Source organism: Pseudomonas inefficax (assembly GCF_032164165.1).
Classification (GTDB): domain Bacteria; phylum Pseudomonadota; class Gammaproteobacteria; order Pseudomonadales; family Pseudomonadaceae; genus Aquipseudomonas; species Aquipseudomonas inefficax.
Genome location: NZ_CP134401.1, coordinates 338,651 through 448,335, shown reverse-complemented (window position 1 = coordinate 448,335; position 109,685 = coordinate 338,651). Strand labels below are relative to the sequence as shown.

Below are 109,685 nucleotides of genomic sequence, written 5' to 3'. Positions count from 1 at the left end.
CGCCACCGATGTACAAGGTGGTTTTGTTCAACGATGACTACACGCCGATGGATTTCGTCGTCGAAGTGCTCGAGACGTTCTTCAATCTGAACCGCGAGCTGGCGACCAAGATCATGCTGACCGTCCATACCGAAGGGCGGGCAGTGTGCGGATTGTTTACCCGTGACATCGCCGAAACAAAGGCTATGCAGGTCAACCAATACGCCAGGGAAAGCCAGCATCCGCTACTCTGTGAAATCGAGAAGGACGGTTAATCGCCGACCACTTGGGTATGAGGTGAAGCTATGTTAAACCGCGAGCTCGAAGTCACCCTCAATCTTGCCTTCAAGGAGGCCCGTTCGAAGCGTCATGAGTTCATGACCGTCGAACATCTGCTGCTGGCACTCCTTGACAATGAGGCTGCCGCGACCGTTCTGCGCGCCTGTGGCGCCAATCTGGACAAACTCAAGCACGACCTGCAAGAGTTCATCGATTCCACCACACCCCTGATCCCGGTCAACGACGAAGATCGCGAAACCCAGCCGACCCTGGGCTTCCAGCGTGTACTGCAGCGTGCCGTGTTCCACGTGCAAAGCTCCGGCAAGCGTGAAGTCACTGGCGCCAACGTGCTGGTGGCGATCTTCAGCGAACAGGAAAGCCAGGCCGTGTTCCTGCTCAAGCAGCAGAGCGTGGCGCGCATCGATGTGGTCAACTATATCGCCCATGGCATCTCCAAGGTGCCGGGCCATGGTTCGCATTCCGAAAGCGACCAGGAAATGCAGGACGAAGAGGGCGGCGAGACCGCCTCTTCGAGCAACCCGCTGGATGCCTATGCCAGCAACCTGAACGAACTGGCCCGTGCCGGCCGTATCGACCCGCTGGTAGGTCGCGAGCAGGAAGTGGAGCGCGTGGCGCAAATCCTTGCCCGCCGGCGCAAGAACAACCCGCTGCTGGTGGGTGAGGCAGGCGTGGGCAAGACCGCCATTGCCGAAGGCCTGGCCAAGCGCATCGTCGATGGCCAGGTGCCCGATCTGCTGGCGCAGAGCGTGGTGTATTCCCTCGACCTCGGCGCACTGCTGGCTGGTACCAAATACCGTGGCGATTTCGAGAAGCGCTTCAAGGCGTTGCTCGGCGAGCTGCGCAAGCGCCCGCAGGCGATCCTGTTCATCGACGAAATCCACACCATCATTGGTGCCGGTGCGGCGTCTGGCGGGGTGATGGATGCGTCCAACCTGCTCAAGCCACTGCTGTCGTCCGGTGAGATCCGTTGCATCGGTTCGACTACTTTCCAGGAGTTTCGCGGCATCTTCGAGAAGGACCGTGCCCTGGCGCGGCGCTTCCAGAAGGTCGATGTCAGCGAGCCATCGGTCGAAGACACCGTGGGCATCCTGCGTGGCCTGAAAGGGCGCTTCGAAAGCCACCACAACATCGAGTACAGCGACGAAGCCTTGCGCGCCGCAGCTGAACTGGCCTCGCGCTACATCAATGACCGGCACATGCCGGACAAGGCCATTGACGTGATCGACGAAGCCGGGGCCTACCAGCGGCTACAGCCGGAGGCCAACCGCGTCAAGCGCATTGACGTACCGCAGGTCGAAGACATCGTCGCCAAGATCGCGCGGATTCCGCCGAAGCATGTCACCAGTTCCGACAAGGAGCTGCTGCGCAACCTCGAGCGTGACCTGAAGCTGACCGTATTTGGTCAGGACCAGGCGATCGATTCGCTGGCCACCGCCATCAAGCTGTCCCGCGCCGGCCTCAAGTCGCCGGACAAGCCCGTCGGTTCGTTCCTGTTCGCCGGCCCGACTGGCGTCGGCAAGACCGAAGCGGCGCGGCAGCTGGCCAAGGCGCTGGGCGTTGAATTGGTGCGCTTCGACATGTCCGAGTACATGGAGCGCCACACCGTGTCTCGCCTGATCGGTGCGCCTCCTGGCTATGTTGGCTTCGACCAGGGTGGCTTGCTGACCGAGGCGATCACCAAGCAACCGCACTGCGTATTGCTGCTCGACGAAATCGAGAAGGCCCACCCGGAAGTCTTCAACCTGCTGCTGCAGGTGATGGACCACGGCACCCTGACCGACAACAACGGGCGCAAGGCCGACTTCCGCAACGTGATCCTGATCATGACCACCAACGCTGGCGCAGAAACCGCCGCGCGGGCCTCGATCGGCTTCACCCATCAGGATCATGCGTCCGATGCCATGGAAGTCATCCGCAAGAGCTTCACGCCGGAGTTCCGCAACCGTCTGGACACCATCATCCAGTTCGGCCGCCTGAGCCACGAGACGATCAAGAGCATCGTCGACAAGTTCCTTATCGAACTGCAGGCGCAGCTGGAAGACAAGCGTGTGCTGCTGGAAGTCAGCGATGATGCGCGCGGCTGGCTGGCGGCTTCGGGCTACGACGTGCAGATGGGTGCGCGGCCGATGGCGCGGCTGATCCAGGACAAGATCAAGCGGCCGCTGGCCGAGGAGATCCTGTTTGGCGAACTGGCCGAGCATGGTGGCGTGGTGCACGTCGACCTGCGCGATGGCGAACTGGTGTTCGACTTCGAGACCACGGCTGAGGTTGCGTGACGGAGGGGTAGGGCTGTACCTGTGGGAGCGGCTTTAGCCGCGAACACCGGCGCAGCCGGTGCCATCCACCGCGTTGGGTTTTCGCGGGTAAACCCGCTCCCACAGGGCTGCAAAGCAGCCCCCTACAATCCTGAAGGCACAAAAAAGCCCGGCACATGGCCGGGCTTTTTCATGGCATGAGCTTAGCGCGCACGGTAGGTGATGCGGCCCTTGCTCAGGTCGTATGGCGTCAGTTCGACGCGGACCTTGTCGCCAGTGAGAATACGGATGTAGTTCTTGCGCATCTTTCCGGAGATGTGCGCGGTTACGACGTGCCCGTTTTCCAACTCCACGCGGAACATGGTGTTGGGCAGGGTGTCGACGACAGTACCTTCCATTTCGAAGCTGTCTTCTTTCGACATGCAGTAGAGCCCTCGGATCCAGTGTTGGCCCGACGCATAACCGCACCGGGCAAAAAAGTGGCGTGGATTATGCCCGAAAATTGTGTGTCAAGCCAATGCCTTTCAGTTGAGGGTGACCCAGCGCTGATTTATCAACAGTTCGATAGGCCGGTATTGCGTCTTGTAGTTCATTTTCTTGCAGTTCTTGATCCAGTAACCCAGGTAAACCGCCTCCAGGTCCTGGCGCAGGGCTTCGGTGATCTGCCAGAGGATGGCGAAGCGGCCCAGGCTGCGGCGTTCTTCGTCCGGCTCGTAGAAGGTATACACGGCCGACAGGCCGTTGGGCAGCAGGTCGCACACCGCTACCGCCATCAGGCGGCCTTCCAGGCGGAACTCGTAGAACCAGCAGAACGGCAGGTCGCGTACCAGAAACGTGGAAAACTGGTCGCGGCTGGGCGGGTACATGTCACCGTCGGCGTGGCGCGTTTCGATATAGCGCCGGTACAGCTCGAAGTACTCTTCCTTGAATGCCGGGCGTGCCGCGGTCACGGTCAGGTCGGCGTTGCGCTTGAGGATGCGCCGTTGCTGGCGGTTGGGTATGAAGCGCGCCGCCGGGATGCGTGCCGGGACGCAGGCATTGCAGTTCTGGCAATGCGGGCGGTACAGGTGGTCGCCACTGCGGCGGAAGCCCATTTCCGACAAGTCGGCGTACACGTGCACGTCCATCGGCTGGCTGGGGTCGAGGAACAGCGTGGTGGCCTGTTCGTCGGGCAGGTAGCTGCAGGAGTGGGGCTGAGTGGCATAGAACTTCAACCGCGCCAACTCTGTCATGATCAACCCCCTCGGTGAGACTTTGCTTTAAGTGTAAGCCAGCTATGGGAACTCGCCTAGGGAAGCCATGTGGCGCTGTTGGGCTGGTCGAGGTGGCGTGCCAGGTAGCCGGCGAACTCGGCGCGGCTGATGGCGTGGGCACCCAGGCTGTGCAGGTGGTTGGTCGGCATCTGGCAGTCGATGAGGACGAACCCGGCCTCGCGCAGGTGGTTGACCAGGGTCACGAAGCCGACCTTGGAGGCGTTGTCGGCGCGGCTGAACATCGATTCGCCGAAGAACAGCTGGCCTATGGCCAGGCCATAAAGGCCACCAACCAGTTCGCCGTCCTGGCGCACTTCCACTGAATGGGCGATGCCGCGTCGGTGCAGTTCGCAATAGGCGGCGCGCATGGTGTCGGTGATCCAGGTGCCGTCGGCGTAGTCGCGTGGCGCGGCGCAGGCGGCGATTACCGCCGGGAAGTCGGTGTCGAAGCTGACCTGGTAGCGGCCCTGGCGCATCAGCTTGGCCAGCGAGCGCGACACGTGCAGCTGGTCCGGAAGCAGCACCGTGCGCGGGTCGGGTGACCACCAGAGGATCGGCTGGCCATCCTGGTACCACGGGAAGCAGCCATGGCGATAGGCCTGCACCAGGCGCTCGGGGCTCAGGTCGCCGCCGGCGGCGAGCAGGCCGTTGGGTTCGTGCAGGGCCTTTTCCAGGGGTGGGAAGGTGAGCGAGTCGCGGGTCAGCCAGGTGAGCATGGTCTAGTGTGCGGTGGGGGAGGGGAGAGGTCAGCATGGCGCGGGTGAAAAGCAGGGTCAATCTCTTTGGCTTCTTCGCGGGTGAACCCGCTCCCACAGGTATTGCACAGGTGCTGAAGGCTGAGTGGGCTACTTGCGGGAGCGGGTTCACCCGCGAAGAGGCCAGCACAGGCGATCAAAATAGGCAATTTCCTACACATTCATGAAACCGCAGGCACCATCCGCTACATTTGCTGTCACACCTGTGCAAAAACACAGCATAAGCCTTTGTCACAGAAGACAATGCGTGCTCAAATTGCAGGTATACGAAAGTCGCCCCCACTCAAGCTCCTTACGGCGTGCCGTCATGGCAGTGGGCGGGCAGTAATGTTAAAAGTAGTGGTTCATTGGCCGCACCGTCGGCCGATCACTATTGGACGCGCAGCACGCGCAGGAATAGACGCGTTTTGAAGAAATCCACCGCAACTCCAGCTCCCTTGCCTGTCCCCCTGTGGCGGCAGCAGCTGCATTATCGCCTCAAGGAAGGTGCGTTGATCGCTGTCGGCGCCCTGTGCCTGTACCTGTGGATGGCGCTGCTGACCTACGATACGTCGGACCCGGGCTTCAGCCACACCAGCAACGTCGACCAGGTGCAGAACGCCGCCGGGCGTGCCGGTGCCTACTTCGCCGACATCCTGTTCATGGTGCTGGGGTATTTTGCCTACATCTTCCCGCTGCTGCTGGCGATAAAGACCTGGCAGATCTTCCGCGAACGGCACCAGCCCTGGGACTGGAGCGGCTGGCTGTTCTCCTGGCGGCTGATCGGCCTGGTGTTCCTGGTGCTGTCGGGTGCGGCGCTGGCGCATATCCATTTCCACCCGGCTGCGAGCATGCCGTTCTCCGCCGGTGGTGCACTGGGCGAGAGCCTCGGCGACCTGGCGCGCAACCTGCTGAACGTGCAGGGCAGCACGCTGATGTTCATTGCCCTGTTCCTGTTCGGCCTGACCGTGTTCACCGACCTGTCGTGGTTCAAGGTGATGGACCTGACCGGCAAGATCACCCTCGACCTGTTCGAACTGGTGCAGGGCGCTGCCAACCGCTGGTGGGAAGCACGCAACGAGCGCAAGCGCCTGGAGGCGCAACTGCGCGAGGACGAGCCGGTGGTGGTCAAGGCCGCACCGACGGCTGCCGACAAGCGCGAGCCGGCCAAGCCGGCGCTGCGCGAGCGTATCTTCAAACGTGAAGAGGCACCTGCCCAGCCGGTCGAGCCGCGTGAGCCGACCCTGTCACGCGAGCCTGTGGTGCCGCGCGAGTCGCTGGCAGCACGTGAGCCGATTATCTCCCGCGAGCAACCTGGCGCGGCCCCGATGATCGTGCCGCCGACACCCGCCAGGGCGCCGGAGCCGAGCAAGCGGGTGATGAAGGAGAAACAGGCGCCGCTGTTCGTCGACAGCGCGGTGGAAGGCACCTTGCCATCGATCTCCATCCTCGATCCGGCCGAACAGAAGAAGATCGAGTACTCGCCCGAATCCCTGGCCGGTGTTGGCCAGCTGCTGGAAATCAAGCTCAAGGAGTTCGGCGTGGAAGTGACGGTGGACTCGATCCATCCAGGCCCGGTGATTACCCGTTACGAAATCCAGCCAGCCGCCGGCGTGAAGGTCAGCCGCATCGCCAACCTGGCCAAGGACCTGGCGCGTTCGCTGGCGGTGACCAGTGTACGTGTGGTCGAAGTCATCCCCGGCAAGACCACCGTGGGTATCGAGATCCCCAACGAAAACCGGCAGATGGTGCGGTTCTCCGAAGTGCTGGCCACACCGCAGTACGACGAACAGAAATCGCCGGTCACCCTGGCCCTGGGCCATGACATCGGCGGCAAGCCGGTGATCACCGACCTGGCCAAGATGCCGCACCTGCTGGTGGCCGGTACCACCGGTTCCGGTAAGTCGGTGGGCGTGAACGCGATGATCCTGTCGATCCTGTTCAAGTCCAGCCCTGAAGACGCGCGGCTGATCATGATCGACCCGAAAATGCTCGAGCTGTCGATCTACGAAGGCATCCCGCACCTGCTGTGCCCGGTGGTTACCGACATGAAGGACGCTGCCAACGCCCTGCGCTGGAGCGTGGCCGAGATGGAGCGGCGCTACAAGCTGATGGCGGCCATGGGCGTGCGTAACCTGGCCGGCTTCAATCGCAAGGTCAAGGACGCCCAGGAAGCCGGCGAAATCATCCATGACCCGCTGTATCGCCGCGAGAGCATGGACGACGAGCCGCCTGCGCTGAAAACCCTGCCGACCATCGTGGTGGTGGTCGACGAATTTGCCGACATGATGATGATCGTCGGCAAGAAGGTCGAAGAGCTGATCGCCCGTATCGCCCAGAAGGCACGGGCGGCCGGTATCCACCTGATCCTCGCTACCCAGCGCCCGTCGGTGGATGTGATTACCGGCCTGATCAAGGCCAACATCCCGACCCGCATGGCGTTCCAGGTGTCGAGCAAGATCGACTCGCGGACCATCATCGACCAGGGTGGTGCCGAGCAGTTGCTGGGCCACGGTGACATGCTGTACATGCCGCCGGGCACCAGCCTGCCGATTCGTGTGCACGGCGCGTTCGTCTCCGACGACGAGGTGCACCGCGTGGTGGAAGCGTGGAAGCTGCGCGGCGCCCCGGACTACAACGACGACATCCTCAACGGCGTCGAGGAGGCCGGCAGCGGCTTCGAAGGCGGCGGCGGTGGTGGCGATGGCGAAGATTCGGAAAGCGACGCCCTGTATGATGAGGCCGTGCAGTTCGTGCTGGAAAGCCGCCGTGCGTCCATCTCGGCCGTGCAGCGCAAACTGAAGATCGGCTACAACCGCGCCGCCCGCATGATCGAAGCCATGGAAATGGCCGGCGTGGTCACCCCCATGAACAGCAACGGCTCGCGGGAAGTGATTGCCCCGGGCGGCCCGCGCGACTGACGAACACCCTGCCGGGCGCCAACGGTGGCGCCCGGCCTTTTCAATGCTCGATGAGGACTCCCATGCGCGCGATTCGCATGCTGTTGGTTTCTGCCCTGGCCGCGGCTTCTGTGTCGGCCACCCTATCGGCTCAGGCCGGTGAGCAAGACGTACAACGACTGACCCAATTGCTGGAAAAGTCGCAGACCATCGAGGCCAACTTTTCCCAGCTGACCCTGGACGCCGGCGGCACCAGCTTGCAGGAAACATCCGGCAAGATGACCGTCAAGCGCCCAGGCCTGTTCTACTGGCACACCGATGCGCCGCAGGAGCAGGTGGTGGTATCCGACGGCAAGAACGTCACCCTGTGGGACCCGGACCTGGAGCAGGCCACCATCAAGAAGCTCGACCAGCGCCTGAACCAGACCCCGGCGCTGCTGCTGTCCGGTGACGTGTCGAAGATCAGCCAGAGCTTCGACATCAGCTCGAAGGAGCAGGGCGAAGTGATGGACTTCACCCTCAAGCCGAAGACCAAGGACACCTTGTTCGACTCGCTGCGCGTGTCGTTCCGCAAGGGCCTGATCAACGACATGCAGCTGATCGACAGCGTCGGCCAGCGCACCAACATCCTGTTCAATGGCGTGAAAGCCAACCAGGCGGTGCCGGACAGCAAGTTCAAGTTCGACATCCCCAAAGGCGCGGACGTCATCAAGGAGTAACCAGAGCTCGCCATGGACCTGTTTCGAAGCGAACCCGTCGCCCAGCCCCTGGCCGCCCGCCTGCGCCCGTCCAACCTGGACGAGTACGTCGGCCAGGAGCACCTGCTGGCGCGCGGCAAACCGCTGCGCGAGGCGCTGGAGCAGGGGGCGCTGCACTCGATGATCTTCTGGGGGCCGCCGGGGGTGGGCAAGACCACCCTCGCGCGGCTGCTGGCGCAGTTCTGCGATGCGCACTTCGAAACGGTGTCGGCGGTGCTGGCTGGTGTGAAGGAGATTCGCCAGGCGGTCGAGGTGGCCAAGCAGCAGGCTGGCCAGTATGGCCGGCGTACCATCCTGTTCGTCGACGAAGTGCATCGCTTCAACAAGTCGCAGCAAGATGCCTTCCTGCCCTATGTCGAAGACGGCACCTTGCTGTTCATTGGCGCCACCACCGAAAACCCGTCGTTCGAGCTGAACAATGCACTGCTGTCGCGGGCACGGGTGTATGTGCTCAAGAGCCTGGACGAGGCGGCGCTGCGCAAACTGGTAAACCGTGCGCTGACTGAAGAGCGCGGCCTGGGCAAGCGCAACCTGCGGGTTGGCGATGACGCCTTCAAGATGTTGATGGCCGCCGCCGACGGCGATGGCCGGCGCATGCTCAACTTCCTGGAAAACGCCTCGGACCTGGCTGAAGACGGCAGCGAGATCGACGTCGAGATGCTGCAGAGCCTGCTCGGTGACAGCCGCCGCCGCTTCGACAAGGGTGGCGAGGCGTTCTACGACCAGATTTCCGCGCTGCACAAGTCGGTACGCGGCTCCAACCCCGATGGCGCCCTGTACTGGTTCGCGCGCATGCTGGACGGCGGCTGCGACCCGCTGTACATCGCCCGCCGCGTGGTGCGCATGGCCAGCGAAGACATCGGCAACGCCGACCCGCGCGCGCTCAGCCTGTGCCTGGCGGCCTGGGATGTGCAAGAGCGCCTGGGCAGCCCCGAGGGCGAGCTGGCGGTTGCTCAGGCCATTACCTACCTCGCCTGTGCACCGAAGAGCAATGCGGTTTACATGGGCTTCAAGACCGCCCTGCGCGAGGCTGCCGAGCACGGCTCACTGGAAGTGCCGCTGCATCTGCGCAACGCGCCGACCAAGCTGATGAAGCAGCTGGGCTATGGCGACGAGTACCGCTATGCCCATGACGAGCCCGACGCCTATGCCGCCGGCGAAGACTACTTCCCCGACCAGCTCGAGCCGCGCCAGTACTACCAGCCGGTGCCCCGTGGCCTGGAACTGAAGATTGGCGAGAAGCTGCGCCACCTGGCCGACCTTGACCGCAACAGCCCCCGCCAGCGGAGAAAACCGTGATTGCACTGATTGCCGCCGTCAGCACGGGTGGTATTGCCGGTACCTTGTTGCGCTTCGCTACCACCAATTGGGTGGCTGCCCACTGGCCACGGCACTTCTATCTCGGTACGCTGGCGGTCAACCTGGTCGGCTGCCTGCTGATCGGCCTGCTCTATGGCCTGTTCCTGCACAAGCCGGTCGTGCCGGTCGAACTGCGCGCCGGGCTGATCGTCGGCTTCCTCGGTGGCCTGACGACCTTTTCCTCCTTTTCGCTGGATACCGTACGCCTGCTGGAAAGCGGGCAAGTGCCTCTGGCTTTGGGCTACACCGGTATCAGCGTGGTGGGCGGGCTGCTCGCGACCTGGGCCGGCCTGTGCCTGACCCGATTCTGAACCAACACCTACACATAACGAGAGAACGATATGCTCGATTCCAAACTGTTACGCGGCCAACTTCAGGAAGTGGCGGATCGCCTGGCCTCCCGTGGCTTCAGCCTGGATGTCGCGCGCATCGAATCACTGGAAGAGCGCCGCAAGGCGGTGCAAACCCGCACCGAGCAGCTGCAGGCCGAGCGTAACGCCCGTTCCAAGTCCATCGGCCAGGCCAAGGCCAAGGGCGAGGACATTGCGCCGCTGATGGCCGACGTTGAGCGCATGGCCAACGAACTGGCTGCTGGCAAGGCCGAACTGGACGGCATCCAGGCCGAACTGGATGGCATCCTGCTGACCATCCCCAACCTGCCGGACGCCAGCGTACCGGTCGGCGCCAGCGAAGAGGACAACGTCGAAGTGCGCCGTTGGGGCACACCGAAGGCCTTCGACTTCGAAATCAAGGACCATGTCGCCCTCGGCGAAGTCAGCGGTGGCCTGGACTTCGAAGCGGCCGCCAAGCTGTCTGGCGCCCGCTTTGCCGTGCTGCGTGGCCCGATCGCCCGCCTGCACCGCGCCCTGGCGCAGTTCATGATCAACCTGCATACCGGCGAGCACGGCTACGAGGAGCACTACACCCCGTACCTGGTGCAGGCCCCGGCTCTGCAGGGCACCGGCCAGTTGCCGAAGTTCGAGGAAGACCTGTTCAAGATCAGCCGCGAAGGCGAGGCCGACTTCTACCTGATCCCGACCGCCGAAGTGTCGCTGACCAACCTGGTGGCCGGTGAAATCCTCGACGCCAAACAGTTGCCTCTGAAGCTGGTTGCCCATACCCCGTGCTTCCGCAGCGAAGCCGGTGCTTCCGGCCGTGACACCCGCGGCATGATCCGCCAGCACCAGTTCGACAAGGTCGAGATGGTGCAGGTAGTCGAGCCGTCCAAGTCGATGGAAGCCCTGGAGGGCCTGACTGCCAACGCCGAGCGCGTGCTGCAGTTGCTGGAGCTGCCGTATCGCGTGCTGGCCCTGTGCACCGGCGACATGGGCTTTGGTGCCGTGAAGACCTATGACCTGGAAGTGTGGGTGCCAAGCCAGGACAAGTACCGCGAAATCAGCTCGTGCTCCAACTGCGGCGACTTCCAGGCGCGTCGCATGCAGGCCCGCTGGCGCAACCCGGAAACCGGCAAGCCAGAGCTGGTGCACACCCTCAACGGCTCCGGCCTGGCCGTAGGCCGTACCTTGGTTGCCGTACTGGAAAACTACCAGCAGGCCGACGGTTCGATCCGTGTGCCGGAAGTGCTGAAGCCTTACATGGGCGGCGTCGAGGTTATCCGCTAAATGGATTACCTGCCGCTGTTCCACAAGCTGCAGGGCGGCCGCGTGCTGGTCGTTGGCGGCGGTGAGATTGCCTTGCGCAAGGCGCGCCTGCTGGCCGATGCCGGCGCCGCGCTGCGCGTGGTGGCCCCGGATGTCGACGGCCAGTTGGCCGCGCTGGCCCGGGAAGGTGGCGGCGAGGTGCTGGTGCGCGGCTATCAGGCTGCCGACCTGGTCGGTTGTCGTCTGGTGATCGCCGCCACTGACGACCCTGGGCTCAATGCCCAGGTGTCGGCGGATGCGCAGGCCCTTAGCCTGCCGGTGAACGTGGTGGATGCGCCGGCGCTGTGCACGGTGATCTTCCCGGCGATCGTCGACCGTTCGCCGTTGGTGGTTGCGGTGTCCAGTGGCGGTGATGCACCGGTGCTGGCGCGCTTGATTCGCGCCAAGCTGGAGGCCTGGATCCCGTCCGCCTACGGCGAGCTGGCCGGCCTGGCCGCGCGCTTTCGCGACAAGGTCAAGGGCTTGTACCCGGACGTCAATCAGCGCCGTGGCTTCTGGGAAACCGTGTTTCAGGGGCCGATTGCCGAGCGCCAGCTGGCCGGGCAAGGCGCCGAGGCCGAGCGCCTGTTGCAGGCTATGGTCGACGGTGCACCGGTGCAGCAGGGTGGTGAGGTGTACCTGGTGGGTGCGGGCCCTGGCGATCCGGACTTGCTGACCTTCCGTGCCTTGCGCCTGATGCAGCAGGCCGACGTGGTGCTGTACGACCGCCTGGTAGCACCGGCGATCATCGAGATGTGTCGTCGCGATGCCGAGCGTATCTACGTGGGCAAGCGCCGCGCCGACCATGCAGTGCCTCAGGACCAGATCAACCGCCTGCTGGTCGATCTGGCTCGGCAGGGCAAGCGTGTGTTGCGCCTGAAAGGCGGCGACCCGTTCATCTTCGGCCGGGGCGGCGAAGAGATCGAAGAGCTGGCCGAGCATGGCATCCCGTTCCAGGTGGTGCCGGGCATTACCGCGGCCAGTGGGTGTTCCGCCTATGGTGGGATTCCGCTGACGCACCGTGACTATGCCCAGTCGGTCCGTTTCGTGACCGGGCACCTGAAGGATGGTACCAGCAACCTGCCCTGGAATGACCTGGTGGCGCCGGCACAGACCTTGGTGTTCTACATGGGCTTGGTGGGGTTGCCGACCATCTGTGCCGAGCTGATTCGCCATGGCCGCGCGGCCAGCACCCCGGCTGCGTTGGTGCAACAGGGGACGACGCGTAATCAGCGCGTGTTTACCGGTACCTTGGCCGACTTGCCGGAGCTGGTGGCCCAGCATGAAGTGCACGCACCGACCCTGGTGATTGTCGGGGAAGTGGTGCAGTTGCGTGACAAGCTGGCGTGGTTCGAAGGTTCGCAGAACAGCTGAAATCGTTGGGGCCGCGTTGCGGCCCATCGCGACACAAGGCCGCTCCTACAGGAGACAGCGATCCCCTGTAGGAGCGGCCTTGTGTCGCGATGGGCTGCAAAGCAGCCCCTGCAATCTCAAACCTGCCAGATCCCCTTGCCCGCCAACCGCTCCCGATCATGTGCCAGGCCAAAGTCCTGCAAAGGCCCTTTAGGCACGATCCCGTTCGGGTTGATGGTCTTGTGACTCATGTAGTAGTGCTTCTGGATATGCTCCATGTCCACTGTGCCCGCCACCCCCGGCCACTGGTACAGCTCACGCAGCCAGTTCGACAGGTTGTGATAATCACTCAGGCGACGCAGGTTGCACTTGAAGTGCCCGTGGTACACCGCATCGAAGCGCACCAGGGTGGTGAACAGGCGCACATCGGCCTCGGTCAGGTATTCTCCGGCCAGGTAGCGATTGCGGCTCAGCAGGTCTTCCAGGTAGTCCAGTTCGTTGAACACTTCGTCAAACGCAGCCTCGTAGGCGTCCTGCGTAGTGGCAAAGCCTGCTCGATACACGCCGTTGTTCACCGCCGGATAGATGCGCTCGTTCAGCGCTTCGATGGTCGGGCGCAGCGGCTCAGGGTAGAGGTCCAGCGTGTTGCCGGTCAGTTCGTTGAACGCGCTGTTGAAGATGCGGATGATCTCCGACGACTCGTTGTTGACGATGCGTTTCTCTTTCTTGTCCCACAGCACCGGTACCGTCACGCGGCCGGTGTAGTGAGGGTCATCCTGGGTATAGCGCTGATGCAGGTACTGCAGCGCGTCGAGGTGGTCACCGCTGGAGCCTTGCTGCTGGTCGAAAGTCCAGCCATGGTCTTGCATCAGCCAGCTGACCACCGACACGTCGATCAATGGCTCCAGGCCCTTGAGGGCGCGGAAGATCAGGGTGCGGTGCGCCCATGGGCAGGCCAGCGAGACGTACAGGTGGTAACGGCCAGCTTCGGGAGCAGGCAGCTGATTGCGGCGTTGGGCATTCTCGCGTTTGAACGTGCCGTCCTTGCCGTTTTCATACCACTGGTCATGCCAGCGGCCGTCGATCAAAAGGCCCATGGTGAGCTCCTCGGAACAAAGTTGTTTGTCGTTGGAGCCCAGTCTAGGGAAAAACGTTCGAATAACTAGCGCAAAGACTGCGCTCTTGCTATCTACTTATTCGATTGGTTGCGTGCACCCCAGTAACCACGTGCCGTGGCGAAAGCCTGCTCGCGGTCCTGGCCCAGGCCGCGCAGGGCCAGGGCGATGGTCGCGACCACAGCCATTTCACCGTAGCTGTCCTCGGCCTCGCCGCGCCAGACCGCCAGCAATTGCTGCGGCTCCAGGCTAGGCGGTTTCACGTGGCGGCGTTCGCTCAGCGCTGGCCATTCCTCGTCCCAGGCTTCGCCGGTGGTGGTGCCGTACAGATGGCTGATGACATCGGGGTTGACCTCGATCTCGCCGCCATCACCCTTGATTACCACGGCATGGTCGCCCAGCAGGCGGCTGGCCTCGCGGTGCACCGCCTGGTAACCGGGGTGGAAGATGCTTTGCAGGCCACAGCGCGCAGCCAGCGGGTTGAGTACCCGGGCCAGCGAATGGATGGGCGAACGCAGGCCCAGGGTATTGCGCAGGTCGATCATGCGCTGCAACTGCGGCGCCCAGTCCTGCAGCGGGAAGAAGGCAAGGCGCTGCTCGTCCAGGGCGCGGCTGACCGCAGCCCAGTCACGGCACAGCGGAATTTCCAGCAAGGACAGAAGCTGCTCGGTGTACATGCGCCCGGCAGTGTGTGCACCGCCACCGTGCATCAAGGTGCGCACGCCATTGTCGGCCAGGCATTTGGCAGCCAGCAGGTACCACGGCAGGTGGCGCTTCTTGCCGGCATAGGTGGGCCAGTCCAGGTCAACGGCGATGTGAGGCGCCTGCAAGTGGGCGCGCACGGCCTCGGTGAAGCCGGCCAGTTCTTCGGCGCTTTCTTCCTTGTGCCGCAGCAGCATGAGAAAGGCACCAAGCTGGGCATCTTCGACTTTGCCTTCCAGCAGCAGGGTCATGGCCGTACGGGCTTCTTCACGGGTCAGGCCACGCGCGCCGCGCTTGCCTTTGCCAAGGATGCGCACGAACTCGGCGAATGGGTGTTCGGCTGGGGTTTCCAGGGTAAGCGGGAGAGGTTCTGTCATATGCAGTTGGTCGGCTTGGGCAGGCCTGCCAGCTTGGCGGCCAGTTTGGCGGGAGTGCCGTTGAACAGGCGGTTGAGGTGCGGGCTGTTGCCCTTGTCAGGCCCCAGTTTGAGGGCTGTGTACTTGATCAGCGGGCGCGTGGCCGGGGACAGCTGGTATTCCTGGTAGAACTGGCGCAGCAGTTCGAGGATTTCCCAGTGGTCCGCCGTCAGCGGGATGCCCTCGCGCTCGGCCAAAGCCTCGGCGGCGGCATGCGACCAGTCTTGCAGGTCGACCAGGAAGCCGTCCTTGTCCAGGGCGATCGCCTGATCGCCAACGTTGAGGGTATTCATAGCCAGCTGTTGACCTTGTCGTAATGCAGCGACAGTTCGACGAACCCGGAGTAGTCCACGGCCTTGGCCAGTTCGTTGTCGGCGGCGCGGGCCTGCACGTCTTCTTCCAGGGCGAACAGGCGCTGGGCCAGGCCGGCGGCTTGCAGCTGGCGGTGCGGTTCGCTGCCGCTGCGCAGGGCATACACCGCATCGCCGCACAGCAGCAGGGCATCGTCGGCACCGAGCAGGCGCAGGCAGCTGGCCAGGCGCTCGTCGCCAAATGGGGAGTGGGCAATTACATGCAAGGTCGTCATCAGAGCGTTACCACCTGGTCGAAACGGGCGATCAGTGCGGCCAGGGCCGCATCGTCCAGCACTTGCACAGGCAGCGCCAGGTTGTCGGCTGCCAGGCCGCGGCGAGTGAGGCTGTGGCTGCAGGCGAACAGTTCCTCGACGCCGAACATTGGTAGCGCCTGCAAGTTGGCGGCCAGGTTCTTCTGTTGCACAGCGGTGGGCTGCTGGTCCGCAGCGAGCTGGAACACCCCGTCGTCGAGGAACAGCATGCCCAGCGGCAGATCGAACGCGCCGCCCGCCAGGGCGATGTCCAATGCTTCGCGGGCCGATGGGCCGTTCCAGGGCGCTTGACGGCTGATGATCAACAAGGATTTGGTCATTTCAGTCGCCTCCAAAGCAGACAAGGCGATCGGCAACCTGCGCCGCCTCATGCAACTGGCCAAGCCCCGACAGTTCCCAAGGCTTGGGCAGGTTCACGGCCGGGCGCTGGTGGCGGTTGGCCTCGGCCTCGTCGAGCACGCCGCGGCGCAGGGCGGCGGCGATGCACACCACTGCGTCCAGTTGGTTGGTCTCGATGAAGGCACGCCATTGGCCGGCCACATCCAGCTCATCCTGGGGGGCGACCACGTTGGCCGAGGCACTGTGTACCCCGTCCTGATAGAAGAACAGCCGGGCAATCTCATGCCCGCCGGCCAGTACCGCCTCGGCGTAGCGCAGGGCGCGCCGCGAGGAGGGCGCATGGGCCGGGGAGAACACCGCGATAGCGAATTTCATGGGTAACTCATGCAAAAGGAATGGTGCCATGATAAAGCAAAAAAGCCCGCGCCCGCTTATGCATGGCGGGGCGGGCTTTCTGTAAAGCATCTGTCTCCAGGCTCAAGCCTGTTCCTTGCTCTCCGGCAGGAACCAGTTCAACACCAGGGCACAGATTCCTCCAGTAGCCACGCCCGACTCCAGCACATTGCGAATCGCCGCCGGCATATGCGCCAGGAACTCCGGCACCTGCGCCACGCCCAGGCCCAAGGCCAGGGACACAGCGATGATCAGCAGGGCACGACGGTCCAGGCGAGTGCTGGCCAGGATATTGATCCCCGAAGCCGCAACCGCTCCGAACATGACCATGGCCGCACCACCCAGTACCGGTTCCGGCACCGCTTGAATCACCCCGGCAACGCTCGGGAACAGCCCCAGCAGCACCAGCATCACGGCAATCCACATTCCGATATGGCGGCTGGCGATCCCGGTCAGCTGAATTACGCCATTGTTCTGGGCAAAGATCGAGCTTGGGAAGGTGTTGAACAAGCCGGCCAGCAGCGAGTTGGCCCCATTGACCAACACACCGCCCTTGATCCGCTGCATCCACACAGGCCCCTCGACCGGCTGGCGCGACACTTTGCTGGTGGCGGTAACGTCACCGATGGCTTCCAGCGAAGTTACCAGGTAGATCACCAGCATCGGGATGAACAGTGCCCAGGAAAAGCTCAGGCCGAAGTGCAGCGGCGTGGGCACCTGGAACAGCGCGGCTTCATGCATGCCGGTGAAATCCAGGCGGCCCAGGTAGCCGGCCAGCGCATAGCCGACCGCCAGGGCGATAACGATGGCGCAGCTGCGCATCCACACCACCGGGATACGGTTGAGGATGACGATGATCGCCAGCACCACGCCCGACAGCAGCAGGTTCTCGCCATTGGCGAAGGTGCCATTGGCCATGGCACCGAAACCACCGCCCATGCTGATCAGCCCGACCTTGATAAGGGTCAGGCCGATCATCAGCACCACGATGCCAGTTACCAGCGGGGTAATCAGGCGTTTGACGAAGGGCAGGATGCGCGACACGCCCATCTCGACGAACGAGCCGGCGATTACCACGCCAAAGATGGCCGCCATCACGCCTTCTACCGGCGTACCTTGCTTGACCATCAGCGCCCCGCCGGCAATCAGCGGGCCGACGAAGTTGAAGCTGGTGCCCTGGACGATCAGCAGCCCGGCACCGAACGGCCCGAAGCGTTTGCACTGGACGAAGGTGGCAATACCCGAAATGACCAGCGACATGGAGACGATCAGGTTGGTATCCCGTGCCGAAACACCCAGCGCCTGGCAAATCAGCAGGCCAGGGGTGACGATCGGCACGATGATCGCCAGCAGGTGCTGCAGCGCTGCCAGCAGGCCGATCAACAGCCGTGGCTTGTCCTCCAGACCAAGCACCAGTTCATTGGTAGGCGCCGCCGCGCCTGGGCTGTGTTCGTGTGAGCTCATTGCGAAAAGCTGCCCCGGAGAAAAAAGGAGCGCATTCTACGGGGTGATGGCGAATTGGGGTAGAGAAAAGCACGATGGCGGCATGATCGACGACCATTTGCCCGTTTATCTGACTTCATGGTCAGTTATTGGTACTGTTTGTTCAAGCCTGAAACCTGCGCGGACCCTGTGGGAGCGGGTTCTCCCGCGAAGAAACCAATGCGGTGCCTGGCACCGGCTGCGCCGGTGTTCGCGGGTAAACCCGCTCCCACAAAAAAAGCCCGCCGAAGCGGGCTTTCTATTGCAGCATTCAATCAGTCATCACGACCCATGATGCCAAACAGCTGCAGCAGGCTGACAAACAGGTTGTAGATCGACACATACAGGCTGATGGTCGCCATGATGTAGTTACGCTCGCCACCGTGAATGATCGCGCTGGTCTGGAACAGGATGCAGACCGACGAGAACAGCACGAAGCCAGCGCTGATCGCCAGTTGCAGGCCGCTGATCTGGAAGAAGAAGCTGGCCACGACAGCGCCCAGCAGGACAAAGAAGCCCGCAGTGATGAAGCCGCTGAGGAAGCTCATGTCCTTGCGAGTGATCAGCACATAAGCCGACAGGCCACCGAAGACCAGAGCAGTCATGGCAAATGCCGAGCTGACCACCTCGGCGCCACCGGCCATGCCCAGGTAGCGGTTGAGGATAGGGCCGAGGATGAAGCCCATGAAACCGGTGAGGGCAAAGGTGGACACCAGTCCCCAGGCCGAATCACGAAGCTTGTTGGTAAGGAAGAACAGCCCGTAGAAGCCGATCAGCACCACGAACACGTTCGGGTAGCCGACGCGCATCTGCTGGGCCACGAAGGCCATGACACCGCTGAAGGCGAGGGTGAGCGCCAGCAGGCTGTACGTGTTGCGCAGGACCTTGCTGATCTCCTGCTGCTCGACCTGCTGGCCGTGGTGTACGGCGTAATCCTGTTCGCGCATGGCGACACTCCTTGGTAAACCTGTGGTTTTCAGACGTTCAGATGCTAGGAGTCTATCAGAGCTGCCGCAACCCGCGACACAGAGAGTTTGACAGCTTGTTTCATTACGGTATTATGGCGGCCGCAAAACGAGCTGGAAGCGTGGCCGAGTGGTTTAAGGCAACGGTCTTGAAAACCGTCGATGGGCAACTATCCTAGAGTTCGAATCTCTACGCTTCCGCCATCATTCCTCATTAAAGCCCTGATTTATTCAGGGCTTTTTTGTTTCTTGGGCCTGCTCCTTCACCCGGGAGCAAGCCTTTGGCCTCCCTCGTGAGGTAGATGGACGAGCAGGTTGAAGCGAGTTGCGCGCTCGACCAGCGTTCCAATCGCGGAATGGGTTCAGTGCGATAAGCTTGCCGCTCGTTCACGTTTACAGGCTTTCGCGTCTGACTGTAATAGCCCGACAAATTTGCTTCCACACCAACCCGCATAAATTCATTGTCCGGTAACCGGTCTGTAGACGACTGAGTCTATCCGGGTGATCTACCGTTGCCCCATTACGATAACTGTACGTGTCGGTTCCCGTCGGATTGTTGATGGGTTCTCATGACCGGCGTGCAATTTTACATGCGCCAATATTTTGCACTCGGTACGAGCCAATATCTTGTCGCGTCATAATGGTTGTATAACTTACGTAGATGGCCGAGCAGCCTCGAACTGGCTCTGAAAAGCAACGGGTCGCTGCTGAACACCTCGTGATTCCAGACCATCGGCTGGCCTGAACAAGTTTGGGCCTGTTTCAGAACCTGACACTTAGTGCAGGCTTTGCACAGGCACGGAACGGGTAAGGCCAACCGGAATAAAGGAAACGAGTAACACTCGCATTTTTGCGGCTACTATCAATTTCCCGAATTTCGAGCAGCATGCTTGAAAGTGCAGGTAGAAGCAAAAAATGTAGCCTTTAATACCAAAATGTCATTAGGCCATTATTTGTTTTGTTGCATATTATTGAGTAAGTGGGATCGATAGCGGTGTTATATAAAAGTTGAATTTAAAAGACTGATAGTTGACGCCAAAAAACAAGCACCAATAAAAATAAACCATCCTTGTAGCCAGCCGACAACACTCGAAGCATGGCCGAACATGGAAGCCAATCGCACACGTTACCCGGGAGAGCCGCCTTGAGCATCGCCATAGTCAAAAGTGTTGTTGGCCAGGTAATCGCCATTTCCCCAGAGGGCACCCAGCGTGTGCTTGTGGAAGGGGATCGAGTGTTCGCGGGTGAACAGATCCAGACCGGCCCCGGTGGCGCGGTGAGCTTGGAACTGGCCGATGGACGCATCCTCGATCTGGGGCGCGATACCCAGTGGAGCGCCGATGCTCCAGATAGCGTGGCCGACCTGAGCGCAGCCAGTGCGCAGGCCGCACCCTCCGTCGACGAGTTGCAACAAGCCATCGCCGCCGGTGCTGACCCGACAACCGCGCTCGAAGCGACCGCAGCAGGCCCAACGGGGGCAGGTGCGAACCCTGGTGGCATCGGGGGCGGCCACTCGTTTGTGATGCTTGACGCAGTGGGCGGGTCGGTTGCCCCCACCATTGGTTTCCCCACCGGGCCACTTGGCGTTGCTGTTGAACCGACTCGGGAATTCGTCGGCAATTCGACACCGGTACAGCAGGTACCTGAGGTACAACCCGAGCCTCAGCCCATTGCGGCCACGCTGACCCTGAGCAGCACCAATGTGCAGGAAGGGGGCCTGACCAGTATTACCGGTACCCTGAGCCAGCCGGCAGGCAAGGATTTCACGGTGACCCTGAGCAATGGCCAGACCTTGTCGTTCAAAGCAGGTGAAACGGTCGCAACGACCGGTGAGTTCACTGCCCAGAGCGATGATGTGTTCCGGGACGGTGAAATCCAGAACATCACCGTCACCAATGCCGGCGATCATGGCTTTGGCAGCCTCAATACCGGTGCAACTTCTATCCTCACTGTGACCGATACTGTCGACACCGTGAGGGCCGAGCTGAGTATCTCACCGAATCCGGCAGTGGAAGGGCAGGCGGTGACTTACACCATTACCCTGACCGGTCCTGCCGGTGCCGATTTGACTCAACACGGTGGTCTGTCCATCACCCTGAGCAACGGCGAGGTGATCAACATCCCTGCGGGCCAGATCAGCGCTTCGCAAACCGCCAACCTGGCGAACGACGTCTATATCGGCAGTAGTGCTCCGAGTATCGCCATCAACAGCATCACCGAGCAAGGTACAGGCAAGCAGGTCTTTGAAAACCTGATCAAAGGCGACCCGGTGACCCTGCAGATCACCGATGAGCCGGGCACGCCAGGCAACCCTGGCACTCCAGGCACGCCGAATGGTGGCGATGCAGTGACGCTGACCCTGACCGGCAACGCGGTGCAGGAAGGGGGGCAGACCACCATAACCGGTACTCTAAGCCACCCGGCGGGCCAAGCCTTCACCGTCACCCTGAGCAATGGTCAGACCCTGAGCTTTGCCAAGGACGCCACCATCGCGACCACCGCACCGTTTGTGGCGCAGAGCGATGACGTGTTCAAGGATGGCGAAACCCAGACCGTCAGCGTGACAAATGCGGGCAACCACAACTTCGAAAACCTGAACACCAGCGCCACCACGGCCCTCACGGTCACCGATACCATCAACACCGTGAAGGCCGAGCTGAGCATTTCGCCGAACCCGGCAGTGGAAGGCCAGGCGGTGACCTACACCATCACCCTGACCGGTCCTGCCGGTGCCGACCTGAGTCAGCACGGTGGTCTGTCCATCACCCTGAGCAACGGCGAGGTGATCAACATCCCTGCGGGCCAGGTCAGTGGCTCGCAGTCGGGCGTCCTGGCGGACAACGTCTATGTCGGCAACAGTGCCCCAGGCATCGCCATCTCCGGGATCACCGAGCAAGGCACGGGCAAGCAGGTCTTTGAAAACCTGATCAAAGGCGACCCGGTGACCCTGCAGATCACCGACGAGCCGGGCACCCCCGGCAACCCTGGCACTCCAGGCACACCGAATGGCGGCGATGAAGTGACGCTGACCCTGACGGGCAACACCGTGCAGGAAGGCAACACCACGACCATCACCGGTACCCTGAGCCACCCGGCAGGCCCAGCGTTCACCGTAACCCTGAGCAACGGCCAGACCCTGACCTTTGCGGAGGGCGCGCATACCGCGACCACCGCACCGTTCGTGGCGCAGAGCGATGACGTGTTCAAGGACGGCGAAACCCAGACCATCATCGTGACCGATGCCGGTAGCCACAACTTCGAAAACCTGAACACCAGCGCCACCACGACGATTACCGTGAGCGACACCGTCGACACCGTGAAGGCCGAGCTGAGCATTTCGCCGAACCCGGCGATGGAAGGCCAGGCAGTGACTTACACCATCACCCTGACCGGCCCGGCCGGCGCCGACCTGACCCAGCACGGCGGCCTGGATATCGAGCTGAGCAACGGTAAGGTGGTCCACATCGCAGCCGGGCAGATCAGTGGCTCGCAGTCGGGTGTTCTGGCGGACAACGTCTATGTCGGCAACAGTGCCCCAAGCATCGCCATCTCCGGGATCACCGAGCAAGGCACGGGCAAACAGGTCTTTGAAAACCTGGTCAAAGGCGACCCGGTGACCCTGCAGATCACCGACGAGCCGGGCACCCCCGGCAATCCTGGCGCCCCGGGCACATCGAATGGCGGCGATGCAGTGACGCTGACCCTGACGGGCAATGCCGTGCAGGAAGGGGGGCAGACCACTATTACCGGCACCCTGAGCCACCCAGCGGGCCAGGCCTTCACCGTCACCCTGAGCAACGGCCAGACCCTGATCTTCGCTAAGGACGCTACCACCGCGACCACCGCACCGTTCGTGGCGCAGAGCGATGACGTCTTCAAGGACGGCGAAACCCAGGCCATCAGCGTGACGAATGCGGGCAACCACAACTTCGAAAACCTGAACACCAGCGCCACCACGACGATCACCGTGAGCGATACCGTCGACACTGTGAAGGCCGAGCTGAGCATTTCGCCGAACCCGGCAGTGGAAGGCCAGGCGGTGACCTACACCATCACCCTGACCGGTCCTGCCGGTGCCGACCTGAGTCAGCACGGTGGTCTGTCCATCGCGCTGAGCAACGGCGAGGTGATCAACATCCCTGCAGGCCAGCTCAGCGCTTCGCAAACCGCCAACCTGGCGAACGACGTCTATGTGGGCAGCAGTGCTGCGAGCATTGCTATCTCCGGCATCACCGAGCAAGGCACAGGCAAACAGGTCTTTGAAAACCTGGTCAAAGGCGATCCGGTGATACTGGAGATCACCGACGAGCCGGGCACCCCTGGTAACCCGGGCGCTCCAGGCACTCCGAATGGAGGTGACGAAGTTACGCTGACCCTCACCGGCAACGCCGTGCTGGAAGGCAACACCACAACCATCACCGGTACCCTGAGTCACCCAGCGGGCCAGGCCTTCACCGTCACCTTGAGCAACGGCCAGACCTTGAGCTTCACCAAGGACGCCACCACCGCGACCACCGCACCGTTCGTGGCGCAGAGCGATGACGTGTTCAAGGACGGCGAAACCCAGACCATCAGCGTGACGAATGCGGGCAACCACAACTTCGAAAACCTGAACACCAGCGCGACCACGACCGTCATCGTGAGCGATACCGTCGACACTGTGAAGGCCGAGCTGAGCATTTCGCCGAACCCGGCCGTGGAAGGGCAGGCGGTGACCTACACCATCACCCTGACCGGCCCGGCCGGTGCCGACCTGAGTCAGCACGGTGGTTTGTCCATCGCGCTGAGCAACGGCGAGGTGATCAACATCCCTGCGGGCCAGCTCAGCGCTTCGCAAACCGCTAACCTGGCGGACGACGTCTATGTGGGCAGCAGTGCCCCAAGCATCGCCATCAACGGGATCACCGAGCAAGGCACGGGCAAACAGGTCTTTGAGAACCTGATCAAAGGCGATCCGGTCACCCTGCAGATCACCGATGAGCCGGGCACCCCTGGTAACCCGGGCGCTCCAGGCACTCCGAATGGAGGTGACGAAGTTACGCTGACCCTCACCGGCAACGCCGTGCTGGAAGGCAACACCACAACCATCACCGGTACCCTGAGTCACCCAGCGGGCCAGGCCTTCACCGTCACCTTGAGCAACGGCCAGACCTTGAGCTTCACCAAGGACGCCACCACCGCGACCACCGCACCGTTCGTGGCGCAGAGCGATGACGTGTTCAAGGACGGCGAAACCCAGACCATCAGCGTGACGAATGCGGGCAACCACAACTTCGAAAACCTGAACACCAGCGCGACCACGACCGTCATCGTGAGCGATACCGTCGACACTGTGAAGGCCGAGCTGAGCATTTCGCCGAACCCGGCCGTGGAAGGGCAGGCGGTGACCTACACCATCACCCTGACCGGCCCGGCCGGTGCCGACCTGAGTCAGCACGGTGGTTTGTCCATCGCGCTGAGCAACGGCGAGGTGATCAACATCCCTGCAGGCCAGCTCAGCGCTTCGCAAACCGCCAACCTGGCGGACGACGTCTATGTGGGCAGCAGTGCCCCAAGCATCGCCATCAACGGGATCACCGAGCAAGGCACGGGCAAACAGGTCTTTGAGAACCTGGTCAAAGGCGACCCGGTGACTCTGCAGATCACCGACGAGCCGGGCACCCCCGGCAATCCTGGCGCCCCGGGCACACCGAATGGCGGCGATGCAGTGACGCTGACCCTGACCGGCAATGCCGTGCAGGAAGGGGGGCAGACCACTATTACCGGTACCCTGAGCCACCCAGCGGGCCAGGCCTTCACCGTCACCCTGAGCAACGGTCAGACCTTGACCTTCGCCAAGGACGCCACCACTGCGACCACCGCACCGTTCGTGGCGCAGAGCGATGACGTCTTCAAGGACGGCGAAACCCAGGCCATCAGCGTGACGAATGCGGGCAACCACAACTTCGAAAACCTGAACACCAGCGCGACCACGACCGTCATCGTGAGCGATACCGTCGACACTGTGAAGGCCGAGCTGAGCATTTCGCCGAACCCGGCAGTGGAAGGGCAGGCGGTGACCTACACCATCACCCTGACCGGCCCGGCCGGTGCCGACCTGAGTCAGCACGGTGGTTTGTCCATCGCGCTGAGCAACGGCGAGGTGATCAACATCCCTGCAGGCCAGCTCAGCGCTTCGCAAACCGCCAACCTGGCGGACGACGTCTATGTGGGCAGCAGTGCCCCAAGCATCGCCATCAACGGGATCACCGAGCAAGGCACGGGCAAACAGGTCTTTGAGAACCTGGTCAAAGGCGACCCGGTGACTCTGCAGATCACCGACGAGCCGGGCACCCCCGGCAATCCTGGCGCCCCGGGCACACCGAATGGCGGCGATGCAGTGACGCTGACCCTGACCGGCAATGCCGTGCAGGAAGGGGGGCAGACCACTATTACCGGTACCCTGAGCCACCCAGCGGGCCAGGCCTTCACCGTCACCCTGAGCAACGGTCAGACCTTGACCTTCGCCAAGGACGCCACCACTGCGACCACCGCACCGTTCGTGGCGCAGAGCGATGACGTCTTCAAGGACGGCGAAACCCAGGCCATCAGCGTGACGAATGCGGGCAACCACAACTTCGAAAACCTGAACACCAGCGCTACCACGACCGTCACCGTGAGCGATACCGTCGACACTGTGAAGGCCGAGCTGAGCATCTCGCCGAACCCGGCAGTGGAAGGCCAGGCGGTGACCTACACCATCACCCTGACCGGTCCTGCCGGTGCCGACCTGAGTCAGCACGGTGGTTTGTCCGTTGCCCTGAGCAACGGCGAGGTGATCAACATCCCTGCGGGCCAGGTCAGCGCTTCGCAAACCGCTAACCTGGCGGACGACGTCTATGTGGGCAGCAGTGCCCCAAGCATCGCCATCTCCGGGATCACCGAGCAAGGCACGGGCACCCAGGTCTTTGAGAACCTGATCAAAGGCGACCCGGTGACCCTGCAGATCACCGACGAACCAGGCACGCCAGGCAACCCTGGCACCCCAGGCACGCCGAATGGCGGCGATGAAGTGACGCTGACCCTGACGGGCAACACCGTGCAGGAAGGCAACACCACAACCATCACCGGCACCCTGAGCCACCCGGCAGGCCAAGCGTTCACCGTAACCCTGAGCAACGGCCAGACCCTGACCTTTGCCGAGGGCGCGCATACCGCGACCACCGCACCGTTCGTGGCGCAGAGCGATGACGTGTTCAAGGACGGCGAAACCCAGACCATCAGCGTGACCGATGCCGGTAGCCACAACTTCGAAAACCTGTACACCAGTGCCACCACGACGGTCACCGTGAGCGACACCGTCGACACCGTGAAGGCCGAGCTGTGCATCTCGCCGAACCCGGCGGTGGAAGGCCAGGCGGTGACTTACACCATCACCCTGACCGGGCCGATCGGTGCCGACCTGACCCAGCATGGCGGCCTGGATATCGCACTGAGCAATGGCAAGATCGTTCACATTCCGGCCGGGGAAATTACTGGCTCGCAAACCGCCAACCTGGCAGATAACGTCTATGTCGGCAGCAGTGCGCCGAGCATCGCCATCAACGGAATCACCGAGCAAGGCACGGGCAAACAGGTCTTTGAGAACCTGGTCAAAGGCGACCCGGTCACTCTGCAGATCACCGACGAACCGGGCACTCCAGGCAACCCTGGCACCCCGGGTACGCCGAATGGCGGCGATGAAGTGACGCTGACCCTCACCGGTAATACCGTGCAGGAAGGCAACACCACGACCATCACCGGCACCCTGAGCCACCCGGCAGGCCAGGCGTTCACCGTCACCCTGAGCAACGGCCAGACCCTGAGCTTCGCCAAGGACGCCACCACCGCGACCACCGCACCATTCGTGGCGCAGGGCGATGACGTCTTCAAGGACGGCGAAACCCAGACCATCAGCGTGACAAATGTGGGCAACCACAACTTCGAGAACCTGAACACCAGTGCCACCACGACCCTCACGGTCACCGATACCATCAACACCGTGACGGTCGTGCTGAGCGCTTCGCCCAACCCGGCAGCCAAGGGCCAGGAGGTGACCTACACGGTCAATCTGGAAGCGCCGGCGGGCATGAGTGCAAGCAACCATGGCGGCCTGACCATCAAGCTGGATAATGGCCTGACCATCATGGTGGCGGCGGGCAGCACCACCGGCACGGTGAAAGGTGCCATTCCCGACGGTGTCTTCGTGGGTGGTGGCAGCGTGTCCGTGGGCATCGACCAGATCACGCAGAATGGCACGGGTAGCAAGGTGTTCGAGAACCTGGTCCCGGGCGCCAGCGTTGCGGTGGGCATGACCAACGCCACGCCAACCATCACTTCGGGTGCCGCGCTGGTGTCCGAGGAGGGGCTGATCGGCGGGAACAAAGACACCGTCGGTTCACCAGCCGACCAAAGCGACAGCAAGTCGTACATTGGCAAGCTGACAATCAGCGATATCGACACGCCGTCAGCCAACCTCTCGGTCAGCCTGGCAGTACCATCGACAGCGCTGACATCCTCTGGCCAGAGTGTGCAATGGGCGTTGTCCAATGGCGGCAAGACCCTGACCGGCACGGCCGGTGGCAAGGATGTGATCGAAATCAGGATCGACAACGGCGGCAATTACACCGTGGAGCTGAAGGGGCCACTCGATCATCCGAACCAGGCGGCCGAGGATGTACTGTCCTTCAACGTTGGTGTCAGCGTTACCGACGGCAGCACTTCATCGACCGGCACGCTGACCATCAGTGTCGAAGACGACAGCCCGACCTTCGCCACCAGTGACAATGCCGGCATGTGGAACACTGTCGGGTACACGGCGGTTGGCGACACGCACTTCCTGGCGGGCGGTGATGGCATGGGTACGCTGAAGTTCGGCACCATCGTTGGCCTGCCTTCGGGCTGGAGCAGCAAGGCAACGGATGCGAGCGGCGCCACGGTGGAAGTCTTCGACGGTACCACGAAGGTGTTCACGCTTGCCTTGGGAGCGGATGGGCACTACACCGTCACCCAGAACAGCGTGCGTGAAGGTAGCCGAGACACGTTCAACCTGGAAGGTTTGAAGTCCGGGAATACCTCAACCTTGTCTGTTACTTTCAATAGCGGCATAACGGCCACGTTCGAAGCCTTGGCCAGTGCTACAGGGAAACCGACGATCAATGTCGGCAATGGATTGGGGGTGGGTAACAACCACTTCTCTGCCAACGAGATGTTCTCCGTGGCGTTCACCGATGCCCAGCAGCACGCCATCTCGATGAAAGAGGTCACGTTGGGCATTGCGCGGCTTCAGGTCAGCGGTGACGTCGATATCATTGCCTCCTACAAGGACGCCAATGGTGTTGTGCATGAAGCAACGAAGACGTACACCATCACCTCTGGCTCCGAGGCCATAAAGATTCTGGCCAGTGACTTCACGGGCCTTGCCGGGCACGCCTTCGACACGATTACCTTGGCAGCCCCGAGCAAGAGTACGCTTGACACCACCTTCACCAAACTTACCTATGTAGAGGAGAAACCTGCCAGCGACCTGAACTTCACGGTCCATGTCATCGGCACTGACCACGATGGTGATTCGGCAAGCAGCTCGTTCGTGGTGACATCCCATGGCGATGCAGCCTCGACGTCGATGAGCACGATGTCGCTGATGGCGGGCGACGCATCGGACAGCAGCTTCTCGTCCTTGCTTGGCAGCGATGACCACATCCTGTTCGTGGGGGCAGGTGACAGTACCGTCACCGGCAGCAACGGCACCGCCGAGTCCTTCGTGTGGTCGGCAGGTGATACTGGCCATGACGTGATCAGGAACTTCAATGCTGAAGAAGGCGACCGCCTGGACCTGAGTGCCCTGCTGCAGGGCGAATCGCTTTCGGCGATCGAAAGCTACCTGAAGATCACCACGGTCGGTGGCGAGTCGACCTTGCAGGTCAGCACCCAGGGCAAGTTCACACCCGGCAGTGATACCAGCAGCGCTGATGTGTCGATCAAGCTCGAAGGAGTGAACTGGTCGAACACCACGGTCAGTTCGCTGGTCAGTGGTGGTGATCCAACCATCAAGATCGACCATTCGGAGCAGTGAGCCGCGCCCTGCGGCGGCCACCAGGCCGCTGCGGGGTTCTTGAGTACTGTGAAGATCCTGTGGGAGCGGGCGTGCCCGCGAAGAAGCCAGCGCAGGCTACAAATCTCTGATGGCTGGTGCAAAGTCCGATTCTCGGCAAATGGCTGCACCAGAATCATTGCCGGCTCAAGCAAAGCCCTCAGCTTCGAACGTGTTGGCGGGTGAACCCTGCTCCCCCAGGTTTTACTGCAGGGTCACCGGCTTCATGCCATCCGGCAGTTTTTGAATAGCTGCCTCCATCCGCGCGATCGGTGCCGCGAGTTCGTCCGCTTCCTTGTCCTTGCCCTCCCTTCTCAGGCGGTCACGCTCAAGGCGCAGGTTAAGCAAACTCTTCTGTAACTTCAGGGCCGAGGTATTGAACGGATCCATGCTTTTCTCATGCTGTAGGCTTCCGTGCCGTTGTAGGAAAACTGGACCGTAGCAGCTCGAATTTGCTGGAGAAACTGATGTTTCATACAGGCAAATCTCAGTGCTTCGATTCTTCCTACATTTCGAGGTAAAAGATCCTACAAGCCGCATTTCAGATCGTGTCTTTCAAATCCGCCTCAACACCGCGCGATAGCTGGGCACAATCGGTTTTCGATAATGCAGGCCCTCGACGCAGTTCAAACCAGGACCTGCCGTTCTTTTCGAAACCTTATGTAGCAATTGCCGCTCCGCAAGCTACAGATGGTCCGCATCCACCACCGCCTGGGTGAACGCCTGCGGCGCTTCCTGCGGCAGGTTGTGGCCGATGCCGCCGCTGATCAGCCGGTACTCGTACTTGCCGGTAAAGCGCTGCGCATAGGCTTCGGCCGGCGGGTGCGGGGCGCCGTTGGCGTCGCCTTCCAGGGTGATGGTCGGTACGCCGATGCTGGGGAAGCTGGCCAGTCTGGCCTCGAGCGGGTCGTAGCGCGTTTCGCCCTGGGCCAGCCCCAGCCGCCAGCGGTAGTTGTGCACGGTGATCGCTACTTGGTCGGGGTTGTCCAGGGCCTTGGCGCTGCGCTCGAAGGTGTCGTCGTCGAAGGCCCACTTGGGCGAGGCGGTTTGCCAGATCAGCTTGGCGAAGGCATGGCGGTTCTTGTCATAGCCGGCCTGGCCGCGCGCGGTGGCGAAGTAGTACTGGTACCACCACTGCAACTCGGCACTGGGGGGCAGCGGGGCCTTGGCGGCTTCCTGGCTGCTGATCAGGTAGCCGCTGACCGATACCAGCGCCTTTACCCGCTCTGGCCATAGCGCCGAGACAATGTCGGCAGTGCGTGCGCCCCAGTCGAAACCGGCGAGCACGGCACGCTGGACATGCAGCGCGTCCATGAAGGCGATCACGTCGCTGGCCAGTGCCGAGGGCTGGGCATTGCGTGGGGTTGCCGCAGACAGGAAGCGGGTCTGCCCGTAACCACGTACGTAGGGCACCAACACCCGGTAGCCCTTTGCCGCCAGGGCGGGTGCAACTTGCTCGAAGCTGTGAATGTCATACGGCCAGCCATGCAGCAGGATCACCACCGGGCCGTCGGCGGGGCCTTGCTCTACGTAGGCCACATCGAGCACGCCAGCGTTAATGTGTTTCAGCGGGCCGAAGTCATCCGCCGCCGTGGCGGCTGGCTGGGCCTGCAGCGGTGCAGCCGTGGCCATGTTCGCCGCCAGCAGGCCAAGCGGCAGCAGGGCACAGGCGAGCAGCGTACGGCTGAAGCGGCGTGGCAGAGCGGTGGTCGAGTGGCGGGCGGACATCGGGCATCTCCTTGGCGAAGCCATCGGTGCGGGTTGATGGGGCCAGTAAAGATGACGGCTGTATCGAGGATGTGTCCGCTCGGCCTGCAGGAAACGTTCCTGTGTATCAAGTCTCAATCTGTACACATGAAGATACAAATACCGGCTGGCAGCCGGTTTTGCCGCTTCTGCTACGATCGATTGGTTTCCCGGCCAAGGAGAGGCCCATGCATTACGTTGTGATTGAATCTCACCGCAGTGAGTACCCGCGGCCCATCCGCTTCGCCAAGGGCACCTTGCTGAACATTGGCCCACGCTACGAAGGCGAGCCTGGTTGGCAGGACTGGTACCTGTGCACCTGCACTGGCCAGGAGCCCGGCTGGGTGCCGGCCCAATTGATCGAGTGGCTCAGCATGTGCCAGGGCAGGGCGCTGGACCACTACTCGGCGCATGAACTGGATGCCGACCCGGGGCAGTTGGTGCAGATGGTGCGCCCGCTCAATGGCTGGGTCTGGTGCAGACGCCATGGCAATGACGAGTATGGCTGGTTGCCTGCGGGAAGCTTCAGCCGCTGACCTGATATGCCGCAAACTCGCCCTGCAACCGTGCACGGCTTCGTGTAGGAGCGGCCTTGTGTCGCGATGGGCTGCGCAGCAGCCCCAGTAATTTGTGTTTGAACATTGAGATCCTGGGGGGCTGCTGCGCAGCCCATCGCGACACAAGGCCGCTCCTACACGTGACCCGGTTCAATTGGAGAGCGTGCCAGTCTTCACATCTGATCCGCTTTTTTTCCATAAACCTGAATCTGTAACGGTATCAGCCCAAGCCCGACAATACGCCCATTCCCGCATCACACTTGTAGAGGTTCCAATGGGCAAGCTCGCGCTATTCCTGGGTGGTTTTCTGCTGCTGACCATTCTGATTGGTATTCTTGGCACCATTCCGCCAAGCTGACATTCACCAGCCTATTTCCCTCGCGGCCTGCCTGCCCCCCGGGCGGGCCCATTCTCCTTCTTTGTTGGCCGATTCGCCCTGCCTGTTTGTACGATAAGTCTTTCTTTGCACTGGGAAAACTGTCCACAAAAAACGTGGGTAGGTCTGTGGATAAAGTGCTGCAAGCCAGGCCCGCGGCGGGCTCTGTTAAATTGAGCAGAATTTGAACAGCGATTTAAGAGGATGTTTCAGTAGGCCAGGCCGGCGCGGCGCAGGGCTGCCAGCAGGTCGCGTACCCGCGCTGGCAACTCGCCGGCGGGGTACACGGCGTGCATCTGCGGGTCCTGGCCGTTGCTGGAGGTCAGGCGGTACTGCGGGCATACCCGCACCAGTCGCCCGGCCTTGACCTGCGCTTCGCCGACCCAGGCGGCCAGGCGGGCAATGCCGGCACCGGCCAGGGTGCTGTGGTACACCGCGTCACCTGAGTCCAGGCGCAGCCTGGGCCTGGGGCGCAGGCTGGTGATCTCATCGTCGCGGCAGAAGTGCCAGGCCTTGAGGATGCGCGGGGCGGTGTGCAGGATCAGCGCGTGGCCTTCGAGGTCCTCGGGTTGTTCTGGCGTGCCGGCCAGGGCCAGGTATTCCGGGCTCGCATACAGGTGACGGCGGTAACCCCACAGTGGGTAGCCGATCAATTCGCTCGACTGCGGGAAGGCCCCGCGCACCACGAAATCGAACTTGCCTTGCAGCGGGTCCAGGGCCCCGTCGCTGTACTGCACGTCCAACGTTACCTGTGGGTGGCAGCGGGAAAACTCGGCAAGCACCTGGGGCAGCACATGTTCACCCAGCACTTGCGGCACGGCGAAGCGGATCCAGCCTTGTGCACTGCCGCTTAGCGCGGCCAGTTCGTCGGCAGCATCACGTTGCACATCTAGCAAGCGTTCAGCGTGAGGCAGCAGGCGCTCGCCGGCTTCGGTCAGGGTCACGGCATTGGCGTTGCGGTTGAGCAGCTTGCTCCCGGCGTTGTCTTCCAGGGTTTGCACTGCGCGGGTGACTGCGCTAGGTGAGCGCCCCAGGGCGCGGGCGGCGGCGACGAAGCTGCGCTTGTGCGCCACGCTGACGAACGCCTGGATTTCCCGCAGCATGTCCAATGCCATTGCCTGCTCCTTGTTGCAGTTTTTGCAATATGGCATTTCAACACAAGCGCGGCACTTTGATTAGCCTTGCAAGCGTCTTCACTGCCTGGAACCGCGCCATGATGGATATCGCTGTGCTCTCCGTATTCGCCTTCGCAGCAGGGCTGATCGACGCCGCCGTGGGGGGCGGTGGGCTGATCCAGATCCCGGCCTTGTTCAACGTGCTGCCCACCGCACAACCGGCGGCACTGCTCGGTAGCAACAAGCTGGCATCGGTGTGCGGCACGGCCTTCGCTGCGCGTTCGTTCATTCGCAGGGTGACGCTGGACTGGGGGTTGATCGTGCCGGCTGCGCTCAGTGCCTTCGTCATGTCGTTCGCCGGTGCCGCCACGGTGTCGCTGGTCCCGCCCGGCGTGATGCGCCCGGCGGTACTGGTGCTGATCGTGTTGATGGCCATCTACACGTTCTGCAAGAAGGACTTCGGCACGCTGCACAAACCCGCAAGGATAGGCCGCAAGGAGCAGTGCCTGGCGGTGCTGATCGGTGGCGCGATCGGTTTTTACGACGGCCTGTTCGGGCCGGGTACCGGCAGTTTCCTGATCTTCCTGTTCATCCGCTTCTTCGCGTTGGACTTCCTGCACGCCTCGGCGTCGGCCAAGGTGGTGAACATCGCCACCAACCTGGCGGCGCTGGTGTTCTTCGTGCCATCAGGCAACGTGCTGTACGCCATCGCCTTGCCCATGGCGGTGTGCAACATCCTCGGCGCGCTGACCGGTACCTGGCTGGCGGTGCGCAAGGGCGCGGGTTTCGTGCGCGGGCTGTTCCTGGTGCTGCTGTGCGTGCTGATCGCCAAGTTGACGTGGGACCTGCTGGGCGGCTAGTTCATATCACCTGGCGTTGCGGCTCGGCCTGTTCGACGCGGTTGCGGCCATGGGCCTTGGCCCGGTACAGCGCCCGGTCGGCGCGCGCCAGCAGTTCGTCGAGGGTGGGGGCCGGCACATCGGCGGCACAACCGGCCAGGCCGATACTCACGGTAACTTGCAGATGCTGGTCGGCCTGCAGCACATGCAGGTCCTGCACGGCGCGGCGCAGGCGTTCGGCAGTGAATTTGGCCCGACCTGGCGCCAGGCCCGGGAGGACCACGACAAATTCCTCGCCGCCCAGGCGGGCGAACAGGTCACCATCGTGCAACTGGTCCTGCAAGGTGCTGGCGAACTGGCGCAGCACCTGGTCACCGACCGCATGGCCGTGGGCATCATTGATCGACTTGAAGTGGTCGATGTCCAGCATCATCAGGGTCAGCGGCAGTGCCTGAGCGTGTTGCTGGCGGCTTTCCAGTAGCGCGTTGGCGCGGCGGGTGAAAGCGCTGCGGGTCAGCACGCCGGTGAGATGGTCGATGGTGGCCTGATGCGCCAGGCGGGCCATCAGGCTGCGGTTGGCCTGGCTGACGCAGGCGACCACCAGCGGCCCAAGCACCAGCATGGCGATGCCCAGGCGCGCCGACATCAGGGTGCTCACCCCGAGCTCGCTTTGCGGCAAGCTGAAATGCATGAGGTTCTGCGCCACCGCCACGATCAGTGTGCTGCCAGCGGTGAGTGTCAACAGCGAGACCAGGAACGGTGAGTAAGTCCAGGCGCACCACAGCAGCGCGGCAATCGGGAAGGCGATGGCCCCGGGGCCGCCGAAGGCAATGCTGAACGCCAGCGATGCGAGCAGCACCAATAACGGCGCCAGGCGGATGGCCTGGGCACCACCGCGCATCAGCGCTCGTGCCGAAGGCGCCGTCAGCAGCACTGGCAGCACCAGTACGCTGGTCGAGAATTGTTCACTGAACCAGGCCAGCCAGGTGACGCGCAACGACTGTTCGAACCACGGCGTGGCTATTGCCGCCGCCATGCTGGCCGCCACTATCGCGCCGGCGGCACAGGCGCCGAACACACTGAGTACTCCGTGGGGGGTACGCATGCGCCGGTGCAGGCGCGGCAAGCGCGAGAGCATCAGCCAGAGGGTGACTACCACGCCCAGGTTGCACAGGTTGAACCACAGCGCCGGTACCCAGGCGCTGCCGCACAGCAGGTCGGCGCCGACCATGGCCAGCCAGACCAGGGCAAAGCCCGTGAGTGTGGCCTGGCGGGGGTAGCGCAGTAGTACGCCGGCCAGTACTGCATTGACCGGCCAGAACAGCGACAAGGATTCGATCGGGCGGGCCAGGATGCCGCCCAAGGTAAGGGCAAAGGTCAGGCCGAGTAGAACGACGTAGTGCAACAAGCGCGCTTGGGCTGGAAAAACCATGGGCTCGACCGGCAAGGCGGAAACGAAATCCAGGACAACGGCTTGAAGCACCTGGGGCAATTGCGCGTAAGTGTGTTTCGACAGGGGACTTGATGTCAATCTGCCGCAATCGCTCGCGATAATGCCAAATTGCCTTCATTCGAGGCCTGTCACCTCACAGCCCGAAGAACCACGGCACCATCAACACGGTCACCAGCATCACCAGGACGGTGAACGGCACACCAACTTTGACGAAGTCGGCAAAGCGGTATTGCCCCGGGCCCAGTACCAGTGTGTTCACCGGCGATGACACCGGGGTCATGAAGGCCGCCGAGGCGGCCAGCGCCACGGTCATGGCGAACGGATAGGGCGACATGCCCAGCTGCGTTGCGGTGCTGACTGCCACGGGTGCCATCAGTACCGCAGTGGCCGTGTTGGAGATGAACAGGCCGATCACCGCCGTGACAGCGAACAGGCAGGCAAGGATGGCGCTGGGGCCGGCATCACCCAGCACGCTGACCAGGCCGCCCACCGCCAGGTCGATGCCGCCGGTTTTCTGCAGTGCCTGGGCAAAGGGCAGCATACCCACGATCAGCACCAGGCTTTGCCAGTGGATGGCCCGGTAGGCGCTGTTCATGTCAATGCAGCGGCCTGCGCCCATCAGCAGGCAGCCGATCAGTGCGGCAATGACATTGGGGACCGCGCCACTGACCATCAGCCCGACCATCACCGCCAGGCTCAGCAACGCCTGTGGCGCACGGGTACGGGCGGGCGCGACCAGGTCGACTTCCGCGGGCAGGCTCAGTACCAGGAAGTCCTTGGGCTTGCTTTGCAGCTGGCGCACGGCTTTCCACGGGCCGACGACCAGCAGGGTGTCGCCCAGGCGCAGCTTTTCTTCCACCAGTTGTTCTTCGATCGCCACCTGGTCGCGGCGCAAGCCGACCACGTTGAGGTCGAAGCGAGTTCGGAAGGCCAGTTCGAGGATGCTCTTGCCGAGCAGTTTCGACCCTGGTGGCAGCAAGACCTCGGCCATGCCCAGCTCCTGGGACTGGTCAATGAAATAGGCGGCCTTGAAGTGCAGCGGCTCCAGTTGCATGGTCTGGCACAGGCTGCGCAGGTCGTCGCGGTTGGCGAACAGGTCGAGCAGCAGCACATCGCCCTGGTGCAGCACGGTGCTGGAGCTGGCGGCGATCACCCGTGTGGTGAACTTGTGCTGGCGCTCGATGCCGATCACGTTGGCGCCATGCCGGGTGCGCAGCTCCAGCTCGCCCAGGGTATGACCGATCAGCGGTGAGTGGGGGCGGATGCGCAGGCGCCGTTCACGGCCGTTGAGTTTGTAGTCCAGCACCAGGTCCAGCAGGGTGCGGCGGCTTTCCACGCGGCCATCCTTGCGCACTTCACCATTCAGCCATTGCCGGGTCAACAGCATGTAGCCGATGCCCAGCACCAGCACCACCAGGCCAAACGGAGTGAAACTGAAGAAGCTGAAGCCCGCTTCGCCATGGCGCACCAGCTCGCTGTGTACCACCACGTTGGGCGGCGTGGCCACCAGGCTGAGCATGCCGCTGATCAGGCCAGCGAAGGCCAGCGGCATCATCAGGCGGGCGGGCGAAAGTTGCAGGCGCGCGGCGATGCTCAGCACCACCGGAATGAAGATGGCCACCACGCCGGTGGAGCTCATCATCGACCCCAGTCCCGCCACAGCCACCATCAGCAGCACCAGCAGGCGCGCCTCGCTGTTGCCGGCCCGCTCGCTCATCCATTCGCCGATGCGGTAGGCAATGCCGGTGCGCACCAGGCCTTCGCCGATCACGAACAAGGCGGCGATCAATACCACATTGGGGTCACTGAAGCCGGCCAGCGCTTGTTCCACGGTGAGGATGCCCGACAGCGGCAGGGCGAGGATTACCAGCAGCGCGACTACGTCCATGCGCGGGCGGTTGATGACGAACAGGGCGATGACGATGGCCAGCAGGCCGAGGACCCAGAGTAGCTCTTGGTTCATGGGGAGGGGGTGTTCCTTCACACGGGGGCACGATAGACAGTAGCAGCCAGTGTGCCGGATTGTGCTGAAGGAGGTGTTGATGTGCTGCAAGAAAAGGGGCTGCACAGCAGCCCCGGATTCACCCGATCAGTGACGGTGGCGGTGACGGTGCTTGCCATTGTTGTCGCCCAGGTGGTTGCCGATGGCACCACCGGCTGCGCCACCCAGGCCGGCACCCACGGTGGAGCCGGTCTTGCCGCCTACCGCGCCGCCCAGCAGCGAACCGCCGGCCGAACCCAGGCCACCGCCGATGGCGGCTTCGGTACGGTTGCCCTTGCGTGCACCTACCGCACTGCCGGCTGCGCCGCCGAGGCCGGCGCCGATGGCCGCCCCCGTCTTGCCGCCGATCTGTTGACCGACAACGTTACCCAGAACACCACCCAGGCCACCGCCAATGGCGGCGGTACCGTCACCGGCGAAAGCGCCCTGGCACAGCAGCAGGCCGAGGGCAAGGGAAGGCAGAGTCAGACGCATGATACGAACCTCAAAGGAATCATCAGGTTAAGGTGCCGCGCAACGGGCGGCTGGCCAGGGTTGAAAAAGACGCTTCAGCGGTAGTAGCGGTCACCACGATAGCGACGATTGTCATCATCATCGTCGTCGCGGTCATGCCGATGGTGGTGGCGATGGTCACGGTCACGGTCACGCCAGCCATCGTCGTCGTCATGGTAGCGATGGCTATGGCACCCTGCGGTCAGCAGGACAACGGCAATCAGCGAAAGGCTTGCAAGACGGGTCATCACGATATAGGTCCTTGATCCGCAAAGGTTTACGGCACACCCTCTGAGACTGGAAAGGATCCATTTGGTTTCGCTGGCAGGCAAAAATTTGTCGTGCCAGCGATGAGCGGCGGGGAGAGTTTGGAATCAGTGGCTTGGCTGAATCGCCAGCACCACACCGTTGGTGATCTGCACCAGCACGTAACGCCCCCCCATGTTTACCCAGTGGCTTTCCTTTTCCGGCGCGGGCAGGCCTTTGGCTTTCCAGTCCTTGATTGCCTGGTCATCGCGTTTGTATTGGTCCGGTGCCTTGTCGCCGACCTTGAGTTCGCGGTTGTGGGTTTCTGGCGCGGTGATGCTTTCTTCACTGGAGGAAGCTGCGGTGGCAGCGAGGGGCAGGCAGGTAAGGGCGGCGAACAGCAGGTAGTGCAATTTCATGACGATCTCCTTGTGACGGAATGCCTTATCTGCGACCGCCACCTGCGCGTGACAATTCACTCGCGATGCTTGCCAGTGCTAGAGTCGCCTTCTTTTTTACCCTGAGGATGGAACATGCGTGCGATTCTGCAGATGGCCGCAGCGCTGATGCTGGTCGGTTGTGCTTCTGCGACCATGGAAACGGCCCGCGGCACCAAGCCGACCGCGCAGCTCGACTCGCACAAGGCGCCGGAACTGGTGGCCCAGTGCATTCAGTTCAGTTGGCAGGAAGAGAAGGTGTTCGGTGACGACGCCAGTGGTTATCTGGAACCACGCAAGCAGGGTGGGTTCACGGTGTATACCCGTGAGGCCGAGGCGTTCGTGGACGTGTACCCACAGGCCGGTGGGGCGCGTGTGGACTACTACGCGCAGAAGAACGACAGCGTGGCCCTGCAGCGCCGGGCGGCGGCTGCGACCTGTTTGTAACAGCAAGACACATTTCCCCGTGGGAGCGGGTTTACCCGCGAATGCGTCGATACATTCAACACCGCATTCGTGGGTAAACCCGCTCCCACAGTGACCGCACCAGCTTTACAATTTTTAGCACTTCGGTTCTGTCGCTGGAAGATTGGTGGAGGCTAGCATGAGCCCCCCCGAATCAAGGACGACACCATGGACCGCTCGCTGCAACTCAACCGCGCCAGCTGGGATGAACGTGCCCCGCTGCACGCTGCTTCGAACGACTACGAAGTCGAACGGCTCGTCCAGGATCCCGGACACCTCTCCGAAACAGTACGCTTCGATCTGCCATTGCTCGGCAACATCGACGGGCTCAATGTCGTCCACCTGCAGTGCCATATCGGCACCGATACCCTCTCGCTGTCGCGCCTTGGCGCCAAGGTCTGTGGCCTGGACTATTCCGCGGCGTCGCTGGCCGAGGCGCGTGCGTTGGCCCAGCGCTGTGCGGCACCCATCGCGTATGTCGAGTCTGACGTCTACGTCGCCGACAAGGTACTGCCAGCCGGCACGTTCGACATGGTCTACACCGGTATCGGCGCGCTCTGCTGGCTACCTCGCATCGAACCGTGGGCACGTACTGTTGCGGCCCTGCTGAAACCGGGTGGGCGGTTGTTCCTGCGCGATGGCCACCCGATGCTGATGGCAGTCAACGAGGACCATCAGGACCGTCTGCAACTCGCGTACCCGTATTTCGAGCACGAAGAGCCGACGGTGTGGCACAACGACCAGACCTACGTCGAAACCGAGCAGCGCCTTTCGCACACCGAAACCCACGAGTGGAACCATGGCCTGGGCGAGGTGATCAGCGCCGTGCTGGCCCACGGCCTGCAGCTGACTGCCCTGGTCGAGCACCAGAGCATCCCCTGGGAGGCGCTGCCGGGCCAGATGGTCAAGGGCGGCGACGGTGAATATCGCTTGCGCGAGCAGCCCGCACGCCTGCCCCTGAGCTACACCCTGGTGGCAGTAAAAGCTTGATCAGGAAAGGTAGCCACCGTCGACATTGAGTGCGGTACCGGTGGTGTAGCTGGAAGCATCGCTGGCCAGGTACAACACGGCGCCGGCCATTTCCTTGGGGTCGGCCACGCGCTTGAGCGGGATCTGCTGCAGCGCGGCGTTGAGGATGGCGTCGTTCTTCACCAGTGCCGAGGCGAACTTGGTGTCGGTCAGGCCCGGCAGCAGGGCGTTGCAGCGGATCCCGAACGGCGCGCACTCCTTGGCGAAGACCTTGGTCATGTTGATGACAGCCGCCTTGGTCACCGAATAGATGCCCTGGAACAGGCCAGGTGAAACCCCGTTGATCGACGCCACGTTGATGATGCTGCCACCACCTTGCTCGCGCATCAGCTTGCCGGCCTCTACCGACATGAAGAAGTATCCGCGGATGTTCACGTCCACGGTCTTCTGGAAAGCCCCTGGGTCGGTATCCAGCACGTTGCAGAACTGCGGGTTGGTAGCGGCATTGTTGACCAGGATGTCCAGCCGCCCGAACTGTTCGCGGATGCCTGCGAACACCTGCTGGATCTGCTCCAGTTCACCGATGTGGCAGGCCACCGCCGTTGCCTTGCCACCGGCGGCGATGATGGCCTCGGCCACCTGCTGGCAACCGTCGAGCTTGCGGCTGGACACGATCACATGGGCACCCTGCTGGGCCAGCAGGTGGGCGATGGCCTCGCCGATGCCACGGCTGGCGCCGGAAACGAAGGCAATCTTGCCGTCGAGGTCGAACAGGTGGGTCTTGGACATGCTGTTTTCCTTGTTATCCGTCGTCGAGGTCGGGGCTCAGAGGCTGGACTTGGCGATGACCTGCAAGGTCATCTGCTCCAGCAAGCGGTTCATGTGGATGAACTGGGCGAAGCGCTTGTCCTGGGTCTGGCCGTGGTAATAGCGGTAGTAGATCTGCTGGACGATGCCGGCCAGGCGGAACAGGCCATAGCAATAGTAGTAATCAAAGTTGTCCAGGCGGATGCCGGCGCGCTCGGCGTAATAATCGACGAACTGGCGGCGGGTGAGCATGCCCGGCGCGTTGCTCGGTTGGCGACGCATCAGCTGCACCGGCGCCGGATCGTCGGCTTCGATCCAGTAGGCCAGGCTGTTGCCCAGGTCCATCAGCGGGTCGCCGAGGGTGGCCATTTCCCAGTCCAGCACACCGATGATGCGCATAGGGTTGTCGGCATCGAGGATCACGTTGTCGAAACGGTAGTCGTTGTGCACGATGGCGGGCCGTGGGTGGTCGGCGGGCATTTTCTCGCGCAGCCAGGCGGTCACTCGTTCCCAGCGCGGGGCATCGGGGGTCAGGGCCTTTTCATAGCGGCTGGTCCAGCCCTCGATCTGGCGCTGCACATAGCCTTCCGGTTTGCCCAGGTCGGCAAGGCCGCAGGCGTTGTAGTCTACCTGGTGCAGTTCCACCAGGCGGTCGATGAAGCTCTTGCAAAGGGCCTCGGTGCGGTTGGCGTCAAGGTCCAGCTCGGCCGGAATGTCCGAGCGCAGGATGATGCCCTTGACCCGCTCCATCACATAGAATTCGCCCCCGATCAGGCTACTGTCGGTGCAGTGCACATAGGCCTTGGGGCAGTAGGGGAAGCCGCTGTTCAGCTGGTTGAGGATACGAAACTCGCGGCCCATGTCGTGGGCTGACTTGGCCTTCTGCCCGAACGGTGGGCGGCGCAGCACCAAGTCGCGGCCGGGGTAGCTGACCAGGTAGGTGAGGTTGGAGGCGCCGCCAGGGAACTGGCTGATGCTCGGCAGGCCATCCAGGCCGGGGATGTTGGCCTTGAGGTAAGGGGCGATGACAGCCGCGTCGAGTTCTTCGCCTGGGCGTACCTGGGTGGACTGGTCGGTGAGTGTCATGCGTTTTCCTTATTCTCGATCGCAAGGACTATTGGCTAATCTAATGGCGTGCAAGGATTGGGACAAGCGTGCCAGGTGCCATATAGGTGAGGGTGTTGCTGCCCGATCAACTGCCTTGATGAAGCGACTGGCCCTATCGCCGGCAAGCCAGCTCCCACAGGTGCGGCGGCGTTCTGCCGGCAGGTGCTGACCTTGTCGGAGCTGGCTTGCCGGCGATAGGGCCTGAACAGGCGGGCAAAAAAAAACCGAAGCCGGTCAGGCTTCGGTTTTTCCATCAGCACTATCGCCTGTCCTCAGGACGGGAACAGCTCGCTGAGCTTCATCGACAGCATCATGTCGCCTTCAACGCGCAGCTTGCCGCCCATGAATGCTTGCATGCCGTCGGTTTCGCCGCTGACGATACCCTTGAGGGTTTCGCTGTCCATCACCAGGGTGCAGTTGGCATCCGGGTTTTCGCCTTCCTGCAGGTTGCAGGTGCCGTCCTTGACGATCAGCGCGTAATGCTTGTCTTCGTCGGTGATGTTGAAGCCGAACACCAGGTCCAGGCCGGCGGCAGCGGATGGGTTGAACTTCTCTTGCATCTTTTTGACGGCATCAGCTACGGAGGTCATGGCGCATTCCTTATAGAGTGATTTACACGTCCCCGCAGGGACACAACAAGCCGGGCTCATCGATAGGTGACAAGCTCCGGCGCCCTCAACAGCTGCACATGGGCCTGGCTGTTGAAGGAAGCCAGTGCCACGTCGCGGCCGCGGAACTTCAGCTGGCTGAGCGACGTGTTGATGATCTGCCAGTTCAGCGCGAACGCCTGGCTGGGGGTAATACGGGTGATCAGGTGGAGCAGGGCGGCAATGGTGCCGCCCGAGGTGAAGATGGCGATGTTGTCACCGCTGCCGGCGGCATCGAGAACACGCTGCAGGCCGCCTTGCACGCGGGCGGTGAACGCCTGCCAGGTCTCCAGGCCATCATCGGCATGTTCGCCATCGTGCCAGCGCTGCACCATCAGTGCGAACAGGCGCTGGAACTCGCTGCGATGCTGCGCGCCATTGCGCAGGATGTGCAGGGCGTCGGGCTCCTGCGGCAGCAGCCCGGGCAACAGTGCACGGATAACGCCATCAGCGTCGAACTCATTGAAGGCTGCATCGGTCTCAACAGCCGGCACCGGGCAGCCATTGGCCTGCAATGCTTCCAGCGCAAGGCGCGCGGTATCCTGCTGGCGGCGCAGGTCGCCAGCCACGCAGCGGTCCAGCCGTACCCCGAGCTGGGCCAGGTGGTCACCCAGGGCCTGGCTCTGGCGCACACCCACGGGCGAGAGGACATCGTAGTCAGCGGCGCCGAAGGAGGCTTGGCCATGTCGGATCAGGTAGAGGTTGCCCACGAAAGGTTCCGGCCTGTTGGAGGTTGCTGCGAGGTTAGGATGCGGCACACGGGCTGTCAACGAAAAAACATACAAGCGTTTGAAAAGGTTGTTTGAAAGATGTTGCCAGCGTTTACCGCGGCTGGCAGCACCTCAGGCGCAACGGTATGCTTGCTACAGTTACGCGCCGTAGTGGCGCAAGTCTTTAAGGAGTCAACGTGGAGTTTCTTGCTGAATACGCAAGCTTTCTCGCCAAAACCGCCACCCTGGTCATCGCCATCCTGATAGTGCTGTCGGCCATCGCCGGGCTGCGCGGCAAGGGCCGGCGCAAATCGGGTGGGCAATTGCAGGTCACCCGCCTGAACGAGTTCTACAAGGACCTGCGCGAGCGCCTGGAATCCGGCCTGCTCGACAAGGCCCAGCTCAAGGCCTTGCGCAAGCAGCAGGCCAAGGCGGAAAAGCGGCAGAAGAAGGGCAAGGCCGAGGAAAAGGGCCGGGTGTTCGTGCTGGACTTCGATGGCGACATCAAAGCTTCGGCCACCGAAAGCCTGCGCAACGAAATCACCGCGCTGCTGACCCTCGCCACCCCGCGTGACGAGGTGGTGCTGCGCCTGGAAAGCGGTGGCGGCCTGGTGCACAGCTACGGCCTGGCCGCGTCGCAGCTGGCGCGCATTCGCCAGGCCGGCATCCCGTTGACTGTGTGCATCGACAAGGTGGCCGCCAGCGGCGGCTACATGATGGCCTGTATCGGCGAGAAGATCGTCAGTGCGCCATTCGCCGTACTGGGCTCCATCGGCGTAGTGGCGCAGCTGCCCAATGTCAACCGCCTGCTGAAGAAGCACGACATCGATTTCGAAGTGCTGACCGCCGGTGAATACAAGCGCACCCTGACCGTGTTTGGCGAAAACACCGAGAAGGGCCGAGAGAAGTTCCAGGAAGACCTGGACATCACTCACCAGCTGTTCAAGGACTTCGTTGCCCGCTATCGCCCGCAGCTGCACATCGACGAAGTGGCCACCGGCGAAGTCTGGCTGGGCGTCGCGGCACTCAACCGCAAGCTGGTGGACGAGCTGCAGACCAGCGACGAGTACCTCAGCGAACGCGCGCGCAACGCCAACCTGTTCCACCTGCACTACGCCGAACGCAAGAGCCTGCAGGAGCGAATCGGCATGGCTGCCAGTGGCACCGTGGAGAACACAGTGGTGGGCTTGTGGAGTAAACTCGGCCGCCTGCGCTAACACCTTGAACCCGTTGAAATTTTTTTTCGTTCAGGGGGTTGCAAGGTTAAAGGAATGAAGACATAATGGCGCCCATCGAAACGCAGCAAACTTTGAAAAAGGTTCAGCGTTTCAAGGAGATAGCGAAGCGCAAGCTGCTAGATCCGACCTTTGAGGCCGAGTAGCAAAGTGGTTATGCTCCGGATTGCAAATCCGTCTACGCCGGTTCGATTCCGACCTCGGCCTCCATATTCGAAAGCCCCGCAGCCCTTGAGGTTGCGGGGTTTTTTTGTGCCTGCGGATTTTTGATTCCCACGCTTTTGGGACAATCCTGGGACACCGGAAGAAATTGCATGTCCCCGGTGTCCCCGGCAAAATCCGGTGCATGGCCACTATCGAGCAGCGCCCCAACGGGCATGGCGGACCAAGATCCGCCGAAAAGGATATCCCACTCTATCCGCGACCTTCGACACCAAGGCAGAGGCCCAGCGCTGGGCGGCCGAGATCGAGGGCGACATGTCGCGCGCGCGGTTCGTCGACATGCGAGAGGCGGAGAACACCACGCTGAAGGAAGCGCTCGACCGATACTCGCGGGAGGTGACTTCGATGAAGAAGGGAGCCAAGCAAGAGCAGACCCGCATCAACAGGTGGAAGCTGAACAAGCTGGCGAATAAAGGCCTGGCCGCGATCCGGTCAAGCGATATGGCTGCATACAGGGATGATGAGCTCAAGGAAGGGAAGTCCACCGCAACGGTCAAGCTCGACCTGGCGGTGATCAGCCACCTTTATACGGTGGCCATCAAGGACTGGGGTATTGAGGGGCTGAGCAACCCGGTGGCGAAGCTGAGGATGCCGAAGGGCGCGAAGTCTCGCGATCGGCGGCCCAGTGCCCAAGAGCTGAAGGATGTGATCAAAGCGGCAGGCGATATTCACGCTGAGATGCCGGCGATCATCGGTATCGCGGTTGAAACGGCAATGCGTCGTAGTGAGCTGCTGACGCTTCGCCGGGAGAACGTGAAGCCGAAGCACGCGATTTTGGAAGACACCAAGAACGGTAGCCGGCGCCTCGTTCCGCTATCGGTTCGTGCCCGGCAGCTGCTCGAGTCGCTTCCAGCCCGCATGGATGGCAAGGTGTTCTCGTTGGCGCCGCATTCGGTGAGTCAGTACTTCACCCGCGCGTGCAGAGCAGCCAATGTTGGCGACTTGCATTTTCACGACCTGCGGCATGAGGGCACGTCCAGGTTGTTCGAAAAGGGGCTGTCCATGATGGAAGTGAGCGCAATCACGGGGCACAAGTCCTTGAGCATGCTCAAGCGATACACGCATCTGTGCCCCGACACCCTGGCCGACAAGCTGGGCTAGCGCACGCTGGCCAACGTGGGTGGTGGTTGACGCTTTCGCCCGGGCCGGGCCGGCGCGTGCAGGCCGCTTTCGTACTCCTGCAGGAACTGACGGACAGTACTGACCCTCCAGCAAACCCTGGCGCCTTGCTTGAAAAATGGTGGCAGCCAGGCGGCGCCGGCCTGGCGCGCGCTGCGGATGGCCGATTCTGACCTGCCGAGGATCTTGGCCAGCTCCGGGATGTGGATGATTTCTGGTTCCATATAGGGCTCCTGCCGTACCCGGCGGTGATCAGTAGGATTCGACGATCTTCTTCCGCTGCTCGTGCAGCGCGTTTTCTTTTGCAAGCTGCACCTCTCGGTCAGCCAGCCACTTCCTGGCTTTGTCCTGCGCAGCCTTGGGGCTGGTGAACAGCTTCGGCTTCGGGTGCTTCACGCCTTTGCTGTCCGTGCAGAACAGACCTTTTCGCACGATGGTGACCTCCCTGACGGCGAAGTCCTCGCCCAGGGTGTAGGCCTTGAATGGGGTGATCATGTCTCGTCCTCAGGCCAAGAATTGGAATCCTGCCTTCGCCTCGCGAGCAGATTTCCGGGTTCCAAACATCAGTTTTGTTGTGCCGGCGCGGCCTTCCGATTCGTACTCGACATCAACCCACCAGTAGCCGAACTTGCGGTACGGCTCGCCGAGGATCTTCGTGACGTAGCAGTCGATCAGGTTCATGGATGGTCTCCACGCCGCCGGTCGCGGCAGGTTGGTGGTCAGGCTGCGGCTTTGCTGATCAAGCGTGGCGCGAAGTTCGTCCGCAGCTACTGCGGCGGCATCTATGGTGCTGTGGTAACCGCCGTAGTGAACCTTGCGGTTTCGAAATATCTGAACGACCCACTTGTTCTTGCGGCCATCCCAGTACACGCCTGTAACACCGCTCGCTGGCGGCTTCCTGGTAACAACTCGATGCGCTCGGTTGTCTTTCGGTGTAAGCAGCCGCAGGTTTTTCCACCGGTTGTCATCGCGTATGCGATTGATGTGGTCGACGTGGATGCTTTCGTCTGGATGCTCTGCCTGGCCAACAAGCACTGGGTTGGCCAGAACGACCGTGGCTGGACCGCCGATATTGAGTTCCTGACCCGCCAGGACAAGGTGCTCAAGGTTCTGGAGGCTCAGCAATGATCGAGACTCGCCCACTGGTCTCCGAGGAGGCCGAACACGGCGTCGTCGGCGCCCTGATGCACCAGCCTGACCTGATCGAATCTATCGGCGCCAAGGTATCCGTCCAGCACTTCTACGACCCTGATGCCGCCGACCTATTCAGCATGATCCTGGGCGCTCGGTCGGCAGGCCGACCAGTTGACCCGGTAGCCCTGTCGGACATCCGCCCAACGCTCAGCAGCGGTGAGCTCACCATCGTTCGAGCTTCTGAGCTCATGCGCTCTGTTCCGTCCGTGGCCAACGTCCATGAGTACGCCAGGATCGTTTCTGAGCGCTACAAGGCGCGCCAGATCAGCGAGATCGGGCAGTCGATCATCGATATGGCGACTCATGCGCGCCCCATCGCCGGAATCATCGCGGATGTCCAGCAAACCGTCATGACGCTAAATAGCGAAGATGACGAGCCGGACGTTATCAGCCTGGCCGAGGCCTTGGGCCCCGTCATCGATGAAATGGACGACCGCTTCAACGGACAGGGCATCAATGGCCACTCCACCGGGCTGGCTGATCTTGATGAGCTGCTGCAGGGCCTGCGCGGCTCTCACGTAATTATCATCGCCGGGCGGCCAGGGACTGGCAAAACAACCCTGGGCCTGGGGATTGCCGAGCATCTGACAATCCGCAACGGCAAGTCCGCGCTGGTGTTCTCGCTCGAGATGTCCGGCAAGGAGCTGTCGAAGCGAAGCCTGGCGTCTGCCTCGGCTGTAACGCTGGGCAACATCGACACTGGCAAGGCCATGGGTGACGGTGAGCAGATCCAGAAGATCACTGCCGCTGTCGGGCGTATGCGTGACGCCGACCTGCGTATCTGCCAGAAGGGCGGCCTTCCGCTGAGCCGCATCCGCAACATCGCGCGTTTCCAGCACAAGGCCAAGCCTTTGGACCTAATCGTCATCGACTACATCGGGCTGATCGCGCCAGAGGCAGGTAGCCGCCAGCAGAATCGCAACCTCGAGCTCGGAGCGATCAGCCGCGGGATCAAGGGCATGGCCAAGGAGCTGAACGTGCCAGTTATCGTTCTGGCCCAGCTCAACCGAAGCATCGAGACCCGCACAACCAAAAAGCCGCAGATGTCGGACCTGCGCGACTCCGGCGAGATCGAGCAGGACGCCGACATCATCCTGATCGCGCACCGGGATGCAGATTCCGATCTTGGACAAAGCGGCGTTACTGAAATCGACGTAGTGAAGCACCGCCACGCGTCGACCGGGCACTGCCTATTGCAGCACCAGGGTGAATTCGCCCGCTTCACCAACTACGCCGGATCGCGTGAACAGCAGCAGGCTTCCGCACAGCCGGCACGGCGGTCATCTCGTTCGATGCTCAACGATTTCAAGCCAGGGGGTAGCTTCTGATGGGTCAAACAATCTTCGCGCGTGGCGGCTACCTCATGCGCTCCCACTCCGAAACGCGCTGGGCCGACATGATGGACGCCCTGAATATCGACTGGCTGTACGAGCCGCGCCTGGTGAAAACCCGGCATGGCGCTTATCTGCCTGACTTTTACCTGCCTCGGGCCGGCCTGTTCGTTGAGGTGAAAGGCCCTCACCCAACGGAAATCGAGCGCGAAAAGGCCATGGACGCTAGCGCCGCGACCGGATGCCCGGTGGTTATCGCCTATGGCGATATGCAGTTCATGTTCCCAGGCGTCGGCGGTGCACGGCTGCTTGTCCTGTATGCCGGGCGCACCGTCGAGTTCAGCACTCACGAGCTGCATGGCCTGATCGAGCATGGGCTCGGGAAAGACGCATACCACGGCTACCTGCGTGTCGGCATGAAGCAGCCACACCCCGGCGCATTGCATATCTACGAAATCGCCCAGAGCTCACGGTGGCCGCTATGGACCGCAGCGTGCGAGAGCGTTACCTGGCCGGGGTGAGCCGGGAGGCCAATGCAGAGAAGACCGCCATGCACAGCCAAATGAGCCGCTGTGAATGGGCACTAACCAAGTTCGTCGAGAAGCTCAATGCTCGCAAGGAGGCAGCATGAACCGTGCACACCTGCTGGCCAAGTTGAACATCAAGCGCGCCGGGCAGCCGGCCGGGGAGGGTGTATGAGCCCGATGAAGAAGATCCGCGCCGCTCTGATTCTCGCGCAGACGTTCGCGAAGCACGGCGTGCTGTTCGTGCCGGTGATCTGCGAGACCGAGGAAGAGCACGCGCAGTTGCTCGCCCGGGTCATGAAGAAGCTCGACGAGATGGAAGCTGCCGAGGAGAAGCACTGATGGACACCAACAAGATGCGCAGTGAGCTCCGCGTTTCGGCCGAGCGCGCAATTGCTAACAACCATCCTGGCGGCAACGGCAATCCTTTCCCTGCTCTCGCCGTTCGTGCAGTCGACGTTTTGGCCCTGCTCGCGGAAATCGAGCGGTTGTCGACCAGTCGCAGCAAAAAAGAGCGAGAGCTTGAACAAGAGCTTGAAACCTGGCGCCACGGACCATTCTGCTGGACCTGCGGCGACACCGGCGACGTGCACGACATCACCGGGGAGTGGCGAGGCGAATGCGATTGCCTATCCGCCCAGCTCATCAACGCCAATCGAGAGCGCGACCAGCTCAAGGCCGAGAATGAGGCGCTGCGCACGGCACTGAGCGAGTGCATCGCTTCGCTGGCTGGCGAGATGAACCAGAAGTATGCAGGGCAGAAACCGGAAGACATGCATCCGGTAACGCTCCGCGATTACCACCGAGACATCGCGGAGCTAGCCGGATACCGGGCGGCCATGGCCAAGGAGGCATCCCATGGATAAATTCGGTCTCCTCTTCGCGCTGATCGTTGGCATCTCCATCGGCTGGGTCTGGGCACATCACACAGTCGCTGCCGAGTGTGAGCGCCTGGGCAAGTTCTACGTCGGCAAGCGCACTTTCGAGTGCGTGAAGATCGAGGAGAAGGCCAATGGCTGAGCTCGCACTGATCCGTACCTCGCATGGCCTGGTGCCGGCAACCGACGCTGACCGCGAAACCATCCAGCATTGGAAGGCTGGCCAGGTCATCCACGGCAAGTTCACCAAGATGCGCAACGCCAAATTCCACCGCAAGTTCTTCTCCATGCTGGATCTGGCATGGGAGTACTGGGAGCCTGCGGGAGGCCTTGTGCCTCGGCAGGAGCTGCGAGGCATCTGGGGCTTGGCCAAGTACTTCGAAGACCTGAACCAGCGCCCTGGGCAGCTCACAAACGCCGTGGAGTGCTACATCGCCAAGCTCGAGGCTGACCGCGCCGATCGTTTCCCAGTGGTGGACAAGAGCCGTGAGGCCTTCCGCGAGTGGGTGACCATTGAGGCTGGCCACTTTCACCTGGTGCAGACGCCAGATGGAGTGCGCAAGGAAGCCAAGTCGATCAGCTGGGCGAACATGGACGACACCGCATTCGAGCCGCTGTACCGCGACGTGTTCAACGCCTGCTGGCGGCTGGTGCTGTCGGCTCACTTCGAAACCGAGGCTGCTGCGCTGGATGCTGCCGACATGATGGGGAGCTACGCATGAAGGTCGTTAGCAAGAAGGTGCGCGATAGCGCCCGCGGCCAGGACTGCACTGTCAATGATCAGGAAGAAAGATGGCGTCCGGTTCGGGGCTTTGTAGGCCTCTACGAGGTGAGTAACCTGGGCCGCGTCCGCTCGATCAGCAGATACGTGAAGTTCGGTCGTGGCGAAAAGTTGATTGAAGGCCGGATCCTGGCTCAAAGCATGAGCGCAGGATATCCAGCGGTTTGCCTCTGCGATGGTCCCGATCAATCCAAAAGGAACATCCACCGGCTGGTCGCAGAGGCTTTCGTTCCTGGTGAGGGGGAGGTTGTCAGGCACCTTGACGGGGATCAAATGAACTCAAGGGCTGAGAACTTGGCCTGGGGCTCTCACAAAGACAATGAGGCTGACAAGGTTCGGCACGGCACAAAGCTTGAGGGGGTATTTCACCCGAACGCCAAGGTAACGCCGGATCAGGTTCGCCAGATCCGCCGGCTTCACGCGCAAAAGAACTCCCAACTGGATATCGCCAGAGTGACAGGGGTTAACCGCGGCACCGTTGGAAAGATCGTTCGCGGAGAAGCCGGCCTTCTTGAGCAGGGACAGGTCCGATTCGCTAGCGTTCTTGCTACTGGTGTTCTGGCCACTAGCGTCTGGGTACACGGAGACGCTGTGGCCAGAGAAGCGAACCTTGATCTTCTCGATCATCTCGGGCGTGTCCCGCACCGAGTGGAACTCATCCAGCGCCAGCGGCAGGCCTTCCCGGACCACGTACACGACCGCAGCCATCTTCATGACGTTGAAGTCCATGCCGATGTGCACGGCCTCACCCGGCCTGATGCGCTCACTGGTGCGACACTCGGCCCGGTCGAAGGTGTAGTACACGACTCCGGCGTAGTTCTCGAAGCCGGCCTCGTATTCCTGACGGAACGTGCGCGGGTCCATCTTGCGGCGGGCAGCGTCCAGTTCATCGGCCGGGACGTTGCCGCCCTGCAGCGAGGTGTACTGCCAGCTCTTGTGATCCGGCTCACCGCCCGGCTGCCCGTCGCGGTAGGTGTCATAGCAGTGGTTGAAGCCCTTCGGGGTCCCGATCCGCAGCGCATGCCCGCCCTTTCTCGACTCCCCGGTCTGGGGGATCTTGTACTGGCAGGTCGAGAGCATTGGCCTGAGCACTTCTTCCCAGGCTGCCCACGGGCAGTCCGCCCATTCGTCCACCAGGACGAAAAACAGGCCGGAGCCCCGCAGGTTGTCGTAATTGTCCAAGCCGACCACACGCATGATGTGGCCGGACTTGAGGGTAATCGAGCACTCGGTCTCGTTCGGCCGGGCTGCGCGCCAGGCCTCTGGGATGGCCTGCTTCAGCCGGCGCCAGAAGACCCGCTTGGCCTGCTTGAACGTCGGCGCGCCATACCATATCTCGTCCTCGACGCTCACGCCCCACTCCGCAGCCAGCCGGGCCGCGCGGCGCATCTCTGCCTTGCCGAGGAAGGTCTTGCCGAATCGACGCCCGCACACCGCATCACGGAAACGCGCCTCGGGCTGAAAGCCCCAAACGTAGATGTTCGCCTGCTTCGGCGTCAACTTCACCGGCGGGTCATAGGTACGGGGTAGTCGGGACACCTTCGTCTGGCTCCAGCTTGTACTCAGCAACGGCGTGCTGCTGGTCCGCCTGGGAGCCCAGCTTGTCGGGTTCGATCTTGCGGTTGCTGTACATGTCGCCGCATTCCTTGGCCGCCTGCTCGTACAGTTGCGCCGTCAGAGCCAGGTTCCGCATTCCTTCGGCTTTGTCAGCCATCCTATTGAGGCCGCGCAAACGGTAGGCCTTGTTGGCGATGGGAATTTCAGTGATGTCTTCGCGGAAGCGCTTGCGAGTGTCTTCGAAGAGCTGCTTCCACTTGGCGGCTAACCCCTTCCCAGAGACCTTCGTGGGGTCGTGCGACTCGATCTGCTGCCGGGTGATGGTCAAACCGAATTCCTTTTGTACCGACTCGGCCACCTGGGAAGGCGTATCGAAGCAGGCCAAGGCCTGAATTACGAAGACCTTCACCTCACTTGATAGGGCTGCCATAGGCGTTCATCCGTCCAAACCTGTCCAAAAATCAGGCCGACTTCAGTAGACAGGTTCCGCAGGCCCTCGCAATGTTGATCTTGGCCACCTCGGGCGGCCGGCTTGCAGCGTCGATCAGCTGCTGGACTTCTTCGCTGGCACCGTAGCGCCGTACCACTCCGACGAACTCTTCGACGTCATGGCCGCGCAGGTACAGCTTGGGTAGCCCGTCCTGTGTGAACTTGGGTGCGCCGTACTCATCAGTTACCTGGGCGATGTGGTACAGCTCGTGTTCGACCAGGGCGCAGAACTCAGCATCGGTGCACTGGGAGCAGTAGTCGGCGGCCAGGGTGATGAGGTAGTCCGGCTCCTCGCCGAACCATTCTCGCATCTGCTGCTCTTGCCGGGCCTTCTGCCATCCGCCAGCGCGGAACATCAGCTGCTCGGCCTGGCCAAGGACGACCCGCCCCTGTTTGGCGAACCCAGTCGATGCCCAGAGCACGCCGATGTTGGCGTCGATCAGGTGGGCGTGCTCTGGGTTATGGATGCTGCCGGTGTCGGCAAGAATCTCGGCCTTAAGCCAATCCCATATTTCAGGGGCAGGAGCCAAGCGGATACCGAAGTCGGATAGCTCGGACAGTTCAAGCAGTGACGATGGAGGATACGGCCTATCCATAGGTCACCTTGTGTTTGAAATGATGTTGCGGTGCCGGGACGGCAGGAGTCTATTCAGTGCAGGAGGGAGTACTAGCCGAAAGGCGATTGGCTCAACGCAAGCTATGCATGGTGATTGCTCCATCTGGCTGCCATGCGGCATTCCATTTCAAGCGCTCGCACGAGAGGCCGACCCGATTAGCTCTTATCATCATGCACAGTGACCCTCACTCCAGTAGCAACGATCTCGTACTCCGTTTCGGAGATCTTGTTCACGGCACCACCCATTTGCATTTCGAAATGCTTCAAGCCTTCATGTCGAACCATGCCGCTCGAAGAGCGCTCGACCGTCTCGTCTTGGTAGATGTAGATGACGTACTCGACATTATCCGTGCCAAGCCCAACTATTCTTCCAACATATTTATCTGCCATGTCCGGACTCCTTGCGTGAAGCATCAAGGTAGCCGGTGCCAACAGATCAATCCACTGCATTGAAGCGTTAATCATGAATATGATGCTGGTCTGAGCGTGAGCACGCTCATGCAGCATTGGGCGACCCGATCCGGTAGGCTCGTTCCATCGCCTCCCAGTCGGGTTGCTTCGTTGTCATGGGATACCTACTTAAACCAGCCGGTCGCCTCTACACCACAGCCATAGCAGTGCACTGCGCCACTGGCTTGGCCTGGCTTGCGCATGATGAAAAACGTTTCTGAGCCGCAGTTGCAGTGGAATGCCTCGTCACCTGGCTGCGGACCAAATGGATACTTGAAGGCGCCGCGATGGGTACCGCACTCCGGACACTCCATCTGCGTGACACCTACCGGGGCAGTCGCTACCCATTCATGCTGACAGTTCGCGCAGATGCACTCGCCGGAGGCGTGCGGCTCCTCTCGCTCCCGCCGTTTCCGCTCAACCACGTTCATTTGGCCACCATCTTGTGTGATTCGGCGTGGGCGTGGCCGTGCAACAGGCCGACCAGCAGTCCCTGCGGCAGCCCGGCATCCTTGGCTGCATCAATGGCTTTGACCAGAGCGGCATCGAACTCTGCCACCGCATGGTCGATATCCGTGCTTACCGGAAGCTCATGGCGAATTCGTGTGACGTTGCTCATGGCCAACCGTTGATCTGATGGGAAGACAATTCACCAGAACAAAAAACCGCCCGAAGGCGGCTAGCAAGTGATTTATTAGCGCTTTCCCAATTTATTGGGTGCTTCAATCAGCTCAAATGTTCTACTTCACGACTTTCGCGGATCATTTTTGACATCTTTCTCAGCAACCTTGTCGTGCCGACTATAGAGCTCTGCCTTTGAAGCCCGCTCGGTGTTGGCACCCTTACTTCCTTCCGCCCTTGGGCCTTGGGGAGATGTATTTTCGCCAGAGCTTCTTTCACCCTGGTGCGATGTTTTATCTGTCATATAAACCTCTGATGAGCCCGGTTTTCCGAGCTCAAATAAATGAATTACTCAGCGAGTGATCCATCATGTGTACGCATCTGCCTCCGGTCACTCTCCGGACCTTTATCAAGGCCTGGCTTGTCATCATCTGGGGTGTAGACTAGAGGGTAGCCAGCTTCGAGGAGCTTATGTGGTGAAAGAGCCGTACGTGGTTGGGTGCCTCTACCAACGGCGCCCAGGATAAGTCCAACCAGTCTGCTGACTACTGAACTTTTCCATATTTGAAGCTTTTTGACGTTCAGGGGAATCAGGTTCTTGTTTAGGTGTAGCGTCGGGATCGATATAGTCGTCCCTATCCTCTGGGCTAGATTTGTCCAACCCCTCACGCTTTTCTGTACCTTCTTCAACTTCCAATTCAAGTCCCGGGGATCCATTTGGTTTGGTAATGTCACTAGACATAAGTACCTCTCAATAACTCAGAAAATCTGAGCTAAAGCGAGTATGCGCCCTAAGCCTGACATAGGGTAAAATAACAGACCATCGGGACAATTAATAAGACCGGCGCAGTTCTGTGCCTCTTGAGGCCCTCTTCGGGCAATAAAAAACCCGGCTCAGTGGCCGGGTTCTGGTGTGCCACTCCTCAACACGCGCAGGAATGACAGGATGGGAGTAATTTCGCTCAGTCGCTCACTGATGTCAATAGGCGATTACGCCGCATGACTCATAAGCAAGCCCTCAACCTCTAGGATCATCCTCACCTTTTCCAGTGCCTCTTCCACCATTCCGTTCAGCTTTTCGTTGATGTCCGCCCGCCACCGGCGCCTGGTCGACTCGGGCGCTGCATCGAGGTCCCAGGTGTTCATGTCGTAGAAGCTGTCGGGAAGGATGATCACATCCTCTTCCACTGCTTCTATGCGCTTCTTCTCTGATGCTCCCGCAGCGACGGCTGAGCTGATTCAAGTTCAGGTGACGTCGCGAGGAAGCGACTGCCTGAAACTTACTGCCGTCGACCGCAACCAGGTCACCGGCAATCAAACCGGCAGCTCGACAGAACTGCACAAAAGCCCGGCATGTCGTGACGAAAGCAGCTTTGTTGTTTTTGCGGAAGTCAGCGATGGTCTTGAAGTCGGGTTTAAGCCGGTTGATCAGCCACATCACTTCGATGTTGCGCTGGCACTCGGCTTCCAGGCGCCGCGATGAACGGATGCGCTGAAAATAGCCATAGAGGTAGAGCTTCAACTGATCGGCGGGGTCATAGGCTGGGCGCCCAGTGGCCTTCGGCTGGGCTTTTTCGAAGCCGAGCAGGCCCAGATCCAGCTTGGCTACATACAGGTCGATGACCCGTACGAGGTGATCTTCAGGGATCAATTCCTCCAGCGAGACCGGGAACAGGCTGGTCTGGCTGCGAGACTCTCCTTGTATGTAGGCCATAACGAAAAAATGCTCCGTATCTTTCGATACGGAGCATTCTCTTAAAGGGCCGGGCAGATTGCTAGGTTTTCACACAGTCTGCTCGGGTGCCTTTTCTTTTGGCAGAACTGTTGAGCGCTCACCGTCCTGGAAGCGAGCTATCCTTGCTCGTCCAAGGTGGACAGCTGCATGAGCCGATAAGGGTTGCGCACGTGGCCGACCGGGATCGCCAGCTGCGTCCACGGGCGATCAAATGCTGCGTGTAACGCCGCCATCGACCCTGATGTTCTGCCCGGTGATGTAGGCCGCGCCTTCGCTAGCAAGGAACGCAATGGTCGCAGCGATCTCTTCGCTGGTGCCGTAGCGTTTGAGCGGCACGCTATCGCGGCGTTGTTCGGTGGCCGGCAAGCTGTCGATCCAGCCAGGAAGGACATTGTTGATGCGCACGTTATCGCCGGCGAAATTGTCGGCGAATATCTTGGTGAACGCGGCAAGGCCCGAGCGGAATACGGCAGAAGTCGGGAACAGCTCGCTGGGTTCGAACGCCCATGCAGTGGAGATGTTGATGATCACGCCGCTTTTCTGACGCTGCATGTAAGGCGTCACCAGGCGAGTCGGGCGAATGACATTGAGCAGGTAAGTATCCATACCCTTGTGCCAATCCTCGTCGCTGATTTCCAGGATTGGCGCGCGCGGACCATGGCCGGCGCTATTGACCAGCACATCGATACGGCCCCACTTCTCCACGACAGCGTCGACCAGGCGTTGCAGATCTTCAACCGACTGGTTGCTGCCGGTTACACCAATACCGCCAAGTTCGGTAGCCAACGCCTCGCCCTTGCCCGAAGAGGAGAGGATACCCACCTTGAAGCCCTCGGCGGCCAGGCGTCGCGCTGCCGCAGCGCCCATGCCGCTGCCACCTGCCGTGATAATCGCAACTTTTTCTACTGACATGCTGCCTCCAATCGCTCAATGCTGGTTTTTCAGGTGCATTCACCTTAGCAGCAGTCCCATTGGTGAGGGAGACAGCTAAACTTCACTATTGCGATAGATTAACTATCGGCAGCTTGTTGCTTTAGCCAGTGTTGGACGATGCTCAATGAGTCCGGCTGTTTCGTCTTGCGCGGCCAGACCAGATAAAACGACTTGTCGACCCTGAGTTGCTGGGTAAAAACCTGCATCAGCCGGCCTGCGGTAATGTCATCTCCGACGAACGCAGGGTTGGCCAAGGCAATGCCCTGGCCGCTGATTGCCGCCTCAATGGCCAATGAGGTCTGATTGAAGCGCAAGTTTCTGGCGGTGGGTTGCAGGTGATGCGGGAACAGCTCTGCAAGGAACTGAGGCCAGAAATTATGGGCATCGTGCAACATGACGAAGTCCTGCAACTGAGCAAAACTGGCAGGTATTTCGCTGCCTTCGAACAGCCTAGGGCTGGCCACCGCAACGATTCGCTGCTCCATCAGCAGCTCGCTATTCAAACCTGCTCCGAATTCGGGTTTGCCGTAGCGGACAGCGATATCCACGCCATCGGTGCTGAAGTGCGACAGTCGATCGGTTGCCAGCACACGCAAATCGATGTCTGGATGACGCTGCGCAAAATTGCCGAGCCTGGGAATCAGCCATTTCGAGGCGAAGGTAGGTGTAACGCTGACTGTCAGGTGAGAAGTCTGTGGCCTGAGCAGGCGTGTTGCCTCGTCGATCATCGCCAGTGCACTGCGGATGCTTGCGCTGTAACCCCGGCCCGCATCAGTCAACGCCAAGCCCCGGGGTAGGCGTTCAAACAAACGCAGATCCAGGCTCGCCTCCAGCCCGCGTATGTGCTGGGCAACTGCCGCCTGGGTCACGCCCAGTTCCTCGGCAGCAACACGGAAGTTCAAGCGGCGAGCCACCACTTCAAAAACACGCAACGCGTTCAGCGAGGGCAAATCAGGGAAACCGTCTGGCATGGCAATGAAAATTCTATCGAGTGGGGCAATTTTTTCTGTCTCTCTGATGCCTTCACAAGGTTGATTACCTGATCGGGTTCGAAAGATTCACTGTGCCGAGGCTACTCCCTGAAAATGGCTAGCGAAACCCGTACCGATCGAAAGCATCGCTTGGCTAGCTTGCTGAAACGTTTCTTCGTGTCTATAAAAGGGGCACAACTCCAAGAAAGGCAACCTGTCATGCCCCTCCTCAAATTCTTCGTTGCTCTCGGCGCCCTGTCCGCGGCCTCCCACACCATGGCCTGGGATTACGTTCTGCTCGACACCGACAAAGCCGCCCAGAACTGGCAGATCACCAGCCAGCAACTTGGCGTAAAAACCGACAAGCCCTTCAGCGTTACCCTGCGCACTTTGCACGGAGGCCGGCAAGAGGGTGTCAGCATCGTCGACATCGATAACGGTACGATGAAAATTTCGGTAGTGCCGACCCGCGGAATGAACGTCCTGCAGGCGTCGGTCGGTAATGTGCGCATGGGCTGGGATTCGCCGGTCAAGGAAGTGGTCAACCCGTCCTTCATCGAACTCAATGGGCGCAATGGTCTTGGCTGGCTGGAGGGTTTCAACGAACTGGTCGCCCGCTGCGGTTACGAATGGGTTGGCCACCCCGGCGTCGACAATGGCGAGCTGCTGACCCTGCACGGCCGGGCCGCCAACATACCTGCGAACAAAGTCACCCTGCACATCGATGAGAAACCACCATACGCCATCAGCTTGCGTGGTGAACTGAAAGAGCAGGCGTTCAAGAAAGTCGACTTCTCCGTCGCGACCGAACTGGTCACCGAGCCGGGCAGCGTGATGTTCGCCCTCAACGACACCCTGACCAACAACGGTGATTATCCGAAGGAATACCAAGCGCTGTATCACAGTAATTTCAGCACTCCGTTTCTGGAGGAGGGCGCACGGTTCGCCGCACCCGTGAAACAGGTGTCACCGTTCAACGACAAGGCCAGGGCCGATTTGCCTGATTGGCAAACCTACCGAGCACCCACCAGGGACTATGACGAAACGGTTTATAACGTGGTGCCGTATGCCGACGCCCAGGGCAATACGTTGGCCGTATTGCATGACAAGGCTGGCAATCTGGGCGTTTCGGTCGGCTTCAATACTCGGACACTGCCTGTATTTTCCCTGTGGAAAAATACCGATACCCAAGGCCAGGGTTATGTGACGGGGCTGGAGCCAGGGACGAGCTTCTCCTACAACCGCCGTTACCAGCGGCCACTGAATCTGGTGCCGACGATCGGGCCGAAGGAAAACAGGCAGTTCCATATCAGCTACAGCTTGTTGGCGGACAAAATGGCAGTGGACAAGGCTTTGAAGCAGGTTGGCGAGATACAAGGTGGGCACGAAACCGAGGTGCGGCAGACGCCATTGGTTGATCTGACCAAGGGGTAGCGCCGGCCGGAGCATGTCGGCCGATGCGCAAGGCATCGGCCACAAGTGCAGGTCCTCGTGAATCGTTCAAGAGAAACCCACCAAAAGACCATTTGCATCTCACCCATCGCTTGTAGAAAATCCCCCTTTTGCACGAATGGATACGCGCATGAAGGTCGAGAAGACCACGCAATACACGACGGATGAAGGGATCGTCTTCAGTCTCTCGAAAATCACACTCATGGAAAGCGATCGAGGCCGACTGCGTGAGCTGCACTTTGGTGAGGCGAAACGCGCGCATTATCAAGTCAACAGCATGGTCGTCGATATGTACGACCGGATGCAGGCCCGAAATCTGCCATGTCTGCTGACAGTCCGCATTTCCAATCCACTGACTCGACAGCAGGCTGATGCCATCAACACCGTGCGAGGCAACGTTGCCAAGGGGATCGCTGCGGCCTCCGGTGGTGCTGCCGGGAAGGTGGGCGCGTTGGCAGGGCCGGTCATTGGCTGGGCCTCGGGTGCAGTCGTGACGACAGGTATGAACTGGTACTTGAAAGGGGCGTTGCCTAGCTTGCATGCAGGTGATGTGCTGATCAGTATCGAGGGAGAGGTTCATGGCGGGATTGGCCCACAACGCTCTGGCGTGACGCTGGTCATCAAGGTCTGAGGAATTGCACATGCCCTACATCCTGCAGACGGTCGCCCTGATGATGCTGGGCGCGATCCTCGTTCAGTTTTTAAAACCATACCGGCTGCGCAAGTGGCTGGGTCTGGTACTACTTGCAGCAGGACTGGTCGGGATCTTCAGCGTCGGCCAGCAGCAGGTCCTGGGTTTTGACTTGGAGCTGCTGACGTTGCTAGCTGTGCCGTTGGGCGTAGTATTGTTCCTGACGCGCCGGCGGTTCACGGACATGTGAGGCCAAGGAGGTGCCTGTAGAGTGCCGGCTGGTCGGCGTCCAGGCCGGTGATGAACTCGGTACACGCTAGCCTTCAGGCGGGCACCTCCCGCACACGAACTCATCCGATCCCAGGCGGTGTGAGCCGAACTCCACAACATAGCCAACCCCGCGGCACTCCGCCTCGGCCCTGGCAGTCTTCTGGTCGGCATAAACATCGACGAAATGCCAGGGATGCCGGTCTCTCAGTACGCCCCATCCAAGCACCCAGCCGTCATTGTCCGGATCGGGTGGCAGGTTTTTCGCCAAGCTGCGGATGCTCATGTTCACTCCGGGGGGCTAACCAGCTCTGCTTATGTAGCAACCTAAACTCAAGACCTGGATAAAACCGTGAATGAGGCATCGCATTTCGGCTCCAGCAACACGGGCCTGTCGAATAGCGTACAGCCATTGGCGATGCTGATGGGCCCGCCGCTGGCCTTCTCAAGGCGAGCCCATAAGCCGAGGTCGTGGATTACTATACGCGTAGCGGTGCAGGGTTGATGAAGGCTGAGTTCGTACTCGATTCGCTCAAGAACATCCCTTGCTTCTTCTTCCGTCATATTGGCCACTCCCTTCCAAACCACGTGCTACCCCATGCCAGGCTGGTTGCCAGGCGGGGATTCGAGCGCTTACCTGTAACTAGAGAGCAAGGTGCGCCCATTGGTTCGCTTTATCTGGTGGGCCGGAAGCCATTTCTGACCGCCTGCGCTTGAATGCAAAAGGGTAGCGTGCGCTGCGCCAACAGCCAGCGCACTTGAGCCATCACTCCTCGAACTGAATCACCATCCGCCCTTTGATCTTGCCCTCCAGCATCTCCTCGAAGATCTGGTTGATATCCTCGATCGGCCGCAGGGTCACCTTCGGCACCACTTTCCCTTCCGCCGCAAACTGGAAAGCTTCCTGCAGGTCTTGCCGAGTGCCGACCAGCGAGCCGATCACTTCGATACCGTCCAGCACCAGGCGCGGGATATTCAGGTTCATGGCTTCCGACGGCAGGCCGACCGCAACCAGGCGGCCACCCGCGCGCAGGGCATCAACGGCCGAGTTGAAGGCAGCCTTGGCAACGGCGGTAACCACGGCGGCATGGGCGCCACCGGTCTTGGCCTGGATGACCTTGGCGGCATCCTCGGTGCGTGAATTGACGACCAGGTCGGCGCCCATCTCGCTGGCGAAGCGCAGTTGCTCTTCGTTGACATCGATGGCTATCACTTTGGCGTTGAAAACGTTTTTGGCATATTGCAAGGCAAGGTTGCCCAGGCCGCCAAGACCGTAGATGGCGATCCATTGGCCGGGACGGATGTTGGATATCTTTACCGCCTTGTAGGTGGTTACGCCGGCGCAGGTAATGCTGCTGGCGGCAGCGGAGTCGAGCCCGTCGGGCACTTTGACCGAGTAGTCGGCCTTGACGATGCAGGCTTCAGCCATACCCCCGTCCACGGTGTAGCCGGAGTTCTTCACTTCGCGGCACAGGGTTTCGTTGCCGCTGGTGCAATACTCGCAATGCCCACAGCCCTGGTAGAACCATGCCACACTGGCACGGTCGCCCGGCTTGAGCGAGGTGACGCCTGGCCCTACTTCCTGGACCACGCCGATGCCTTCATGGCCTAGCACTACACCGGACTTGTCACCGAAGTCGCCATTTTTAACATGCAGATCGGTGTGGCACACACCGCAGCATTGCATTTTCAGCAGCGCTTCACCGTGCTCGAGAGGGCGCAGGGTTTTCTCCACCACATCCACGCGACGGCCTGGTGCAACAACAGCAGCTTTCATATGAGCCTCCGTGTCATCCGAATGAGCTTGGGTTATCGCAGGGGTTAGCATAGCCCTTGCCTGGTGGGGCAAAACTGCTTCAGGTCATGGTCTGGGGTGGCAACCGCCTTGCACACATTTACCTGCCTTGCGCAGCCACTTGTGGGGGCAACTGTCTTGCTCAATTTCTAAAAGCTGGCGCGATCCCTGTGGGAGCGGGCATGTCTAGGCGTCGAACCGCCGCGAACACCGGCGCAGCCGGTGCCAGCCACCGCGTCGCCTGCTTCGCGGGCTTGCCCGCTCCCACAGGGTTCTGTGTAAGGCTCGCCACAAAAAGAAAAGCCCGCGGCAATAATGCGGCGGGCTGCAAGAACATACGGAGCAGGGCCAGTGTGCCCACCCGGATGTCAGTATTTCGTGAAGGTCAGGTCATGAGCTTGTCATGCATGGCTCAGTTCCAGTTGGCTGATGACACATACCGAACCGTCCTCGGCAGGCGTGGTGTCGGTGTAGTCCACCTGGTTGTATACCCCCCCATGGAATTTGAGCGTGCGCGTCGCCCAGGTCGCCCCCAGTTGCTGGGGCGATGTGCTGCCAATACGGCCGTTGCAGCTTGCGCTGACCGTGCAGGCGCCGTTGTTTGTCACATCGATGCTGACATCGAAACGTGCACCGAGCGGTACGTCGGCCAGCACCGTGCTGCTGCTCGTGGCCGTCTGGTTGAAGTCGGTGCGAAAGCCCACGGTGATCTTGCCTTTGTTCCAGAACACCTTGATGGGCGGGTTGTCGTCGTCTTTGACGTGCATCTGGGCAATCACCACCTTTTGCGCAAGGTTCACTTTCTGCAGTGTCATGGTCTGGTAATTGCGGTGCCTGGCGGCGCTGTTCAGTGCCCAGTACGCGGGCTCCTTCCACTCGCAGCGGGTGCGGTGGGTGCTTTTGCTGGAGGCGCCCTTGGTGGGGGCGGTCATACGGATGGAGCCGTCGCTCAGCCGGGCGATGACTTCAGGCAGGGTCGCCAGCGCCTGGGCACCGGTCAACTCCAGAGCTACCGGGTTGGTCGCGGACTTCGGAACGGGAGTGGTGATGATGAGGTTGTCGATATATACAGCCATGGGCTTTCTCCTTGAAAAACGACAGGTCCTGCATCATTTGCGAGCCTGGCCAGCATGGGCGCGGTTCACTGTGATTCGCCAAGGCTGGACGAAGGGCAAAACCAGGGGATAAAAAAGCCCGCCATGGGAGGCGGGCAACTGACGTTTGAAGGGAGAGCCTGCAGACTGGACCTTGCGGGTTAACCGAGCATTAAGCGGTAATGCATTGACCTGCGCAGCCGATCAGCCTATACAGGCCTGCCACCGGCCCAGGAGCCAGCATGCACGACGAAGACGACCTGCACGAACCCGAGCACGATCACCTGCTTGATCATGAATTCCTCTACGACGATATCGAGCCTGAAGCGGATGCCCAAGGCGCCGAGGACGAAGTGGAGGAAGACGAGGAAACGCTGGATGACCTCGATGACGAGGAACGCGATCACCCAGCCTGGTTCGACGACTGCGAAGACGACTGACTCAGCGCCGGTCTGCCGAGAAACGCCCTGGGCCGCTCACTGCCAGCATCAGCAGGCCGCCCATGATGCTGAGGTTTTTCAGGAACTGGGTCATGTTGGCGCTGCGCTCAGGGTCGACCATGTTCCAGAACGGGTGGCCCAGCAGCGCCGTGCCCAGCACGAACAGCGCAAGCAGGAAAGCCAGCGGCCGGGTGTAGAAACCGAGGATCAGCAGAATGGCCACGACGAACTCCATGAACACGGCAACTGCCGCTGCCAGCATGGGGGCAGGTGCGCCCAGTGAAGTCATGTAGCCAACCGTGCCTTCGAACCCGGTCAGCTTGCCCCAGCCAGACAAGACGAACAGGATCGTGAGCAACACACGGGCAATCAGGATAATGATGTCGCGTTGACCATCGAACAGGGAGTAGCGCATGGCGGCGTTCCAGTGGGCGGGTACAAGCACCACTGTAGCAGCTGCGCAAAGGATTGCTGGCGGGCAGCAAAAAGGCACCACAAGGGCGCCTTCACGAGAAATTTGGTGCGAGTGGCGGGACTCGAACCCGCAAGGCTCACGCCGACAGATTTTAAGTCTGCTGTGTATACCAATTCCACCACACTCGCACGCTTGAATGGGCCGTAACGACCAGCTCGCTTCTAAGCAGAAGGGCTTCGCAATCAAGCGCGCTTTATAACCCATTGTTATAGTTGAGTCAACCACAGCGCCTATGATCAACAGAATGAAGGGTCGATCGAATGGGCAATTGACACCTTGCTGTCATTACGCCACTGTTGCCCCTTTATTGGATCCAAGAGCGTGCAGTGATGACCCCGTCCGGTACTTCCGAGCGCATCGTGCGCCCGCGGCTGTTCTGGCGACTGTTGTTCGTGCTGGTGGTCGTGTTGGGGGCGTTTCTCTACCTCAGCCTGATCAGCCTGGGCGCTTACCTGCTGATGCTGGGGTTCGATGCCGAACACCTTCAACCGCAGCGGCTGATGGCCCTGGCCGGTGGCGGGTTTATCCTGCTGGTCGGCTTATGGTTGCTGAAAGTGGCGATGCCACGGCGCATCAGCCCGGTGCTGGTTGAGCCCGGGCGTTGAACTTCGCTCTCTTTTCTCTCCTGCTGTGCCGGTGGAGCTCGCATGGTTTCAGCTGATTGCCTCGACCACCCCATCATGCCCGCCCACCGCTATGAACAGCTGGTTCAGTCGGTGGTGGATTACGCTATCTACATGCTCGACCCGTCCGGCAATGTAGTGTCATGGAACGCAGGCGCTCAACGCATCAAGGGGTACCGTGCCGATGAAGTGATCGGCCAGCATTTCTCATTGTTCTTCACCCCCCAGGATTGCGCCGAGGGCCGCCCGGAACGCTTGCTGCGTCAGGCGCTGGAGCAGGGTGTGGCGCAGGATGAGGGCTGGCGCGTACGCAAGGATGGCACGCAATTCTGGGCGCTGGCCGCCCTGGATGTGATCCGCGATGACCAGGGCCAGGTCGTCGGCCTGGCCAAGGTGACCCGGGATATCACCGACCGTCGCGAGTCGGCGCTGCAACTGGACGCGGTGCGCGCCCAGCTGTTCCAGGCACAGAAGCTGGAGGCCCTCGGCCAGTTGACCGGTGGTCTGGCGCATGACTTCAACAACATGTTGACCATCATCATCAGCTCGGCGCGCCTGGCGCTGGACACCCAGGACCCGGCACGCGCCAAGCGCATGCTGCAACACATTCTCGATGCCGGGCAGCGTGGCACCGAACTGACCCAGCAATTGCTCAGCTTTGCCCGCCACCGCAAGCTTGATGTGGCTTGCGTCGCCCCGGAGAACCTTATTGCAGCCACTCGTGGTCTGCTGGAGCATGCGCTGCCTGATTCGATTGAGCTGAAGGTGCTGTTGCAACCGGACCTGCCCCTGATCGAGGTGGATGCCGGGCAATTGCAGATGGTGTTGCTCAATCTGTTGTTCAATGCCCGCGATGCCATCACGGGGCAGGGCCGGATCAGCTTGACCGTCGATGTGGTCGAACTGACCGGCAAGTTTGAAGGCCTGCACGGCGGGTTTGTGCGTTTCGAGGTGGAAGACAGCGGCGAGGGCATCGCGCCAGCGGTACTGCCGCGTATTTTCGAACCGTTTTTCACTACCAAGCCCTTTGGCAAGGGTACTGGCCTGGGCCTTAGCCAGGTCTATGGTTTTGCCAGGCAGAGCGGTGGTGCCATTCGCGTCGACAGTGAGCCCGGCCGGGGAACTTGCATGCAGCTTTACTTGCCAATCTATCAGGGCCAGACCGATAGCCAACTCCACAGGTAGAACATCATGGCACAGGCACTCAGGCGACTGGTCACGGGTATCGACGGGCTCGATGCATTGCTCCAGGGTGGCCTGGTGGCTGGCGCGTCCTACATCATTCAGGGCCCGCCGGGGGCCGGCAAGACCATCCTCGCCAATCAGCTGGCCTGTGGGCATGTGCGCAATGGGGGCAGGGTGCTGGTGGCTACATTGCTGAGCGAGTCGCACGAGCGGCTGTTCCAGTACCTGGCGACCCTGGAGTTCTTCGACCCCGCGCTGGTCGGCGACACGATCCAGTTCGTCAGTGCCTTCGACACCTTGGAGCAGGAAGGCCTGGACGCTGTGGTGCGGCTGCTGCGCCAGGAAATCGCCCGCCAGCAGGCCAGCCTGCTGATCGTCGATGGCGTGCTCAATGCCCGGGTGCGTGCGGAAACCGCGCTGGACACCAAAAAATTCGTCTCCGAACTACAGGGTCATGCGGCCTTTGCCGGTTGCACCTTACTGCTGCTGACCAGCGCCCGGCTGGAAGAAGGCAGCCCGGAGCACACCATGGTCGACGGGGTGATCGAACTGGGCGAGCAACTGTACGGCAGCCGTGCCGTGCGCCATGTCCAGCTGCGCAAGACGCGTGGCAGTGCGGCACTGTCGGGGCGCCACGAGTGCCTCATCGATGAAGCCGGCATGCATGTATACCCGCGCCTGGAGTCGCTGTTCAGCCACCCCAGCCAGGCGGGCAACGCCACCCTGGAGCGCATCGGCAGCGGGGTGGCAACCCTGGATGAAATGCTAGGTGGCGGCCTGGCCACGGGCTCGGTCAGCTTGCTGATCGGGCCTTCGGGTATTGGCAAGACATCATTGGGCCTTGCCTTCCTCGGCGCCAGCAGCCCGCAGGCGCCGGGGCTGCATTTCGGCTTCTACGAAACGCCGGAGCGCCTGCGTATCAAGGCCGCGTCGCTGGGTTACGATTTTGCCGCCCTGGAGCAGGGCGGCAGCCTGCAGCTGTGCTGGCAGCCGACCACCGAGGGGCTGCTGGACCAGGTCGGTGCACGCCTGCTCGAGCGGGTCGAGGCGCAAGGCAGCAAGCGCGTGCTGATCGACAGCCTTGGGGCGTTCAGCCGCCTGGCCAGCGACCCGGCGCGGCTCAATGCGTTTTTCCGTGCCCTGGTCGGTGAGCTGCGCGCGCGCAATGTCAGCGTGATGCTGACCTGGGAAATGCGCGACATCTTCGGTGCGGAAATCAGCGCCCCGGCCCCGGACCTGTCGAGTATCGTCGACAACCTGATGCTGATGCGCTTCGTCGAGCTGGACTCGCAGCTGCGACGCATGCTGTCGATCCTCAAAGTGCGTGACAGCCACCATGACCCTGCCTTGCACGAACTGTTGATCAGGCCGCAGGGCATTACCCTGCGCAAAGCGTTCGAAGGCGCCTGTGGTGTGCTCTCGGGAACGCCGGTGCCGCAGGGGAGCGGGTGACGGGGCGGACGATGAACACCATCCTGATCGTCGATGACGAGTACCTGATTGCCGACATCCTCGGTTTCGCCCTGGAGGACGAAGGCTTCCTGGTGGAAAAGGCGAGCAACGGCTGCAAGGCGCTTGAGGCGCTGAAGGAAAAGCGCGTTCAGCTGGTGATCACCGACTACATGATGCCGCTGCTCAACGGCGAGGAGCTGGTGCGCTCGATGCGTGAAGACCCGGAGTTGAGCGAGTTGCCGGTCATCCTCATGAGTGGCGCGCAGGCCAACCAAGGATGCCCGGAACTGTTCGCCGCGGTGTTCGACAAACCGTTCGACATGGACTGTATGATCGCCAAGGTGCGCGAACTGCTGGGCACCTGAGGCGCGGGGCGATCAAGCGCGTCCGTGCGGCTTGAGGCAACGTGAAGCAGGTCGCTCAGTGCGAGTCGTCGTGCTTTTCCGGGGCCGGGCTGCCGGCCTGGATGCGCTTGAAGATCTCTTCGCGATGGACTTGGACGTCTTTCGGTGCATCGATACCGATCCTCACCTGCATCCCTTTGACGCCCAGAATGGTGACTTTGATGTCATCGTTGATGACGATGCTTTCGCCAACCTTGCGGGTGAGTATCAGCATGTAGTTCTCCTTGGTGATATAAAAGTCCGTCGAGCTAGTTGCCACGGCGGCGGGAGCTTGTCCCTCTTCCTTCTCATTAAAGACGCTTTCGGCGGATAGTAATTCCCCAACAGACAAATTCTGTTGCGTGTCTTCAGTCGCAGGTGCCGAAGCAAACCGCCAGCGGGTTGTCGGCCAAGGTGCTCGGTGGCAAGAATAGGGTGCTTGGCGGTCAATGGGAAATTTCTTCGCATGATGGGTTGAATAGACCGGGTTAATGGTCATCCTGTTCCTCGAGTGCCTGAAGAAATAGCAGCAAGGCTACTTCTTCACGGTCCAGGCCTTTGCGTACACGGTTCTTCGGCAAGTTGGCCAACCGCCCCAGGGCATAGTGTTCAAGTACAGCCGGGTGGATGTAGCAACGCCTGCACACCGCCGGTGTATTGCCCAGGCGTGATGCTACCTGGCGTACGATCGCGGCGACCTGGCGTTTGGCTTCGCTCTCGGGCTCCCAGGCCAAGGGCCTGAGCAGGTCCAGGGCCAGACTGCTGCCGGCCCAGGTGCGGTAGTCCTTGGCGGTAAAGTCGGCGCCGGTCAGCTGCTGCAGAAACTGGTTGACCTCGCTGGAGCCGACGCTGTGGCGCTGGCCGTTGTCGTCCAGGTACTGGAACAGCGCTTGCCCGGGCAGCTCCATGCAGCGCTTGAGCAGGTTGGCCAGGCGCCTGTCGTTGAGGCTGACGTTGTGCTCGACGCCGCGCTTGCCGCGGAACTGGAAGCGGATGCTGCTGCCCTTCACCTCCACATGGCGATTGCGCAGGGTGGTCAGGCCATAGGACTGGTTGTCACGCAGGTAGCGCTGGTTGCCGATGCGGATCAGGGTGTGATCCAGCAGGCTGATCACCAGCGCCATCACCTTTTCCCGGTCCAGGCCGGGCCGGGCAAGGTGGGCGTGCAGTTGCGCGCGCAGTTTCGGCAGGGCCTGGGCAAACGCCAGCATGCGCCCGTACTTGTGCTGGTCGCGTACTTCTCGCCACTGCGCATGGTAGCGGTATTGCTTGCGGCCGCGGGCATCGCGACCTGTCGCTTGCAGGTGGCCTTGCGGGTCGGCGCAGATCCACACCTCGGTATAGGCCGGGGGGATAACCAGTGCTGCGATGCGGGCGAGGGTATCGCTGTCGCGCACCCGTTGGCCGTTGGCGTCCAGGTAGATGAAACGGCCCCTCCAGCGGCGCCGGGTCAGGCCCGGCTGGCTGTCGTCGACATAGTGCAGGGTGGGCGGCAGGGGGCATTCAAGCATGGCTGGCAGGCCTCGATCAGGTCACTGATCAATGGACACCAGCGACGGGGCCGATGCTCAGCCCAGCAGCGCTACCGACTTGATCTGGGCAAACAGCACCTGGCCTGCGTGCAGGCCGAGCTGGTCTGCCGAAAAGCGGGTGATGCGCGCGAGCAAGGCGTTACCGCCGGCGTCCAGGCTGACCAGCACATGAGCCGGGTTGGCTGCCGGGCGGCTTTCGCGCACGCGTACCGGCACGCGGTTGAGGATGCTCGAAGTACTGTCGGCTGCAAGGGCCAGGCTGACGTCACGGGCCTGCACCTTGACCCGCAAGGTGCTGCCAATCACCTGGGCAGGGTGGGCGATACGCAACAGTGGCCCGTCGTTACCGGGCAGGCGCAGGTCGAGCAGGTCGTAGTGCGGGTCGTGCCCCACCACCAGGCCCTCGAATACCACCCCGGCATCCTCGCCCTGGGCCAGCGGCAGGTCGAGGCGGGCCAGGGTTTCGCCGATCGGGCCGCTGGCCACTGCCCGGCCTTGCTCCAGCAACACCAGGTGGTCGGCCAGCCGCGCCACTTCTTCCTGAGCATGGCTGACATACACCAGCGGGATTTCCAGTTCATCGTGCAGGCGCTCCAGGTAGGGCAGTATCTCGCGCTTGCGCGGCCCGTCGAGTGCAGCCAGCGGCTCGTCCATCAACAGCAGGCGCGGGCTGCTGAGCAGAGCGCGGGCAATGCCCACCCGCTGCGCCTCGCCACCGGACAATGTCGCCGGGCGGCGTGCCAGCAGGTGACCGATACCCAGCAGCTGACAGGCCTGGTCGAGGCTGACCTTGCGTTCGGCAGCGGCTACCCGGCGCCAACCGAACTCCAGGTTGCCGCGTACCGACAGGTGTGGAAACAGGCTGGCCTCCTGGAACACGTAGCCCACCGGGCGCAGGTGCGGTGCCTGGAAGAAGCCGCGGGCGCTGTCCTCCCAGACTTCGCCGTTGACTTCGATGTAGGCGCTGGCGGCCCGTTCCAGCCCGGCCAGGCAACGCAGGCAGCTGGTCTTGCCAGAACCCGAGTGGCCGAACAGCGCGCTGATGCCGCGCCCGGGCAGGTGCAGGTCGACGTCCAGGGTGAAGTCGTCGCGCGCCATTTTCAGACGCGCCACAATCGATGCGCTCATTTCAGCTCCAACCGGCTTTGCCGCGGCGTCCAGCGTATAGCAGGAGCAGCACCAGGAACGAGAACACCAGCATGGCACCGGCCAGCCAGTGTGCTTGCGAATAGGCCATGGCCTCGACATGGTCGAAGATCTGCACCGAGACCACGCGTGTCTTGTCGGGGATGTTGCCGCCAATCATCAACACCACGCCGAATTCGCCCACGGTGTGGGCGAAACCGAGGATGCTGGCGGTGATGAAGCCTGGGCGGGCCAGCGGCAGCACTACGTGGACGAAGGTGTCCCAAGGGCCGGCGCGCAGCGTGGCGGCTACTTCCAGCGGGCGCTGGCCAATGGCGCCGAAGGCATTCTGCAGTGGCTGGACAACGAACGGCATGGAGTAGATCACCGAGCCGATCACCAGGCCGGTGAAGCTGAACACCACGCTGCCCAGGCCCAGCGCCTGGGTCGCCTGGCCCAGCCAGCCATGCGGGCCGAGGGCGATCAGCAGGTAGAAACCGATCACCGTGGGAGGCAGCACCAGCGGCAGGGCCACTACCGCGCCTACCGGCCCGCGCAGCCACGAGCGCGTGCGCGCCAGCCACCAGGCGATGGGCGTGCCGACGATCAGCAGGATCAGGGTGGTCAGGCTGGCCAGTTTCACGGTCAGCCAGATGGCACCCAGGTCACTGGCGTCCAGTGGCATCAGATTTCATAACCGTAGGATTTGATCACTGCCGCGGCTTTCGGGCCTTTCAGATAGTCGACCAGAGCTTTGGCAGCGGGGTTGTCCTTGCCTTTTTCGAGGATTACCGCGTCCTGGCGGATGGGCTCATGCAGGGACGAGGGAACGATCCAGGCCGAGCCGCTTTCGACCTTGCCGTCCTTGTAGATTTGCGACAGGGCGACAAAGCCCAGCTCGGCGTTGCCGGTGGAGACGAACTGGAACGCCTGGGTGATGTTCTGCCCTTCGACCAGCTTGGGCGTGGTGGCTTCGGTCAGCTTCAGCTTGTCCAGCACCTGGGTGGCGGCCAGGCCGTAAGGTGCGGTTTTCGGGTTGGCGATGGACAGGTGCTTGAACTGGTTCTTTTTCAGTACTTCGCCGTTGGCGTCGACATAGCCGGGCTTGGCCGACCACAGGGCCAAGGTACCGATGGCGTAGGTGAAGCGCGAGCCCGGGGCAATGGCTTTTTCCTGCTCGAGCTTGGCAGGGGTGCTGTCGTCGGCAGCGAGGAATACCTCGTACGGCGCGCCGTTCTTTATTTGTGTGTAGAACTGGCCGGTGGCGCCATAGGCGGCGACCAGTTTATGGCCGGTGTCCTTTTCGAAGTCCTTGGCAATGGCCTGGATCGGGGCTGTGAAGTTCGCAGCGACCGCGACCTGGACTTCATCGGCCCAGGCAGTGTTGAAGGCGAGCAGGGTGGCCAGGGTGGCCGCGGCTACATAGGAAGGGCGGGTACACATCAACACAACTCCTGGGAGGTTATCGTTATATCCTTAACTATATAGCGATAGGCCTTGGGCCGGGAAGAGGCAAGGTAATGCGCAAGCAGGCCAGGCCTTTTCGCGGGTAAACCCGCTCCCACAGGGCCGGCACACTATTCGAATGTGTGGGAGCGGGTTCACCCGCGAAGGGGCCTAGCCTGCTTATGCAGATGCCTGTCGGCCAATCATCGCCAGCGCCTTTTCGGCAATCTCCCGGGTCAACTCACCCGCCGGCATATGCCTGCCCAGCCGCAGCGCCTGCCCCGACCACAGGTTGCTGAAGTCGCTATTGCCCTGCGGATCGGTAATCGCCCGCAAAGGCATCAACGCCCCGCCGGCCAGTGGGAAGCGCGGCGCCAGGTCGCTCATCGGCCCCAGTTCGCGCATGATGCGGTTGTTGATGCCACGCGCCGGTCGGCCGGTGAACAGGTTGGTCAGCGCCGTGTCGCTGGCGGGTGCGCTGTCCAGGGCCTGGCGATGTGCCGGCGAGACCTTGGCTTCGGGGCAGAACAGGTAAGCCGTTCCGATCTGCACGGCCGAAGCACCCAGGGCCAGTGCCGCCAACAGGCCGCGGTGGTCAGCAATGCCGCCGGCGGCAATCACCGGCACGCTGACCGCATCAACCACCTGCGGCACCAGGGCGAAGGTGCCGATCTGGCTGGTGATATCGTCGCTGAGGAACATGCCGCGATGTCCGCCCGCCTCATAGCCCATAGCAATGATCGCATCACAGCCGCGGTGCTCCAGCCACACGGCTTCCTCCACGGTGGTGGCGCTGGACAGTACCTTGGCACCGCTGGCCTTTACCCGTTGCAGCAGGTCGGCCTGGGGCAGGCCGAAGTGGAAGCTCACTACCTCCGGGCGCAGTTGCTCGACCAGCTGGCAGCTCTGTTCGTCGAAAGGCGCGCGGTTGGACACCGGCGTGGGCGCCGCGAAGTCGGCACCTACTTCGTTGTAATAGGGCTCGAGTGCCTGCTTCCAGCGTAAATCGCGCTCGGTATCGGACGCAGGTGGCTGATGGCAGAAGAAATTCAGGTTCAACGGGCGGCCCGGGCAGCCGGCGCGGAAGGCGGTGATCTCGGCGCGCACCTGGTCGCCCGTGAGCATGGCGCAGGGCAGGGCGCCCAGGCCGCCCGCCTGGCCTACGGCAATGGCCATGCCCGAGCCCGTGGCACCGGCCATGGGGGCCTGCAGAATGGGCAACTCGATGCCCAGCAGGTCGAGGATGCGGCTATCGGGCCAGTGGCTCATGCGATTCTCCTTGCGCGGGCGAACTGTAGGGCGGGGCGGGTGTTTACAAGGCCTTGCTGACCTGGATGTCGCTGATCTTCTCGGCATCTTCGCCATGAATCTTGCGCAGGGCTTCCAGGGCTTGTTCGCGGGAGGCGTCGGGCATCAGCGCGAAGTCCCAGCGGCGCTGGCCGTCGAGCTTGTACTTGATGACGTACTTGGTGGTCTGGGTCATGGTGGCCTTATCTGAGTTTCGACGATGAACGACGGATGATCTTGATCTTGTGGGTCAAGGTTGGCTTGCGGGTGACCGAGATCGGGCGGGTTGTCACGGTATCGATGGTGATGTTCCAGAAACCGGTGCTGGGCACGGTAATTTTCGCCGGGAACTTTTCGAAATGGCCACCGTGGTAGGTGTGACGGCCGCCGTTCTTGAAGCTGCGGAAGTTGGCGTCGTTCATCAGGCGGATATTGCAGCGCTGGGAACACTCGATGACGACGATGTCGTCCTCGTTCAAGTGCTCGCGCTGGTGTACGAATTTCATGTGATGCTCCGCAAGGATTGGTTCTGCAAACGCGAAAGATACCACGATGTCGGGTTACACTGCCGCGCTGTTCCGCCAGGCGTAGATAAATCTGCCAAAGCAGGGAGCAAAATGGCCTGGCTGTGGTCGAAGCGGATTCTTGAAGGCAGAGGTGCTGCAAATGAAGTGGATGGTGGCGGCGTTGGCGGTGACGCTGGGTGGCTGTGTGAGTGTTACGGAACTGGAACAGTCGCGTGAAACGCTGGATGTGATTTCCGGCAAGTCTCCGCGGGCGTATGCCGATTGCATCAAGCAGAAGCTGGCCGATAGCCGCGACCCGCTGGTGGAAGAGCAGCGTGGCGATGGCCTGCGGCTGATCGTGCCGCAGAAGATCAGCTCGGGTGTGGGCCCGGCGGCGCTGGTGGATATCGACAAGCGTGGCAGCGGCAGCAGTATCAAGCTGCACGAGCGGTTGAACAACTTCCCGCTGCGCCTGGGCGATGTGCGCACCGCCGCCACCCAATGCATCTCCGGGAGTTGATCCAGGGCAACTGATCGCGCTCCTTTTGCTTATATGTTTTAAGCCTAAGCATATAACAATAGAAAAGGAGATTCGTGATGACACCGTTGAGTCGCGTCGTGATCGGCAGCCTGCTGATCCTGGCCTGGCCCGCGGCGCATGCCGCCGATGGCCAGAAAGTCTTCACCCAGGGCGGGGCCAACCCCGCCGCCATGGCTTGCCTGGGTTGCCATGGGCCGGACGGCAAGGGCATTGCCGCTGCCGGCTTCCCGCGCCTGGCCGGGCTGCCGGCCGCTTACCTCAGCAAGCAATTGCATGACTGGCGCAGCGGCAGCCGCAAGCAGCCGGTAATGGAGCCACTTGCCAAGGCCCTGACCGAGGATGAGATCAAGGCGGTCAGCACCTATTTGGCCAGCCTGCCGGCAGACCCAGCAGGCGACCTGCGTCGCCAGCAGATCGCCGATGACCCCACCACCCGCATGGCCCTGTACGGCGACTGGAGCCGGCAGATTCCTGGTTGCGTGCAATGCCATGGCCCGGGCGGCGGCGGGGTTGGCGAACACTTCCCGCCCTTGGCAGGTCAGCCCGCCAGTTACCTGGTGGCGCAGCTCAATGCCTGGCGTGACGGCACCCGCAGCAATGACCCCAACCAACTGATGGTCGGTGTGGCCAAGGCCATGACCGATGACGAGATCAAGGCCGTCGCCGAGTTCTTCGCCCGCCCAGCCAGCCAGGAGGTCAAGCCATGAAACCGATGATTCCAGCCCTGCTGCTGCTGGCCATGGGCAGCGCCCAGGCCGCCCAGATCGCCATGGAAGACCAGTCACAGTTGAAAGTGCCTGGCGTGCAGGCTGCACCGCAGTTCGTGCCACCAGCGGAAAGCGAGTTGCCTGACAATGCCTTTGGCAAGATGGTGCGCGAGGGGCACGCCTTGTTCGTCGACACCCGCAGGTTGATGCCCGAGGCCGTGGGTAATGGCATGAACTGCAGCAACTGCCACCTTGACCAGGGGCGGCTGGCGCATTCCGCGCCGATGTGGGGGGCGTACCCGATGTACCCCGCGTACCGCAAGAAAAACGACAAGGTCAACACATACGCCGAGCGTATCCAGGGCTGCTTCCAGTTCAGCATGAACGGCAAGCCACCGGCTGCAGACAGCCCGCAGATGACGGCGTTGGCAGTGTATTCGTACTGGCTTTCCACCAAGGCGCCGACCGGTGTGGAAATTGCCGGGCGCGGGTACCCGGAGGTGCCGCAACCCAAGGGCGGGTACGACTTCAAGCGTGGTCAGCAGGTTTATCGCGAGCAGTGTGCGATCTGCCACGGCGACAACGGCGAGGGGCAGAAGGTGGCGGGCGAGTATGTGATGCCGCCGTTGTGGGGCAAAGACTCCTACAACTGGGGCGCCGGCATGCACCGCATCAACACTGCGGCGTCGTTCATCAAGTACAACATGCCGCTGGGCAAGCCTGGCAGCCTGAGTGATCAGCAGGCCTGGGATGTGGCGGCCTGGGTCAACCGCCATGAACGGCCGCAGGATCCGCGGTTGGTGGAAGGCTCCATCGAGAAGACGCGGGCGAAGTTCCATGCCAACGACGGGGTGAACCTGTATGGGCAGAAGGTCGATGGGGTGTTGATCGGGCAGGGGACTGGTAGCTGATGTATTGCCTGTACCGGCCTCTTCGCGGGTAAACCCGCTCCCACAAGGATCGCCACAGGCTCTGAATGCTGTGCAGTACCTGTGGAAGCGGGTTTACCCGCGAAGAGGCCGGTAAAGGCAACCCCGATCTGCTGTCATCCAACGGTCATTGATGACAGCAATATTTACGATCCATCGGAACTATCTACACTGGGTTATCTCTATCTTCCCATCGATCGGCCACAGGTAGGGCATTGTAAGGTGACTGCCGCCTGATTAGACTGCGCCGAATTCCACAGGCCTAGCCTTTTGTAAGGACGTATATGATCAAGAAATGCTTGTTCCCGGCAGCCGGTTACGGCACCCGCTTCCTGCCCGCTACCAAAGCCATGCCCAAGGAAATGCTGCCGGTGGTCAACAAGCCACTGATCCAGTATGGCGTCGAGGAGGCACTGGATGCCGGTCTGAGCGAGATCTCCATCGTCACCGGGCGCGGCAAGCGTGCTCTGGAAGACCACTTCGACATCAGCTACGAGCTGGAAAACCAGATCAAGGGCACCGACAAGGAAAAATACCTGGTTGGTATCCGTCGCCTGCTCGACGAATGCTCGTTCTCCTACACCCGCCAGACCGAAATGAAAGGCCTGGGCCACGCCATCCTGACCGGCCGCCCGCTGATCGGTGACGAGCCGTTCGCCGTGGTGCTGGCGGACGACCTGTGCGTGAACCCGGAAGGTGACGGCGTACTGACCCAGATGGTCAAGCTGTACAACCAGTTCCGTTGCTCGATCGTCGCCATCCAGGAAGTCGATCCGCAGGAAACCAACAAGTACGGTGTGATCGCCGGCGACATGATCCGTGACGACATTTTCCGCGTCACCAACATGGTCGAGAAGCCGAAGCCGGAAGATGCCCCGTCGAACCTGGCGATCATCGGTCGCTACATCCTGACCCCGGATATCTTCGACATCATCGCCAACACCGAGCCGGGCAAAGGTGGCGAGATCCAGATCACCGACGCCCTGATGCAACAGGCGCAGAACGGCTGCGTGATTGCCTACAAGTTCAAGGGCAAGCGTTTCGACTGTGGTGGCGCGGAAGGCTACATCGACGCGACCAACTTCTGCTTCGAGAACTACTACAAGACTGGCAAGGCTTACTGATAAGCCCTGCTGGTCTGAAAGCCACCCTTCGGGGTGGCTTTTTTGTTTGCGGCGGCCAACGGCGTTATGCTGGGCGCCTGCCTAGGAGAGTGAATACATGGCCTACGATTTTGATCTGTTCGTGATTGGTGCCGGGTCCGGCGGTGTGCGCGCGGCGCGGTTTGCCGCCGGCTTCGGCGCAAAGGTGGCAGTGGCCGAGAGCCGCTACCTGGGCGGTACCTGCGTCAACGTCGGCTGCGTGCCGAAAAAGCTGCTGGTGTACGGCGCACACGTCGCTGACGAACTGGAGCAGGCCGCAGGCTTCGGCTGGACACTTGAAGAAGGGCATTTCGACTGGGGCACCCTGATTGCCAACAAAAACCGGGAAATCGAGCGCCTCAACGGCATCTACCGCAACCTGCTACTCAACAGCGGGGTCACCCTGCTGCAGGGGCATGCGCGCCTGACCGGTGCCAATGAAGTGGAAGTGGAAGGCCAGCGCTACACTGCCGAGCACATCCTCATCGCCACCGGTGGCTGGCCACAGGTGCCGGACATTCCGGGCAAGGAACTGGCCATCACCTCCAACGAAGCCTTCTACCTCAAGGACCTGCCACGCCGGGTGCTGGTGGTGGGCGGTGGCTACATCGCTGTCGAGTTCGCTGGCATCTTCCAGGGCCTGGGGGCCGCTACCACGCTGCTGTACCGTGGCGACCTGTTCCTGCGTGGCTTCGACGGTTCGGTGCGCACGCACTTGAAGGAAGAACTGGAAAAGCGCGGCCTCGACCTGCAGTTCAACGCCGACATCCAGCGCATCGACAAGCTCGAGGACGGTAGCCTCAAGGCCACCCTCGGGGATGGCCGCGAGTTGGTCACCGATTGCGTGTTCTATGCCACCGGCCGGCGCCCGATGCTGGACAACCTGGGCCTGGAAAACACCGGCGTCGAGCTGGACGCCCGTGGTTACATTCGTGTTGACCAGCAGTACCAGACCACCGCGCCGTCGATCCTGGCCATTGGCGATGTGATTGGCCGCGTGCAACTGACTCCGGTGGCTTTGGCCGAGGGCATGGCCGTGGCCCGGCGCCTGTTCAAGCCCGAGCAATACCGGCCGGTGGACTATCAGAACATCCCGACCGCAGTGTTCAGCCAGCCGCCCATTGGCACCGTGGGCCTGACCGAGGAGCAGGCACTGGAGGCCGGGCACAAGGTGCAGGTATTCGAGAGCCGCTTCCGTGCGATGAAACTGACGCTGACCGATATTCAGGAAAAGACTCTGATGAAGCTGGTGGTCGATGCCGAGACCGACAAGGTACTGGGCTGCCACATGGTTGGCCCTGACGCCGGCGAGATCATTCAGGGCCTAGGCATTGCCCTGAAGGCCGGTGCGACCAAGCAGCAGTTCGACGAAACCATTGGCGTGCACCCGACAGCAGCCGAAGAGTTCGTGACCATGCGCACAGCCACCCGCTGAGCACGGTCCCTGTGGGAGCGGCCTTATGTCGCGAAAGGGCCGCGAAGCGGCCCCAAGATCACGGCGATGATGCACAGATTGCTGGGGCCGCTTCGCGGCCCTTTCGCGACACAAGGCCGCTCCCACAAAAAGCTGGTCCTGCACGAGCACGCACCCCCGCAATCCTTTGCTCAGCCCATTCCCTTCTATTAATAAACCTCGGTTATAGCCAAAACCAATCATAAGCATGAGCTTTGCCAATGAGCCTTTATCGGGACCAGCGGTTAGGATTCTCTCCATCAACTGATTCCAACCCCATGAAGGAGCGTCTCTCATGCCTATCATCAACAGCCAGGTCAAACCGTTCAACGCCACCGCCTACCACAAGGGCGAGTTCGTCCAGGTCAGCGAAGCCGACCTGAAAGGCAAGTGGTCTGTCGTGTTCTTCTACCCGGCCGACTTCACCTTCGTCTGCCCGACCGAGCTGGGTGACCTTGCCGACAACTACGCCGAGTTCCAGAAGCTGGGCGTGGAAATCTATGGCGTGTCCACCGACACCCACTTCACCCACAAAGCCTGGCACGACACTTCGGACACCATCGGCAAGATCCAGTACCCACTGATCGGTGACCCGACCCACGTCATCTCGCGCAACTTCGACGTGCTGATCGAAGAAGCCGGCCTGGCCGATCGCGGTACCTTCGTGATCAACCCGGAAGGCCAGATCAAGATCGTCGAACTGAACGACGGTGGTGTAGGCCGCGATGCTGCCGAACTGCTGCGCAAGGTTAAAGCTGCCCAGTACGTTGCCGCTCACCCAGGCGAAGTTTGCCCGGCCAAGTGGAAAGAAGGCGAAGCCACCCTGGCGCCATCGCTGGACCTGGTCGGCAAGATCTGAGTCCATGTGCCAGTCGCGGGCGGTAAGCAGCCGCCAAAGCTGAAGTACTTGCCGCCCCGTCAAACGCCCGGGCGACCTCGCCTGGGCGTTTTTGTATCCGAGTTTTGAAAAAGGAATCGCCCGTATGTTGGACGCCACGCTTAAATCGCAACTGAAAACCTACCTGGAGCGGGTCACCCAGCCGATCGAGATCGTTGCTTCCCTCGACGACGGCGCGAAGTCCCGCGAATTGCACGACCTGCTGGTGGAAATTGCCAGCCTGTCGAGCCTCATTACCTTCAGCGCGGACGGTACCGACGCCCGTCGTCCATCGTTCTCGCTGAACCGCCCGGGAGCCGACATAAGCCTGCGCTTCGCCGGCATCCCCATGGGCCACGAATTCACTTCGCTGGTGCTGGCACTGCTGCAAGTCGGTGGCCACCCGTCCAAGGCCAGTGCCGAAGTGATCGAGCAGATCCAGGCGCTGGAAGGTGAATTCACCTTCGAAACCTACTTCTCGCTGTCATGCCAGAACTGCCCGGATGTGGTCCAGGCGCTGAACCTGATGGCGGTGCTCAACCCCAACGTGCGTCACGTGGCCATCGACGGCGCGCTGTTCCAGGCGGAAGTGGAATCGCGCAAGATCATGGCGGTGCCAAGCATCTACCTGAACGGTGAAGTGTTCGGCCAGGGCCGCATGGGCCTGGAAGAAATACTCGGCAAGATCGACACCAACGCCGGTGCTCGCCAGGCCGAGAAGATCAACGCCAAGGACGCCTTCGACGTGCTGGTGGTCGGTGGTGGTCCAGCCGGCGCTTCGGCAGCCATCTATGCCGCGCGTAAAGGCATCCGCACCGGTATTGCGGCCGAGCGTTTCGGCGGCCAGGTGCTCGATACACTGGCCATCGAGAACTTCATCTCGGTACAGGAAACCGAAGGGCCGAAGCTGGCCACGGCGCTGGAAGAACACGTCAAGCAGTACGACGTGGACATCATGAACCTGCAGCGCGGTGAGGCGCTGATCCCGGCCACCGATGGCGGCCTGCATGAAGTACGCCTGGCCGGCGGCGCCTCGCTCAAGGCCAAGACCGTGATCCTGGCCACCGGTGCCCGCTGGCGGGAAATGAACGTGCCGGGCGAGCAGGAATACCGCGCCCGTGGCGTGGCCTACTGCCCGCACTGCGACGGCCCGCTGTTCAAGGGCAAGCGCGTGGCGGTGATCGGTGGTGGCAACTCGGGTGTGGAAGCGGCCATCGACCTGGCTGGTATCGTCGCCCAGGTGACGCTGATCGAGTTCGACAGCCAGCTGCGTGCCGATGCGGTATTGCAGCGCAAGTTGCACAGCCTGCCGAACGTGAAGGTAATCACCAGTGCGCTGACCACCGAAGTGCTGGGCAATGGCGAAAAGGTGACCGGCCTGCGTTACAAGGACCGCACCACCGACCAGCAGCATGAAGTGGCGTTGGAAGGCATCTTCGTACAGATCGGCCTGCTGCCGAACACCGACTGGCTGAAAGGCACCGTCGAGCTGTCGCCGCGTGGCGAGATCATCGTCGATGCCAAGGGCCAGACCAGCATCCCCGGTGTGTTTGCGGCGGGTGATGTGACGACTGTGCCGTACAAGCAGATCGTGATTGCGGTGGGTGAGGGCGCCAAGGCATCGCTGGCGGCCTTTGACCACCTGATCCGCACTTCGGCACCGGCGTAAGCCTGTACCGGCCCCTTCGCGGCTAAAGCCGCTCCCACAGGTACTGCGCAGATTCTGAAAATTGTGCAGATCCCTGTGGGAGCGGCTTTAGCCGCGAAAGGGCCGGCACAAGCAAAGCAGAGCCTGAGGGTGTCTATGATTACGATAGACCTCTCAGGAACCACACCCATGACCCTGATCAGCCGCGAACCCTGGTGGCTAGTCCCCCCAAAGCCCGGGCAGCAGGAGCAGGACCTGCACTGGGGCTACCTGGAAATCTACGCCGACGGCCGCACCGTGTTCGTCGACCAGCGCCCCAGTGACCGGGAGCTGGCCGAGCGCAAGAGCTGCCGCAACTTCCCCGACCCCGAGCCGTGACGGCTCAGCCTTCCAGTTCGGCCAGGCGTGCCTCCAGCGCCGCGATGCGGGCTTCGAGGGCTTCGATGCGTTCTTCCGACACATTTGCGCCGCTGCTGCGTGCCCCACCTTCCTGCTGCCGTGCGGCCAGGATGGCCTCGATTTCCGCCGGGTCGCCCAAGGCATGGGTGTAACGGTCTTCGCGCTGGCCGGCCTGGCGTGGCAGGTGCAACGCCAGGCCGCGCGAGATCAGGCGCTCCAGCTGGTGCTGGATCTGCTCGGTGTCGTCGAACTCGTGCAGGCGGTTGCTGCGGGTCAGCAGTTCGTTGAGGGTTTGCGGCCCGCGCAGGAACATCAGGCCCATCAGCACCAGTTGCGCCGGCACCAGTTCCAGCGTCTTGTCCACCCGGTGTTCCCAGCGGTCGGCGCGGCTGCCCATCTGCAGGCGAGTCATGTCTTGCCCTTCGAGGGCGCGCAGGGCCTGGCCGACCTGGCCTTGGGTGAGGTTCATCACCGGCTCGCGACTGGTCTTCTGGTTGCAGGCCAGGACCAGGGCGTTGAGGGTCAGCGGGTAGCTTTCCGGGCTGGTGGCCTGCTTCTCGATCAGCGAGCCGAGAATACGGATCTCGATGCTGTTGAAGCGGCCTTCGCCTGCGGTTTCGTGTTCTGACATGGCCCTGTCTCATTGCTGGGGAAAGGCCACTAGGGTAGGTAATGCCATCGCGTTAGGCAATTGGCTCCCACAGGGCTCCGGCAAACTCAGGCTTTACGCTCTTCAGCCTGGCACGCCGCCGCGGTAAACAGCACATCGGTCGAAGAATTCAGGGCCGTCTCGGCCGAATCCTGCAGCACGCCGATGATGAAACCAACCGCCACCACCTGCATGGCAATTTCGCTAGGGATGCCAAACAGGCTGCACGCCAGCGGAATCAGCAGCAGCGAGCCACCGGCCACACCCGAGGCGCCGCAGGCACAAACGGCCGCCACCACGCTGAGCAGCACGGCAGTCGGCAGGTCCACCGGAATGCCCAGGGTATGTACCGCCGCCAGGGTCAGCACGGTAATGGTGATGGCGGCACCGGCCATGTTGATGGTCGCACCCAGCGGGATCGATACCGAATAGGTGTCCTCATGCAGGCCAAGGCGCTCCGACAGGGCCAGGTTGACCGGAATGTTGGCCGCCGAGCTGCGCGTGAAGAACGCAGTGATACCGCTTTCGCGCAGGCACAGCAGGGTCAGCGGGTAGGGGTTGCGGCGGATTTTCCAATACACGATCAGCGGGTTCATCACCAGTGCCACGAACAGCATGCAGCCGATCAGCACCGCCAGCAGGTGCAGGTAGCCGAGCAGGGCGTCCAGGCCCGACTGGGCCAGCGTGGCGCTGACCAGGCCAAAGATGCCCAGCGGGGCGAAGCGGATGACCACGCGCACGATCAGGGTCACGCCGTTGGACAGGTCCTCGACCACGGTGCGGGTGGTTTCGCCGGCATGGCGCAGGGCCACGCCCAGGCCGATGGCCCAGGTCAGTACACCGATGAAATTGGCGTTGAGCAGGGCGTTGATCGGGTTGTCGACCGCACTCAGCAGCAAGTTCTGCAGCACCTCGGTGATACCGCCTGGCGCGCTCAGCGTAGCGTCGCCGGTGCTCAGCACCAGGCTCGACGGGAACAGCATGCTGGCGACCACGGCGACCACTGCTGCGCTGAAGGTACCCAGCAGGTACAGCCAGAGGATCGGGCGAATATGGGTTTCCTGGCCGTGACGGTGGTTGGCGATCGAGGCCATTACCAGGATGAACACCAGCACGGGTGCCACCGCCTTCAGGGCGCTGACGAACACTTTCCCGAGGAAGGCCATGTCGCGGGCGATGGCGGGCGCAAGCAGGGCCAGGGCGATGCCGGCGATCAGGCCGATGACGATTTGCGTCACCAGGCTGGTGCGGTTGAGGAAGCGGAGGATGGGGGTCATGTGCAGCGATATCCCGGCATGTTCAAAAAGGGCGCGACTTTACCATAGACCTTCGTCGAGCAGGGGCGGCCTGAAGAAGTCAGCGCCCGCGCCGCCGCGACACCCGCGCCTCGATGTTCTTGCGCCCGATCAGCAGTGGCGGCTTCTCCACTACCGGCTCGTCCGCCAGCCACTTGTACATCACCAGGCAGTCCACCAACCCCAGGCGGGCATGGCGGTAGGCTTTGGGCAAGCGGCCAACGGTATCGAAGCCCAGCTTGTGCCACAGCGCCACTGCCACCTCATTGGTGGCTACCACCGAGTTGAACTGCAGGGCCAGGAAACCTTCCTGGCGTGCCTGTTTCTGTGAGTGTTCGCACATCAACCGCGCAACGCCGCGGCCGCGTGCCGGTTCACAGACCATGTAGCCGCAGTTGCCCACGTGCCCACCGGGCCCGGCGGCATTGGCCTTGAGGTAATACGAACCCAGCATCTGGCCGTCTTCCTCGGCCACGAATGTGCGCATGGGTAGTTCCAGCCACAGCTGGCGGGCCTGATCGAAGCTGAGCGCCGGGTCGAAAGCGTAGGTTTCACGGGCCTGTACGACGGCCTGGAAGGTGGGCCAGAAGCGTTCGAAATCTTCCGGCGTCATTGGGCGGATGTGGATCATGCGGGTTCCTGCAAGGGCTGGGCCGCCCAGTCTGGGTGGCGCGGCGCCGTCGCGCAAGGGCGGCGCCGCCAATTGCGTTCAGCCGTTGGCCTTGCCCACCGCATCCATGGCACGTGCCGAGTAGACCAGCGCGGCGCCGGCGTTCATCGCCACGGCCACGCCGAGGGCCTCGGCGATTTCCTCGCGGCTGGCGCCATGCTTGACGGCTTGCTGCGAATGCACGGCGATGCAGCCATCGCAGCGTGTGGTCACGGCCACGGCAAGGGAGATCAGCTCGCGGGTCTTGGCGTCCAGGTGGTTGGTCTTGGCCCCTGCGCCGCTGGCGGTCATGTAGCCGGCCACCGTGTCAGGAGAAAGCTGCTTGAGATCGCCGATGCCGGCCATCAACTGCTTACGGTAGGCGTCCCAGTCCATCATGCTCATCGTCTTCACCTTGGGGAGGTTGCGAGTGGAGCTTTCAGGCTAGTCGAAGAGTGGGAAGTGTGAGACTTGTACTTTGGTTGGTTGCGCGCAGGCCCTTGGGCTGCGCGCTCCCATACCGATCAGATGTAGATGAATACCAGCACCAAGGCCGCGACGAACGCCCACTTCTCCAGGTAGTAACGCGTGCGGTTGCGCTTCTTCAGCGCCTTGCCACGTTCGCGGATCTTGTAGATGCGGGTGAACAGACGGTTGATGCCACCGGTCTTGTCGCCGGCATCATTGGGGGCGGCGGCAGCGGCCATGACGTTGCGGCTGAACCAGCGGTTGAACGCGGTCGCCCAGCGGTACTTGAGCGGGCGTTCCACGTCGCAGAACAGAATGATGCGGTTGTGCTCGGTAGTATTGGCCGCGTAATGGATGTAGGTCTCGTCGAACACCACGCCCTCGCCATCGCGCCAGGAATACTTCTCGCCGTCCACGTCGATGTAGCAACCGTCGTCGTTCGGCGTGTCCAGGCCCAGGTGGTAGCGGTACGAGCCGGCATACGGGTCACGGTGGCGCACCAGCTTGGCGCCTGGCGGCAGGGTGGCGAACATGGCGGCCTTGACCGTACCGATGCCTTTGAGCAACTCGGTGGTGCGTGGGCACAGGGTCATCGCCGACGGGTGGCTTTCGCCGTACCACTTCAGGTAGAAGCGCTTCCAGCCGGTCTTGAAGAATGAGTTGAAACCGACATCATCGTAATTGTCGGATTTCTTGATTTCGCCTACATGCAGCAGCTGTTGGGCTTCCTCGCGGATCTCCTGCCAGTGGTCCTGCAGCGTCTGCAGTTCGGGGAAGGCCTCTACCGGCAGGTATGGCTTGGCCGGGTGCCTGGAAAACAGGTACAGGAAGCTGTTGACCGGGGCCAGGAAGCTGGAGTGGTCGCCCAACTGACGGGTCAGCTTGTGGCGAACGCGACCGCGCAGGTGAACATAGGCGATCGAGAGGACGAAGATGAGGACTAAGGCGATTTTCATGGGCGGATACGTCAAGTAATGGCCATGCGTGATGGCTAAGCCCGCCAGCATAAACAATCGAGCCGATGCTTTGTAGGAGAATGTTACCCAACGATGGCAGACCTTGGTACAAGCGTCACCGCTGTACCAAGGTCTGCATGGCGATGCATCAGTCCAGAGTGACCTCGATGCGGCCATCCGTGATGCGATGGTCCCTGCCTTGGTAACTGACTACATAATCAGTAAAGTCGGCGGTCAGGGTCCTGTTCTCCACGTTCCATTCATACTGTAGGTGGCCACCGGTCAGGTCTTCGTAAAGACCGTTAATCGAGAAGAACAGGCGTGCATGTTGCTCACTGAACAGCATCATGATGCCTTGGCTCGCGTTGTCCACTTGCTGTGTTGCAGTGAGTTGGATGCGCCCGTCTGAAAGCACCATGGATCTGATGGATTGCGTATCAAGATTGCCCAGCGAAGGGAAAATAGCGGGGGTGAGGTTGGCGGTGACCCGGCCGGTGCCGTTGATCCTTGCATCGTCGGCCAGTGACAAGGACATCGAGCCATTCACGATCTCTACCCGGCCCATGGTGTGTTCAATGGTGTAGTGGAACGTTGCGGCAAATGCCTTGGAAGTCTCATCCATCTCGGTAATATCGATTGCGCCCCCGGTCGCCCAGCCTGAGCGACCAATCGAAGTCGAACCGAAATAGGCGTTGATCTCGGCTTTTTCGCCTGCGCCGATCTTGAGGGATGCGCCCGCCACCAGATAGCGTTCCGGGATGTTCAGGACTACAAAGCTATAAGCGGTATCTGATCCTTCCGTGTAATGAATGGCGAAAAACGAGCGGTTGCCAGCGCTGACATCGGTATCTACCACATCTGCCGTGAACTCGCGCTCACGCTGGCTCCACTTCAGTTTTGCTTGCATGGCGGGCTGAGTGTTTTGGATGTGATGGTGCTGTTTCATGACCGTACCTGGGGTGATTGAATGGAGACCCCAGCGTATGGGTTGGGTCCTCGCCGGTGAAACTGGTAGAACTGCTAGTTTGCATCAATGCGAGCTACGCTCATTCTGAGGAGCCGACGATGACACCGGTCTGCGGACGTATCGAAAAACCATTCAAGCGCCTGTTCTTCGCCTTGCCGGTCTGCGAGGCCCAGCGTCGCGCCCTGGCCCAGTGGCGACGTGGCCTGAGCCTGCGCAGCGGCAAGCCAGTGTCGGCCGCCAACTTCCATGTAACACTGCTATTTCTCGGCGATGTGGACACCGCCCATGTGCCTGCGATTTGCGCGGCGGTCGACCAGCTGGCGCTACCGGCCACGGCACCACGGCTGTTGCTGGACCGCCTGCAGGTGTGGCAGCGGGCCAGCGCCCTGGTGCTGGAGGCGCAGCAGACCCCACCGGCCCTGTTGCAGCTGGTGTACAGCTTGCAGCAGGCGCTGCTGCCGTTGGGGGTGGAAGCGGCCGACCGCGAGTATCGCCCGCACCTGACGCTGGCCAGGGATTACCGCGGCCAGCCGCCAGAAGCCAGCAGCGCGCCGGATTTCTACCTCGCCGCCCGCCATTTCACACTGTACGAGTCGCGCAAGGGCGCTTACTGGCCATTGGCGCAATGGCCGCTTGCGAGCTGATTCAGGCCAGGGCAGGCGATTACACTGGCAGGCTCTGGTACGGCAATTCATCCCCCGGGCTGCGGTCGAACTGGCGCTTGTACTCGCGGCTGAACTGCGAGGTGCTCTGGTACCCCACCCGGTGCGCGGTCTGCGCCACCCCCAGGCCTTCGCCGATCAGCATCTGCTGCGCCTTCAGCAGCCGCAGGCGCTTGAGGTACTGCATCGGTGCCATGTCGGTGCAGCGCTTGAAGTGCTCGTGAAAGGTCGAAACACTCATGTTGGCGCGCGCGGCCAGCGCTTCGACGCTCAGCGGCTCGGTGTAGTGCTCGCGCAGGTGCGCTAGGGCGGCGCCGATACGGGCGAAGTGCCCTTGCTGCTCCACCAAGGCCCGCAAAACGCCCGCCTGTGGACCGCGCAAGGCGGTGTACAGCACCTCGCGTACCCGCGCCGGGCCAAGCACCCTGGCGTCTACTGGGTCCTGCAAGCAGAACAGCAGCCGCTCCACGCTTTCGCGCATCGGCGCATCGAGTGCCGCCGAGGTCATCGACTGCGGGGTTTGCGCCTGCACCGCGGTGTCGGGCGCCAGGGCCATGCTTTGCACCAGTTCGCCCAGCACGCCGCGGTCGATGTCCACTGCCACGCCCAGCAACGGTGCTTCGGGGGTGGCGAAGGTTTCGCACATGAACGGCACCGATAATGCCTGAACCAGGTAATGCCCGGCGCCGTACTCCAGGGTACGCGGCCCCAGGCGCGCCAGCTTGCTGCCCTGGGCCAGGATCATCAGGCTGGGTTCGTAGATCTGTGGGCTACTGGCCACATAGTGGTCCCAGCTCAGCACCTGCACCTGGGGCAGGTGCGTGGGCACGAAACCCGGATGTGTGGCGAGTCTGCGGATAAGTGTGCAAAGCGGCGCATTGGCGTCGACGTGGCGGGTCAGCTGCATGATGGACCTGGGCAGAGGATCAGACAGCCTAATCATCGCAGAATGAGTGCTCGGTGCCAGGTGCTGCATGGCATCTTCGGAGAATAAGGCATGCATGCCGGAGAATCAGCCGTGGGCGAGGCGGCGCATGGCGCGCAGAATGCGCCGCCTGAATCGTTTCACTTCATAGCGAGGCCCTGCATGTATACCGCCATCGGTTACGCCGCCCAGACCCCCACCAGCCCTCTGGCTCCCATGACCTTCGAACGTCGCAGCCCGCGCCCTGACGACGTCGCCATCGATATCCTGTACTGCGGCGTGTGCCACTCTGACATTCACCAGGCGCGCAACGAATGGGGCATTGCCGTGTACCCGCTGATGCCTGGCCACGAAATCATCGGCCGCGTCACCGCAGTGGGCGACAAAGTGACCGCGCACAAGGTCGGCGACCTGGTTGGCGTTGGTTGCATGGTCGACTCGTGCCGCCACTGCGAAGCCTGTGCCAAGGACCTGGAGCAATACTGCCTGGAAGGGCCGACCATGACCTACGCCACCCCGGACCGGGTCGACGGTAGCAACACCATGGGCGGTTACTCCAGCAGCATCGTGGTCAGCGAGCACTTCGTGCTGCGCATCCCGGCCGGCATGGACCTGCCCAGCGCCGCGCCAATCCTCTGTGCCGGCATCACTACCTATTCGCCACTCAAGCACCACGGTGTCGGCCCTGGCCACAAGCTCGGCATCCTCGGCATGGGCGGCCTTGGCCACATGGCTATCAAGTTGGCCAAGGCCCTGGGCGCCGAAGTGACCTTGTTTACCCGCTCCCAGGCCAAGGCCGAGGAAGCCCGCCGCCAGGGCGCCGACCATGTGATCGTGTCCACCGATGCCGAGCAGATGCGCGCCGCAGCGGGCCATTTCGACTTCCTGCTCGACACCATCCCGGTGCAGCACGACCTCAATCCGTACCTGGAAACCCTGAAATTCGATGGTGTGCACATCCTGGTCGGCCTGATCGAGCCGATCGACCCGGCACTGCATGCGGCCAATCTGGTGATGAAGCGCCGGGTGCTGGCGGGGTCGTTGATCGGTGGTATTGCCGAGACACAGGAAGTGCTGGATTTCTGTGCCGAGCACGCGATTCGTTGTGATATCGAGTTGCTGGATATCCGCAATATCAACCAGGCTTTTGAGCGAATGATTGCCGGGGATGTGAAGTACCGGTTCGTCATCGACATGGCCACTTTGCAGGGCTGATTGGTTGCCTGTACCGGCCTCTTCGCGGGTGAACCCGCTCCCACAGGTATCGTGCAGGTTTCAGGGTCTGTGTTGAACCCTCCCACAGGGACTGCACAGACCTTGGCGTCTGTGATGTTCCCTGTGGGAGCGGGTTCACCCGCGAAGAGGCCGGTACAGGAAATGAAGAAGCTGGATCTGTTACCAGGCCAATGCCCTGTCCCAGCCTTTCCAGAACAACCACCGCCGTACCTCGCCATGCGCCCCGGTACCGATCTGCCAGGCCGGCCGCCCGCTGTCCAGGGCAATCACCGAAACGAACCCGGCATGGCTCGCCGCGACCAGCGTACGCCCGTCCGCACTGATATCCAGCGCACTGATGGTCGACCCCAGGTAATGCTGCCAATGCTCCACGCCATCCTCGCCAAATGCGCCCAGGTAACCATAGGCATCCCCCACGATATACTCACCGTCGCGCGCCACGCCGGCATACACCCGTGCGCCATCCTGTACCAGCGGGGTACGCGGGTCCTGGCTGTAGTAGTCGGTATCCAGCCCCGGCAAGTCGGCCACCCTGACGGCCTGCGTGGCACCGCTGTAGAAATGGCAGGCATTGACTATCAACTGGTCACCCGCGCGGTTGAACAGCGCAAAGTGCGGATACTCGCTGGCCGGGCCGATCGCCGCCACGGGTTTGAGTTGGTCATCCAGCACCAGGTGACGGCTGCCTTGCTCGCCAACCACGATCAACCGGCCATCCACCGATACCGCACCGTGCTCCATGCTCAGCCCGAGGCTGATGTCGTCGGGGTCGGTGCCTTCGTCCAGCTCGTCGAGCACTCGCGCCTGGTTCGGCAGCAGGCGGGTCGCGCCGTGGCGCGTCAGCAGGAAGATACCCTCGGCACTCACCAGCAGCACCCGCTGGCCATCCGGGAAGGGAATCAACGTGGTCGGTGTGGGCGGCAGGTCGAATGGCTCGAACGGGTAACCCGGCGGCAACCCCTCCAGCCCCGTGGGCCAGGCCAGGCGCAGCACCTGCGGGCCGCCCCAGCCATCGGTCACGCGTATGCCTTCGGCATTGGCCAGGGCGAAATAGCGGCGGGCCGGGCAGCGGCCGAAGTGATCGACGCCGATCACCGGGGTCACCCCCAGGTTGTCAATGCGCACCACTTGGCCCTTGTCATGCGGCATGCCGATGCGAGCCAGCAGGCTACCGTCCTCCAGCAGCAGGACATTGCCAATGCCTTGCCCGTGCTCCTTGATCAGCGGCAGCAACGGGTGGTGGGCGGGCGGCCAGGCTTCGCGGAAGGCTTGCTGCTCGGAGGCTTCGATGCCAGGCCGGTTGGCTGCCTGCAGGGCTTGCAGCCAGGCATCGAGCAAATGCTCGGTGGCTTGTGGCAGGGGCTCTTCGAGGTCATCCCAGCCTTGCGCGCGGCCCTGCGCGACATAGTCGTTGACGGCCTGGGCATAGGCGGTGATTGCCTGCTGCCACTGTTGCTGCTGGGAGTGCTGCTGGTCCATGAGCGGATCGGGCTCCTTGTTGCATACGCGTTCGCACAAAGCGCGCATGTTACTCCTTCTGCCCGCCTCGCGGTTGTGAGCCCCCGGCTTGACGCGTACCATGCCGGGCATTCCTTCCAATAACAAAGCGTGCATCGACACCCCGGAACGCGGGTGGCTGATGTGCGTCCTGTTGCCATGCCTGCGGAGAAGCGGTTTTCACCCATGAACGGACCCATACCCACCAACATGCCACCCACGGCGGGTAGCGGCAGCTGGCTGAGCGTCGTTGCCCTGGCCCTGGCGGCCTTCATCTTCAACACCACCGAGTTCGTCCCGGTGGCGCTGCTCAGCGACATCGGCCGCAGCTTCGACATGAGCACCGCGCAGGTCGGCCTGATGCTGACCATCTACGCCTGGGTGGTGGCGCTGGCCTCGCTGCCGATGATGCTGTTGACCCGCAACATCGAGCGGCGGCGGCTGTTGCTGTTCGTGTTCCTGGTGTTCATCGTCAGCCATATGCTGTCGTGGTTGTCACAGAGCTTTGCCATGTTGCTGGTCAGCCGTATCGGTATTGCCCTGGCGCATGCGGTGTTCTGGGCCATCACCGCCTCCCTGGCGGTACGCGTGGCGCCGCCGGGTCAGCAGGCCAAGGCGCTGGGCCTGCTGGCCACCGGCACCACCCTGGCCATGGTCCTTGGCATCCCGCTTGGCCGCGTGGTGGGCGAAGCGCTGGGCTGGCGCATCACCTTCCTGAGCATTGCCGGGGTGGCGCTGGCGACCATGCTGTGCCTGATGAAGTCGCTGCCGCTGCTGCCCAGCCAGAACTCGGGCTCGTTGCGCAGCCTGCCGATCCTGTTCAAGCGCCCTGCGCTGGTGATCACCTATGTGCTGGTGACGCTGGTGATTACCGCGCAGTTCACCGCCTACAGCTACATCGAGCCGTTCGCGCTGCACGTGGCGCAGATAGGCGGTGAGCGCACCACGCTGTTGCTGCTGTTGTTCGGCGGTGCCGGGGTGTTTGGCTCGTTGCTGTTCAGCCGTTACAGCGACCGCTTCCCGCATGGCTTCCTGGTGGGCTCGATCGGCCTGCTGGCGGCGTGCCTGTTGCTGCTGTTGCCGCTGTCGGGCAACTTCTACATGTTCGCTGCATTGAGCATGTTCTGGGGGGTGGCAATCCTCAGCTTCAGCCTGTCGCTGCAGTCCAAGACCCTGAAGCTGGCGTCCGATGCCACCGATGTGGCCATGGCGCTGTTCTCGGGAATCTACAACATCGGCATTGGCGGTGGCGCCTTGCTGGGCAGTATCGTCAGCAGCCAGTCGGATGTGGCGGATATCGGCCTGGTAGGCGGTAGTGTGGCGGTGGCCGGGTTGCTGCTGGCCGTTGCCAGCACCCGACGGTTCCGCGAGGCGCTGACGCACTGATCTGGGGCTGGCGCGTTCTTTGTAGGAGCGGCCTTGTGTCGCGATGGGGCGCGCAGCGGCCCCGGATTTCAGCGTTACAACGGATATCGCCGGGGGCCGCTGCGCGCCCCATCGCGACACAAGGCCGCTCCTACAGGCTCTCTGCAGGCCTGTGGGAACACCTGTTTCAGGCTCAAGCCAGTACAGCAGCCCACGCAGAAATCAACAACACCCCCGCCAACACCTGGTTGAACACCCGCAACCGCCGCGGTGCCTGCAACCATCGCGCGCTGCCCATCCCCAGCAGCGCCCACGCCGCCATGCATGGCAGGGCAATCAGCAAGAACACCAGCGCCAGTTGCCATACCGGCAACGACGGCGCGGCAAACACTCCGACCACCGCCACGGCCATCAACCACACCTTGGGGTTCACCACCTGCAACGAGGCCGCACTGAGTGCACTGAAGCCTTGCGCCGTGGCCGCCTGCAGCGGGGCGGCAGCACTGCGCAGCATCTTCCACGCCAGCCAGCTCAACCACAAAACCCCGGCCCAGCTCATCAACTGCTGGGCCAGCGGGTGGCGCAGCAGCAGTTCACCCAGCCCCAGGCCCACCATCAGCACGATCGCCGCTGCTGCGCCGCAGGCCGCCACGATCGGCGCCAGGCTCGCGCGCAGGCCAACGCGGGCGCCATGGGCGAGTATCAACAGGTTGGTCGGCCCCGGGCTGATGCTGGACACCAGGGCAAACAGGATGAAGGGCAACAACGACTGCGACATGATCAAGGGCTCCGGATAAACGAAGCACCATGCTCGCTGCCCGCAGCCTTTCAGTCTGGAAGGTTTGAGCAGCGCCTGCGGTAGTCGGCCGGGGTCAGCTGGTAGGCACGGCGGAACCAGCGCCCCAGGTGGCTCTGGTCGGCAAAGCCCAGGGCCATGGCCACTTCGGTGGGTGTCTGGCCCCGGGCGAGCAGGCGCCGCGCCCGGGCCAGGCGCAGCTGGATCAGATAGGCATGTGGCGCCAGGCCGAATGCGGCCTTGAACGCGCGGGTCAGGCGGAAGCGGTCGATGCCACAGGCCTGGGCCAGGTCTTCCAGGCCGATGTCGCGCTCCAGGTTGGCGTGCAGGTAATCCCGCGCGCGCTGCGCGGTCAGCGGTAGGCGCGGGTCCGGGTTCAGGCGTCGGCGCCAGTGCAGGTGGCGGGTCAGGCAGGTCAGCAGGTCGTCCATGGCCGTCTGCCGGACTATGCGCAAGTCCTGGGTATGCACGGCCTGGGAGGCGAGGGCAGTGGCACGCGCCAGGCGCTCATCGTGGCACAAGGTATCGGCGAAGCTGGGCAGGCTGTCGCCCGGCGCGTGTTCGAACAGTGCCCGCAGTTGGCTGTCCACCCAGGTGGGTTCCAGGTACAGGGTCGAATAGGTGAAGCCGTCCTCGGTGGGCGCATGGCCGTCATGGATTTCACCGGGCTCCAGCAGAAATACGTGCCCCGGCGTGCTGCGATGGCGTACTCGCCGGCAATCGAATTGCTGCACACCTTGCTCGGTAACGCCAACCAGGAAGCTGTCGTGCCAGTGCGGGTCGTAGGCATGCCCGACGAAATGCGCGCGGACCGACTCGATGCCGGTGTCGGCGTCTTGCTTGAGGTCGATCCAGTTGCTCATGGGGGCGTGCCGTGGCAGAAATCGCTACCTTAGCGCAGTGGCCAGGCTCAGTCTGGAACGATTGTGCAGCCGTTGGTCAGCGCTCGGTTGCGCAAGGCTTCGAAGCGTTCGCGCAGCCACAGGTGCAGTTGCGCCACCGCGGGCGTGAGCTGCTTGCGGTGCGGGCACACCAGGGTGACCGGTGCGGGTTCACCGAGGTGCTCGGGGAGGATGATTTCCAGCTCGCCGGCGGCGATGTTGGCGCTCACGTCCAGCCACGACTTGTAGACAATGCCTTCGCCCTGCAAGGCCAGGCGGCGGATCACGTCGGCATCGTCGCTGACCAGTGGCCCGCGCACCTGCACGGTGCGGTTGCCCACTCGCCACTTGTCGTAGACCCGGTTGTGCTGCATGTACAGCAGGCAGGCGTGCTGCTGCAGGGCATCGGGCGTGAGCGGGCGGCCATTACGGGCCAGGTAGTCGGGCGCGGCCACCAGCACCCGGCGGTTCCAGTCGGCCAGTGGCAGGGCAATGTAGTTGGCGTCCTGGTTGAGGCCATAACGGATCGCCACGTCTACCGGGTCGCGGTTGAGGTCGGCGATCTGGTCGGACAGAAGAAAGCGCAGGTGCAAGGCCGGGTGCTCGCGACGGAAGGCGCTCAACCACGGCAGCAACATGTTGCGGCCCAAGTCGGACGGTGCCGATACCTGCAGGGTGCCGCGCAGGGTGTTGGCGTTGCCATGCAGGTCTTCACGCCCCTGACGCAGGCTCTCCAGCACATTCAGGGCAGTCGGCAGGTACAACTCGCCTTCGGCGGTCAGGCGCAGGCTGCGGGTGGTGCGGGCGAACAGGCGCACGTCCAGGTCGCGCTCCAGGCGCTTGATCGCGGCGGCCACTTGGCCCGGCAGCAGTTCAGCCTCGTGGGCGGCGGCGGTAAAGCTGCCCAGCACGCTGCTGCGGACGAACAGTTCGAGGTCGGCGATGCGCAGCATTTTCACTCCTGGGATGAAAGTGTTGCTCCATTGTGCCGGTTTTTCTTTTCTGCAGGAAAGATAAGATGCTTGGCAAATCCCCTGTTCATTCCCGGAGTTGTTGCATGGATACCGTCTCGCTGGCCAAGCGCCGTTACACCACCAAAGCTTACGATGCCTCGCGCCGTATTCCCCAGGCCACTGTTGATGCTCTGCTCGAGCAACTGCGCCACAGCCCGTCCTCGGTCAACTCGCAGCCGTGGCATTTCATCGTTGCCGACAGCGCCGAAGGCAAGGCCCGCCTGGCCAAGAGCACCACAGAGCGCTATGCCTACAATTCGCCGAAGATCCTCGATGCCTCGCATGTGATCGTGTTCTGCACCCGCACCGAGATGACCGAAGCGCACCTCAATGCCGTGCTCGACCAGGAAGCTGCCGATGGCCGCTTCCGCGATGATCAGGCGCGTGCCGGGCAAAACCAGAGCCGCCGGCACTACGTCGACCTGCACCGCTTTGATCAGAAGGACGTGCAGCACTGGATGGAAAAGCAGACCTACCTGGCGTTGGGTACTGCCTTGCTGGGGGCTGCAGCACATGGGCTGGATGCCACGCCGATCGAAGGATTCGACAGCAAGGTCCTCGATGCCGAGCTGGGCTTGCGCGAGCGTGGGTTCACCAGTGTGGTCATTCTCAGCCTGGGGTATCGCAGCGAGACGGACTTCAACGCTGGCTTGAACAAGTCGCGGTTGCCGGCTTCGCAGGTGTTCACCTTCTTGTGAGATTGCCCGGGGCCGCCCTGCGGCCCTTTCGCGACGCAAGGTCGCTCCTACAGGATGGCATCGCCTTCAAGACTTTCACAGGCCTCATGAACTGGCATATGTCCGGCATATGCCGCATACTTGTCGGCAAACGCCGGAAAGGAGAGAGCCATGCTTGCCGAAGTGCTTCGCGACAACGGTTACCACGAGTACCGGGCGCGCCTGCATGCACTGCTGGAAATCCCCGAACTCGCCAGTGACTTCGAAATCCACACCCGCATCACCGATGGCTTCGCTGCCACCTGGCTGGTGAAACTGACCGAACTCGGCGTGTTCACTCCCGTGGAGCGTGACCAGATCATTCCCCTGCGCACACTGAAAACCCGCATTGAACGTGACCAGCCACTGACCGTGGAAGAAAGCGACCGGCTGTTCCGCTCGGCCCATATCACCGCCATGGCAGAAGCCGTGTTCGGTGAGGCGGGCAAGGCCAAGCGCTGGCTGTCCAAGCCCAAGGAGCGCTTCTCGGGGCTGACGCCGATGCAGATGCTCACCACCCAGCAGGGCACCACCCAGGTCGAAGAGATGTTGCTGCAGATCGCCGAGGGCTTCGGCCTGTGATTCTGTGGCGTATCAGCGCCTATGCAGACTTGAGCGGAACAGGCGGCTTGCGTGTCAGCGGCCGCTGGCACCAGGCGGGCCGGCCAGTGGTGTATGCAGCCACCAGCCCGGCCGGGGCGATGCTCGAGGTGCTGGTGCACCTGGAGATCGACCCTGAGGATTTCCCCACCACCATGCGGCTGCTGCGTATCGAGTTGCCCGATACCGTTTCGCAAGCGCAGTTGCCCGCCTTGCAGCCTGGCTGGTCAAGCCAGACCGAACTGACTCGGGGCCTGGGCAACCGCTTTCTGGATGAGTGCTCGGCATTGCTGCTGCCGGTGCCGAGCGCGATCATGCCCAGCACCACCAATTACCTGTTCAACCCGCGCCATCCGCAGGCAAACAGCGCCAGGCTCGAGGTCGAGGACTTCACCCCGGACAGCCGGCTGTTCTAGGGCGGCTTCACCAAAGTGCCGCTGACGCCGCTGTCAGCACCCGGCCAAACACTTCGAGCGCTTTGTCCACTTCAGCCTCGCTGGTGAAGCGGCCGATGCTCAGGCGCACGCTGTTGCGTGCCTGGCATTCATCCAGCCCCAGCGCGAGCAGCACATGCGAGGCCGCATTGCTCGCCGAGTTGCAGGCCGAGGTGGTTGACAACGCCAGTTCGCTGGCCAGCGCCGCGCTGTTGAAACCCTTGCTGTCGATACACAGGTTCAGCGTATGGGGAATGCGTTGCTTGGCGCAGCCGTTGAGGGTAACGCCGGGCAGGGCCAGCAGGCCTTCGCGCAAGCGCCTGGCCAGTTGCTCAAGGCGCAGGTGTTCGCTGTCGCCGGGTTGGCCGGCCAGGGCAAAGGCACTGCCCATGCCGGCAATCTGGTGGGTTGCCAGGGTGCCGGAGCGCAGGCCCTGCTCATGGCCGCCGCCGTGCATCTGCGCCCGCATCAGCGTGCGAGCGCGTGGCCCGACGTAGAGCGCACCGATGCCCTTGGGCCCATACACCTTGTGCGCCGAGAACGACATCAGGTCCACGGCCATCGTGCCCAGGTCAATGGCCAGTTTGCCCACTGCCTGCGCCGCATCCACGTGCAGCAGGGCACCGTGGGCACGTACCTGTTCGCCAATTGCGGCAAAGTCGGTGATCGTGCCCAGCTCATTGTTGACCGCCATCAGCGACACCAGGCGGGTATCGGCGCGCAGCGCCGCCTGCACTGCAGCAGGCTGAATCAGGCCGGCGGCATCCGGTGCCAGGCGGGTGACAGCCCAGCCCTGGCGTTCCAGTTCTACCACCGTGTCGAGCACGGCCTTGTGTTCCAGCTGGCTGGTGATCAGGTGCCCGGGCTGGTCGAGGCCTTGAGCAATGCCCTTGAGCGCCAGGTTGTTGGACTCGGTTGCACCCGAGGTCCAGACCAATGCACCGGCCTGCGCGCCAACGCGTTCGGCCACTTGCTGGCGGGCCTGCTCCACAGTGTGGCGGGCTGCCTGACCGAAGGCATGGCCACTGGACGCAGGGTTGCCGAAGTTGGCCTGATTGCCAAGGCATGCGAGCATGGTTTCGATGACCCGGTCGTCGACCGGAGTGGTGGCGGCGTAGTCGAAGTAGAGCGGGGCGCTAGGCATTGTGGCGGGTCCGCTTCTGTCGCCGTCAAATCGGCGATCGTTGGAGCAAGCGTACCCGCTGCTTGAGAGATATTTTTCGCTTCCAGTGCGCTTATTCAAAAGATACGCAAGAAAATTTTCTCTCTAATGGCATTTAAGTGGAAATTTTTTCTCCGCTCCAGAAGCAGGCAAGCAAGGCCCCTCGTCAGCCATCCTCAGGACGGTTCCAAGGCCCTCTGTTCCTCGGCCACCACACGTTCGCACAACTCGGTGATTTGCTCGCGCATCCAGCGATTGGCCGGGTCCTGATCGGTGCTTTCGTGCCAGTACAGGTGTGTTTCCAGCGCAGGGACCTCCACCGGCAGTGGCTGGTAACGCAACTGATGGCGGCGGGCGAAGCGCTCGGGGACGGTCATCGCCATATCGGTCTGCTGCAACACCTGCGAGGCCATCAGGTAATGCTGCGAGCGCAAGGCGACCTTGCGCTGCACGCCCATCTTGCCCAGGGCCAGGTCGACATAGCCCAGGCCGTTGCGGCGGCTGGAGATATGGATGTGGGTCATGCCCAGGTAGTTGTCGAGGGTCAACTTGCTGTCGGCCAGCGGGTGGCCCTGGCGCAGGGCGCAGACATAGCGGTCTTGCATCAGTTTGACGTGGCGCACCTGCGGGTCGGTGTTCAACGGTGCGTCGATGGCGAAGTCCAGGCGGCCGGCGGCGAGTTCCTTGGTGGTCTCGCGGCGCTTGCACAAAAAGCTTTCGATCAGCACCGCCGGGGCCAGGCGGCGCAAGCGCTGGAACAGCGGCGGCAGGATCACCGCTTCGGTCAGGTCGGTCATGCTGATGCGGAAGGTCTTGTTGGCCTGTTGCGGGTTGAAGATGCGGCTTTCCTGCACCGAGGTGCGCAGCAGGGCCAGGGCATTGCGCACCGGGCCGATGATGTTCTGCGCCATGGGCGTGGGCACCATGCCTTGCGCGGTACGCACGAACAGCGGGTCATTGAATGTTTCGCGCAGCCGCGAGAGGGCGTTGGACACCGCCGGCTGGGTGATGCCGACGATCTGCCCGGCGCGGGTCAGGTTGGCTTCGGTGTAGATAGCATCGAACACGATGAACAGGTTGAGGTCGACCTTGCTGAGGTTCATGGGCGCCGCTCTTTGTTGGAATTATGGGTTGATCATATATCGCTTATGAATGTTTATACACGCGGAAAATAGACTAGGTGGATTGGGATATGCTGCTCTAGGCTCTGGCCCATGTACTCCGAACCGTGAAGGTAGCCCCGATGGATTTCGCCTATTCGCCCAAGGTCCAGGCATTGCGTGAGCGCGTCAGCGCGTTCATGGACGCCTATGTCTACCCCGCCGAGGCGGTGTTCGAGCGCCAGGTCGCCGAGGGTGACCGCTGGCAGCCCACCGCGATCATGGAAGAGCTCAAGGCCAAGGCCCGCGCCGAAGGGCTGTGGAACCTGTTCCTGCCCGAATCGGAATACGGTGCCGGCCTGAGCAACCTGGAATACGCCCCGCTGGCGGAAATCATGGGCCGTTCGTTGCTCGGCCCGGAGCCGTTCAACTGCTCGGCGCCGGACACCGGCAACATGGAAGTGCTGGTGCGCTATGGCAGCGAAGCGCAGAAGCGCCAGTGGCTGGAACCGCTGCTGCGTGGCGAGATCCGTTCGGCATTTGCCATGACCGAACCGGATGTGGCCTCCTCGGATGCCACCAACATGGCCGCCACTGCCGTGCGTGACGGTGACCAATGGGTAATCAACGGTCGCAAGTGGTGGACCTCCGGCGCTTGCGACCCGCGCTGCAAGGTGATGATCTTCATGGGCCTGTCCGACCCTGAAGGGCCACGCCACCAGCAGCACTCGATGGTGCTGGTGCCCACCGATGCGCCTGGAGTGAAGATTGTCCGCCCGCTGCCGGTGTTCGGCTATGACGATGCTCCCCATGGCCACGCCGAGGTGCTCTTCGAGAATGTGCGGGTGCCGTATGAGAACGTTATTCTCGGTGAGGGCCGTGGCTTCGAGATTGCCCAGGGGCGCCTTGGCCCCGGCCGCATCCATCACTGCATGCGCTCGATCGGCATGGCCGAGCGCGCGCTGGAACTGATGTGCAAGCGCTCGGTGGAGCGTACCGCCTTCGGCCGGCCACTGGCGCGTCTGGGCGGCAACGTCGACAAGATTGCCGACTCGCGCATGGAGATCGACATGGCCCGGCTGCTGACGCTGAAAGCGGCGTACATGATGGACACGGTCGGCAACAAGGTGGCCCGCAGCGAGATTGCGCAGATCAAGGTAGTGGCGCCGAACGTGGCACTGAAGGTGATCGACCGGGCTATCCAGATACATGGCGGGGCGGGGGTGAGTGGCGATTTCCCGCTGGCATACATGTACGCCATGCAGCGCACCTTGCGCCTGGCCGACGGGCCGGATGAAGTGCACCGGGCGGCGATTGGCAAGTATGAGATCGGCAAGTACGTGCCGGCGGAGATGTTGCGTAGCGGGCGGTGATTTTGCCGGCTTGTTCCGGCCTCTTCGCGGGCTTGCCCGCTCTCATAGAACTGCACATAACTCATTGAATTAGCAGGGACCCTGTGGGAGCGGCTTTAGCCGCGAACACCGGCGCAGCCGGTGCCATGCACCGCGTTGGATTCTTCGCGGCTAAAGCCGCTCCCACAGGGTACGAGGATCGCTTGCGAGTTCAGTTTTCTGTGCGATAGCGCAGCCCAAAGGGCTGGGCAATCTCCCACAGGTACTGTGCCGCCTCCAAGCTGTGCGTAATACCTGTGGGAGCGGGCAAGCCCGCGAAGAGGCCCTTGACGGTTCACTGCGTCTTTAGGTCCACCACCAGATCCTTGGCCGCCTTCGTCGCCAGCAGACCCATGAGCTTGCTCATCTCAGACTTTGTAAGAAACATCTGAATTTCGACTCAAGCCACTTGAGCCTCCCTTGCTGATGTTAGGTTTTCAACCTCAACCATGCACAGGGAGTTTGCATATGCGCACCAGTCTCGGGGGAAAAGGTCAGGCAGTAGATGGCGATGTCACCACAACGGGGGCCGTCTGTATTGCGACGGGCGCCGGATATCTTGACGAGGGCCGAATGGTGCTGCGCGAAGGTGATCGGACCACGCCATGCCCTCTCTGCGGGCAGGAGGGGATGGTCGCTGAAGGGGTGGACCACTTCATTTCCGATGGCCGCCGGGTGGCCATGGACGGTGCACTGGTAGTCTGTGGCTGTCCACCGGGCAGCAATCGGGTGGTCGCACCGTTGGATGAAGCATTTCCGCCCCTGCGTTCCCTTGCAGGGCGCGCGAATAGCCACTCTGCCGCGCCATCAGCCGCGGTCTACCCCGAACGTTTCTCCCAACCCGTAGCAGGTGCGTTGCCCGGAACCCTGGAGCCCGGGTTCTATGTAGTGCCTCGGCGCATGTCATTCGCACAGGTGCTGCTGCAACTGGCCGAGCACGATGCCACGTTGCCAATCTCCCGGCTGCAGCGGCTTAACCCGACGTTTGATCAAGGCTTCAAGGCGGGGGAAATCTTCGTTATCGGTGACCCTGACAATGGTGATGCTTGCACCCGCGAGGAAGGCCAGTTGATGGCGGCAGCGCAGCATGCACGCCGTGCGCTGGCGGTGCTCGATTTCGCCGAAGCGGACTTCATGATGGAGCATCAGGCCGAAATCGCCGGCTTGCTCAGTAATGCCAGCCAGTCCATGGGCGTGGGCAAGGACATGCTGGAGCAGGGGCTGAAGCAGGTCAGTCATACGCTGACCAGTATCGAACACCTGCATCAGCGCGAGTTTATGGAGCATGGCCATCTGAACAGCCAAAGTTTCTTTGCCGAACGGCGAAAACTGCTCCAGCAGCTGGATGGACAGTTGAAAGCGGCATTGCTTAACAAGCAGCTGAACCTAGGGAACTATGAACGGCTCAAGAAGAGCTTGAACATTTCGACCAAGAGCCTTGTGCACCACTGGTCGAAGGCCGGCGGGCCGGGGCAGATTCCGGGGTATGCGACGCATCTGGACAAGGTGGCGCGACTCAGCAAGTTTCTTGAGTACGGTGGCTACGCTGCGATTGGGTTGGGTGGGACTTCTTCGTATCTGAAAGTGCAAGAAGTTTGTCGGGCAGGGGAGACTGAGGATTGTAAAAAAGTCAGACTGACCGAGACGGGAGGTTTTGCTACTGGAACTGCCGGAGCAATGGCTAGCACTTTAGGAGCAAACCTCCTATCCGGAACAATTTGTGCCGCTGTTACAATGGGCTCGGCAGGTCTGGCTGCGCCGGTATGCGGCATTGTATTGGTGGGCGCCAGCGGCACGGCTGGGGGAGTGCTGGGCGGGAAGCTCGGTGAATCCGTGGGCGAGTTTATTTACGAGGCAACCAGTGATTGACATTACTGGCTGGCAACCACTTGCTAAAGTGGCGCTTCTATTAAGTCCTTTCGCTATCGCCATACCAGGACTAGTCCTTAGTGCTGTTTCAACGTTGACCAAAGATTATGACGTCGCCTGCTCGGCCATCACCAGTAACCCCTATTTTGAAAGCATCAAGCGTTATTGGGGTTGTGGGTCATTCAAGTGGCGCTGGATGACGCTATGTACGGCAAGTGGGTTAGTGGCATTTCCGTGGCTAGCGCTGCGAATGGGTCAACTGGATGCTGGCGAGCTAAATGCGTTTCCGAAGAAGCTTAAACGCAGGTTGAAAATTTCAGCCTGGCTAAACATGACTGGGTGCATCTGGATGGTGATTGTATGGGCGTTATTTAAGTTCAAGTAGGGGAGTCAGACCCGCATCTGCGGGTCATCCTCTTTCTGCCCGACTGTACGATCGGCATTTGCTGGGTGCTCGAGCGGCTGATCCACGACAGCCACCTTCTCCCCCCGCGTCTTGACCAACGAAACCACCACCCCACCCAGCAACAACCCGAACGTCACCCCCAGCGACAGCAACGCCGGCACCTTGCCGATCATCCCATGGTAGAAAATCTTGCAGCCAATAAAGATCAACACCAGCGCCAACGCGTACTTGAGGTACACAAACCGGTGCATCAACGCCGACAGCGCAAAGTACAGCGAGCGCAACCCGAGAATGGCGAAGATGTTCGAGGTATAGACAATGAACGGGTCTTGGGTAATCGCGAAGATCGCCGGCACGCTGTCCACGGCGAACACCAGGTCGGCCAGTTCGATCAGTACCAGTGCCAGGAACAACGGCGTGGCATAGCGCAGCGCCTTGCTGTGCCCTGGCGGGGTCTGGCGGATGAAAAAGTGCGAGCCGTGTATCTGGTCGGTGACCCGCATGTGCCGGCGCACGAACTTCAGGATCGGGTTGTTGGCCAGGTCGGGATGGCTGCCTTCCTTCGACAGCGCCATCTTCACCCCGGTAAACAGCAGGAAGGCTCCGAAGACATACAGCACCCAGGCGAAATTCTGCACCAGCGCCGCGCCCACGGCGATCATGATCGCCCGCAGGAACACCACCCCGAGGATGCCCCAGAACAGCACGCGGTGCTGGTAGCGGCGGGGGATGGCGAAATAGCTGAAGATCATCGCCATGACGAACACGTTGTCCATCGACAGCGACTGCTCGACCAGGAACCCGGTGTAGAACTCCAGCGCCGACTGCGCGCCCAACTGGTACCAGACCCCGGCGCCGAACAGCACGCCGACGCTGAAATAGCCCGAATACAGCAGCAGGCTCTCGCGCATTTCGATTTCCCGGTCGTGGCGGTGCAGCACGCCCAGGTCGAGTACCAGCAAACCGATGACGATGCCCATGAACAGCAGCCACAACCAGGCGCTGGTACCGAGGAACGGGGTGGTGAGGAATGTCTGCAGAGCTGTCATGAGCCCCTCCTTCAATGTCGACGTTGCATGGCAACAGTGATCCGACATGGCGGCCTGGCAGCCGTCAGAGGGGCCCGGTATCACATGGGCTTGAGCCTAGACCCGTTTGCCGGTGATGCCGAATGGGCAGCTGTTACATTTCTTTGCCAGGGCCGCCCTCAAGCGGACGGTCAGCGCGGTCGACTGTGGGAGCGGCCTTGTGTCGCGATAGGGCCGCAAGGCGGCCCCGGCAATTCTTCGGTGACAAGAAGATCCTGGGGGCGCTGCGCACCCCTTTCGCGACACAAGGCCGCTCCCACAGGGATATGTACTGCTTCAAGATCAATAAACCCACACTTCGACCCGGCGGTTCCGCAACCGCCCTTGCTCCAGTTCGTTCCCTGCCACTGGCAGTTCATCCCCCATCCCCGTCACCTCCAGCACCTCCACGCCATCGCGCGCCAGCTCGCGGCGCACCGCCTGGGCCCGCAGGCGGGAGAGCAGGGCGGCGCGGCCGGGCGTTTCCTTGGGGTCGCCAAAGCCCACCAGCACCACCTTGCGCTGCAGCTTGCCCGCTTGGCGCAGGTAGTCGGCAACCCGCTGCACATCGCGAAGGGCCTTGTTGTCGAGGCTGGCGCTGCCTTCCTGGAAACGGAAGTTAACGCTCAACCGTTGCGCCTGCTGGGCCAGGGTGCGATAGCGCGGCGGCATGTCGGACTGGGGGGTTACAGGTTGGGCCTTGATCTGCTGCGAAACGAAACCCTGCTGGGCGACGATCGCCTGGCCCGCCGGGCTCTGGGTGAAATCGGCCAGCGCCTTGGCCTGAGGCTTGGGGTTGGCCGGCAGGTAGAAATACAGGCGCCGCGATAGCGGGTAATCCTCGCTGGCAACCAGTGCACGCTCCGGCAGCATGGCCGACGCGTCACCCTCGGCCACCGCCAGCACCTTTGCCCCGTGCACCGCCGCCAGGCTGCTGAAGCCGATGGCCTGGCGGTCGGCGCCCACTCGCGCGGCCAGCTCGTCGCTGGACTCGAAGCGTTGGGCCTTGGACGACAGTTCGCCGTGCTGGGGTTCCAGCACCAGCGCCTTGAAGGTCTCAAAGGTGCCGGAGCGGTCGTCACGAGCATAAAGGTGGATGGCCCCGCCGGAAACGCCCAATTGCTCCCAGCGCTGGATCTGCCCGGCAAAAATCCGTGCCAGTTGCCCCGTGGTGAGCCGTGGCAGCGGGTTGTCGGGGTGAACGATGACCGCGACGCCGTCCAGGCCGATGACCTGTTCGGCGGCAGCGGCACGCAGGTCGCCCAACGCCTGCAGTTGGCTTGCTTCGTTGTCGTTGATCGGCCGCGACGCGGCGGCAAGGTCGGCCTCGCCATGGCCCAGGGCGACGAAGCCGGTGCTGGAACCATGGGCTGCGATGTCGACGCGCAAGGGTTGGCCGTGTGCATCGATAGCGGTGATGACAGTCTCGTTGGCCCGCTTGCCCGGGTGTTGTTCGATGGCGGTGGCTTGCTGTGCGCGCAGTTGCCCTTGCACAAGCGCTGGCAGCAAGGCCGCGCCAATGGTGTTGGAACCTTGCACACGCAGGTGCGCGGGCTCGGCCAGGGTCGCCAGCGGCAGCAAGGTGAGCAGCAAGACAAGCAGGCGAGGCATGCCGGAAGACCTATGGCATAGAGTTGGCCGGCAGATTACGACAGTGGCGTGATGATAATGTGACGGTGTTGCTCACATCTTGAGTCGTGCAGCGCCTGGTAGATCGAGCGCCGCGCGGGCGGCGCTTGATCTGCCAGGCGTCGCAGTACTCAATATGTCAATGCGCCCCGGCGGACTTGCTCAGGTCACTTTCTGCCCACTCGGTATAGATGCACGCATCCGCCACCGCCCAGCGCACCTTCACAGTATCCCCCGGCTGCATCGGCATGCCCGCCGCCGACAAAGCCTTGACCGTCAGCTCGGTACCGCCTGCGGTCACCACATGGCAGGTCTGGCTCTCGCCCAGGAACAGCACTTCGCCAACCTTGGCGCTGACCTCGTTCCACCCCGCCGGCAGCGGCTCGCGCGCGGCCTGTTCGGCGGTCAGGGCCAGGGCCTTTTCCGGGCGTACCATGATCAGCGCATCCTGCGAAGCGGCCAGGCCCGGGGTCAGGCGGATGGCCACCGGTTGGCCCTCGAAGCTGCCGGCGCCATTGCTGCTGGCCTTGATCCGCAGGAAGTTGGAGTTGCCCAGGAACGAAGCGACAAAGGCATTCGGCGGGTTCTGGTACAGGTCGTAACCGGTGCCCAGGCCAACGATCTTGCCATGGCTGAAGATGGCGATGCGCTGGGACAGGCGCATGGCTTCTTCCTGGTCGTGGGTGACGTAGACGATGGTGATGCCCAGGCGCCGGTGCAACTGGCGCAGTTCGTCCTGCAGGTCTTCGCGCAGTTTCTTGTCCAGCGCGCCGAGCGGTTCGTCCATCAGCAGGATGCGCGGTTCGTACACCAGTGCTCGGGCAATCGCCACGCGCTGCTGCTGGCCGCCGGACATCTGCGACGGCTTGCGGTGGGCAAATTTCTCCAGTTGCACCAGCTTGAGCATGGCGTCGACGCGCTTGCTGGTTTCGCTCGCGCCAAGCTTGCGAATGGCCAGCGGGAAGCTGATGTTGTCGCGCACGTTCAGGTGCGGGAACAGCGAATAGCGCTGGAACACCATGCCGATGTCGCGCTTGTGCGGCGGCACGTTGACCAGAGACTGGCCATCGACAAGGATCTCGCCGCTGCTCGGCGTTTCGAAGCCAGCCAGCATCGACAGGGTGGTGGACTTGCCCGAGCCGCTGGAGCCGAGGAAGGTCAGGAACTCGCCGTCCTGGATTTCCAGGTCGAGGTTATCCACGGCGGTGAAGTCGCCGTAGTGCTTGTTCAGGCCACGCAGGCTGACCAGGGTCTTGCCGTGCGCGTTGTCTTTGATCACTGCACTCATTGTTGTTTTCTCCGCGCTCAGGCGTTTTCGGTGCGCCGGCGCAAGGCGGCGGCAATGAACATGACAAGCAGCGACAGGCCGATCAGCAAGGTCGAGGCCACAGCGATGACCGGGCTGAGGTCCTGGCGCAGGGTGGTCCACATCTTCACCGGCAAGGTCTGCAGGTCGGGGCTGGCCATCATCACGCTCAGCACCACTTCATCCCATGAAACCAGGAAGGCGAACAGGCCGCCGGCGATCATCCCCGGGCGAATAGCCGGGAAGGTCACCTTGAAGATCGCCTGCAGGCGCGAGGCCCCGCAGATCACCGCGGCATCCTCGATCGACTGGTCGAACAGCTTCAGCGAGTTGATGATCGAGATGATGGTGAAGGGCAGGGCGACGATCACGTGGCTGGCCACGAAGGCGAACAGCGTGCCGGTGTAGCCAAGTTTGAGGAACAGCGCGTACACCGCCACGGCAATGATCACCAGCGGTACGATCATCGGCATGGTGAACAGCCCGTAAAGCAGCTCGCGGCCCGGGAAGCGGCCACGCACCAGGGCGAACGCGGTGGGCAGGCCAAGCAGCACGGCGGCGATGGTGGTCAGCACGGCCACCTTCAGGCTTGCCAGCGCGGCGTCCATCCACTCCGGGTTGGAGAAGAACTGGCCGTACCACTTGAATGTCCAGCCCGGTGGCGGGAACACCAGCCACTGCGACGAGCCGAACGACAGCAACACGATGAACACCACTGGCAGCAGCAGGAAGGCCGCGATAACCCCGGTGGTCAGGTACAGGCCCGTACGCAGCGGGCGGCCCATGGCATTGGGAGACAGGAGCATGGCGGTTTACCTCGCGTTGCCGACCGGGGATTCCGGCTGCAGCTTCAGGTACAGGTAGAAGAGCACCAGGGTGATCACCACCAGCAGTGCGGCGGCGGCACTGGCCAGGCCCCAGTTGAGGAACGACTGCACCTGTTGGATGATGAATTCGGGCAGCATCATGTTTTGCGCGCCACCCAGCAAGGCCGGGGTGACGTAGTAACCGAGCGACATCACGAACACCATCAGTGCCCCGGAGAACAGCCCCGAACGGCACAGCGGCAGGAACACCTTCCAGAAATTGGTCCACGGGCTGGCGCCGCAGATCGAGCCGGCCTGCAGCACCATCGGGTCGATGGCGTGCATGGTCGCCTGCAGCGGCAGCACGATGAAAGGGATCATGATGTAGCTCATGCCGATCACCACGCCGGTCAGGTTGTGCACCATTTCCAGCGGGGCATCGATGATGCCCATGGCCATCAACGCCTTGTTGATCACCCCCGAGCTCTGCAGCAGCACCAGCCACGAGTAGGTGCGCGCCAGCAGGCTGGTCCACATCGACAGCAGCACGATGTTCAGCAACCAGCGGCCCCAGCCCTTGGGCACCAGGGTAATTGCCCAGGCCAGCGGGAAGCCCAGCAGCACGCTGATCAGGGTGACCACGCCGGCCACCGAGAAGGTGTTGAACAGTACCCGCGCATAAGCCGAGTTGGCGAACAGCTGCTCGTAGTTGCCCAGGCCCGGCGTTGGCTCCAGCACCCCGCGCAGCAGCAGGCCGGCCAGCGGGGCAAAGAAGAACAGGCCAAGGAACAGCAGGGCCGGCAGCAAATTGCGGCTGCCTTTCCAGCGCTGGCTCAGGCTGACGCGGCGGGGGGCCGTTCCCGGGGCACCGGTGCCCGTGGGGGCACCTTGCGCGTTATGCAGGGCGTTGATGGCGACTTTCATTTGACCAACCACTCATTCCAGCGGGCTGCGATGGCCTGGCCGTTCTTGGCCCAGTAGGCGAAGTCGAGGGTGACCTGGTCCTGGGCGTAGGCGGTCGGCAGGTTCTGCGCCAGGTCTTTGTCCAGCTTGGCCACGCTGTCGACGTTCACCGGCGCGTAGGCGGTCTTGTTGGCGAACTCGGCCTGGCCTTCGGCGCTGCTGGCGTTGGCCAGGAACTTCATGGCAGCGTCCTTGTTCTTGGCACCTTTGGGGATGACCAGGAAGTCGGCCATGACCAGGTTCTGCTTCCAGCTCACGCCCACCGGTGCACCGTCTTGCTGCAAGGCATAGACGCGGCCGTTCCAGAACTGGCCGAGCGAGGCTTCACCCGAGGCCAGCAGTTGCTGCGACTGGGCTCCGCCGCCCCACCAGACGATGTCTTTCTTGATGGTGTCGAGCTTCTTGAAGGCGCGGTCCAGGTCCAGCGGGTAGAGCTTGTCGGGTGCTACGCCGTCGGCCAGCAGGGCCAGTTCCAGTACGCCCGGGCTGGGCCATTTGTACAGGGCACGCTTGCCGGGGTAGGTCTTGGTATCGAACAGTGCAGTCCAGTCCACCGGCTTGTTGGCGCCGAGTTTGCCTTCGTTGTAGCCGAGCACGAAGGAGAAGAAGAACGAGCCGACGCCATGATCGGAGACGAAGCGCGGGTCGATCTTGTCGCGCTTGATCTGGGTGAAATCGAGGGGTTCGAGCAGCCCTTCGCTGGCGGCACGCAGAGCAAAGTCGGCTTCGACGTCGACCACATCCCACTGCACGTTGCCGCTCTCGACCATGGCCTTGAGCTTGCCGTAGTCGGTAGGGCCGTCCTGGACGACCTTGATATCGGTAGCTTTGGTGAAGGGTGCGGCCCACGCTTCTTTCTGGGCGTCCTGGGTGGTACCGCCCCAGCTGACGAAGTTCAGGCTGTCGGCGGCCTGGGCGGCCTGACATGCCAGGGTCAGCAGGCTGGCGGACAGCACTGCGGTTACACGTTTGCTCAACAGCATGGTTACGCCCTCGTTGCTTTTTGTTATTCGAGGCGGGGCTTGTGGCGCGCCCGCCAATAGTGTTCGGGGAGCAGCTAAAACAAAGTGTCTTGTGGCCGTTTGTGATTGTAGATAGCGGCCTGCAGATTCAAGGTCTACGGGATATCATATTATGGTATTCCAAACTTTTCGCAAGAGGTATGAGGCTACCGGCCATCACTCCGTGCTTTCAGAAGCAGCGCGGGCCCTGTGGGAGCGGGTTCACCCGCGAATGCGATGGTGATGCCACCGGCGCATTCGCGGGTGAACCCGCTCCCACAGGGCCCGGCTAAATCAGTTGTTCATGGATTTTCAGCCGACCATTCCCGGCTCGAAGGGAATGCTCTGCACCACCTCCAGTTCATACCCCGCCAGCCCGGCATATTTCAGCGGCGGCCCCAGATGACGCAGCTTGCCCACGCCCAGGTCCTGCAAGATCTGCGCGCCGGTACCCACTTCCGAGTACACCTTCGATTGCCCACGCTGGTAAGGCCGCACCGGCTGGGTCAGCTGCGGCACGCGCTCAAGCAGCGCCTGCGAGGACTCATGGTTGGCCAGGATCACCACCACGCCGGCGCCTTCCTCGGCCACTTTCTGCAGCGCCGCCCAAAGCGTCCAGTTGGCGGGGCCGGCGTATTCGGCGCCAACCAGGTCGCGCAACGGGTCGATCACGTGCACCCGCACCAGGGTCGGCTGCTCGCGGCGGATATTGCCCATGACCATGGCCATGTGTACGCCACCTTCGATGCGGTCTTCATAGGTGACCAGGCGGAAGGTGCCGTGCACGGTGGGCAGTTCGCGTTCGCCGATGCGCTTGATGGTCTGCTCGGTGCTCAGGCGGTAGTGGATGAGGTCGGCGATGGTGCCGATCTTGATGCCATGTCGGGCAGCGAACACCTCCAGGTCCGGGCGGCGGGCCATGGTGCCGTCGTCGTTGAGCACTTCGACGATCACCGACGCCGGAGTGAACCCGGCCAGGCGCGCCAGGTCGCAGCCGGCTTCAGTATGGCCGGCGCGGGTCAGCACCCCGCCTTCGCGGGCGCGCAGGGGGAAGATGTGGCCGGGTTGCACCAGGTCTTCAGGGCGGGCACTGGGGGCCATGGCCGCCGCCACTGTACGCGCCCGGTCGGCAGCGGAAATACCGGTGGTAACGCCCGTGGCTGCCTCGATCGAAACAGTGAAGG

111 protein-coding genes, 3 tRNA genes and 3 pseudogenes (2 of these 117 running past the window's edge) are annotated in these 109,685 nt (G+C 62.1%); 49 read left to right on the top strand and 68 right to left on the bottom strand.

Going from position 1 to position 109,685, the window contains the following annotated elements:
- Positions 1-254, top strand: partial view of an ATP-dependent Clp protease adapter ClpS gene (gene clpS, locus RIN61_RS02130; protein ID WP_013973290.1) — the 3' portion only. 109 nt of this gene lie to the left of the window's left edge; the window shows 254 of its 363 coding nt (coding positions 110-363); its start codon lies beyond the left edge, outside the window; the stop codon is at positions 252-254.
- A gap of 30 nt (positions 255-284) precedes the next feature.
- Entirely contained in the window at positions 285-2,555 is a 2,271-nt protein-coding gene (gene clpA, locus RIN61_RS02125; protein WP_112252832.1) for an ATP-dependent Clp protease ATP-binding subunit ClpA, read from the top strand.
- Positions 2,556-2,737: 182 nt separating this feature from the next.
- Here the strand turns inward: clpA and infA are convergent, their stop codons facing one another.
- The 3 genes from infA to aat form a co-directional block, all read right to left on the bottom strand.
- Positions 2,738-2,956: a translation initiation factor IF-1 gene (gene infA, locus RIN61_RS02120; RefSeq protein ID WP_002553999.1), complete on the bottom strand. Its 219-nt coding sequence runs from the start codon at positions 2,954-2,956 to the stop codon at positions 2,738-2,740.
- Between the two features lie 102 nt (positions 2,957-3,058).
- Complete coding sequence (locus tag RIN61_RS02115) at positions 3,059-3,766, bottom strand: arginyltransferase (RefSeq protein ID WP_013973288.1); 708 nt, start codon at positions 3,764-3,766, stop codon at positions 3,059-3,061.
- Between the two features lie 56 nt (positions 3,767-3,822).
- Complete coding sequence (gene aat, locus RIN61_RS02110) at positions 3,823-4,503, bottom strand: leucyl/phenylalanyl-tRNA--protein transferase (protein ID WP_207878315.1); 681 nt, start codon at positions 4,501-4,503, stop codon at positions 3,823-3,825.
- Between the two features lie 386 nt (positions 4,504-4,889).
- Between aat and RIN61_RS02105 the strand changes: the two genes are divergently transcribed.
- From RIN61_RS02105 to cysG, 6 genes are all read left to right on the top strand, one after another.
- Entirely contained in the window at positions 4,890-7,442 is a 2,553-nt protein-coding gene (locus RIN61_RS02105; protein ID WP_370289981.1) for a DNA translocase FtsK, read from the top strand.
- A 62-nt stretch (positions 7,443-7,504) separates the two neighbouring features.
- Positions 7,505-8,140, top strand: coding sequence for an outer membrane lipoprotein periplasmic chaperone LolA (lolA, locus tag RIN61_RS02100; RefSeq protein ID WP_112252829.1), 636 nt, complete (start codon positions 7,505-7,507; stop codon positions 8,138-8,140).
- A 12-nt stretch (positions 8,141-8,152) separates the two neighbouring features.
- Entirely contained in the window at positions 8,153-9,478 is a 1,326-nt protein-coding gene (locus RIN61_RS02095; RefSeq protein WP_112252828.1) for a replication-associated recombination protein A, read from the top strand.
- Positions 9,475-9,849, top strand: coding sequence for a fluoride efflux transporter CrcB (gene crcB, locus RIN61_RS02090; RefSeq protein WP_112252827.1), 375 nt, complete (start codon positions 9,475-9,477; stop codon positions 9,847-9,849). Before RIN61_RS02095 ends, crcB begins: the two co-directional genes overlap by 4 nt.
- A 30-nt stretch (positions 9,850-9,879) precedes the next feature.
- The gene (gene serS / locus RIN61_RS02085) at positions 9,880-11,160 is read left to right on the top strand and encodes a serine--tRNA ligase (RefSeq protein ID WP_112252826.1); all 1,281 of its coding nucleotides are present in this window, start codon (positions 9,880-9,882) and stop codon (positions 11,158-11,160) included.
- Positions 11,161-12,552, top strand: a complete 1,392-nt coding sequence (gene cysG / locus RIN61_RS02080) for a siroheme synthase CysG (RefSeq protein WP_112252825.1) — start codon at positions 11,161-11,163, stop codon at positions 12,550-12,552.
- 116 nt (positions 12,553-12,668) lie between these two features.
- Here cysG and RIN61_RS02075 read toward each other — a convergent pair whose 3' ends face one another.
- The 8 genes from RIN61_RS02075 to RIN61_RS02040 form a co-directional block, all read right to left on the bottom strand.
- On the bottom strand, positions 12,669-13,628 hold the full coding sequence (locus RIN61_RS02075; protein WP_112252824.1) for a glutathione S-transferase family protein: 960 nt from the start codon (positions 13,626-13,628) through the stop codon (positions 12,669-12,671).
- A gap of 92 nt (positions 13,629-13,720) precedes the next feature.
- Positions 13,721-14,725, bottom strand: a complete 1,005-nt coding sequence (locus RIN61_RS02070; protein ID WP_313855519.1) for a glycosyl transferase family protein — start codon at positions 14,723-14,725, stop codon at positions 13,721-13,723.
- Complete coding sequence (locus RIN61_RS02065) at positions 14,722-15,057, bottom strand: TusE/DsrC/DsvC family sulfur relay protein (RefSeq protein WP_112252822.1); 336 nt, start codon at positions 15,055-15,057, stop codon at positions 14,722-14,724. Before RIN61_RS02065 ends, RIN61_RS02070 begins: the two co-directional genes overlap by 4 nt.
- Entirely contained in the window at positions 15,054-15,350 is a 297-nt protein-coding gene (gene tusB, locus RIN61_RS02060) for a sulfurtransferase complex subunit TusB (protein WP_112252821.1), read from the bottom strand. The genes RIN61_RS02065 and tusB overlap by 4 nt, the downstream gene beginning before the upstream one ends.
- On the bottom strand, positions 15,350-15,709 hold the full coding sequence (tusC, locus tag RIN61_RS02055; protein WP_112252820.1) for a sulfurtransferase complex subunit TusC: 360 nt from the start codon (positions 15,707-15,709) through the stop codon (positions 15,350-15,352). Before tusC ends, tusB begins: the two co-directional genes overlap by 1 nt.
- 1 nt (position 15,710) lies before the next feature.
- Entirely contained in the window at positions 15,711-16,103 is a 393-nt protein-coding gene (tusD, locus tag RIN61_RS02050; RefSeq protein WP_112252819.1) for a sulfurtransferase complex subunit TusD, read from the bottom strand.
- Between the two features lie 102 nt (positions 16,104-16,205).
- Positions 16,206-17,585: a nucleobase:cation symporter-2 family protein gene (locus tag RIN61_RS02045; protein WP_112252818.1), complete on the bottom strand. Its 1,380-nt coding sequence runs from the start codon at positions 17,583-17,585 to the stop codon at positions 16,206-16,208.
- A 293-nt stretch (positions 17,586-17,878) separates the two neighbouring features.
- Positions 17,879-18,550: a Bax inhibitor-1/YccA family protein gene (locus tag RIN61_RS02040; RefSeq protein ID WP_003251184.1), complete on the bottom strand. Its 672-nt coding sequence runs from the start codon at positions 18,548-18,550 to the stop codon at positions 17,879-17,881.
- Between the two features lie 134 nt (positions 18,551-18,684).
- Here RIN61_RS02040 and RIN61_RS02035 point away from each other — a divergent pair.
- Positions 18,685-18,772 (top strand) — tRNA-Ser (locus RIN61_RS02035).
- A gap of 940 nt (positions 18,773-19,712) precedes the next feature.
- Positions 19,713-28,661, top strand: a complete 8,949-nt coding sequence (locus RIN61_RS02030; protein WP_313855512.1) for a retention module-containing protein — start codon at positions 19,713-19,715, stop codon at positions 28,659-28,661.
- A gap of 222 nt (positions 28,662-28,883) precedes the next feature.
- Here the strand turns inward: RIN61_RS02030 and RIN61_RS02025 are convergent, their stop codons facing one another.
- A complete protein-coding gene (locus RIN61_RS02025; protein WP_112252816.1) occupies positions 28,884-29,069 on the bottom strand; it encodes a hypothetical protein in 186 nt (61 codons plus the stop codon).
- 294 nt (positions 29,070-29,363) lie between these two features.
- The gene (locus tag RIN61_RS02020) at positions 29,364-30,407 is read right to left on the bottom strand and encodes an alpha/beta fold hydrolase (RefSeq protein ID WP_207878301.1); all 1,044 of its coding nucleotides are present in this window, start codon (positions 30,405-30,407) and stop codon (positions 29,364-29,366) included.
- Between the two features lie 206 nt (positions 30,408-30,613).
- On the opposite strand from RIN61_RS02020, the gene RIN61_RS02015 reads away from it, so the two are divergent.
- The gene (locus RIN61_RS02015; protein WP_313855508.1) at positions 30,614-30,961 is read left to right on the top strand and encodes an SH3 domain-containing protein; all 348 of its coding nucleotides are present in this window, start codon (positions 30,614-30,616) and stop codon (positions 30,959-30,961) included.
- A 606-nt stretch (positions 30,962-31,567) separates the two neighbouring features.
- Here the strand turns inward: RIN61_RS02015 and RIN61_RS02010 are convergent.
- A complete protein-coding gene (locus tag RIN61_RS02010; protein WP_313855506.1) occupies positions 31,568-32,473 on the bottom strand; it encodes a LysR family transcriptional regulator in 906 nt (301 codons plus the stop codon).
- 98 nt (positions 32,474-32,571) lie between these two features.
- Between RIN61_RS02010 and RIN61_RS02005 the strand changes: the two genes are divergently transcribed.
- Positions 32,572-33,333, top strand: a complete 762-nt coding sequence (locus tag RIN61_RS02005) for a sulfite exporter TauE/SafE family protein (RefSeq protein WP_112252811.1) — start codon at positions 32,572-32,574, stop codon at positions 33,331-33,333.
- Between the two features lies 1 nt (position 33,334).
- Here the strand turns inward: RIN61_RS02005 and RIN61_RS02000 are convergent, their stop codons facing one another.
- The 5 genes from RIN61_RS02000 to RIN61_RS01980 form a co-directional block, all read right to left on the bottom strand.
- A complete protein-coding gene (locus RIN61_RS02000; protein ID WP_313857535.1) occupies positions 33,335-34,759 on the bottom strand; it encodes a GGDEF domain-containing protein in 1,425 nt (474 codons plus the stop codon).
- 139 nt (positions 34,760-34,898) lie between these two features.
- The gene (locus tag RIN61_RS01995) at positions 34,899-36,728 is read right to left on the bottom strand and encodes an SLC13 family permease (RefSeq protein WP_215520632.1); all 1,830 of its coding nucleotides are present in this window, start codon (positions 36,726-36,728) and stop codon (positions 34,899-34,901) included.
- Positions 36,729-36,854: 126 nt separating this feature from the next.
- Positions 36,855-37,241 carry a glycine zipper domain-containing protein gene (locus RIN61_RS01990; RefSeq protein WP_087500050.1) on the bottom strand — a complete coding sequence of 129 codons (387 nt, stop codon included), beginning with the start codon at positions 37,239-37,241 and terminating at the stop codon, positions 36,855-36,857.
- 74 nt (positions 37,242-37,315) lie between these two features.
- Positions 37,316-37,507, bottom strand: a complete 192-nt coding sequence (locus RIN61_RS01985; protein ID WP_112252808.1) for a hypothetical protein — start codon at positions 37,505-37,507, stop codon at positions 37,316-37,318.
- Between the two features lie 126 nt (positions 37,508-37,633).
- Entirely contained in the window at positions 37,634-37,924 is a 291-nt protein-coding gene (locus tag RIN61_RS01980; RefSeq protein WP_112252807.1) for an RcnB family protein, read from the bottom strand.
- Between the two features lie 114 nt (positions 37,925-38,038).
- On the opposite strand from RIN61_RS01980, the gene RIN61_RS01975 reads away from it, so the two are divergent.
- Positions 38,039-38,389, top strand: coding sequence for a hypothetical protein (locus RIN61_RS01975; RefSeq protein ID WP_112252806.1), 351 nt, complete (start codon positions 38,039-38,041; stop codon positions 38,387-38,389).
- Between the two features lie 186 nt (positions 38,390-38,575).
- A complete protein-coding gene (locus tag RIN61_RS01970) occupies positions 38,576-39,397 on the top strand; it encodes a class I SAM-dependent methyltransferase (protein WP_313855496.1) in 822 nt (273 codons plus the stop codon).
- On the opposite strand, the gene RIN61_RS01965 is transcribed toward RIN61_RS01970, so the two are convergent.
- The 4 genes from RIN61_RS01965 to RIN61_RS01950 all read right to left on the bottom strand — a co-directional run bounded on the left by RIN61_RS01965 (position 39,398) and on the right by RIN61_RS01950 (position 42,647).
- A complete protein-coding gene (locus RIN61_RS01965; protein WP_112252804.1) occupies positions 39,398-40,165 on the bottom strand; it encodes an SDR family oxidoreductase in 768 nt (255 codons plus the stop codon).
- 36 nt (positions 40,166-40,201) lie between these two features.
- The gene (locus RIN61_RS01960) at positions 40,202-41,269 is read right to left on the bottom strand and encodes a phosphotransferase family protein (RefSeq protein ID WP_112252803.1); all 1,068 of its coding nucleotides are present in this window, start codon (positions 41,267-41,269) and stop codon (positions 40,202-40,204) included.
- Between the two features lie 293 nt (positions 41,270-41,562).
- Positions 41,563-41,880, bottom strand: a complete 318-nt coding sequence (locus RIN61_RS01955) for an SCP2 sterol-binding domain-containing protein (RefSeq protein WP_207878297.1) — start codon at positions 41,878-41,880, stop codon at positions 41,563-41,565.
- 56 nt (positions 41,881-41,936) lie between these two features.
- Positions 41,937-42,647, bottom strand: a complete 711-nt coding sequence (locus RIN61_RS01950; protein ID WP_215520635.1) for a histidine phosphatase family protein — start codon at positions 42,645-42,647, stop codon at positions 41,937-41,939.
- 197 nt (positions 42,648-42,844) lie between these two features.
- Here RIN61_RS01950 and sohB point away from each other — a divergent pair, with 197 nt between their 5' ends.
- From sohB to RIN61_RS01935, 3 genes are all read left to right on the top strand, one after another.
- Positions 42,845-43,864 carry a protease SohB gene (gene sohB, locus RIN61_RS01945; protein ID WP_023662815.1) on the top strand — a complete coding sequence of 340 codons (1,020 nt, stop codon included), beginning with the start codon at positions 42,845-42,847 and terminating at the stop codon, positions 43,862-43,864.
- 154 nt (positions 43,865-44,018) lie between these two features.
- Positions 44,019-44,092 (top strand) — tRNA-Cys (locus RIN61_RS01940).
- A gap of 132 nt (positions 44,093-44,224) precedes the next feature.
- On the top strand, positions 44,225-45,205 hold the full coding sequence (locus RIN61_RS01935) for a tyrosine-type recombinase/integrase (RefSeq protein WP_181457357.1): 981 nt from the start codon (positions 44,225-44,227) through the stop codon (positions 45,203-45,205).
- On the opposite strand, the gene RIN61_RS01930 is transcribed toward RIN61_RS01935, so the two are convergent.
- The 4 genes and pseudogenes from RIN61_RS01930 to RIN61_RS26690 form a co-directional block, all read right to left on the bottom strand.
- A complete protein-coding gene (locus RIN61_RS01930) occupies positions 45,202-45,447 on the bottom strand; it encodes a helix-turn-helix transcriptional regulator (RefSeq protein WP_060709531.1) in 246 nt (81 codons plus the stop codon). The two genes, RIN61_RS01935 and RIN61_RS01930, sit on opposite strands and share 4 nt — an antisense overlap.
- 28 nt (positions 45,448-45,475) lie before the next feature.
- The gene (locus RIN61_RS01925) at positions 45,476-45,718 is read right to left on the bottom strand and encodes a hypothetical protein (RefSeq protein WP_061203120.1); all 243 of its coding nucleotides are present in this window, start codon (positions 45,716-45,718) and stop codon (positions 45,476-45,478) included.
- Between the two features lie 9 nt (positions 45,719-45,727).
- Positions 45,728-45,904, bottom strand: a complete 177-nt coding sequence (locus RIN61_RS01920) for a hypothetical protein (RefSeq protein ID WP_165605144.1) — start codon at positions 45,902-45,904, stop codon at positions 45,728-45,730.
- A 276-nt stretch (positions 45,905-46,180) separates the two neighbouring features.
- Positions 46,181-46,258: pseudogene (locus RIN61_RS26690) on the bottom strand (hypothetical protein); the annotation flags it as partial.
- 89 nt (positions 46,259-46,347) lie between these two features.
- Here RIN61_RS26690 and RIN61_RS01910 point away from each other — a divergent pair.
- From RIN61_RS01910 to RIN61_RS26685, 7 genes and pseudogenes are all read left to right on the top strand, one after another.
- Positions 46,348-47,745: a DnaB-like helicase C-terminal domain-containing protein gene (locus RIN61_RS01910; RefSeq protein ID WP_112252799.1), complete on the top strand. Its 1,398-nt coding sequence runs from the start codon at positions 46,348-46,350 to the stop codon at positions 47,743-47,745.
- Positions 47,745-48,269, top strand: a complete 525-nt coding sequence (locus RIN61_RS01905; RefSeq protein WP_313855486.1) for a PDDEXK family nuclease — start codon at positions 47,745-47,747, stop codon at positions 48,267-48,269. The genes RIN61_RS01910 and RIN61_RS01905 overlap by 1 nt, the downstream gene beginning before the upstream one ends.
- 174 nt (positions 48,270-48,443) lie before the next feature.
- Positions 48,444-48,614: a DUF1382 family protein gene (locus RIN61_RS01900; RefSeq protein ID WP_181457355.1), complete on the top strand. Its 171-nt coding sequence runs from the start codon at positions 48,444-48,446 to the stop codon at positions 48,612-48,614.
- The gene (locus RIN61_RS01895; protein WP_207878288.1) at positions 48,614-49,138 is read left to right on the top strand and encodes a hypothetical protein; all 525 of its coding nucleotides are present in this window, start codon (positions 48,614-48,616) and stop codon (positions 49,136-49,138) included. The genes RIN61_RS01900 and RIN61_RS01895 overlap by 1 nt, the downstream gene beginning before the upstream one ends.
- Positions 49,131-49,292, top strand: coding sequence for a hypothetical protein (locus tag RIN61_RS01890; RefSeq protein ID WP_181457354.1), 162 nt, complete (start codon positions 49,131-49,133; stop codon positions 49,290-49,292). The genes RIN61_RS01895 and RIN61_RS01890 overlap by 8 nt, the downstream gene beginning before the upstream one ends.
- Positions 49,285-49,872 (top strand): DUF1367 family protein, encoded by a 588-nt coding sequence (locus RIN61_RS01885; protein WP_112252794.1) that lies wholly within the window; start codon positions 49,285-49,287, stop codon positions 49,870-49,872. Before RIN61_RS01890 ends, RIN61_RS01885 begins: the two co-directional genes overlap by 8 nt.
- A pseudogene (locus RIN61_RS26685) lies at positions 49,869-50,198 on the top strand (NUMOD4 domain-containing protein); the annotation flags it as partial. The gene RIN61_RS01885 and the pseudogene RIN61_RS26685, both read left to right, overlap by 4 nt.
- 12 nt (positions 50,199-50,210) lie before the next feature.
- On the opposite strand, the gene RIN61_RS01880 reads toward RIN61_RS26685, so the two are convergent.
- The 8 genes and pseudogenes from RIN61_RS01880 to RIN61_RS01845 form a co-directional block, all read right to left on the bottom strand.
- Complete coding sequence (locus RIN61_RS01880; RefSeq protein WP_252378337.1) at positions 50,211-51,470, bottom strand: terminase; 1,260 nt, start codon at positions 51,468-51,470, stop codon at positions 50,211-50,213.
- On the bottom strand, positions 51,445-51,918 hold the full coding sequence (locus RIN61_RS01875) for a DUF2280 domain-containing protein (RefSeq protein ID WP_313855479.1): 474 nt from the start codon (positions 51,916-51,918) through the stop codon (positions 51,445-51,447). The genes RIN61_RS01880 and RIN61_RS01875 overlap by 26 nt, the downstream gene beginning before the upstream one ends.
- 31 nt (positions 51,919-51,949) lie before the next feature.
- Positions 51,950-52,573, bottom strand: coding sequence for a putative metallopeptidase (locus RIN61_RS01870; RefSeq protein WP_313855477.1), 624 nt, complete (start codon positions 52,571-52,573; stop codon positions 51,950-51,952).
- Between the two features lie 176 nt (positions 52,574-52,749).
- The gene (locus tag RIN61_RS01865; RefSeq protein WP_026031959.1) at positions 52,750-52,983 is read right to left on the bottom strand and encodes a hypothetical protein; all 234 of its coding nucleotides are present in this window, start codon (positions 52,981-52,983) and stop codon (positions 52,750-52,752) included.
- A 487-nt stretch (positions 52,984-53,470) separates the two neighbouring features.
- Positions 53,471-53,662 carry a hypothetical protein gene (locus RIN61_RS01860; protein ID WP_112252792.1) on the bottom strand — a complete coding sequence of 64 codons (192 nt, stop codon included), beginning with the start codon at positions 53,660-53,662 and terminating at the stop codon, positions 53,471-53,473.
- A 1,224-nt stretch (positions 53,663-54,886) separates the two neighbouring features.
- A pseudogene (locus RIN61_RS01855) lies at positions 54,887-55,378 on the bottom strand (transposase); the annotation flags it as partial.
- A 228-nt stretch (positions 55,379-55,606) separates the two neighbouring features.
- Entirely contained in the window at positions 55,607-56,311 is a 705-nt protein-coding gene (locus RIN61_RS01850; protein ID WP_207878282.1) for an SDR family oxidoreductase, read from the bottom strand.
- A 98-nt stretch (positions 56,312-56,409) separates the two neighbouring features.
- Positions 56,410-57,303: a LysR substrate-binding domain-containing protein gene (locus RIN61_RS01845; protein ID WP_215520639.1), complete on the bottom strand. Its 894-nt coding sequence runs from the start codon at positions 57,301-57,303 to the stop codon at positions 56,410-56,412.
- Between the two features lie 219 nt (positions 57,304-57,522).
- Here RIN61_RS01845 and RIN61_RS01840 point away from each other — a divergent pair, with 219 nt between their 5' ends.
- The 3 genes from RIN61_RS01840 to RIN61_RS01830 all read left to right on the top strand — a co-directional run bounded on the left by RIN61_RS01840 (position 57,523) and on the right by RIN61_RS01830 (position 59,636).
- Positions 57,523-58,737, top strand: a complete 1,215-nt coding sequence (locus tag RIN61_RS01840; RefSeq protein WP_112252789.1) for an aldose 1-epimerase family protein — start codon at positions 57,523-57,525, stop codon at positions 58,735-58,737.
- A 148-nt stretch (positions 58,738-58,885) separates the two neighbouring features.
- The gene (locus tag RIN61_RS01835) at positions 58,886-59,386 is read left to right on the top strand and encodes a hypothetical protein (RefSeq protein ID WP_181457352.1); all 501 of its coding nucleotides are present in this window, start codon (positions 58,886-58,888) and stop codon (positions 59,384-59,386) included.
- Positions 59,387-59,396: 10 nt separating this feature from the next.
- Positions 59,397-59,636: a hypothetical protein gene (locus RIN61_RS01830; RefSeq protein WP_112252788.1), complete on the top strand. Its 240-nt coding sequence runs from the start codon at positions 59,397-59,399 to the stop codon at positions 59,634-59,636.
- Between the two features lie 66 nt (positions 59,637-59,702).
- Here RIN61_RS01830 and RIN61_RS01825 read toward each other — a convergent pair whose 3' ends face one another.
- The 3 genes from RIN61_RS01825 to RIN61_RS01815 form a co-directional block, all read right to left on the bottom strand.
- A complete protein-coding gene (locus RIN61_RS01825) occupies positions 59,703-59,939 on the bottom strand; it encodes a hypothetical protein (protein ID WP_112252787.1) in 237 nt (78 codons plus the stop codon).
- Positions 59,940-60,419: 480 nt separating this feature from the next.
- The gene (gene adhP / locus RIN61_RS01820) at positions 60,420-61,430 is read right to left on the bottom strand and encodes an alcohol dehydrogenase AdhP (protein WP_112252785.1); all 1,011 of its coding nucleotides are present in this window, start codon (positions 61,428-61,430) and stop codon (positions 60,420-60,422) included.
- Between the two features lie 419 nt (positions 61,431-61,849).
- Positions 61,850-62,524 carry a polysaccharide lyase family 7 protein gene (locus RIN61_RS01815; RefSeq protein ID WP_112252784.1) on the bottom strand — a complete coding sequence of 225 codons (675 nt, stop codon included), beginning with the start codon at positions 62,522-62,524 and terminating at the stop codon, positions 61,850-61,852.
- A gap of 260 nt (positions 62,525-62,784) precedes the next feature.
- Between RIN61_RS01815 and RIN61_RS01810 the strand changes: the two genes are divergently transcribed.
- The gene (locus RIN61_RS01810; protein ID WP_025339680.1) at positions 62,785-62,982 is read left to right on the top strand and encodes a hypothetical protein; all 198 of its coding nucleotides are present in this window, start codon (positions 62,785-62,787) and stop codon (positions 62,980-62,982) included.
- Between the two features lies 1 nt (position 62,983).
- Here RIN61_RS01810 and RIN61_RS01805 read toward each other — a convergent pair whose 3' ends face one another.
- Positions 62,984-63,397 carry a DoxX family protein gene (locus tag RIN61_RS01805; protein WP_112252783.1) on the bottom strand — a complete coding sequence of 138 codons (414 nt, stop codon included), beginning with the start codon at positions 63,395-63,397 and terminating at the stop codon, positions 62,984-62,986.
- A 103-nt stretch (positions 63,398-63,500) separates the two neighbouring features.
- Positions 63,501-63,585, bottom strand: a tRNA-Leu gene (locus RIN61_RS01800).
- 201 nt (positions 63,586-63,786) lie between these two features.
- On the opposite strand from RIN61_RS01800, the gene RIN61_RS01795 reads away from it, so the two are divergent.
- Genes RIN61_RS01795 through RIN61_RS01780 form a run of 4 tightly spaced genes read left to right on the top strand, consistent with a single transcriptional unit; the run spans position 63,787 to position 67,082 of the window.
- Entirely contained in the window at positions 63,787-64,062 is a 276-nt protein-coding gene (locus RIN61_RS01795; RefSeq protein ID WP_252378344.1) for a hypothetical protein, read from the top strand.
- A gap of 42 nt (positions 64,063-64,104) precedes the next feature.
- Positions 64,105-65,265, top strand: coding sequence for a two-component system sensor histidine kinase NtrB (locus RIN61_RS01790; protein ID WP_313855465.1), 1,161 nt, complete (start codon positions 64,105-64,107; stop codon positions 65,263-65,265).
- 6 nt (positions 65,266-65,271) lie between these two features.
- Entirely contained in the window at positions 65,272-66,717 is a 1,446-nt protein-coding gene (locus RIN61_RS01785) for an ATPase domain-containing protein (RefSeq protein ID WP_112252780.1), read from the top strand.
- A gap of 11 nt (positions 66,718-66,728) precedes the next feature.
- Positions 66,729-67,082, top strand: a complete 354-nt coding sequence (locus tag RIN61_RS01780; RefSeq protein WP_112253236.1) for a response regulator — start codon at positions 66,729-66,731, stop codon at positions 67,080-67,082.
- A 55-nt stretch (positions 67,083-67,137) separates the two neighbouring features.
- Here RIN61_RS01780 and csrA read toward each other — a convergent pair whose 3' ends face one another.
- From csrA to RIN61_RS01740, 8 genes are all read right to left on the bottom strand, one after another.
- Positions 67,138-67,335 (bottom strand): carbon storage regulator CsrA, encoded by a 198-nt coding sequence (csrA, locus tag RIN61_RS01775; RefSeq protein WP_004375914.1) that lies wholly within the window; start codon positions 67,333-67,335, stop codon positions 67,138-67,140.
- Between the two features lie 253 nt (positions 67,336-67,588).
- Entirely contained in the window at positions 67,589-68,611 is a 1,023-nt protein-coding gene (locus RIN61_RS01770; RefSeq protein ID WP_207878268.1) for a DNA topoisomerase IB, read from the bottom strand.
- A 57-nt stretch (positions 68,612-68,668) separates the two neighbouring features.
- Positions 68,669-69,760: a molybdenum ABC transporter ATP-binding protein gene (modC, locus tag RIN61_RS01765; protein ID WP_313855460.1), complete on the bottom strand. Its 1,092-nt coding sequence runs from the start codon at positions 69,758-69,760 to the stop codon at positions 68,669-68,671.
- 1 nt (position 69,761) lies between these two features.
- On the bottom strand, positions 69,762-70,442 hold the full coding sequence (modB, locus tag RIN61_RS01760) for a molybdate ABC transporter permease subunit (protein ID WP_112252777.1): 681 nt from the start codon (positions 70,440-70,442) through the stop codon (positions 69,762-69,764).
- Positions 70,442-71,200: a molybdate ABC transporter substrate-binding protein gene (modA, locus tag RIN61_RS01755; protein WP_313855457.1), complete on the bottom strand. Its 759-nt coding sequence runs from the start codon at positions 71,198-71,200 to the stop codon at positions 70,442-70,444. The genes modB and modA overlap by 1 nt, the downstream gene beginning before the upstream one ends.
- Positions 71,201-71,383: 183 nt before the next feature.
- Complete coding sequence (locus tag RIN61_RS01750; protein WP_112252775.1) at positions 71,384-72,472, bottom strand: NAD(P)H-dependent flavin oxidoreductase; 1,089 nt, start codon at positions 72,470-72,472, stop codon at positions 71,384-71,386.
- A gap of 43 nt (positions 72,473-72,515) precedes the next feature.
- Positions 72,516-72,686, bottom strand: a complete 171-nt coding sequence (locus tag RIN61_RS01745; protein ID WP_181457351.1) for a hypothetical protein — start codon at positions 72,684-72,686, stop codon at positions 72,516-72,518.
- A 7-nt stretch (positions 72,687-72,693) separates the two neighbouring features.
- The gene (locus RIN61_RS01740) at positions 72,694-72,996 is read right to left on the bottom strand and encodes a DUF1883 domain-containing protein (RefSeq protein ID WP_003250918.1); all 303 of its coding nucleotides are present in this window, start codon (positions 72,994-72,996) and stop codon (positions 72,694-72,696) included.
- Positions 72,997-73,156: 160 nt separating this feature from the next.
- Between RIN61_RS01740 and RIN61_RS01735 the strand changes: the two genes are divergently transcribed.
- From RIN61_RS01735 to RIN61_RS01700, 8 genes are all read left to right on the top strand, one after another.
- Entirely contained in the window at positions 73,157-73,516 is a 360-nt protein-coding gene (locus RIN61_RS01735; RefSeq protein ID WP_313855452.1) for a hypothetical protein, read from the top strand.
- 77 nt (positions 73,517-73,593) lie between these two features.
- Positions 73,594-74,244: a c-type cytochrome gene (locus tag RIN61_RS01730; protein WP_112252773.1), complete on the top strand. Its 651-nt coding sequence runs from the start codon at positions 73,594-73,596 to the stop codon at positions 74,242-74,244.
- Positions 74,241-75,155, top strand: coding sequence for a c-type cytochrome (locus RIN61_RS01725; protein ID WP_112252772.1), 915 nt, complete (start codon positions 74,241-74,243; stop codon positions 75,153-75,155). Before RIN61_RS01730 ends, RIN61_RS01725 begins: the two co-directional genes overlap by 4 nt.
- Positions 75,156-75,457: 302 nt before the next feature.
- A complete protein-coding gene (galU, locus tag RIN61_RS01720; RefSeq protein WP_085590936.1) occupies positions 75,458-76,297 on the top strand; it encodes a UTP--glucose-1-phosphate uridylyltransferase GalU in 840 nt (279 codons plus the stop codon).
- A 97-nt stretch (positions 76,298-76,394) separates the two neighbouring features.
- Positions 76,395-77,750 carry a glutathione-disulfide reductase gene (gorA, locus tag RIN61_RS01715; protein ID WP_112252771.1) on the top strand — a complete coding sequence of 452 codons (1,356 nt, stop codon included), beginning with the start codon at positions 76,395-76,397 and terminating at the stop codon, positions 77,748-77,750.
- 313 nt (positions 77,751-78,063) lie between these two features.
- Positions 78,064-78,627 (top strand): alkyl hydroperoxide reductase subunit C, encoded by a 564-nt coding sequence (ahpC, locus tag RIN61_RS01710; protein ID WP_004375926.1) that lies wholly within the window; start codon positions 78,064-78,066, stop codon positions 78,625-78,627.
- Between the two features lie 124 nt (positions 78,628-78,751).
- Entirely contained in the window at positions 78,752-80,314 is a 1,563-nt protein-coding gene (ahpF, locus tag RIN61_RS01705) for an alkyl hydroperoxide reductase subunit F (protein ID WP_112252769.1), read from the top strand.
- Between the two features lie 168 nt (positions 80,315-80,482).
- Positions 80,483-80,671 (top strand): hypothetical protein, encoded by a 189-nt coding sequence (locus RIN61_RS01700; RefSeq protein WP_013973178.1) that lies wholly within the window; start codon positions 80,483-80,485, stop codon positions 80,669-80,671.
- Between the two features lie 4 nt (positions 80,672-80,675).
- Here RIN61_RS01700 and RIN61_RS01695 read toward each other — a convergent pair whose 3' ends face one another.
- The 6 genes from RIN61_RS01695 to RIN61_RS01670 form a co-directional block, all read right to left on the bottom strand.
- On the bottom strand, positions 80,676-81,323 hold the full coding sequence (locus RIN61_RS01695) for a YceH family protein (RefSeq protein ID WP_112252768.1): 648 nt from the start codon (positions 81,321-81,323) through the stop codon (positions 80,676-80,678).
- Positions 81,324-81,409: 86 nt separating this feature from the next.
- The gene (gene sstT, locus RIN61_RS01690) at positions 81,410-82,618 is read right to left on the bottom strand and encodes a serine/threonine transporter SstT (protein WP_313855433.1); all 1,209 of its coding nucleotides are present in this window, start codon (positions 82,616-82,618) and stop codon (positions 81,410-81,412) included.
- Between the two features lie 79 nt (positions 82,619-82,697).
- Entirely contained in the window at positions 82,698-83,267 is a 570-nt protein-coding gene (locus tag RIN61_RS01685; protein WP_112252766.1) for a GNAT family N-acetyltransferase, read from the bottom strand.
- Positions 83,268-83,345: 78 nt separating this feature from the next.
- The gene (locus RIN61_RS01680) at positions 83,346-83,690 is read right to left on the bottom strand and encodes a carboxymuconolactone decarboxylase family protein (protein ID WP_013973174.1); all 345 of its coding nucleotides are present in this window, start codon (positions 83,688-83,690) and stop codon (positions 83,346-83,348) included.
- Between the two features lie 119 nt (positions 83,691-83,809).
- Positions 83,810-84,709, bottom strand: coding sequence for a lipid A hydroxylase LpxO (gene lpxO / locus RIN61_RS01675; RefSeq protein ID WP_023662367.1), 900 nt, complete (start codon positions 84,707-84,709; stop codon positions 83,810-83,812).
- 148 nt (positions 84,710-84,857) lie between these two features.
- Positions 84,858-85,655: a hypothetical protein gene (locus RIN61_RS01670; protein WP_112252765.1), complete on the bottom strand. Its 798-nt coding sequence runs from the start codon at positions 85,653-85,655 to the stop codon at positions 84,858-84,860.
- Between the two features lie 119 nt (positions 85,656-85,774).
- Here RIN61_RS01670 and thpR point away from each other — a divergent pair, with 119 nt between their 5' ends.
- Positions 85,775-86,320 carry an RNA 2',3'-cyclic phosphodiesterase gene (thpR, locus tag RIN61_RS01665; protein ID WP_207878258.1) on the top strand — a complete coding sequence of 182 codons (546 nt, stop codon included), beginning with the start codon at positions 85,775-85,777 and terminating at the stop codon, positions 86,318-86,320.
- A gap of 19 nt (positions 86,321-86,339) precedes the next feature.
- On the opposite strand, the gene RIN61_RS01660 is transcribed toward thpR, so the two are convergent.
- On the bottom strand, positions 86,340-87,245 hold the full coding sequence (locus RIN61_RS01660; protein ID WP_112252763.1) for an AraC family transcriptional regulator: 906 nt from the start codon (positions 87,243-87,245) through the stop codon (positions 86,340-86,342).
- 180 nt (positions 87,246-87,425) lie between these two features.
- Between RIN61_RS01660 and calA the strand changes: the two genes are divergently transcribed.
- Positions 87,426-88,478, top strand: a complete 1,053-nt coding sequence (gene calA, locus RIN61_RS01655) for a vanillin reductase (protein WP_207878255.1) — start codon at positions 87,426-87,428, stop codon at positions 88,476-88,478.
- 180 nt (positions 88,479-88,658) lie between these two features.
- Here the strand turns inward: calA and RIN61_RS01650 are convergent, their stop codons facing one another.
- On the bottom strand, positions 88,659-89,978 hold the full coding sequence (locus RIN61_RS01650) for a hypothetical protein (protein WP_313855420.1): 1,320 nt from the start codon (positions 89,976-89,978) through the stop codon (positions 88,659-88,661).
- A 204-nt stretch (positions 89,979-90,182) separates the two neighbouring features.
- On the opposite strand from RIN61_RS01650, the gene RIN61_RS01645 reads away from it, so the two are divergent.
- Entirely contained in the window at positions 90,183-91,382 is a 1,200-nt protein-coding gene (locus tag RIN61_RS01645) for a sugar transporter (RefSeq protein WP_112252761.1), read from the top strand.
- Positions 91,383-91,554: 172 nt separating this feature from the next.
- Here the strand turns inward: RIN61_RS01645 and RIN61_RS01640 are convergent, their stop codons facing one another.
- From RIN61_RS01640 to RIN61_RS01630, 3 genes are read right to left on the bottom strand one after another with little or no spacing between them, the layout of a single operon-like run.
- Positions 91,555-92,139 carry a LysE family translocator gene (locus tag RIN61_RS01640; RefSeq protein ID WP_112252760.1) on the bottom strand — a complete coding sequence of 195 codons (585 nt, stop codon included), beginning with the start codon at positions 92,137-92,139 and terminating at the stop codon, positions 91,555-91,557.
- A 50-nt stretch (positions 92,140-92,189) separates the two neighbouring features.
- The gene (locus RIN61_RS01635; RefSeq protein ID WP_313855418.1) at positions 92,190-93,020 is read right to left on the bottom strand and encodes an AraC family transcriptional regulator; all 831 of its coding nucleotides are present in this window, start codon (positions 93,018-93,020) and stop codon (positions 92,190-92,192) included.
- Positions 93,021-93,067: 47 nt separating this feature from the next.
- Positions 93,068-93,991 (bottom strand): LysR family transcriptional regulator, encoded by a 924-nt coding sequence (locus tag RIN61_RS01630; protein ID WP_207879611.1) that lies wholly within the window; start codon positions 93,989-93,991, stop codon positions 93,068-93,070.
- A gap of 104 nt (positions 93,992-94,095) precedes the next feature.
- Here RIN61_RS01630 and nfsB point away from each other — a divergent pair, with 104 nt between their 5' ends.
- The 3 genes from nfsB to RIN61_RS01615 all read left to right on the top strand — a co-directional run bounded on the left by nfsB (position 94,096) and on the right by RIN61_RS01615 (position 95,783).
- Positions 94,096-94,749: an oxygen-insensitive NAD(P)H nitroreductase gene (gene nfsB / locus RIN61_RS01625; protein WP_085624491.1), complete on the top strand. Its 654-nt coding sequence runs from the start codon at positions 94,096-94,098 to the stop codon at positions 94,747-94,749.
- A 150-nt stretch (positions 94,750-94,899) separates the two neighbouring features.
- Positions 94,900-95,349, top strand: coding sequence for an Xre family toxin-antitoxin system antitoxin (locus tag RIN61_RS01620; RefSeq protein WP_207879609.1), 450 nt, complete (start codon positions 94,900-94,902; stop codon positions 95,347-95,349).
- A complete protein-coding gene (locus tag RIN61_RS01615; RefSeq protein ID WP_015270851.1) occupies positions 95,346-95,783 on the top strand; it encodes an RES family NAD+ phosphorylase in 438 nt (145 codons plus the stop codon). Before RIN61_RS01620 ends, RIN61_RS01615 begins: the two co-directional genes overlap by 4 nt.
- A 7-nt stretch (positions 95,784-95,790) precedes the next feature.
- Here the strand turns inward: RIN61_RS01615 and RIN61_RS01610 are convergent, their stop codons facing one another.
- Both RIN61_RS01610 and RIN61_RS01605 read right to left on the bottom strand, forming a co-directional pair.
- Positions 95,791-96,945 (bottom strand): cysteine desulfurase family protein, encoded by a 1,155-nt coding sequence (locus RIN61_RS01610; RefSeq protein WP_112252757.1) that lies wholly within the window; start codon positions 96,943-96,945, stop codon positions 95,791-95,793.
- Between the two features lie 194 nt (positions 96,946-97,139).
- Positions 97,140-98,066 (bottom strand): LysR family transcriptional regulator, encoded by a 927-nt coding sequence (locus RIN61_RS01605; RefSeq protein ID WP_112252756.1) that lies wholly within the window; start codon positions 98,064-98,066, stop codon positions 97,140-97,142.
- 140 nt (positions 98,067-98,206) lie between these two features.
- On the opposite strand from RIN61_RS01605, the gene RIN61_RS01600 reads away from it, so the two are divergent.
- The 3 genes from RIN61_RS01600 (at position 98,207) to RIN61_RS01590 (ending at position 101,708) form a co-directional block, all read left to right on the top strand.
- Entirely contained in the window at positions 98,207-99,436 is a 1,230-nt protein-coding gene (locus RIN61_RS01600; RefSeq protein WP_112252755.1) for an acyl-CoA dehydrogenase, read from the top strand.
- Between the two features lie 486 nt (positions 99,437-99,922).
- Positions 99,923-101,323: a PAAR domain-containing protein gene (locus tag RIN61_RS01595; RefSeq protein ID WP_112252754.1), complete on the top strand. Its 1,401-nt coding sequence runs from the start codon at positions 99,923-99,925 to the stop codon at positions 101,321-101,323.
- Positions 101,316-101,708: a hypothetical protein gene (locus tag RIN61_RS01590; protein ID WP_133295872.1), complete on the top strand. Its 393-nt coding sequence runs from the start codon at positions 101,316-101,318 to the stop codon at positions 101,706-101,708. Before RIN61_RS01595 ends, RIN61_RS01590 begins: the two co-directional genes overlap by 8 nt.
- Before the next feature lie 5 nt (positions 101,709-101,713).
- On the opposite strand, the gene RIN61_RS01585 is transcribed toward RIN61_RS01590, so the two are convergent.
- The 7 genes from RIN61_RS01585 to ribBA all read right to left on the bottom strand — a co-directional run.
- On the bottom strand, positions 101,714-102,778 hold the full coding sequence (locus RIN61_RS01585; RefSeq protein WP_112252753.1) for a TerC family protein: 1,065 nt from the start codon (positions 102,776-102,778) through the stop codon (positions 101,714-101,716).
- A gap of 321 nt (positions 102,779-103,099) precedes the next feature.
- On the bottom strand, positions 103,100-104,407 hold the full coding sequence (locus tag RIN61_RS01580; RefSeq protein ID WP_112252752.1) for a substrate-binding domain-containing protein: 1,308 nt from the start codon (positions 104,405-104,407) through the stop codon (positions 103,100-103,102).
- A 157-nt stretch (positions 104,408-104,564) separates the two neighbouring features.
- The gene (locus RIN61_RS01575; protein WP_112252751.1) at positions 104,565-105,713 is read right to left on the bottom strand and encodes an ABC transporter ATP-binding protein; all 1,149 of its coding nucleotides are present in this window, start codon (positions 105,711-105,713) and stop codon (positions 104,565-104,567) included.
- Between the two features lie 17 nt (positions 105,714-105,730).
- A complete protein-coding gene (locus RIN61_RS01570) occupies positions 105,731-106,537 on the bottom strand; it encodes an ABC transporter permease (protein ID WP_112252750.1) in 807 nt (268 codons plus the stop codon).
- A gap of 6 nt (positions 106,538-106,543) precedes the next feature.
- On the bottom strand, positions 106,544-107,461 hold the full coding sequence (locus RIN61_RS01565) for an ABC transporter permease (protein ID WP_015270844.1): 918 nt from the start codon (positions 107,459-107,461) through the stop codon (positions 106,544-106,546).
- Positions 107,458-108,483, bottom strand: a complete 1,026-nt coding sequence (locus tag RIN61_RS01560) for an ABC transporter substrate-binding protein (RefSeq protein WP_025339643.1) — start codon at positions 108,481-108,483, stop codon at positions 107,458-107,460. Before RIN61_RS01560 ends, RIN61_RS01565 begins: the two co-directional genes overlap by 4 nt.
- 330 nt (positions 108,484-108,813) lie before the next feature.
- Positions 108,814-109,685, bottom strand: the 3' portion of a protein-coding gene (ribBA, locus tag RIN61_RS01555) for a bifunctional 3,4-dihydroxy-2-butanone-4-phosphate synthase/GTP cyclohydrolase II (RefSeq protein ID WP_112252749.1). 250 nt of this gene lie beyond the right edge of the window; 872 of the gene's 1,122 nt are visible here — the last part of the coding sequence; its start codon lies beyond the right edge, outside the window — the gene reads right to left on this strand; the stop codon is at positions 108,814-108,816.

What these genes read in the sequence shown, in the direction of transcription:
- RIN61_RS02010 (WP_313855506.1), bottom strand. Translation starts at nt 32,473, where the DNA reads ATGGCATTGGACATGCTGCGGGAAATCCAGGCGTTCGTCAGCGTGGCG.
- RIN61_RS02065 (WP_112252822.1), bottom strand. Translation starts at nt 15,057, where the DNA reads ATGAATACCCTCAACGTTGGCGATCAGGCGATCGCCCTGGACAAGGAC.
- calA (WP_207878255.1), top strand. Translation starts at nt 87,426, where the DNA reads ATGTATACCGCCATCGGTTACGCCGCCCAGACCCCCACCAGCCCTCTG.
- RIN61_RS02095 (WP_112252828.1), top strand. Translation starts at nt 8,153, where the DNA reads ATGGACCTGTTTCGAAGCGAACCCGTCGCCCAGCCCCTGGCCGCCCGC.
- RIN61_RS01620 (WP_207879609.1), top strand. Translation starts at nt 94,900, where the DNA reads ATGCTTGCCGAAGTGCTTCGCGACAACGGTTACCACGAGTACCGGGCG.
- RIN61_RS01870 (WP_313855477.1), bottom strand. Translation starts at nt 52,573, where the DNA reads ATGGATAGGCCGTATCCTCCATCGTCACTGCTTGAACTGTCCGAGCTA.
- sstT (WP_313855433.1), bottom strand. Translation starts at nt 82,618, where the DNA reads ATGACCCCCATCCTCCGCTTCCTCAACCGCACCAGCCTGGTGACGCAA.
- RIN61_RS01650 (WP_313855420.1), bottom strand. Translation starts at nt 89,978, where the DNA reads ATGGACCAGCAGCACTCCCAGCAGCAACAGTGGCAGCAGGCAATCACC.
- lolA (WP_112252829.1), top strand. Translation starts at nt 7,505, where the DNA reads ATGCGCGCGATTCGCATGCTGTTGGTTTCTGCCCTGGCCGCGGCTTCT.
- RIN61_RS01700 (WP_013973178.1), top strand. Translation starts at nt 80,483, where the DNA reads ATGACCCTGATCAGCCGCGAACCCTGGTGGCTAGTCCCCCCAAAGCCC.
- RIN61_RS01815 (WP_112252784.1), bottom strand. Translation starts at nt 62,524, where the DNA reads ATGGCTGTATATATCGACAACCTCATCATCACCACTCCCGTTCCGAAG.
- RIN61_RS01835 (WP_181457352.1), top strand. Translation starts at nt 58,886, where the DNA reads ATGAAGGTCGAGAAGACCACGCAATACACGACGGATGAAGGGATCGTC.
- RIN61_RS01810 (WP_025339680.1), top strand. Translation starts at nt 62,785, where the DNA reads ATGCACGACGAAGACGACCTGCACGAACCCGAGCACGATCACCTGCTT.
- RIN61_RS01565 (WP_015270844.1), bottom strand. Translation starts at nt 107,461, where the DNA reads ATGAAAGTCGCCATCAACGCCCTGCATAACGCGCAAGGTGCCCCCACG.
- RIN61_RS01570 (WP_112252750.1), bottom strand. Translation starts at nt 106,537, where the DNA reads ATGCTCCTGTCTCCCAATGCCATGGGCCGCCCGCTGCGTACGGGCCTG.
- RIN61_RS01585 (WP_112252753.1), bottom strand. Translation starts at nt 102,778, where the DNA reads ATGACAGCTCTGCAGACATTCCTCACCACCCCGTTCCTCGGTACCAGC.
- RIN61_RS01630 (WP_207879611.1), bottom strand. Translation starts at nt 93,991, where the DNA reads ATGCTGCGCATCGCCGACCTCGAACTGTTCGTCCGCAGCAGCGTGCTG.
- RIN61_RS01795 (WP_252378344.1), top strand. Translation starts at nt 63,787, where the DNA reads ATGACCCCGTCCGGTACTTCCGAGCGCATCGTGCGCCCGCGGCTGTTC.
- RIN61_RS01920 (WP_165605144.1), bottom strand. Translation starts at nt 45,904, where the DNA reads ATGAACCTGATCGACTGCTACGTCACGAAGATCCTCGGCGAGCCGTAC.
- adhP (WP_112252785.1), bottom strand. Translation starts at nt 61,430, where the DNA reads ATGAAAGCTGCTGTTGTTGCACCAGGCCGTCGCGTGGATGTGGTGGAG.
- clpA (WP_112252832.1), top strand. Translation starts at nt 285, where the DNA reads ATGTTAAACCGCGAGCTCGAAGTCACCCTCAATCTTGCCTTCAAGGAG.
- RIN61_RS01600 (WP_112252755.1), top strand. Translation starts at nt 98,207, where the DNA reads ATGGATTTCGCCTATTCGCCCAAGGTCCAGGCATTGCGTGAGCGCGTC.
- RIN61_RS02020 (WP_207878301.1), bottom strand. Translation starts at nt 30,407, where the DNA reads ATGTCCGCCCGCCACTCGACCACCGCTCTGCCACGCCGCTTCAGCCGT.
- lpxO (WP_023662367.1), bottom strand. Translation starts at nt 84,709, where the DNA reads ATGAAAATCGCCTTAGTCCTCATCTTCGTCCTCTCGATCGCCTATGTT.
- tusD (WP_112252819.1), bottom strand. Translation starts at nt 16,103, where the DNA reads ATGAAATTCGCTATCGCGGTGTTCTCCCCGGCCCATGCGCCCTCCTCG.
- RIN61_RS01965 (WP_112252804.1), bottom strand. Translation starts at nt 40,165, where the DNA reads ATGTCCAAGACCCACCTGTTCGACCTCGACGGCAAGATTGCCTTCGTT.
- tusC (WP_112252820.1), bottom strand. Translation starts at nt 15,709, where the DNA reads ATGACCAAATCCTTGTTGATCATCAGCCGTCAAGCGCCCTGGAACGGC.
- modC (WP_313855460.1), bottom strand. Translation starts at nt 69,760, where the DNA reads ATGAGCGCATCGATTGTGGCGCGTCTGAAAATGGCGCGCGACGACTTC.
- serS (WP_112252826.1), top strand. Translation starts at nt 9,880, where the DNA reads ATGCTCGATTCCAAACTGTTACGCGGCCAACTTCAGGAAGTGGCGGAT.
- modA (WP_313855457.1), bottom strand. Translation starts at nt 71,200, where the DNA reads ATGTGTACCCGCCCTTCCTATGTAGCCGCGGCCACCCTGGCCACCCTG.
- RIN61_RS01575 (WP_112252751.1), bottom strand. Translation starts at nt 105,713, where the DNA reads ATGAGTGCAGTGATCAAAGACAACGCGCACGGCAAGACCCTGGTCAGC.
- RIN61_RS01645 (WP_112252761.1), top strand. Translation starts at nt 90,183, where the DNA reads ATGAACGGACCCATACCCACCAACATGCCACCCACGGCGGGTAGCGGC.
- RIN61_RS01890 (WP_181457354.1), top strand. Translation starts at nt 49,131, where the DNA reads ATGGATAAATTCGGTCTCCTCTTCGCGCTGATCGTTGGCATCTCCATC.
- RIN61_RS02005 (WP_112252811.1), top strand. Translation starts at nt 32,572, where the DNA reads ATGATGGATATCGCTGTGCTCTCCGTATTCGCCTTCGCAGCAGGGCTG.
- RIN61_RS01790 (WP_313855465.1), top strand. Translation starts at nt 64,105, where the DNA reads ATGGTTTCAGCTGATTGCCTCGACCACCCCATCATGCCCGCCCACCGC.
- RIN61_RS01860 (WP_112252792.1), bottom strand. Translation starts at nt 53,662, where the DNA reads ATGAGCAACGTCACACGAATTCGCCATGAGCTTCCGGTAAGCACGGAT.
- RIN61_RS01975 (WP_112252806.1), top strand. Translation starts at nt 38,039, where the DNA reads ATGCGTGCGATTCTGCAGATGGCCGCAGCGCTGATGCTGGTCGGTTGT.
- RIN61_RS01985 (WP_112252808.1), bottom strand. Translation starts at nt 37,507, where the DNA reads ATGACCCGTCTTGCAAGCCTTTCGCTGATTGCCGTTGTCCTGCTGACC.
- RIN61_RS01635 (WP_313855418.1), bottom strand. Translation starts at nt 93,020, where the DNA reads ATGAGCAACTGGATCGACCTCAAGCAAGACGCCGACACCGGCATCGAG.
- RIN61_RS01640 (WP_112252760.1), bottom strand. Translation starts at nt 92,139, where the DNA reads ATGTCGCAGTCGTTGTTGCCCTTCATCCTGTTTGCCCTGGTGTCCAGC.
- RIN61_RS01610 (WP_112252757.1), bottom strand. Translation starts at nt 96,945, where the DNA reads ATGCCTAGCGCCCCGCTCTACTTCGACTACGCCGCCACCACTCCGGTC.
- RIN61_RS01740 (WP_003250918.1), bottom strand. Translation starts at nt 72,996, where the DNA reads ATGAAATTCGTACACCAGCGCGAGCACTTGAACGAGGACGACATCGTC.
- RIN61_RS02115 (WP_013973288.1), bottom strand. Translation starts at nt 3,766, where the DNA reads ATGACAGAGTTGGCGCGGTTGAAGTTCTATGCCACTCAGCCCCACTCC.
- RIN61_RS01910 (WP_112252799.1), top strand. Translation starts at nt 46,348, where the DNA reads ATGATCGAGACTCGCCCACTGGTCTCCGAGGAGGCCGAACACGGCGTC.
- RIN61_RS01900 (WP_181457355.1), top strand. Translation starts at nt 48,444, where the DNA reads ATGAGCCCGATGAAGAAGATCCGCGCCGCTCTGATTCTCGCGCAGACG.
- aat (WP_207878315.1), bottom strand. Translation starts at nt 4,503, where the DNA reads ATGCTCACCTGGCTGACCCGCGACTCGCTCACCTTCCCACCCCTGGAA.
- RIN61_RS01925 (WP_061203120.1), bottom strand. Translation starts at nt 45,718, where the DNA reads ATGATCACCCCATTCAAGGCCTACACCCTGGGCGAGGACTTCGCCGTC.
- galU (WP_085590936.1), top strand. Translation starts at nt 75,458, where the DNA reads ATGATCAAGAAATGCTTGTTCCCGGCAGCCGGTTACGGCACCCGCTTC.
- RIN61_RS01990 (WP_087500050.1), bottom strand. Translation starts at nt 37,241, where the DNA reads ATGCGTCTGACTCTGCCTTCCCTTGCCCTCGGCCTGCTGCTGTGCCAG.
- RIN61_RS01850 (WP_207878282.1), bottom strand. Translation starts at nt 56,311, where the DNA reads ATGTCAGTAGAAAAAGTTGCGATTATCACGGCAGGTGGCAGCGGCATG.
- RIN61_RS01750 (WP_112252775.1), bottom strand. Translation starts at nt 72,472, where the DNA reads ATGAGCCACTGGCCCGATAGCCGCATCCTCGACCTGCTGGGCATCGAG.
- infA (WP_002553999.1), bottom strand. Translation starts at nt 2,956, where the DNA reads ATGTCGAAAGAAGACAGCTTCGAAATGGAAGGTACTGTCGTCGACACC.
- nfsB (WP_085624491.1), top strand. Translation starts at nt 94,096, where the DNA reads ATGGATACCGTCTCGCTGGCCAAGCGCCGTTACACCACCAAAGCTTAC.
- thpR (WP_207878258.1), top strand. Translation starts at nt 85,775, where the DNA reads ATGACACCGGTCTGCGGACGTATCGAAAAACCATTCAAGCGCCTGTTC.
- RIN61_RS01595 (WP_112252754.1), top strand. Translation starts at nt 99,923, where the DNA reads ATGCGCACCAGTCTCGGGGGAAAAGGTCAGGCAGTAGATGGCGATGTC.
- RIN61_RS01785 (WP_112252780.1), top strand. Translation starts at nt 65,272, where the DNA reads ATGGCACAGGCACTCAGGCGACTGGTCACGGGTATCGACGGGCTCGAT.
- RIN61_RS01895 (WP_207878288.1), top strand. Translation starts at nt 48,614, where the DNA reads ATGGACACCAACAAGATGCGCAGTGAGCTCCGCGTTTCGGCCGAGCGC.
- RIN61_RS01875 (WP_313855479.1), bottom strand. Translation starts at nt 51,918, where the DNA reads ATGGCAGCCCTATCAAGTGAGGTGAAGGTCTTCGTAATTCAGGCCTTG.
- RIN61_RS01905 (WP_313855486.1), top strand. Translation starts at nt 47,745, where the DNA reads ATGGGTCAAACAATCTTCGCGCGTGGCGGCTACCTCATGCGCTCCCAC.
- tusB (WP_112252821.1), bottom strand. Translation starts at nt 15,350, where the DNA reads ATGACGACCTTGCATGTAATTGCCCACTCCCCATTTGGCGACGAGCGC.
- RIN61_RS01730 (WP_112252773.1), top strand. Translation starts at nt 73,594, where the DNA reads ATGACACCGTTGAGTCGCGTCGTGATCGGCAGCCTGCTGATCCTGGCC.
- RIN61_RS01580 (WP_112252752.1), bottom strand. Translation starts at nt 104,407, where the DNA reads ATGCCTCGCCTGCTTGTCTTGCTGCTCACCTTGCTGCCGCTGGCGACC.
- RIN61_RS01980 (WP_112252807.1), bottom strand. Translation starts at nt 37,924, where the DNA reads ATGAAATTGCACTACCTGCTGTTCGCCGCCCTTACCTGCCTGCCCCTC.
- ahpF (WP_112252769.1), top strand. Translation starts at nt 78,752, where the DNA reads ATGTTGGACGCCACGCTTAAATCGCAACTGAAAACCTACCTGGAGCGG.
- RIN61_RS02075 (WP_112252824.1), bottom strand. Translation starts at nt 13,628, where the DNA reads ATGGGCCTTTTGATCGACGGCCGCTGGCATGACCAGTGGTATGAAAAC.
- RIN61_RS01660 (WP_112252763.1), bottom strand. Translation starts at nt 87,245, where the DNA reads ATGCAGCTGACCCGCCACGTCGACGCCAATGCGCCGCTTTGCACACTT.
- RIN61_RS01885 (WP_112252794.1), top strand. Translation starts at nt 49,285, where the DNA reads ATGGCTGAGCTCGCACTGATCCGTACCTCGCATGGCCTGGTGCCGGCA.
- RIN61_RS01735 (WP_313855452.1), top strand. Translation starts at nt 73,157, where the DNA reads ATGAAGTGGATGGTGGCGGCGTTGGCGGTGACGCTGGGTGGCTGTGTG.
- RIN61_RS01865 (WP_026031959.1), bottom strand. Translation starts at nt 52,983, where the DNA reads ATGGCAGATAAATATGTTGGAAGAATAGTTGGGCTTGGCACGGATAAT.
- RIN61_RS01695 (WP_112252768.1), bottom strand. Translation starts at nt 81,323, where the DNA reads ATGTCAGAACACGAAACCGCAGGCGAAGGCCGCTTCAACAGCATCGAG.
- RIN61_RS01780 (WP_112253236.1), top strand. Translation starts at nt 66,729, where the DNA reads ATGAACACCATCCTGATCGTCGATGACGAGTACCTGATTGCCGACATC.
- RIN61_RS01770 (WP_207878268.1), bottom strand. Translation starts at nt 68,611, where the DNA reads ATGCTTGAATGCCCCCTGCCGCCCACCCTGCACTATGTCGACGACAGC.
- RIN61_RS01995 (WP_215520632.1), bottom strand. Translation starts at nt 36,728, where the DNA reads ATGAACCAAGAGCTACTCTGGGTCCTCGGCCTGCTGGCCATCGTCATC.
- RIN61_RS01605 (WP_112252756.1), bottom strand. Translation starts at nt 98,066, where the DNA reads ATGAACCTCAGCAAGGTCGACCTCAACCTGTTCATCGTGTTCGATGCT.
- RIN61_RS02015 (WP_313855508.1), top strand. Translation starts at nt 30,614, where the DNA reads ATGCATTACGTTGTGATTGAATCTCACCGCAGTGAGTACCCGCGGCCC.
- RIN61_RS01805 (WP_112252783.1), bottom strand. Translation starts at nt 63,397, where the DNA reads ATGCGCTACTCCCTGTTCGATGGTCAACGCGACATCATTATCCTGATT.
- ahpC (WP_004375926.1), top strand. Translation starts at nt 78,064, where the DNA reads ATGCCTATCATCAACAGCCAGGTCAAACCGTTCAACGCCACCGCCTAC.
- RIN61_RS01725 (WP_112252772.1), top strand. Translation starts at nt 74,241, where the DNA reads ATGAAACCGATGATTCCAGCCCTGCTGCTGCTGGCCATGGGCAGCGCC.
- cysG (WP_112252825.1), top strand. Translation starts at nt 11,161, where the DNA reads ATGGATTACCTGCCGCTGTTCCACAAGCTGCAGGGCGGCCGCGTGCTG.
- RIN61_RS01840 (WP_112252789.1), top strand. Translation starts at nt 57,523, where the DNA reads ATGCCCCTCCTCAAATTCTTCGTTGCTCTCGGCGCCCTGTCCGCGGCC.
- RIN61_RS01970 (WP_313855496.1), top strand. Translation starts at nt 38,576, where the DNA reads ATGGACCGCTCGCTGCAACTCAACCGCGCCAGCTGGGATGAACGTGCC.
- RIN61_RS01930 (WP_060709531.1), bottom strand. Translation starts at nt 45,447, where the DNA reads ATGGAACCAGAAATCATCCACATCCCGGAGCTGGCCAAGATCCTCGGC.
- RIN61_RS01680 (WP_013973174.1), bottom strand. Translation starts at nt 83,690, where the DNA reads ATGAGCATGATGGACTGGGACGCCTACCGTAAGCAGTTGATGGCCGGC.
- RIN61_RS02040 (WP_003251184.1), bottom strand. Translation starts at nt 18,550, where the DNA reads ATGCGCGAACAGGATTACGCCGTACACCACGGCCAGCAGGTCGAGCAG.
- gorA (WP_112252771.1), top strand. Translation starts at nt 76,395, where the DNA reads ATGGCCTACGATTTTGATCTGTTCGTGATTGGTGCCGGGTCCGGCGGT.
- RIN61_RS01845 (WP_215520639.1), bottom strand. Translation starts at nt 57,303, where the DNA reads ATGCCAGACGGTTTCCCTGATTTGCCCTCGCTGAACGCGTTGCGTGTT.
- RIN61_RS02025 (WP_112252816.1), bottom strand. Translation starts at nt 29,069, where the DNA reads ATGGATCCGTTCAATACCTCGGCCCTGAAGTTACAGAAGAGTTTGCTT.
- RIN61_RS01745 (WP_181457351.1), bottom strand. Translation starts at nt 72,686, where the DNA reads ATGACCCAGACCACCAAGTACGTCATCAAGTACAAGCTCGACGGCCAG.
- RIN61_RS01670 (WP_112252765.1), bottom strand. Translation starts at nt 85,655, where the DNA reads ATGAAACAGCACCATCACATCCAAAACACTCAGCCCGCCATGCAAGCA.
- RIN61_RS01830 (WP_112252788.1), top strand. Translation starts at nt 59,397, where the DNA reads ATGCCCTACATCCTGCAGACGGTCGCCCTGATGATGCTGGGCGCGATC.
- RIN61_RS01685 (WP_112252766.1), bottom strand. Translation starts at nt 83,267, where the DNA reads ATGATCCACATCCGCCCAATGACGCCGGAAGATTTCGAACGCTTCTGG.
- RIN61_RS01960 (WP_112252803.1), bottom strand. Translation starts at nt 41,269, where the DNA reads ATGACACTCACCGACCAGTCCACCCAGGTACGCCCAGGCGAAGAACTC.
- RIN61_RS02045 (WP_112252818.1), bottom strand. Translation starts at nt 17,585, where the DNA reads ATGAGCTCACACGAACACAGCCCAGGCGCGGCGGCGCCTACCAATGAA.
- RIN61_RS01560 (WP_025339643.1), bottom strand. Translation starts at nt 108,483, where the DNA reads ATGCTGTTGAGCAAACGTGTAACCGCAGTGCTGTCCGCCAGCCTGCTG.
- RIN61_RS01825 (WP_112252787.1), bottom strand. Translation starts at nt 59,939, where the DNA reads ATGAGCATCCGCAGCTTGGCGAAAAACCTGCCACCCGATCCGGACAAT.
- RIN61_RS02070 (WP_313855519.1), bottom strand. Translation starts at nt 14,725, where the DNA reads ATGACAGAACCTCTCCCGCTTACCCTGGAAACCCCAGCCGAACACCCA.
- modB (WP_112252777.1), bottom strand. Translation starts at nt 70,442, where the DNA reads ATGCCACTGGACGCCAGTGACCTGGGTGCCATCTGGCTGACCGTGAAA.
- csrA (WP_004375914.1), bottom strand. Translation starts at nt 67,335, where the DNA reads ATGCTGATACTCACCCGCAAGGTTGGCGAAAGCATCGTCATCAACGAT.
- RIN61_RS01955 (WP_207878297.1), bottom strand. Translation starts at nt 41,880, where the DNA reads ATGACCTCCGTAGCTGATGCCGTCAAAAAGATGCAAGAGAAGTTCAAC.